Genomic DNA, 112,566 nt, shown 5'->3' with positions numbered 1-112,566 from the left:
AGCAGCCGGCGCAGCCGCTCGATGCGGGCCAGCAGCTCGCCCACGCCGACCTGGCGGATCTCGTCCACCCGCAGGCTCAGCGTGCCGCGGCCGGTGTAGTAGCTGGGCTTGCCGTGCACCACCACGCGGCTGCCGTCGGTCAGCGCCGGCTCCATGCTGCGGACCAGCTGCGTCGAGCACGTCACCGAGATCGACACGTCCGCGCTGGTGTCCCGCAGCGTGAGGAAGGCGGTGGCGGTGCCCGGGCGGGCCGAGATCTGGGTGACCTGTCCCTCCACCCAGACGGCGCCGAGCCGGTTGATCCAGTCGGCGATCTTGCGGGTGACCGTGCGCACCGGCCAGGGCTGCTCGGCGGTGGTCGGGCCGGGAGCGGTCACGAGTCGGCGTTCTCCTGAGCCCGGACGGTGGCGATACGCCTGGTCAGCATGCCCAGGTAGGCCGGGCGCGCGGCGTGCTCGCGCTCGTAGGCCTGCAGCTGCTCCAGGTCGTCCAGGGTGAGCCGGCGCAGCCGGGCCCGCAGCTGCGGCACCGACAGCTCGTCGTACTCCGGCAGCGCGGCCGGGCCACCGGAGGCGACCTCGTCCTCGTCGCCGGTGTCCTCGTGCTCCGACACGGCCCGTTCCTCGGCCAGCCAGGGGTCGTTGAACTCGGGCTGGACCGGGGCCGCCGGGGTGGGCTCCTCCTCGTCCTCGTCGAAGGTCGCCCATTCGGGGGTCTCCTCGACCGGACGCAGCGAGGCCAGCGCGTCGTCACCCTTGATCGCCAGCTCGGTGACCCGCTGCTGCACCCGCATGGACAGCTGCAGCGCCTGGGAGACGACCGTCACCGGCAGCCCGGTCAGTTGCTCCGGGAGCTTGCGCGCCTGCTCGACCGCGGTGACCGCGAGCCCGGCGGCGATGCGCACCGGCAGCGGCAGTGACGACTTCATGGCGTCTAGCCTGCCCCAGTCGGCCCGTCCTGCCCAGTTTTCGGTGGCGAACGGGTGACGAAACGAACGCCGCTCGCGCGGAGTGCTCGTCCGCGCGCCGCTACCCTTGGGCCATGACCCCGTCAAGCCCAGCTGCTGACCGGCCCAAGCGCGTCTTCCTCGCCAAGCCACGCGGCTACTGCGCGGGCGTGGACCGGGCCGTGGTGACCGTGGAGAAGGCGCTGGAGACCTACGGCGCCCCCGTCTACGTGCGCAAGGAGATCGTGCACAACAAGTACGTCGTGGAGACGCTCCAGGACCGCGGCGCGATCTTCGTGGACGAGACCGACGAGGTGCCGGAGGGGGCGCTCGTGGTGTTCTCCGCGCACGGCGTGTCGCCGGCCGTGCACGAGGAGGCGGCCGCCCGCAACCTGCGCACCATCGACGCCACCTGCCCGCTGGTGACCAAGGTGCACCAGGAGGCCAAGCGCTTCGCCCGTGACGACTACGACATCCTGCTCATCGGCCACGAGGGCCACGAGGAGGTCGAGGGCACCGCCGGCGAGGCTCCCGAGCACGTGCAGCTCGTGGACACCGCCGAGGACGTGGCCAAGGTCGAGGTCCGCGACCCGTCCAAGGTCATCTGGCTGTCCCAGACCACGCTGTCGGTGGACGAGACCATGGTCCGGGTCGAGCAGCTCAAGCAGCGCTTCCCGGACCTGCAGGCCCCGCCGAGCGACGACATCTGCTACGCCACGCAGAACCGCCAGGTCGCGGTGAAGGCGATGGCTCCCGAGTGCGACCTGGTGATCGTGGTCGGCTCGCAGAACTCGTCCAACTCCAAGCGGTTGGTCGAGGTCGCGCTGCAGCACGGCGCGCAGGCGTCCTACCTGATCGACTACGCCAAGGAGATCGACGAGGCGTGGCTGGACGGCGTCCGCACGGTCGGCGTGACCAGCGGCGCGTCCGTGCCGGACATCCTGGTCCACGAGGTGCTGGCCTATCTCGCCGAACGCGGCTGGGGCGACGTCGAAGAGGTCACCACCGCCAACGAGAAGATCGCCTTCCAGCTGCCCCGCGAGCTCCGCAAGGACTTGGTTCGCTAACCACTCTTCGCTCGTGATTTGTCCGCCCGGTGACCGTTGCGAGGCCCCGCCGGTGCTTCGCACGGTTGGCGGATTTCGGCCGCCGCCACCCGACGCACGCCCCGCCCGAGCCGGATGCGGCGGGCGAAATCCGGCAAGGGCGAGGCGTCGGCTACCCGGGGGCCGAGCCGCGACGCCGAAGGCGGCGCCAAAGACTCAGTAATCGTCGTCGGGACGACGGGGGCGACGCGGCGGGGGCTGCGGCGGGCGGCCCTGGCCGCCTCCACCGGGACGGCCACCGGCGCCACGGCCCGGCGCGGCCGGACGCGGCGGCACGCCACGCTGACCACCGGCGCCCGGTGCGGGACGGCCAGGAGTGGCGCCACGACCCGGCGGCGTCTGACGGGGCGGAGGTGGCGGCGGCTGCCGGTCACGGTCCATCCGCTCACGGTCCGGTCGCTCGCCACGCCCGGGAGGTGGCGGGGCTGGCCGCGTGCGCGCGCCAGCCGGCCGTGGGCCCTGGTCACGGCGCGGCGGCTCCCGGTCGCGCCCGAGGTCGCGGTCGTCACGGCTCGGCGGCTCCCGGCGCACGGACCGGGCCGCCGGCGGGAAGTCCTCGTCCTCGTCGACCTTCGGCTTGCGCTGCAGGATCAGCCGGATCGCGCCGATCACCACCGTGAGCACGGTGGCGATGGCCATCACCGGGAAGTTGCCGATCAGCGGCGGGCCGACCGCGATGGCCTTGGCCGCGAGGCCGCCGCTCCCGCCGCCGGCGAACAGCACCAGCACCACGCCGGCCACCACGATCATGATCAGTGGTGGCTGCACCATGGGCCCGAACAGACTCCGCCGGCACACGAAGGTCACGGCCAGCACGCAGCCGATCGTGTACAGGACCTGGAACGGCAGTCCCAGCGTCTTGTTCGTCAGCTCGTCGAACAGCGCCCCGACCGCGGTCAGGGCGAGCGCTGTCAAGACCGCGCCCCACCAGGGCATGGCCCGTGAGCCGAACGCGGGCGCGTCCCCCCATGAGGAGGTCCGCGGCTCAGTGTCAAGATCGCTTCGGCGATCGCGCGTGGCGGTCACGAGACGACACGGTAGCCCGTTTGTGTCGCGAAGCTTGTGAACGCTCCGTGAGAATCAGCGGCAGTCACCCCTCCGTGCTGCCGGTAGTGCCCCTGTGAGCGGCGAAAACCGCCAGTTGATCACCCCCCGTCCGATGTTTGCTCACTGTTAAGCGGTTCGGCCATCGGGGTAAACGGGCCAGCCGTGACCTCGTCCGCGCGCCGCACCGTCGTCAGCGGCGTCGGGCTGCCGGCCGCGTCGGTCAGCGGCTGCACCGCGCCTCGGAACCCCTCCAGCGCGTCCAGCTCGCGCCGTCGCGCCGACAGGAAGCGCTGCAGATGCGTGCTCGACAGGTTGACGGAGTCGATCGCCGTGTTCGCCGCCCGGTGTGCCACCGAGGCCTGGCTGCGCACCTGGTCCACGTCGTCGGCGATGGCCCGCTCCGTCGCCGCGAACAGCGCTGCCGAGGCCAGCACCGCGAACCCGGTCGGGCCGCACAGGAACACCCGGCGGTCCAGCAGCCAGCGCAGCAGCTCGGGATCGGTGTCCATGGCCGCCACCACCGCCGCGTCCGAGGGCACGAACATCACCGTGCCGTAGATCGCGTCGGCCCAGCGGGCGTAGCCCTTGCCCGCCAGCTCCGCCGCCCGCGACCGGATGTTGCGCACGTGCACCCGCAGCGCGTCTGCCCGCTCGTCGGCGTCGTCGGTCTCCATCGCCTCGGCCCAGACGACCATGCTCATCTTGGCGTCCACCGGCACCTGCCGGCCGCCGCCGACCGCGAGCACCAGGTCCGGCCGGACCGTGCCGCCGCCGGCCAGGTCCGTCTGCAACGTGAAGTGCAGGCCTTCCCGCAGCCCCAGCGTGCGGGCCGTCTCGACCAGCACCTGCTCGCCGAGTTCACCCCTTCCGGTGATCGAGGAGAACGCCACCTCATACCGGCGCAGCGTCGCCTGCTGCCGGTCGAACCGCGCGCGCTCGGCCTCCACCGCGGCGAACGCCGCATCGGTGCGACGCACGCTGTCCTGGTACATCCGCCACAACAGCACCAGGCCACCGGCCAGCAACAGGGCCAGCACGATCGCCGCCGTACTGATCACTTCGGAACTCACGAACCCACAGTGCCACCCGCCCCTGACAGTTCTGCCAGCCCCCTACAACGACTGCGAGACCGCGCCGGTGCCTGGACCGCAGCCGGATTTCGGCCGCCGCCACCCGGCGCACCCGCCACCCGAGCCGGATGCGGCGGGCTAAATCCGGCCAGGGAAGGCACCGGTCACGAGCGGCCTCGCCCCGCGCGGAACGCGCGGCATGTCTCGGTCACACATTCGAGACTCGCCGAGGCTCCTCCCGGACGTTGCCAGGTTCGGGGCCTAGCTTGAGGGGCCATGCGGGTCCTGCACACCTCCGACTGGCACGTCGGCCGCACCTTTCACGGCCGTGACCTGCTGGCCGACCAGGAGACGGTCCTCACCGGACTGGCGTCTCTGGTCGAACGCGAGCGGGTGGATGTCGTGGTGGTGGCCGGCGACCTCTACGACCGGGCGATGCCGTCGGCCGAGTCCATCGAGACCTGCGGACGGGCGCTGTCGGCGATCCGCGAAGCCGGCGCGAAGACCGTGATCACCCCCGGCAACCACGACTCGGCCCAGCGCATCGGGGTGTTCGGCAACTTCGCCGCGGCCGGCGGCCTGCACCTCAAGACCAAGCTGTCCGCGCTGGACACCCCGGTCGTGCTCGATGACGTCGCCTTCTACGGACTGCCCTATCTGGATCCGGAACCCGCCCGCCACACCCTTGGCGTCGACGGTCGCGGCCACGCCGCCGTGCTGGGTGAAGCGATGCGCCGAGTTCGTAGCGATTTACGCAACAGAAGCGGCCTTGGCACCATGGTGCTCGCCCACGCCTTCGTGACCGGCGGCGAGCCGTGCGAGTCCGAGCGCTCCATTCGCGTCGGCGGCATCGACCACGTGCCCGGCTCGGTTTTCGACGGCATCGACTACGTCGCGCTCGGCCACCTGCACGGGGCCCAGAAGCTGGCCGAGAACCTGCGCTACTCGGGCAGCCCGCTGGCCTACTCCTTCTCCGAGGCGCGGCATCGCAAGCAGGTCCTGCTGGTCGACCTTGACAGCTACGGATTGCACAACGTCACGCAGGTCGAGCTGCCTGTTCCGCGTCGGCTGGCCACCGTCAGCGGCACCCTTGACGATCTTCTCAGCGACCCCCGGCACGCCGATCTGGAAGAGTGCTACCTGTCGGTCGCGGTGACCGACCACGTACGACCCCTTGATCTGCAACGGAAGTTGCAGACGCGGTTCCCGTACGCCGTGCACGCCGAGTGGCGTCCCGACGGCGGCCGGGCCGCGGCCGACCTGCGCTACGCCGACGCCGTGCGCGGCCGCAGCGATCACCAGATCGCCGCCGGCTTCGTGCTCGACGTCCGGGGCAGCGAGCCGACCGGGTCGGAGTCGTCGTTGCTGGAACGGGCTTTCCGGGAGGTAGAAACGGAATGAGGTTGCACCGCTTGGAGTTGTCCGCCTTCGGCCCCTACGCGGGCCGTGAGGCGGTGGACTTCGACCTGCTCGGCGCCGACGGCCTTTTCCTGCTGCATGGGGAAACCGGCGCCGGCAAGACGACGCTGCTCGACGCGGTGGCGTTCGCCCTGTTCGGCCGGGTGCCCGGCGCGCGAGGCGACGTCAAGCGGCTGCGCTACGACAACGCCGACCCGGACCTGCCGACCGAGGTCATGCTGGAGCTTTCCGTTCAGGGCCAACGAATTCGGCTCGCCCGGAGCCCGGAGTACGAGCGGCCCAAACGGCGCGGCGGCGGATTCACCACGCAGAAGGCGACGGCCTCGCTGACCTGGCTGAGTTCCGACGCCGAGGGCATCACCCGCAACGACGAGGTCGCCCGCACGGTGGAGCGGCTGCTCGGCATGACCGCGGAGCAGTTCTTCCAGGTCGTGCTGCTGCCCCAGGGGGAATTCGCCCGCTTCCTCCGTTCGGACACGTCCGAACGGGAGCGGCTGCTGGAGAAGCTGTTCGGCACGCAGCGTTTTCACGACGTCGAGCAGTGGTTCCGCGACCGCCGGACGTTGGCCGGGCGCAAGGTCGAGCAGCATCGCCAGCAGGTGCGGGAGCAGGTCGCTCGCACCGCGCAGGCGGCCGGCGAGCAGATGCCGGACGAGGCCGCCGAGCCGTGGCTCGCGGAATTGTCGGACCGGGTCGCCACCATGGTGTCCATGGCCGAGACATCCGAGTCCGCGAGTCGGGAACGAGTCCGGCTCGTGGAGACCGAGCTGGCGCAACGGCGTGCGCTGGCCGATCGGGTGCGCCGCCTGCGGCGGGCGACCGAGCAGTTGGCGAGTCTGCCGACCGAGGAACGAGATGGCTGGCGCGCTGAGTTGGCCGCCGCCCGACGCGCCGTGGGTGTGAAGGCCGCCCACGAAACCGAGCGCCAGGTCGAGCGTGAACTGGCCACGGTGCGAGACCGGGAGCGCGCCGGAGTGCGGCGGCTCGGCCCGGTAGTGGTCGATGACGATCCCCGCGGTCAGGCGGGACGTCTCCGCGAAGAAGCTGGATCGCTGCGGCAGCTGGTCGCCGAGGCCGAGCAGTTGGCGGCCGACCAGCGGCGGATTCGCCAGCAGGACGCCCAGCGCGAGCAGTTGGCGGCCGGCATCCGGCAGCACGCTGGAGTCCTCACGCAGCTGCCGGATCAGCTGAGCATCGCTCGGCAACGCCTCGACCAGGCCCGGGACGCCCGCACGCGGCTGGACAGTGTCGAGGACCGGTGGAAGCAGCTGTCGGAGATCGCGGTCGACGCTGATCGGCTTCCGGCGTTGGAACGTGCGTTGGAGCGGGCCGTCGCGGGCGATCGTCGAGCCGTGGACGAGCATCAGGCGGCATACGATCGGTTCCTGGATATCAGGCAGCGCCGTTTGGACGGCATGGCGTCCGAACTGGCCGCCGGGCTGGTCACCGGCGAGAGCTGCCCGGTCTGCGGCTCCGCCGAGCACCCGGCGCCGGCCCGCCCCGCTGACGGGTCGGTCACCCGGGAGCAGGACGCCGCCGCGCAACGGGCCGAGCAGGAGGCGAAGCAGCGTCGGGAGCAGGCCGCCGCACGGTTGCGGTCGGCCGAGCAGGAATGCCTGACGCTGCGGGACCGGTTGGCCGGCAAGGATCCCGAGACGCTGAAGGCCGACCTCAAGGAACTCACCGACGAGCGGGACGAGCTGCGCAAGATCGCCGCGTGGGTGGACCGGATGGTCGCCGAGGTGGCTCGGCTGGAGGACGAGACACGGCGGCAGACCGACCGGCATGCCGAGGCCGAACGGCAGCTCGCCGTGGTCGTGTCCGAGCTGACCACGTTGCGGGAGAACGTCGACGAGCGCACCGAACGCGTGCGGCTGGCTCGCGGCGAGTTCCCGGACGTGGCGGCCCGCCGCGAGCACCTGATCTCGGTCGCCGGCTCCGTCGACTTCGTCGCCGACGCCCGAGATGAGGCCGTCGGAGTGGAGAAAAGGCTTACGGCGCAACGGGAAGCCATCGCGCAGGCCGCTGTGGCGGCCGGTTTCGACGCTGTTGCCGCGGCTATCGCCGCCGTGCGTTCCGACCAGGCGATCGCTGGCTTGGAGCGACGGTTGGAGGAGGTCCAAGCGGTTGAGGACTCGGCACGCGGTGTGCTGGCCGAGCCTGAACTGGTTGGCATGGACCCGGCCACCGAGGTCGACGTCACGACGGTCGAAGCCGAGGCGGTGCAGGCCCGCGCCGCGCTGGAGGCCGACGTCGCCGCGCTGCGTGCGGCACAACAGCGGCGAACCGAGCTCACCGAACAGGGCACCCGGCTGCGATCGATGTGGGTTTCGCTCGGCCCGGTGCTGGCCGAGTTCGAGGAGCTGGACGCCCTGACCGACGTGGTCAACGGTCGCGGTCAGAACGCCCGTGCCATGTCCCTGCGGTCGTACGTGCTGGCCGCCCGGCTGGAGGAGGTCGCCGTCGCCGCCTCCCGCCGGCTGCGCCGGATGAGCCAGGGCCGATACGAGTTCGTGCACTCCGACGCCGCCGGCCCGCGCGGCACCCGGGGCGGTCTCGGGCTCGACGTGCTCGACGACTACACCGGTCGGATCCGGCCGGCCAAGACCTTGTCCGGCGGCGAGTCCTTCCTCGCCTCGCTGGCCCTCGCGCTGGGCCTGGCCGACGTGGTCGCCGCCGAGACCGGGGGCGCGCTGCTGGACACCCTCTTCGTCGACGAGGGTTTCGGCACCCTCGACCCGGAGACCCTCGACATGGTCATGGACACCCTCGACGAGCTGCGGGCCGGTGGCCGCGTTGTCGGGCTGGTCTCGCACGTCGAGGAGCTGCGGCAGCGGATCCCGACGAGGCTGCGGGTGCGCAAGGCCCGCGCCGGATCCCGAGTGGAGGTGGTCGCCTAGGCAGCCGGCTTTCGGGGGAGCCCTGTCCGCGGAAAGCGCGGACCTAGTCGAGCCGGGAATGCTTCTGGGGGACGACCCCCAGACCCCCGGGCGAGGCTTCGCCCGGAGCTGCTGAGACGGCCTCCTCATGATCTATCAGCCAGCGCTTGACCTCGGAGCCCCAGCGGAACCCGCCGAGCGTGCCGTCGGTGCGCAGGACACGGTGGCAGGGCACGAACAGCGTCGCGGCGTTTTGCGCGCAAGCCCCGGCGGCGGCCCGAACCGCGGACGGGCGACCGGCCAGCTCGGCGTACTCCCGATAGCTGACCGGCTTGCCGGCCGGGACGGTGCGCAGCACGCGCCAGGCGTGCTCGCGGAACTCGCCGGACCGTTGCAGCACCTCGATGTCGTCGATCACCAGCAGCTCGCCCGCGTGATAGTCGCGGACCGCCTTGGTGATGTGGCCGAGCTCGGTCCGCTGCTCGATCTCGGCCGGCCGCAGCGATGGCTGCACCTGCGGGAGCAGGTCGCCGAGGTCGGCGGTCCAGCCCGAGGCCAGCACGACGTCCTGGTCGTTGACGACCGTGGTGAACGGCCCGATCGGGGTGTCCACAGTGGACGAGTACGCAGTGGTCACTTCGAACTCCTGGGGATCGGTGGGGTCGACTGGGCGGCCCGCCACAGGTGCATGCCGGCGTAGGAGCGCCAGGGTCGCCAGGCCCGGCCACGGGCCGCCAGGCCGTCCGGGTCCGACGGCAGGCCTAGGTTGGCCGCGCCCTTGAGCAGGGCCACGTCCGTGGTGAGCAGGACATCGGGTGCGCCGAGCACGCGCATCAGCACGTAGCCGGCGGTCCACGGCCCGATGCCCGGCAGGGCTTCGAGTTCGGCGCGCAGTTCCTCCGGGTCGCGGCCGACATCGACGGTCAGCGTGCCGTCGGCCAGCGCCGCGCAGGTGGCGAGCACCGTGTCGATGCGCCGGCGTGGGCCGGTGAGCACCGACGCGCCCTCCTTGGCAATTGCCTCGGGGGTGGGGAACAGCCTGGTCAGCGTGCCGTCCGGGGTTTCGAGCGGTTCGCCGAGCTGTTCGGTCAGGCGGGCCAGCGCGGTGCGGGCGGCGGCGACCGTCACCTGCTGGCCGAGCAGGGCCCGCAGCACGATCTCCGGGCCGTCGACCGCTCCCGGCAGCCGGATGCCCGGCGTCTTCGCCACCGACGGCGCCAGGTCCGGGTCGGCCGCGAGCAGGTCGTCGCAGGCCACTGGGTCGGCGTCCAGGTCGAACAGGCGGCGCACTCGGGTGACCGCGCTGCCCAGGTCGCGGAGGTCGGTCAGCCGAAGGGCGCATTCGACGTGCTGGGGTGTCGGCGTCAGCCGGACGGTCGCGCTGCCGTGCGGCAGTCGCAGCGCGCGGGCATAGCTGTCCTCGGCCGCCTCCTCCACCCCCGGGATCGCCCGGGCGCGGAGAAACGCGAGCATGCCCGCCGCATCCATCGGTGGCCGGAACGGCAGCCGCAGCGAGATGCTGCCCGGCGTCGACCGCTGGTGCTTGCGCTTGGCCGCGCCCTCCCGCAGTTGGGACGGGGTGACCGCGAACACCGCCCGCACCGTGTCGTTGAACTGGCGGATGCTGGCGAAGCCGGCCGCGAACGCCACGTCCGAGAACGGCAGGTCGGTGCCCTCGATCAGCAGCCGGGCCGAGTGCGCCCGGTGGGCCCGGGCCAGCGCCAGCGGCGGGGCGCCCAGCTCCGCCGTCAGCACCCTGGTCAGGTGCCGCTCCGAGTAGCCGAGGCGGCGGGCCAGCCCCGGCACGCCGTCGCGCTCCACCACGCCGTCCGCGATCAGCCGCATCGACCGGGCCGCCAGGTCGGCGCGTACGTTCCAGTCCGGCGAACCCGGGACCGCGTCCGGCAGGCAGCGCCGGCACGCCCGGTAGCCACCGGCCTGGGCGGCCGCCGCCGTCAGGTAGAACTCGACGTTCTCCCGCTTCGGGCGCACCGCGGGGCAGGAGGGTCGGCAGTAGATGCCGGTCGTGCGCACCGCGGTGATGAAGTGGCCGTCGAAGCGCGCGTCGCGGGAGGCGACGGCGCGATAGGCGCGTTCCGGATCGATGAGCACGGTAGGAATGCTGCCAGCGCCAGCGGCGGCCGGCTGGCGGTTTTCGGACACGAGCTTCGGGCCGCGTAGACTGCTCCGTCGTGAGTCTCACCCTCGGCATCGTCGGTCTGCCCAACGTCGGCAAGTCGACCCTGTTCAACGCGCTGACCCGCAACGACGTGCTCGCCGCGAACTACCCGTTCGCCACCATCGAGCCCAACGTGGGTGTCGTCGCGCTGCCCGACCTGCGGCTGGACAAGCTCGCCGAGCTGTTCGGCTCCGAGAAGATCGTGCCGGCCACCGTGTCGTTCGTCGACATCGCCGGCATCGTCAAGGGCGCTTCCGAGGGCGCCGGTCTCGGCAACAAGTTCCTCGCCAACATCCGCGAGGCCAACGCGATCTGCCAGGTCATCCGCGTGTTCGACGACCCCGACGTGGTGCACGTCGACGGCCGGGTGGACCCGTCGTCGGACATCGAGACGATCAACACCGAGCTCATCCTGGCCGACCTGCAGACCCTGGAGAAGGCGCTGCCGCGGCTGGAGAAGGAGGGCCGGACGCACAAGGACCGGCGGCCCGCCTTCGAGGCCGCCGCCAAGGCCAAGGAGATCCTCGACGGCGGCCGGACCCTGTTCCAGGCCCAGGCCGAGCTGGACGTGCCGCTGCTCAAGGAGCTCAACCTCCTGACCGGCAAGCCCTTCCTGTACGTGTTCAACGCCGACGAGGGCGTGCTCACCGACGAGGCCCGGCTCAAGGAGCTGCGCGAGCTCGTCGCCCCCGCCGACGCCGTGTTCCTCGACGCCAAGGTCGAGTCCGAGCTCATCGAGCTCGACGCCGAGTCCGCCCGCGAGCTGCTGGAGTCCATCGGCCAGCTGGAGCCCGGCCTCGACGCCCTGGCCCGCGCCGGCTTCCACACCCTCGGCCTCCAGACCTACCTCACCGCCGGCCCCAAGGAATCCCGCGCCTGGACCATCCCCCAGGGCGCCACCGCCCCCCAGGCCGCCGGCGTCATCCACACCGACTTCGAGCGCGGCTTCATCAAGGCCGAGGTCATCTCCTACGACGACCTCGTCGCTGCCGGCTCCGTCGCCGCCGCCCGCTCCGCCGGCAAGGCCCGCATGGAGGGCAAGGACTACGTCATGGCCGACGGCGACGTAGTGGAGTTCCGCTTCAACGTCTAACCGTTGTCGGCCGCGAGCGTGATGCTGGTCGTGGAGACCGGGCCGGCCACGCTCCGGACGTCGCCGAAGGGCTGCCAGGTACCGTCCGCGTGCCGGACGGTGTGATACACCGCGCCGTCCTCGGTCGCCGTGGCGACTTGCAGCGACCCATTGGTCGAGGCCGCCACGGCGAGGCTGCTGATGCTGGGGATGCGGCCGGTGCCGCCTTCGTATTCGACGTCACCGGTACTCGTCCAGGTGTTGTCGGAACGCAGGATCGTGTGCCAGAGCCAGTCCTGGCCGAAGACGTACCTGAGCACCACCTGAAGGTCCACGCCGACCTGCGCCGCGGCGACGTTGATCGCGGCGATCGGCGGCCCGATCACCTGCACGCTCTTCTTCGGCGACGCTGACCACGTCCCCGTCGGCGACCGGTTCTCCACGAGTACGAAGTTGCTGTCCTCCGTGAGCGCCACCACGCGCAACGTGCCGCCGTCCGCGGTCACCGAAAGGCTCAGGATTTCCGGCTCGAACGGCACCTTCTCCCACGTCGACCAGGTGCCGTCGGCCTGCTGAGTCGACACCAGTGCCGTCCAGTTCTGCAGGCGGGCCAGCACGAGTCGGCCGCCCACACTGGTCACACTGATGCTCCCGATCTGGTCGGGGGCCACCTCCGGCACACTCCCGTTGACGTCCCACGTTCCGTCCGCGTGCCGGATGTAGTGCGTCAGCGCGCCCTGCCCGGTCGGCGCCTGCGCGAAGAACAGGTGCTCCTCGCCGTTGACGATCACCGATGCCGGCTGGCCGACCGCCGCCACATCCAGATGACCGAACCGCTGCCAGTCGCCGTTCGCGTACCTGATCGTGTGAGCGAGCGTGGTGCCGTCGATGGCCACCAACTGCGCATCACCGATCGTGCTCGGCGTCGCTTGCGCCGCCGGCACCGTGCTCACCACCAGCGCCGCCGCGATCGTCAGTGTCGCCGCCAGCCTGCTCTTCGTCCGCCCCATGGGGTCAACGTATATGGCTGGAAGGTCCCCAGCGTCGCGTTTACGGTTCCCACGTGCTCATCCGTGACGCCGAGGACCGCGACTGGCCCCTGATCTATCCGTTCTTCGCCCAGATCGTCGCCGAGGGCCGGACCTACGCCTATCCCGACGGTCTCACCCTCGACCAGGCCCGCGGCTGGTGGATGGAGTCCCCTCCCGGCGGCACCGTCGTGGCCGTCGACGGGTCCGACCTCCTCGGCAGCGCCAAGATGGGGCCTAACCACCCCGGTCGGGGCTCCCATGTCGCCACCGCCAGCTTCATGGTCGACTCCCACCACCGCTCCCACGGCGTCGGCCGCTCCTTGGGCCGCCACGTCATCGACTGGTGCCGCTCCGCCGGCTACCGCGGCATCTAGTTCAACGCCGTCGTCGAGACCAACACCGCCGCCGTCGCCCTCTGGCACTCCCTCGGCTTCCGCACCATCGGCACCGTCCCCGCAGCCTTCGACCACCCCGACCACGGCTACGTCGGCCTGCACGTGATGTGGCTGGATCTCACCGTTTCTTCGGATTGAACAGCGTGGTCAGGTCAATGCTGACCGGGAACGGCACCGGCCGCTCCATGCTGCCTCGGAAGATGCCAGCCGGCACGTAAGTGCCCGTAGGGATGTCCAGTTCGTACACGTGCACAACCGGCTCGTTGTTTTCTTCCTCGACCAGCCAGTAGTGCTTGATCGACGCTTCCGCGTACTTGCGCAGCTTGACAGTTCGATCGCGGTGCTCGGACTCCGGCGAGACAACCTCCACCGCGAGCACGACCTCGGACGGGGCAAACGCGGTTCGGGCCGGATCGACCGGAGCGGACGTCGCCACGATGTCGGGTTCCGGCCTGTTGCGGTCGTCGAGGCGGATGGTGACTTCGCGGTCGACCTCGACGCCGTCCGGAGCCTGGGCCGTGAGGGCATTGGTGAGGGCAGTGACGACGCGGGCATGCCAGACCCGCTGCGGCGACATCATGAAGACAAGGGCTCCGTCGATCAGTTCGGTGTGCTTGGGAGCCTCCGGCAGGTGGTCCAGGTCGTCCGCGAACCAGCCCTCGACGCGGGGAGGGCGCATCCAGTCCGGCAATGCGGTCATAGTCTCAACCGTAGCCGCTGTGTCGGGGCTCAGGGAGCCCCGACACAGGTGGCTCACTGCTCCGAGTTGCGGTGGCGGGCGGCGTAGATGATCACGCCGAAGGCGGCGGCCAGGATGAACAGGCCGGCGACGCCGGCGAAGATCAGGTCGCCGTCGCCCTGGTGGGACGAGGCGACCTGCTGGGTGGGCGAGGCGGCTTGGGCCTGCACGGCGAACAGGACGGCGAGCACGATGGCGGCGGCGCTGGCGGCCGCGGTGCGAAAGAACTTGATCACTTCGGAATCCCCTTGTACGGCTTCACTAGAGACGACGCACGGCGGCGGGGGATCGTTGCCCGGGTCGCGCAGGTCACAACCGGATGGGTGGCGGAGGCGCGGCCGGGCAGGCGGTGGGGACAGGTCGCCGGGGACACATCCTGAGATTCCCCTGTGGAGTTCGAGAACCCGGCACGAAGCGAGGTGGGCTCGGCGTTAAGAGAGGTGTAAGGCCGACAAGGAGGGCCATCATGACCACTGCATTCGCCAACAACCCGGCGGCTTCGGCGCTGCCCACCCCGCCCACCGGCTGGCCGATCGGTTCCTACGACACCTACGAGCAGGCGCAGCGGGCGGTGGACTTCCTGGCGGACCGGGAGTTCCCGGTGCAGGACATCACGATCGTCGGCGTGGAGCCGATGCTGGTGGAGCGCGTGGCGGGGCGGCTGAGCTGGGGCCGGGTGCTCGGGGCGGCGGCGGCCAGCGGAGCGTGGTTCGGACTGTTCGTGGGCGTGCTGCTGTCGCTGTTCACGGTGGGCGGCGGCTGGCTGCCGATCGCCATCGGCCTGGTGGGCGGCGTGGGATCGAGCATGATCTTCGCGGCGATCAGCTACGCGTCGACCAGGGGCAAGCGCGACTTCGTGTCGCAGAGCCAGCTGGTGGCGCGCCGCTACGACGTGTTGTGCCAGCCCCGCAACGCGGAGGCGGGCCGGAACCTGCTCTACTCGCTGGGCTGACCGAGTAGCTCCAGCACACCGTCGATCTCGCCGGCGAGCGTGACGTCCAGGGACGTGACGCCGCCGGCGCTGTGCGTCCGGCACCGGAACGTCAGGGTCCGCCAGCGGATGTCGATGTCGGGGTGGTGGTTGTCGTTCTCCGCTATCTCGCCGATGCGGGCGACCGCCTGGATGGCCTGGGGGAAGCTGGCCAGCTCCACGATGCGAACGATCGCATCGCCGTCCTGCCGCCACTGGGCCAGTCGCCCGAGCGCCTCGGTCACCTGATCGTCCGTGAGCAATTCCGCCATGGCGTCCATGGTGGTCCCGACCACGCCGGAACGCAGCGTAAGCTCCGGGTGAGCCACGGGAGTCCGGTGCGCCGGGCTGAGAGGAGAGCGGGCGAGCTCTCGACCGTAAGCACCTGATCCGGGTCATGCCGGTGGAGGGAGGCACTACGGGCGACCTCGCGCGACGAGGTCACCTGGAGGAGAGTTTGAGCAGGACGGCACGGCTGGCCGTGTTGGCGGTGGCGGCCACGACGCTGGCGGGCTGCTCGCTGGTCGGGGGTGGTGACACGGCGTCGAGCACGCACACGGTCACGCTGGTCACCCATGACTCGTGGGCGGTGGACAAGACCCTCTGGGAAGACTTCCAGAAGACCTCGGGCATCACGGTCAAGGTCAGCATGAACGGCGACGCGGGCGCCCTGACCAACAAGCTGGTGCTGACCAAGGCCAACCCGATCGGCGACATCGCCTACGGCGTGGACAGCACCTTCGCCTCCCGGGCGCTGTCGGAGGACGTCTTCGCCGCCTACACCAGCCCGGACGCGGCCAAGGGCCCGCAGCGCTACCAGTTCGACGACTCGCACCGGCTGACCGCGATCGACGTCGGCGACGTGTGCCTGAACGTGGACACGGGCTGGTACGCGGCGCACCATCTGCCCGCCCCGACCGGCTACGCCGACCTGGTCGACCCGAAGTACAAGGGCCAGACCGTGGTCGAGGACCCGTCCACCTCCTCGCCGGGCCTGGCCTTCCTGCTGGGCACGGTCAAGCAGTTCGGGCCGGACGGCTGGCCGGCCTTCTGGACCGGGCTCAAGGCCAACGACGTCAAGGTCGACTCGGGTTGGGAGGAGGCCTACAGCCAGGACTTCTCCGGCTCGTCGGGCAAGGGCCCGCGTCCGGTCGTGGTGTCCTACGCCTCCTCGCCGGCCGACGAGATCGGCGCGGACGGCAAGCCGCGGACCAAGGCGCTGCTGAACACCTGCTACCGCCAGGTCGAGTACGCGGGCGTGCTGGCCGGGGCCAAGAACGCGGGCGACGCCCAGAAGGTGCTGGACTTCCTGGTCTCGCAGAAGTTCCAGCAGCAGGTGCCCAACAGCATGTACGTCTACCCGTCCCGGTCGGACGTGTCGCTGCCGGACGCCTGGAAGACGGCGGCGCCGCTGCCGGACGCGCCGGCGCAGCTGCCGGCCGACCAGGTGGACGCGAACCGGGAGAAGTGGGTCCAGCAGTGCCGAACACTGCTGCAAGGCTAGTTCTGCCGCTGCTGGCGCTGATCCCGGTCGGTTTCCTGGGCCTGTTCTTCGCCTGGCCGGTGGTGTCCATCGTGGGCATCGGTCTGGGCGGCAGCGGCGTGACGGCGGTGCTGACCAGCGGCGACACCTGGCGGCTGGTGGCGTTCACGCTGGGCCAGGCGGCGGCCGCGACGCTGGTGGCGGTGCTGGCCGGCATGCCGCTCGCGTACGTCCTGGCGCGCTGCAAGGTGCCGGGCGTGGGCGTGGTGCGCACGCTGGTTCTGGTGCCGTTCGTGCTGCCGACGGTGGTGGTGGGCCTCGCGTTCCGGTCGCTGCTGCCGGACGGCGGCGTGCTGTCGATCGTGCTGGCCAACGCTTTTTTCAACGTCGCGGTGGTCGCTCGGACCGTCGGCGGGCTGTGGGCGCACACGGATCGGCGCGCCGAGGAAGCGGCCCGGGCGCTGGGCGCGTCACGCTGGCGGGCGTTCACGTCGGTGGTGCTGCCGGCGCTCGCACCGGCCATCGGCTCGGCGGCGGCGGTCGTGTTTTTGTTCTGCGCCACCAGTTTCGGTGTCGTGCTGATGCTCGGCGGGGCCCGCTACCGGACCCTGGAGACCGAGATCTACCTCCGTACGGTCGACTTGTTCGACCTGCCCGGTGCGGCGGCATTGTCGATCCTGCAAGTGGTTGCAGTGATCGCGGTGCTGCTGATCGGTGCCCTCGCGCGTCGACGCCGTGAGACGGCGCTGCGGCTGCGGGGCCGCTTCGAGACGGCCCGCAGGCCGGTCGGCGGCGAGTGGATCGTGGTCGGGGCAGCCCTGGTGGTGGTCGCTGCCTTGTTGGTGCCGATCATTGGTCTTGTCGCCAACTCACTGACCACAGTGGACGGTTGGCGGGCGCTTGCCGGCACCGGCGACTCCGGCACGTTGGAAGTGTCGGCGTGGGAAGCGGCCTGGAACTCGATCCGAGCCGCGACCGACGCCACGATCCTGGCGATGGTGCTCGGCGTGACGGCGGCAGTGGTGCTCTCGCAGGTCCGGAGAGGCCGCGCGGTGCTCGGCGAGACGCTGGACCTGGCGCTGATGCTGCCGCTGGGCGTGTCGGCGGTGACGGTGGGCTTCGGTTACCTCGTCACGCTCGGCGATCTGCCCTTCGACCTGCGCACATCGCCGTTGCTGGTGCCGTTCGCGCAGGCTCTGGTGATCACGCCGTTGATCGTGCGGACGGTGTTGCCGGTGTTGCGGGCCATCGACGAGCGGCTGCGACAGGCCGCCGGCACGCTCGGCGCGGGGCCGTTCCGGGTGTGGCGCGAGGTCGATCTGGCGCTGGCCGGACGATCGCTGATCGCCGCGGCCGGCTTCGGTTATGTGGTCGCGCTCGGCGAGTTCGGGGCGACGAGTTTCCTGGCGCGGCCGGACGCGCCGACGCTGCCGGTGGCGATCGCCCGGCTGATCGACCGGCCCGGCCAGCTGAACAACGAGATGGCGTACGCGGCGTGCGTGGTGCTGATGGTGGTCACGGTGCTGGCCGTGGTGGCGATCGAGCGGCTGACACCGGCCGTTGGGGAGTTCTGATGGCACTGGAACTGCAGGGTTTGTCCGTGCGCTACGGCTCGATCGCCGCAGTGTCCGATGTGGACATCACGGTCGCCGACGGCGAGGTCGTCGCGCTGCTCGGGCCGTCAGGTTGTGGGAAGTCGACGCTGCTGCGCGCCGTCGCGGGCCTTGAGCGACCGGCCGCCGGCCGGATCCGTTGGGACGGCGTCGATCTGGCCGGCGTCGCCGTGCACCGGCGGGACTTCGGACTGGTGTTCCAGGACGGACAGTTGTTCCCGCACAAGGATGTCGCCGCGAACGTGGCGTTCGGCCTGCGCATGCACCACGTGGACCGGGCCGAGCGGGCCGAGCGGGTCGACGAGCTGTTGTCCCTGGTTGGTCTCAAGGGCTACGGCGAACGACGCGTGACCGAGCTGTCCGGCGGCGAACAGCAGCGGGTGGCGCTGGCGCGGGCGTTGGCGCCCAAGCCACGCCTGCTGTTGCTGGACGAGCCACTGTCCGCTTTGGACCGTGCTCTACGCGAGCAGCTCGCCGTCGATCTCGCGGCGCTGCTGCGCGCGACCGGCACCACCGCGCTGGTCGTCACCCATGACCACGACGAGGCGTTCACGCTGGCCGACCGGGTCGCCTTGATGCAGGCTGGCCGGATCCGGCAGGTCGGGCCGCCGGACGAGGTGTGGCGGCGGCCCGCCGACGACGTGGTCGCCGGGTTCCTCGGCTGCACCACGTTCGTGCCGGCGCAGGCCGACCGCGACCTGGTGACCAGCCCGCTCGGCGAGATCGCCCTGCCGGGTGCCGGAGACGGGACGGTGCTGCTCGGCTTGCGCGCCAACGCCTTGCGCACCGATCCGGGCGGTTTCGTGCGCGGCGAGGTCGTGCAGCGGCTGCACCGGCGCGATCACGCCCGGCTGTTGGTCCAGCTGAGCGGCGACGGCGTGCCCAGCGGCCCGGTTGAGGCCGTGGCGCCGGTCGCCGGCGCGCCTGAACCCGGCGACGCGATCCGGCTCGCCCTGGACCCGGACGGCATCGCGCTCACCGGCCAGGCCTCATAATTCGGGTCGGTTGGGTGCCGTAATTTCGCAAGGCTTTTCTCCCTGCTTTGCGGGTTTAGCGGGGCTGATCGGCTCGGCCGAAGTCGGTGTGACCGTTTGTCGCGCGTTTTCGACTGGTCGTCGCAGACCCCTTCAGTCGTCCCCCGGCACCGGTACCGTCCGGATGTCCTTCGGATCTGGGGATGGGGAAGGAGCGGGTGTCGGTCATTGTCGGCGCCCGGGCGTACCTGATGGCAGAAGAAATCGATGAGGTGTTCGGATCTGCGGCCGTGAATACGGTCGCTTCCGGTCATTTCGACACCGTTGTGCAAGCCCGGGAGATCAATGGGGGCGTGCACATGCACCCGCCGGCCGCGGACCGGCACGTACCCGGCCACCTGCCGCCGCGGCCGCGAACGTTTGCCGGTCGGGACCGGGAAACACGGCAGCTCACGGCGGCCGTGGCGCGGTCGGGGATCGCCATGATCTGCGGTGGGGGCGGAATCGGGAAGACCTGGCTGGCGCTGCACTGGGCGTACCAGAACATCGCCCAATTCCCGGACGGTCAGTTGTTTGCGGACCTGCGTGGCTTTGACGCGGCCGGTGAGCCGAAGACGCCCTGCGTCGTTCTGCACTTCTTCCTTCAGGCGCTCGGTGTCGAATCGGGGCGAATTCCCGTCGACATCGATGGCATGGCCTGTCTGTACCGCAGCCTGGTGGCTGGTAAACGAATGTTCATACTGCTCGACAACGTTCGGGACATTGCCCAGGTCACGCCCTTGTTACCGGGCAGTTCGAGCTGTGTGGTGGTGATCACCGGCCGGAGTCGGCTGGTCGGACTGTTCGTGCAGCACGACGCCCAACTCGTGCCGATGGGCGTGCTGTCCGCGCGCGAGGCGCACGCCCTGCTCACGCGTCGGCTCGGGTTCGAACGCATTGCGGGCGAGCCGGCGGCGGTCGGCGAGCTGCTGGACAGCTGCGCGGGTCTGCCGCTGGCGCTGGGCGTGGTCGCTGGCCGAGCCACTGCCCGTCCCGGCTTCACACTGACCCGGCTGGCCGAGGAGCTGCGCGACACGGCGACCCGGCTCGGCGTCCTGGACGAGCACGACCCCGCCACCAGCCTGTCGGCCGTGTTCTCGTGGTCGTACGCCGCGCTGACCGACCGGGAGGCCGAGACGTTCCTGCTGATGTGCCTGGCCCCGGGCCAGGACCTCAGCCTGCCCGCGGTGGCCAGCCTGGTGGGCCTGCCCGTCGAGGACGCCTGCGTCGTGCTGCGCGAGCTGGAACGGGTTTCCCTCGTGCAGGAACCTGCTCCGGAGCGGTTCCGGGTGCACGACCTGATCCGGCTGTACGGCATCCAGCAGGCGCGGCAGACCCCGACCCGGCACGGCCCCGAGGTCGCGCTGCGCCGGCTGGTCGACTTCTACCTGCACACCAGCCGCGCCGCCGACCGGCTGCTCGATCCGGACAGCCAGCCCGTCGACATCGTGCCGGCGACCGAGGGCTGTCGACCGGCCGTGCTCGAGACCCGGCGGGCGGCGCTGGCCTGGTTCGAGGCCGAGCATTCGCAGCTGCTCGCCGTGCAGGAGCTCGCCCACCGGTCCGGCTGGCGCCAGCACGTCTGGCAGCTGGCGTGGACGCTGCACGCCTACCACCTGTCGCGCGGGCATCTGCACCACGATCTGGCGATCTGGCGGTTGGGGTACGAGGCCGTCGAGGGCGTCGCCGAGTCCGCCGCGAAGGCGATCGTGCACCAGATGCTCGGGTACGCGTACTCACGGCTCGGTGTCCACGCGCAGGCCCTGAGATTCGTCGCCGACGCGATTCACTTCGCCGTCGAGACCGGCAACCTCGCGTACCGCGCCGCCGCCCACCACGCGGCGGCGCAGGTGTGGGGACGCCATGGCGACACCGTCGAGGCCCTCCGGCACGCCGCGGCCGCGCTGCGCATCTACCGCGCCGTCCGCACCCCGTTGCGCGAGGCGTTCGCGTTGAACATGGTCGGCAACTTCGCGGCCCGGCTCGGCGACTTCGAGCTGGCGCGCGGCACCTACGAGGCGGCGCTGAGCCTGTTTCGCGCGCACCACCACCGGCTCGGCGAGGCGACCATCCTGGACAGCCTGGGGCGGTTGGCCGATGCCGTCGGTCACACCGAGGCGCTCGGGCACTACCAGCACGCCCTCGTGTTGCTGCAGGAGCTCGGCGACACCTACGCCGCCGCCGAGACCCTGGAGAGGCTCGGTCAGACGTACCGGGCGCTCGACCAGAACAACCGGGCCCGCGCGGCGTGGCGGCAGGCCATGCGGCTGTACCGGACACAGCGCCGGACCGCCGACGCGGACCGCCTCGAATGCCAGCTGCAACTGCTGAAGGCCGGCGTCGCGACCGTCGACGGAGGCCCCTGGAACTGAGTGACGCACGCCATAGAATAGACGGAATGACGAATTTGGTCAGTGCGTCTACCGTGGTGGCATGACCACGAAGACGGAACACGGCCGCCGGGCTCTTGTCGTCGGGCTCGGCATCAGCGGCATCGGGACGGCACTGGGGCTCAAGCGCGCCGGCTGGCAGCCGGTGCTGATCGAGAAGGCGCCGCAGCGCCGCTCCGGCGGGTACTTCGTCGGCCTGTTCGGCGCGGGCAAGTCGGCGGCCGAGCGGCTCGGCATCATGGCCGGCCTGCATGACCGGACCGCGCACGACGGCGTCACCTACGACCTGGACCGCTTCGGCGAGTGGCGGCGCGGCCTCGGTTTCCGGGACATCCCCGGCGAGCCGTGGCTGATGCTGCGCGGCGACGTCGAGCAGGCCGCGTTCGAGGCGCTGCCCGAGGACGTGGAGATCCGCTACTCCACCGTGCCGACGGCGATCGAGCAGGACGACGACGGCGTCACCGTCACGCTGGCCAACACCGCCGACGGCACCACCGGCACCGAGCGGTTCGACCTCGTCGTCGGGGCCGACGGCCTGCGCTCCACGGTCCGCCGGCTGGCGTTCGGACCGGACTCGCGCTACCTGCGCCGGCTGAACTACATGATCGCCGCCTTCCAGCTGCCCGGCGGGCTCGGCGACCTCGCCCTGCACGACGGCTGCACGCTGCTGGAGCCGGACCGCTCGCTGTGGGTGTTCCCGTTCGTCGACCACGCGCCGACCATCCTCATGGGGTACCGGACCGACGACGTGGACGCCGAGTTCACCGAGCCGCCCGCGGTCCGCGTGCGCAAGGCGTTCGGCCCCGAGCCCACCGGCGACATGCTCGGCGCGGCGCTGGAGGCGTTGGAGGGCACCGACGAGCTGCTGTTCGACTCAGTCGAGCAGGTGCACATGGACCGCTGGCACAAGGGACGAGTCGTGCTGGTCGGCGACTCGGCGTGGTGCGTGACGCTGTACGCCGGCATGGGTGTGTCGGCCGGGCTGGCCGGCGCGGACCTGCTGGGCACCATGCTCGCCCGGTTCGGGGACGTGGAGCGGGCGCTGACCGAGTGGGAACGCCGGCTGCGGCCGTACCTGAACTACTACCAGCAGCTGGGTGTGCAGCAGACCGCGGTCTTCACGCCCAACCGCAAGCAGATCACCCTGCGCCGGGTGATGATGCGGGGCATGGCGATGCCGGTGACCTCCAACCTGCTGAAGTTCATGCGCACCCACAACAAGTCCGGGCGTATGAAGGAAATCGACATCGCGCGGGCATAATCCCAGGCCGGCGCCCACGGGAGGACGATCATGGCGGTACTTGCGGAACAGGACTCCGGCAGCGCGGCGCGCATTCTGGCCGCGGCGCGGGAACTCGTGCTCAAGCGCGGGGTCAAGGGGCTGACCATCGCGGAGATCGCGGAGCGGGCGCACGTCGCCAAGGGCACCGTGTACCTGCACTGGAGCACCCGCGAGGACCTGCTCGTGGGCCTGTTCGCCCGGGATTTCCTAGCCATGACCGACACCTTCGCGACGGTGGTCGCCGACGATCCCGATGTCTGCCGCCCCAGCCGGCTGCTGCCGATGGTGATGCAGAACGCCGTGGACCGGCCGTTCGTTCGCGCGCTCCAGATCGAGGACGACGACATGCTCGGCGCCCTCACCCAACACCCCCGCAGCACCAAGCTTCGTGAGGAGCTCGGCCCCGGCGCGCTGATGTACGCCGCGCTTCCGGTGTGGCGTGAGCACAATCTCGCCCGCACCGACTGGGCCCTCGACGAGCAGGCGTACGCGTTGCACGCCCTGCTCTCCGGCTTCCTGAACGCCGCCACCCAACAGCGGGTGCTCAACACCGTGTCCGTGGACGACCCGGCCCGGGTGCTGGCCGCCGCGACGACCGCGCTGCTCGGGCCGGAAACGCCCAGCCCCGAGGACATCCGGGCCACCGCCGACGCCGCACTGGCCGTGCTGACGGCCAAGCGCGAGGCGGTGCTGGAGTCCATCGGAAAACGTGAAGACTGAGGAGAAAACCTTGCCGCACCACCGCACTGTCCGCGTGAACGGCATCGACCTGCACATCGCCGAGCAGGGCTCGGGACCGCTTGTCCTGCTGCTGCACGGTTTTCCGGAGACGTCGTACTCGTGGCGGCACCAGATCGAGGCGCTGGCCGCCGCCGGCTACCGGGTCGTCGCGCCCGACCAGCGTGGCTACGGCTCGTCCGACCGGCCCGAGGGCATCGACCAGTACTCGATCTTCCACCTGGTCGGCGACGTGGTGGCCCTGATCCGCGAGCTCGACGAGGAGCGGGCCGTTGTCGTCGGCCACGACTGGGGATCCATGGTCGCCTGGAACACCGCCCTGCTGCGGCCCGACGTCGTACGCGGTGTCGTCGGCATCAGCGTGCCGCCGCTGCCCCGCCCGTCCGTGCCGCCGCTGACCGTCACCCGGGAGCGGTTCGGCGACGGCTTCTACCAGAACTACTTCCAGCAGCCCGGTGTCGCCGATGCCGCCCTGGGCAAGGACATCGCCGCCACCCTGCGCATGACCTACGCCTCCGTCCGCAATCCCGAGCCGTCGGAAGGCTTCCTCGGCCTGTTCGCCGAACCCGAGACGCTCCCGGCCTGGCTCACCGAGGAGGACCTGGCCACGTTCGTCGACCAGTTCACCGCCAGCGGTTTCACCGGCGGGCTGAACTGGTACCGCAACCTCGACCGCAACTGGGAGCTGACCGCCGCCTGGCAGGACGCCCCCATCACCCCGCCGTCGCTCTACATCAGCGGTGAGAACGACGCCGTGCGCATGTTCTACCCGCTGGACGCCGCCGCCCGGGCCCTCGTGCCGAACCTCCGTGGCGTGGTGGACGTGCCGGCCTGTGGCCACTGGACGCAGCAGGAACGCCCCGACGTGGTGACCGGGGCGCTGCTGGACTTCCTGCGCGACCTCTGACGAATCCAGCCCCCGCCCTTCCCGGGGGGCGACCCCGACACCATTTTACCAGGTGAGGGGGGTTGTGGATCTTTGTTTGGGGCGGCTGTGGACAACCCGCCGCCCGGTCCACAGTCAGCCGTCCTTGGTTGACAGGCGGGCGTAGGCCGCCCCGATGCCGATGACGAGGTAGCAGGCGGCCTTGAGGGTGCTGTTGACCAGGCCGTCCCACGGCATGGGGTCGCGCAGCACGTCGGTGATCGTGGGCCAGGTGCTGGTCAGCAGGTACGGCTGGAGCCAGTCGAGCTGGGGGATCACGGTCAGGATGCCGAACACGAGGGCGCCGGCCAGGGTCGCGGCCATCACGACCAGGGGGTGCTCGGTGAACGCCGAGACGGCCAGGGCGATGGCGGCGACGGCCCAGACCTGGAAGGTCACCCACAGCACGGCCAGCCCGATGCGGGCGAGCGCGTCGCCGAAGCTCAGGGTGTTGCCGGACAGGGTGATCAGGCCGTCGGTGCCGACCAGCACGACACCGGTGAGCAGGCCTACAACGGCGATGGCGACGACGGCGATGAACACGGTGGCGCCGACGCCGAAGGCCTTGACGGCGAGCAGCCGGGCCCGGCTGACGGGGGCGATGAGCAGCCCGCGAAGCGTGCCATGGGCGGACTCGCCGGCCAGGGCGTCGGCGGCGGCCATCGCCCCGAGCAGCGGCAGCAGCATGGTGAGCAGCAGCGTCAGGGACAGGATCGGCAGCACGAAGCCGTTGCCGATCAGGCTGGCGAACAGGCCCCCGCCGCCGGGACCGATGCCGGCGCTGCTGGCGATCCGGGTGCCGACGCCGATGAGCACGGGCACACCGGCCAGCAGCACGATGGCGATGACGGTCCGCGGGCGGCGCAGCACCCAGCGCAGCTCGGAGGCGAGCAGCCGGCCCAGTGGCGCACGGACCGGGCGATCCAGCGCGGGCCGGTCGAGCACGGCGGCGGTCATTCGGCTTCCCCCTCCGTGAGCTGGGCGAACAGGTCTTCCAGCCCGGTGCGGCGCCGGCGCACCTCGTGCACCCCGGCACCGGCCTCGACGAGCACCCGGACGACCTGCGGCGCGGTGGTGCCGATGAGTTCGACGAACAGTCCGTCCTCAGTGGACCGAGCGGCGATGCCGTTGTCCCGCAACGTGTCGAGGGAGGCCTCGACGTCCGGAGTGGACACGATCAGGGCCGGCGCGCCGGCCTCCAGCAGCTCGGCCAGCTCGCCCTGGGCGACGACGGAACCCTTGTGCAGCACGGCGACGTGCGTGCAGGTGGCCTCGATCTCGGCCAGCAGGTGGGAGCTGACCAGCACGGTGGTGCCGGCGGCGTGCAGCTCGGCGATCACCCGCCGGATCTCCCGCGTGCCGGCCGGGTCGAGCCCGTTGGTCGGCTCGTCCAGCACGACCAGCCGCCGCGGCAGCAACAGCACGGAGGCCAGGCCCAGCCGCTGCTTCATGCCGAGCGAGTAGCCCCGGTACCGGCGGTCGGCGGCGTCGGCCAGGCCGACCCGCTCCAGCGCGTCCGTCACCGACGAGGCGATCGCCGAGGTGGACATCAGCGGCTCGGCCGAGGCGACCCGCCGCAGGTTCTCCCGCCCCGACAGGAACGGGTGGAAGCCGGGCCCCTCGACCAGCGCGCCGACGTGCGGCAGCGTGATCTGCGCCCCGCTGGGCATCGGATGGCCCAGCAGCTCCACCTCGCCGGCCGTGGGCTGCACCAGCCCGAGCAGCATCCGGATGGTGGTGGTCTTGCCCGAGCCGTTCGGGCCCAACATCCCCAGCACAGCGCCGTCAGGCACGTCCAGGTCCACCTGGTCGACGGCGACCGTGCTGCCATACGTCTTGCGCAGTCCCCGAGTCCGCGCCGCGAGGGTGGGGGCGGCCACGGCCGCCCCCACTCCCGGCTCCACGAGGGAGGTGCTGGTCACTTCACGCTCGCCAGCGCGTCGGTCAGCGCCTGCTCGGGCACGGCGCCCACGGCGACGCGGCCGTCGTCGAGGACCAGCGCGGTGCCGACGGCGGTGCTGATCTCGTAGCCGGAGCCCCACGGCCCGGTGACGCGCTTGCCCAGCTGACCCAGCAGCCGCGACGGGTCGACGTTCTCGCCACCCTTGGTGGTCGCGCTCCTGTCGGCCGAACCGCTCAGCGCGCCGGCCGGCAGCTTCGTCACCAGCACGGTGTCCCAGCCGCTGCCCACGACCTTCGGCTCGGGCAACTGGCCCTTGACCTCGCTGGCCTTCTGCTTGGCCTCGTCCGCCGAGCCGGTGACGACCTTGGCGTTGGCCGGCGGGGTGAACGTGAACAGCGCCGGGTCCTGGGCGGCGACCTCCAGCTTGGAGAAGCCGATCTGGGCCACGGGCTGCGCGTTGCCGTTGGCCAGCACGCTTAGCTGCAGCGGGATCTTGGTCTCCGAGTCGACGGCGATGCGCACCTCGCGCAGCATCGTGCGCTCGGTCGGCTTCGGGGCCAGCACGAGCTCGTAGGCCGAGCGGCCGGCCACCGTGGCGGTGCCGTCCACCTTGACCGTGCTGTCCTTGTTGATCAGGGCGATGATCTGCTTGGCCGCTTGGGCCGGGTCGGTGGCGACCTCACCGTTGGAGGGCTTGTCCGGGTGTGCCTTGTCGGGCGCGCCGGTCTCCTTGTGCACGGTGTTGTTCGACGAGGTCCAGTCCCACACCGTGGCGCCGTCGAACACGACGGTCTCCTCGGAGGTGGCGTTCGGCAGCGACAGCCGGCCCCGGCCCTTGCCGTCGGTCCAGACCTGGGTGTTGGTCGAGCCGTTGCTGAGGAACCGCGACGCCTGGCCGAGCCCCGGCACCGCCGGCAGTCCCAGGTTGTTGGTCGCGGTGACCGTGCCGGCCAGCGCCGGCATGGACTTCGTGGTCAGCACCGACTGCACCAGCTCCTCGGCGCTGACCTTGGGCAGCACGGGGGCGGGCCCCGCGCCGGCCGGCGCCGCGAGCACCCCCAGACCGACCACGCCGGCCAGCACGCCGGCCGCCCCGACGACCAGACCTGCCTTCTTCCCGCTCATGGTTCCCCTTCCCACTCACGTCCAGTGAACGCTTCGAGCTTGGTCAAGGCCAGCTGAGACCGGGCTGAGGAGCTGAGAGAAGACTGAGAGCGCAGGTAGGCGCGCTGGTTGGGTTCGGAGCTGGGAGAAGGCTGTGTGCGCAGGTGGGAGGGATGCCCGCGGCGGGAGCGGCCGGCCCGGCGGGCTGAGATATCCCTGAGAGCGGCCGTGGACGTGGCCATACTGGCCCGGTGAGACCACGGGTGCTCGTAGTGGACGACGAGATGGGGGTGCGGCGGGCGCTGGAACGCGGCCTGACCGCCGAGGGGATGGACGTGGTGTGCGCGGCGGACGGCCCGAGCGGGCTGCGGGCGGCGCTGACCGGCAGCTTCGACGTGGTGCTGCTGGACATCATGCTGCCGGGCCTGTCGGGTTACCGGGTGCTGCAGCACATGCGGGCTGAGAACGTGGAGACGCCGGTGCTGCTGGTGTCGGCCAAGGACGGCGAGGTGGACCAGGCGGACGGCCTGGACCTGGGGGCGGACGGCTACCTGGTGAAGCCGTTCTCGTTCATGGTGCTGGTGGCGCAGGTGCGGGCGGTGCTGAGGCGGGGCGCGTCGAGCGAGGCGGCGGCGGTGCAGCTGAAGGTGGGGGAGCTGGTCATCGACCGGGCCGGTCGTGAGGTGCGCTGGGCCGGCGAGGTGGTGGCGCTGAGCCCCCGTGAGTTCGCGGTGCTGGAGGTGCTGGCCAGCCGGGCCGGGGCGGTGGTCACGAAGGACGAGCTGTTGCGCACGGTGTGGGGCGACGAGCTGGCGGCCACGCGCAACGCGGTGGAGGTGTACGTGGGCTACCTGCGGCGCAAGCTGGAGGCCGTGGGCGCGGGCGACGTGGTGCGCACGATCCGAGGCCACGGGTACATGGCCAGCTCGCCGGAGCTGGACGCCGCCCTGCGCCGATGAGTTCTGTGCCGATGAGCTCGATGAGCCCGACGAACCGGATGAGCCTGACGAACCTGCGGAAACGGCTGGACCCACGGGCCTGGTGGCGGCGGCGCTCACTGCGCTCCAAGATCACTGGCTCGGCCACGCTGTTCGCGATGGCGTGCCTGCTGGTGCTGGCCCGCTTCGGCGGCGGGGCAATCGGCACGCTGCTGGTCGGGGTCGCGGACACCGAGCTGCACCACGCGCTGGACTTGACGACCACACAGGTGGTGCAGGGCAAGCCGGTGGACTCGACGCTCACCGACGTGCAGGTGCGTGTGCTGGACACCGATGGTGCGCCGGTCGACGGCGGCCGGCAGCCGAATCTGAGTGAGCACGACGTCGACGCGCTGATGTCTGGCGTGAGCGTGCTGCGGCTGGACGACGACCCGCCGCACCGGTGGGTCGCGCAGGTGGTCTACGACCCCACGGGACTGCCGCGCCTGGTCGCCGCGAGTGCCGGTCTCGTCGGCTACAACGAGGCCGTTGACCACGGCACGGCCTGGCTCTCGCTCGCGGCGGTCCTGGCGTCGCTGCTGATCGGCGTGGCGACGTGGTTCCTGGTCGGCTGGTCGCTGTGGCCGGTGCGCCGCATGCACGCCGCCGCGGGTGCGCTGCCGGCGGGGCAGCGGCTGCCGGTGCCGGAGGCGCATGACGAGCTGCGCTCGCTGGCCGTGGCGATGAACGACCTGCTGGCCCGGCGTGACGAGGCGGTGCAGCGGCTGCGGCGCTTCACCGGTGACGCCGCGCACGAGCTGCGGTCGCCGGTGGCGTCGATCCGCGCGCAGTCGGAGGTCGCGGTGGCGCACCCGGATCCGGAGTTCGCGCAGGAGGTGCTCGCGGCCGTCACCGACGAGTCCATGCGGATGTCGACGCTGGTCGACGACCTGTTGGCGCTGGCCCGATCCGACGCGGGGGAGTCGCAGCCGGTGGGACGGGTCGACGTGAGCGAGGCGGCGACCGCCGCGGCCGAGCGCCTGTCGGTCGACGGCGGTCCGCGAATCCGGGTCGACGCCCCACGGGCCGGCGCGGTGGTGCTGTGTGCGCCGGGGGAGGTCGCGCTCGTGCTGAACAACCTGCTCAACAACGCGCTCCGGTACGCCCGCGTGCAGGTGCGGGTGTCGGTGCTGCCGGCGGGCACGACCGTGCGACTGCTGGTCGATGACGACGGGCCCGGCGTGCCGGTGGAGCACCGCACCCGGCTGTTCGACCGCTTCTACCGCGTGGACGACGACCGTGGCCGCGGAACCGGCGGTGCGGGGCTGGGGCTGGCCCTGGTGGCCGAGGCCGTGCGGCGGCGTGGCGGGACCGTGCGCGTGACGGACTCGCCCGAGGGCGGCGCGCGATTCGAGGTGCGGTGGCAGGCCGCCGGCCTGGCGATGTGGGGCAGGATCTGACGATGCCCCAGATCGTCGTCGCCACCGCCATTGTCCGGAATCGACAGGTGCTCGCCCAGCAGCGGGCCTTTCCCAGCGATCACGCCGGCCGCTGGGAATTCCCGGGCGGGCGGGTCGAGCCGGGCGAGTCCGAAACGGACGCGGTCGTCCGGGAATGCCGTGAGGAACTGGGTGTCGAGGTGACCGCCGGCCGCACGGTCGGGCCCGATGTTCCGCTCAAGAACGGAATGGTGCTCAGGCTCTACACGGCGACACTGGCCGACGACGCGGAGCCGGTGGCGGTGGAACACAGCGCGGTGAAATGGATCGGCGTCGAGGAATTCGATGCGCTGCCGTGGCTGGAAGCGGACCTGGCGTTCCTCCCCGACCTGTCCCGGCTGCTGTCGAACATTGCCCGAACAAGGCTCTGACCTGCGCGAACGTCCCTGGAATTGACTATGCACATTTCCGGCTTGAACCGGGAGCCGCGGTCGGGCTGAGATGTTCTCACCGACCGCAGACTTCAGAGGGGAAAGCGGAAAATGAACAAGGTTATGGCCGTTGTCGCCGCCGGCGCGCTTGGTCTGGGCCTGATGGCCGTCGCGGCCCCGGCCGCCGACGCCACCACGAAGCACACCGCGCACATCGACTGCTCCTCGCCGAAGGGCGCGCAGGCGAACTACTCCTGGGCCAACGGCATCACCTCGGTGACCATTTACTTCAACAACCACTGCTCGGGCAAGGTGTCCGCGGGCATCGTGGTCGCCGACGTGCAGGACGGCCGCAAGGACATCTACTGCATGGTCACCAACGGTGGCACCAAGGGCAATAAGAAGTTCGACATCGGCGCGCAGAACAAGGTCGACCGCATTCAGGAAGGCTGCAAGCTCTGAGGTGGGCGGCGGGTGGCCCAGGAGGGAGGGGTCACCCGCCTCGCACAATTCGTCACGGACCGTTGACATACCCCCAGGTGGTTTATATTCCCGTCTGTGACCGGTCCTCAGAATCAGGCTCGACGGGGGCGCAAGCACATCGTTCCCGACGTCGATGCCGGTCCGGCGGCCCGATTCGCCCGCGACCTCCTGGAGCTGAAGGAGCTCGCCGGCAACCCGTCCTATGACCGGATGCGCGCCGAACTCGGCGCGGCGGCCTCGAAGTCCACGCTCTCCGCGGCCACCCGGGGCCGCTCGCTGCCGTCCTGGGAGACCACCTGGGAGTTTGTGCGCAGCCTGGCCGGCTCGAGCGAGGACGTCCGGCGTGAGTGGCGTTTCCGTTGGGAGACGGCCAATGCCGAGCTCGCGAATCCGGATGCGGTCGTCGTCGAGCTGGTGGATCCCGGGCCCGAGGCGGTCGAGGCGACGTCCAGGAGGAAGGTCCGCCGGCGAGCCGCGCTGGCCATCGCGGCCGTGGTGCTGCTGGCCGCCGCCGCGGTGCTGGCCCCGCGGCTGTTCCGGCAGCTGCCGACCTGGGGTGCCGCCAACCCCTACCCGCTGCCCGGCGACGCCTCCGGCTTCGGCGGCGACGGCCTGTCCGGCGACATGACCTATCCGGACGGCTCGCAGGTGCTGGTCGGCCAGACCTTCACGAAGGTGTGGCGGCTGAAGAACATCGGCACGGTGCCGTGGCACGGCCGGTTCCTGGCCATCGCCGGCGGCACCACCGTGCTGTGCGAGTCGCCGGCCCGGGTGCCGGTGCCCGACGCCGAGCCGGGTCAGATGGTGGCGGTCAGCGTCCCGGTCACGCCGCGGGGCACCGGCACGTGCCACGTGCTCTGGAAGATGGTGGACGCCGCCGGGGCACTGGTCCTGCCCGACCACAACGGGGTCTTCTACGACGTCAGAGTGATCGCGCCCACGCACTGATTCGGTGTGAACCCTGTCACTCGGCAACCGGACGCTGCCCCGATCGGCGCAAGCTCGACAACCCTTGGTGGGGCCGGCCGTCAGGCCGCCTTTTTCTTGGCCTTGAGCAGGGCGATCACCGGGCAGCGCTGGCATCGGGGCTTGGACCGGCAGCACTTCTTCTTCACCTTGGCTTTGCCCACCCGACGCGCTCCCGTCCTCGACTCAGGCCAGGATAGGTGAGGCTGCCCTTACTCGGAACCCGTGCGTCCGAAAAGGTATGATGGCCCAGGACACGTGCGGGTATCAGAAGGCCGCCGGTGCCCACCTCCCACTTCGTTAGCTCTAGGAGTTCCGCGTGCCCACGGCAACCGCGAGTCAGATCCGCACGGACCTTCGCAACGTCGCCATCATCGCGCACGTCGACCACGGCAAGACCACGCTGGTCGACGCCATGCTGCGGCAGTCAGGCGCCTTCGCCGCCCGGGCCGAGCTGGTCGACCGGGTCATGGACTCCGGCGACCTGGAACGTGAGAAGGGCATCACGATCCTCGCCAAGAACACCGCGGTGCGGCGCAGCACGCCGGACGGGGTCGTCACGATCAACGTGGTCGACACCCCCGGCCACGCCGACTTCGGCGGCGAGGTCGAGCGCGCGCTGTCCATGGTGGACGGCGTGCTGCTGCTGGTCGACGCCAGCGAGGGCCCGCTGCCCCAGACCCGCTTCGTGTTGCGCAAGACGCTGGCCGCCGGCCTGCCAGTGGTGCTGGTGGTGAACAAGGTCGACCGCCCCGACGCCCGCATCGCCGAGGTCGTCGAGGAGACCCACGACCTGCTGCTGGACCTGGCCACCGAGGTCGGCGCGGACGACTCCGTGCTCGACCTGCCGGTGATCTACGCCTCGGCCCGCGCCGGCAAGGCCAGCCTGACCCAGCCCGCGGACGGCGGCCTGCCCGACAGCGAGAACCTGGACCCGCTGTTCGACGTGCTGCTCGGCCACCTGCCGGCGCCGACCGGCGACCCGGAGGCCCCGCTGCGGGCCCTGGTCACCAACCTGGACGCCAGCAGCTTCCTCGGCCGTATCGCGCTGTGCCGCATCCACGCCGGCACCATGCGCAAGGGCGAGTTCGTGTCCTGGTGCCGTGAGGACGGCTCGACCCAGCGCGTGAAGATCACCGAGCTGCTGATCACCGAGGGCCTGGAGCGTCAGCCGGCCGAGCAGGCCGCCGCCGGCGACCTGGTGGCCATCGCCGGCATCCAGGACATCACCATCGGCGACACCCTGGCCGACGCCGAGAACCCCGAGCCGCTGCCCCGGATCACCGTGGACGAGCCGGCCATCTCCATGACCATCGGCGTCAACACCTCGCCGCTGGCCGGCCGCAACGGCGGCACCAAGCTCACCGCCCGCCTGGTCAAGGCCCGGCTGGACAGCGAGCTGGTCGGCAACGTCTCGGTGCGCGTGCTGCCCACCGAGCGCCCCGACACCTGGGAGGTGCAGGGCCGTGGCGAGCTGGCCCTGGCCATCCTGGTCGAGCAGATGCGCCGCGAGGGCTTCGAGCTCACCGTGGGCAAGCCGCAGGTGGTCACCCGCACCATCGACGGCGTGCTGTGCGAGCCCTACGAGCGGCTCACCGTCGACGCCCCCGAGGAGCACCTGGGCGCGGTCACCCAGCTGCTGGCCAACCGCAAGGGGCGGATGGAGCACATGGACGGCCACGGCTCCGGCCGGATCAAGCTGGACTACGTGATCCCGGCCCGCGGCCTGATCGGCTTCCGCACCGACTTCCTCACCGAGACCCGCGGCACCGGCATCGCCAACCACGTGTTCGAGGGCTACCACCCGTGGGCCGGCGAGATCCGCACCCGGCACTCCGGCTCGCTGGTCGCCGACCGCACCGGCCCGATCACCGCGTACGCCATGATCCAGCTGGCCGACCGCGGCACGTTCTTCGTCGAGCCGGGCCAGGACGCGTACGAGGGCATGGTCGTGGGCGAGAACCCGCGGGCCGAGGACCTGGACATCAACGTGGCCCGGGAGAAGAAGCTCACCAACATGCGGCAGTCCTCGGCCGACGTGATGGAGACGCTGGCCCGGCCGCGCAAGCTGTCGCTGGAGGAGGCGCTGGAGTTCTGCGCCAGCGACGAGTGCGTCGAGGTCGCGCCGACCGTGATCCGGGTGCGCAAGCTGGTGCTGGACTCCACCACCCGCGGCCGCGAGCGGTCCCGCGCCAAGACCCGCGACGCCGCCGCGAAGTAGCAACCCCTGGGACCCCGCACACGTCTATTCACCCGTGTGGTCCATAGTTGACGGCTGTGGACCACACGGGGCTTCGCCCCTGACTTCCGGTAGCAGGAGGGGGATTCGTGCGCGGCAGGTCAGTGCTGCTCGCCCTCGCGGCGGCGGTGTCGCTGCTGACGGCGTGCACCGACTCCCCACCGCCCCCGCTGGTCAGCGCCCCGCCCACCACGGTCACGCCCACGCATCCGACCGACCCCACCCAGCTGGTGGTCGGCGTGGACAGCGTGAAGGGCGGCTACAACCCGCATCTGCTGGCCAGCCAGACCACGGTGGCCCGGGCGCTCGGCGAACTCGTGCTGCCCTCGGTTTTCCACATCGGACCGGACGGCTCCCCGGTGCTGGACCAGACCCTGATGGTCTCGGCCCAGGTGACCAAGGCCGCGCCGTACACGGTCACGTACACCATCCAGCCGCAGGCGGCCTGGGGTGACGGCGCGCCGATCGCCGCCGAGGACTTCGCCTACCTGTGGCAGAACATGCGCAGCCAGCCCGGTGTGGTCGACCCGGCCGGCTACCGCCTGATCACCGGCGTGTCGGCCCGCGACGGCGGCCGGGTCGCCGACGTGACCTTCAGCCAGCCCTACCCGGGCTGGCGCACGCTGTTCAACGACCTGCTGCCGGCTCATCTGCTCAAGGACGCCCCCGGCGGCTGGACCGGCGCGCTCAGCACCACCTTTCCGGTGGCCGGCGGCCCGTTCTCGGTGCGCGACATCGACCAGGACCGCGGCGAGATCATGTTGCAGCGCAACGACCGCTACTGGGGCCAGTCGACCAAGCTGCAGCAGATCGTGCTGCGCCAGGCCGGGCCGGCCGACCTGGTCAGCGCGCTCAAGGCCGGCGACGACCAGCTGGCGGTGCTCGACCCGAGCGACAGCACCATGCGGGCGCTCACCGAGCTGGGCAAGACAGTGCAGCTGACCACCGTGCCCAATCCGGTCGTGGTGCAGGTGCTGCTGCGCCAGTCCAGCCCCCGGCTGTCCGACCCGGCGCTGCGGGCCGCCGTGTTCGCGGCTATCGACCGGGAGGCGCTGATCTCCATCGGCTCGGCCGGCGGCCCCTCGGCCGCGCTGCGGGCCGACTCGCTGGCCCTGGCCCCGTCGCAGCCGGGGTACAAGCCGACCATCCCGGCCGGCGTGGGCACGCCCAACGCCGACACCGTGAGCCAGCAGCTCACCCAGCTGGGCTACACCAAGACCAACGGATCGTGGATCCGTGACGGAGTGCCGCTCAACTTGGTGATCGGCGCGCCCAACGACCGCGCCCCGTACTCGCAACTGGCCGGCGTGCTCCAGCAGCAGCTGGAGGCGGCCGGCATCGGGGCGACCATCCTGAACACCTCCGGCGACCAGCTGTTCGGCACGGTGCTGCCGTCCACCACGACCACGACGACCGGGACCGGCAGCGCCACCCCGGCCACCAACGACCAGGGCGGCGACGCCACCTCCTCGGTGGACATCGCGATCGTCCCGCAGCCGGTCGGCGGCGACCCGGCCAGCGTGCTGGCTGCGTCGTTCGGCTGCCGGGGCCCGCTGCCGGACGGCACAACCGCGTTGCCCGCGGCCAATCCCGCCGGGTTCTGCGACCACGGCCTGCAGCCGACCATCGAGTCGGCCCTGAGCGGCGGAATGCCGCTGTCGGACGCCCTGGCGACGGTCGAGCCGGCGCTGTGGCAACAACACGTCGCGATGCCCCTGTTTCAACTCGCCGATGTCCTCGCAACCGGTCCTGAGATCACTGGTGTGAACGGCGGGCCCCCCTTGGTCGGTCCCTTTGCCGACGCGCCGACGTGGCGCCGATCAGTTCGCAAGTGACCCGTTCGTGTTGTTAATTGCTGTTAATTCGGGCAACGTGGCGGCACTCGCCGATTTCAACTCTTGACAGATTTTTCGCCCGTTCGGGTAGCGGACGATCCCGCCCGGTAACGGGTCAATCGCTACGCGCTGTCACCGTGTCACCCTTTGGTCACGATCGCCGTGTCACCAGTGACCGCCGGGTATTCCCCTTCTTACGGTGCCTGGCACAGGCGCGCAGGTCGAGTAGCTTGTGGCGCGCTATGGTCCCCGGGTGTGCACGTCGACTGATCGAGTCGCGGCCGCCCTGTGCTAGGAGGGCACGTGTCAATGAGGAGATCCAAGGCGATCCCCGCGATCGCGGTGATCGCCGGCGCCGCGCTCATGCTGACCGCATGTGGCGGCTCTGGTGGTAGCGATCAGAGCAACGGGTCGGGTTCCGGCAGCACGAACGCGACCATTGCCAAGGGTGAATCCGGTGACTCGTACACCGCCCCCAAGGTCAACGACATGGGCCCGGTTGTTGTTTCGACCGACAAGCCGTTCACCGCGTACAACAACGCCCAGGCGAGCGCGGTCCAGTCGTACAACACCTTCGCTCTGATCCAGGTCCTGGCCCGGCCGTTCATCCTGGACGGCAACAACAAGGTCCTGTTGAACAAGGACATGATGGACTCGGTCACGGTCACGTCGACCAACCCCCAGGTGATCACCTGGAAGATGAAGCCGGGCCTGGAGTGGTCCGACGGCGCGCCGTGGGGCTGCAAGGACTTCTACCTGTCCTGGCTCTCGGAGAGCGGCCAGGACCTGAAGCCGGACGGCAAGACCACGTACTTCCTGCCGGGCAGCACCACGGGCTACAGCTCCATCAGCTCGGCCAAGTGCGAGAACGACACCACGCTGGTGACCACGTTCTCCCAGCCGTTCGGTGACTACAAGAGCCTGTTCGGCATCACCGACGAGCTGCTGCCGGCGCACATCCTGGAGAAGCAGACCGGCATCTCGGACATCACCCAGGTGACCCCGAAGAGCCCGGCCGACGTGCTGACCAAGGTGTCGGACTTCTGGAACAACGGCTGGAACGGGGTCAAGCCGGAACTCGACCCGGCCTCCGGTCCGTACATGATCAAGGACTGGCAGCAGGGCACCTCGATCACGCTGGTGCGCAACCCGAAGTGGAAGGGCAACCCGGGCGGCCCGTCGCAGATCACCCTGAAGGCGATCCCCGACTCCAACGCCCAGGTCCAGGCGCTGCAGAACAACGAGGAGCAGGTGCTGTCCTCGGCCCAGCCGGACAACAACGCGGCCCAGACGCTGCAGACGCTGGCCTCCTCGGGCATCACCTACGGCGCCACCTCGGGTCTGAACTACGAGCACCTCGACCTGAACCTGAAGCGTCCGCTGTTCCAGGACGAGGCGGTGCGCAAGGCCTTCGGCCAGTGCATCAACCGCAACGAGCTGGTGGACAAGCTGGTCAAGCAGGTCCAGCCGGACGCCAAGCCGTTCAACAGCGTCGTGTTCTTCCCGAACCAGACCGGCTACACCGACAACTACTCGGACAAGCTGATCAACAACCCGGCCACCGCCAAGCAGACGCTGCAGGCCGATGGCTGGGCCCCGGGGCCCGACGGCATCATGGCGAAGAACGGCCAGAAGCTGTCGTTCAAGATCAGCCACACCGACATCCCGCGCCGCAAGTCGACGGTCGCGCTGCTCCAGCAGGAGTGCAAGGCGGCCGGCATCGACATCCAGGACGACACCGACGCGAACTTCCTGGACAAGCGGGTCAGCCAGAGCGACTACGACGTGGCGCTGTTCGCGTGGTCGGTGCAGCCGTTCCATTCCGCGGGCCTGTCCACCTACATCACCGGTGGTGGCCAGAACTGGAACGGATGCGGCAACAAGACCTCGGACGACGCCTTCAACAGCGCGATCGCGCAGACCGACGACGCCAAGGCGGTGGCCGATTACCAGGCCGCTGACAAGGCGATCGCGGCCACGTACTGCACGTTCCCGCTGTTCCAGCCGCCGAACATGTACGCCTACACCGGCGACATCGACCGGGCCTACTTCCAGTCGTTCTACGGCACTCTCTGGAACGCCAACGAGTGGCAGAAGCCCAACGCCTGATCGGTTCCTGAGCAGTACTACGGTTGAAGACTCCCCGGCGTCGGTCGCGATCGGCGCCGGGGCGCACCCGTGCAGCAACTGACCCCGTCCCCACCCGTCCAGGCAGACCTCGCTCCAGCCGGCTACCCGACCAGCGTCGGCGTGAGGTCGTCGAGGAGCAACCCGTGTTCCAGTACCTGATTCGACGGTTGCTGATCTCCATACCCATCCTGTTGATCGGCAGCTTCCTCGTCTTCATACTCGTGGCGTCCGCCGGTGATCCGCTGGCCGCGCTGCGCACCAAGCCCGGCGTGACCGCCGAGCAGATCCACTCCCTGTCCGTCCAGCTGGGCCTGGACCAGCCGATCCTGATCCGGTACTGGAACTGGCTGACCGGCTTCCTGAGCGGCAACTGGGGGGTCAGCGTCGCCCTGGGCGAGGCGCAGGCCCCGGTCTACGACACCATCACCAACGCGCTGTGGGTGACGCTGCGGCTGGTGATCGGCGCCGAGCTGCTCGCGCTCGTGCTGGGTGTGGCCGTCGGCGTGCTCTCCGCCGTCCGGCAGTACTCGATCTTCGACTACATCATGACCAGCGTCGCGTTCCTGATGTTCTCGATGCCGATCGCCTGTGTCGCCGTCGTGGTGAAGAACTACGGCATCCAGTTCAACGACCTGCTGGTCTCGTTGCACCTCAAGCGCTGGCTGACCACCGCCGGTCCGCCGGCCACCGGCTTCGGCCACAACCTCGCCGACGTGATCGTCAACTACACCGGCACCTTCCTGCTGCCGACGATCTCCCTGATGACCATCAGCTTCGCCGCGTACAGCCGGTTCCAGCGCGCGTCCATGCTGGAGACGCTCAACGCCGACTACGTGCGCACCGCCCGGGCCAAGGGCCTCTCGCAGGCCCGCGTGATCTTCCGGCACGCCATGCGCAACGCGCTGATCCCGGTCAGCACGCTGTTCGCGCTCAACATCGGCGCCATCATCGGCGGCGCCATCATCACCGAGCGGGTCTTCGGCTGGAACGGCATGGGCACCGTGCTGGTGAAGTCCGTCGGCAACTACGACCCGCCCACCCTGATGGGCTGGTTCGCGGTGACCGCGACGGTCGTCGTCCTGTTCAACCTCATCTCGGACCTGCTCTACGGCCTTCTAGACCCGAGGATCCGCCTTGGCTAACGCGACCCAGACCACCGCGACCGACGGCTCGGCCGCCGCCGCCGTGCGCCACGAGTTCGACGCCAAGGCGCGGTCTCAGACGTCCATCATCCTCGGCCGCTTCGTGCGCCACCGCCTGGCCATGGTCAGCCTCGGCGTGCTCGTGCTGCTGGCCCTGGTGTCCATCGTGGTGCCGTTCTTCCTGCCGTACAGCTTCGCCGACGCCAGTTCGGGCGGGTACCTGCCGCCCAGCAGCCGGCACCTGCTCGGCACCGACCAGATCGGCCACGACACGTTGGCCCAGCTGCTGCGCGGCACCCAGTTCTCGCTGGCCATCGCCTTCACCGTGGCGATCAGCTCCACCGTGGTCGGCGTGCTCGTCGGCGCCGTCGCCGGCTACCTGCGGGGCTTCATCGACAACAGCCTGATGCGGCTGGTCGACCTGTTCCTGATCGTGCCGCAGATCGCGGTGGTCGCGCTGCTGGTGCACGCGCTGGCCCCGAGCTGGTACGTGGTGGCCGGCGTGCTGGCCATCTTCAGCTGGATGCAGATCGCCCGTATCACCCGCGGCGAGGCGCTGTCGCTGTCGGCCCGCGAGTTCGTCGAGGCCTCCCGCGCGGCCGGCGCCGGCACCTGGCACATCGTGTTCAAGCACCTGATCCCGAACATGATCGGCACCATCACGGTGAACGCCACGCTGTCGGTGTCCACGGCGGTGCTGACCGAGGCCGCGCTGTCGTTCATCGGCCTCGGCGTGCAGCTGCCCGACACCTCGCTCGGCCTGATCGTGCAGGACAACTACACCCAGGTGCTGCTGCGGCCGTGGCTGTTCTGGGGTCCGTTCCTGGCCATCGTGCTGATCTCGGTGACCATCAGCTTCATCGGCGACGGACTGCGTGACGCGTTCGACCCACGGCAGACGAAGGTGCGTGCGTGATGACCAACGGGATCGACACGAACGAGCCGTTGCTGCGGGTGTCCGACCTGACCGTCGAGTTCCCCACCGACGACGGCGTGGTGCACGCGGTCCGCGACCTCAACTTCGACCTGCGGCCCGGCGAGGTGCTGGGCGTGGTCGGCGAGTCCGGCTCCGGCAAGTCGGTGTCCTCGATGGCGATCCTGGGCCTGCTGCCCCGGACCGCCCGCATCTCCGGCTCCATCGCCTACCGCGGCCAGGAGCTCAACGGCCTGAGCTACAACGAGATGCGCAAGTTCCGCGGCAACTCGATCGCGATGATCTTCCAGGACCCGATGACCTCGCTGAACCCCGTGTTCACCGTGGGCGCCCAGCTGTCCGAGGCCTACCTGGAGCACCACAAGGTGTCCAAGAAGGTGGCCTGGGCCAAGGCGGTCGAGGCGCTGGAGCAGGTCGGCATCCCGCAGCCGGACCGGCGGGCCAAGCAGTACCCGCACGAGTTCTCCGGCGGCATGCGCCAGCGTGTGGTGATCGCGATGGCGATCATCAACGACCCGGACGTGATCATCGCCGACGAGCCGACGACCGCGCTGGACGTGACCGTGCAGGCGCAGATCCTGGAGACGCTGCTGCGCATCCGGGACGAGACGAGCGCGGCCATCGTCATGATCACCCACGACCTGGGCGTGGTGGCCGGCATGGTCGACAAGGTGCAGGTGATGTACGCCGGCACCGTGGTCGAGTCCGGGGCGGTGGACGAGGTCTTCGAGACCCCGCGCATGCCGTACACGGTCGGTCTGCTCGGCTCCAACCCGGACCCGAGCCTGATCGGCCAGCGGCTGACCCCGATCAGCGGCGCGCCGCCCTCGCTGGTCAACCTGCCCTCAGGCTGCGCCTTCTCGCCGCGCTGCCCGCTGGTGGCCCCGGTGTGCCACGACTCCGAGCCCGACCTGGCCGAGGTCGGCGGCGCGGTGGCGCACCTGACCCGCTGCCACCGGTGGAACGACCTGGCCGGCTACGAGGACCCGAAGAAGCTGTTCGCCCGCAAGGAGATCGGCGCCGAGGAGCCGATCGCCGCGCTGATGATCGACAACCCCGAGGCGGTCGTCGAGGAGCACCTCGCGGACAGCTCTGACCCAACGAAGGCCGACCAAACGAAGGGCGACCAGGAGAAGGAGGCCGCGTCGTGAGCACCGGCACCGAGACCAAGCCGGCGACCGGCGGTGCGGGCGCCACGGGCACGCCCCTGCTCCAGGTGAAGGACCTGTTCAAGTCCTTCCCGGTCCGCGGCGGCGGCATCATCCCGCGCACCGTCGGCCACGTGCAGGCCGTGCACGGCGTCACCTTCGACCTGGCCGCCGGTGAGACGCTGGGCCTGGTCGGCGAGTCCGGCTCGGGCAAGTCGACGACCGGCCGGGCCATCCTCCAGCTGCACAAGCCCACCTCGGGCTCGGTGAAGTTCGAGGGCCGCGAGCTGACCACCATGCGTGGCCCGGAGCTGCAGGCGATGCGCCGGGACCTGCAGATCGTGTTCCAGGACCCGTACGCGTCGCTGGACCCGCGCTGGCAGGTCAACGACATCATCGCCGAGCCGCTGCGGATCCACCGGTTCGGCAGCGTGGACGCCATCCAGACCCGGATCAACCAGCTGATGGAGATCGTCGGCCTGAACCCGGAGCACCGCAACCGCTACGCCCACGAGTTCTCCGGCGGCCAGCGGCAGCGCATCGGCATCGCCCGGGCGCTGGCCCTGAACCCGAAGTTCGTGGTGCTGGACGAGCCGGTGTCCGCGTTGGACGTGTCCGTGCAGGCGGGTGTGGTCAACCTGCTGGAGGAGCTCCAGCACGAGCTGAACCTGGCCTACCTGTTCGTGGCCCACGACCTGTCCGTGGTGCGGCACCTCTCGCACCGGGTCGCGGTCATGTACCTGGGCACGCTGGTCGAGATGGGGCCGCGGGAGCTGATCTACAGCCGGCCCATGCACCCGTACACGCAGGCGCTGCTGTCGGCCGTGCCGGTGCCCGACCCCAAGCGGGAGCGGGAGCGCCAGCGCAACCGGATCGTGCTCACCGGCGACGTGCCCAGCCCGGTGAACCCGCCCTCGGGCTGCCGGTTCCGCACCCGCTGCTGGAAGGCGCAGGACATCTGCGCCACCGAGGTGCCGGAGCTGCGCAAGCGCGGGGACAGCGACCTGCTGTCGGCGTGCCATTTCGCCGAGGAGATGCCGGTCGTCTGATTTTTTCACTCATACGGGTGGCCGCCGAACTCGCGTTCGGCGGCCATTTCCGTGTTTAGGTGGTCGGGCAGGCAGTTCGAGACGCTGGGGGAAACATGAAATTGCTTTCGAAAGCCGTCCGGATCACCGCCGCGATCACCGCCGTCGGCCTGGCCTCGGTTGCCGTCACCGGCTCGGCCAACGCCGACGGTGGCGGCATCCACAACTACACCGCCCATTTCTGGGGAGCCGACGCCCAGGGCTACACCTCCATCGACGGTGCCGTCGACAGCGCCGCCACCTGCGGCGTTCCGCCCGGCTCGGTGGCCTCGGGTCAGATCAACTTCGTAATGAAGGGCCACTGGCCGGCCAATGGGCCGTTCTCCATGCACAGCGTGAGCATGACCAACAACACCAACGACTATTTCCACGTGTACGACATCGGATTCTTCTACGACAACGAGAATTTCCACTTCCCGCATTCTCGGCTGGAACTGCCGGCGCACCAGACCTACACCTGGGTCATCGACTACACGGGCCACCATCCGCATTCGACAATGGTGTTCAACGCCATGCTTGGCGACATCGGCCGCTGCGGCAGCGCCGGCAACAACGCCTGGAAAATCGTCCCCTGACGGTTCCGAGGCCAACGCGAGGGCGGAGCCCCTTGGATGGGGTGGGGTGATGACGGCGGCCATCTTCCGCGCGCCCAGCTCGGGGGTCCAGGGGGCGAAGCCCCTTGGCTTGGGGTCTGGGGCGGGAGCCCCAGAAGACACTCCGGCGGATGCTGGCGAGCGCTTTCCGCGAGCACACCTCGCCCAATCCGCCGGGGCAGCCGATACCCCCTCGTCGACTGCCCCCGCGGACCGGTTCCTCGTGTTCCTCCCCACGGTGTCTACGACCCTAGCGAGGGGGTCTGACATTTTCGTGACGCGGCGGAGTCACGTCCATGGGGTGCCGCCGCTGTAGTCCGCCGCCAGGGTGGTGTGCACCGAGGTCAGGACGGCCGAGTCGGTGGTGATCAGGCCCAGTTCCCGGTTCTGGTTGAGGGAGGCGCTGGAGAAGTTCTCCGAGCCGAGGAACACCTTCGCGCCGGTGCGGCCGTAGTCGGCGACGATGGCTTTGGCGTGGATGTACAGCGAGGCGTTCGCGGCGTAGGTGGCGACCTTGGCGCCGGCGGCGGTGAGGGCGTCGAACTCGCTGGCGTAGTCGTTCGCGGTGTTGGTCATGATCACCTGCACGGCGACGCCCCGCTTGGCCGCGTTCTCCAGCGCGGTGGTGACCGCGGGCAGGCCCATCTCCTCGTTCTCCACCTGGAGCGTGGCCGTGGCCCCGTTGATCAGGGCCAGCAGCTTGGACTGGGAGTCGGTGGGGCTCCACACCAGGTCGGCGCCGTCGCCCGGGGTGACCGTGGAGTGCGCGTAGTCGGCGTTGAACACCTTCTCGATGGCGGCGACGTCGGCGGCGGTGGTGTCGACGACCGCGAAGTCCCGGCTGGTGGCGTAGTACTGGCTGGTGAGGTTGCCGGTCATGATCGCCGAGGTGGCGCCGTCGACGGTCAGCGTCTTCTGGTGGGTGGCGGCGTACGTGGTGTCGGCCCACACCACGTGCACTCCCTTGCCGGACAGCAGCGTGTAGGCCGCCTGGTTGTGCGACTTCTCCCGGTTGACGTCCAGCACCACCCGCACCGTCACGCCCCGTGCGGCGGCGTTGACGAGGTCGTTCTCGGCGGTGGTGTCGGTCAGCTCGTACATTGTCAGGTCTAGTGTTTTTTGTGCTTTGTTCATCAGGTCATATATGGCGGTGTAACCCTGCTGCGGCTGTGTGACCAGCGTCAACGCCGAATCGGAGGCAAAGGGTAATGTTATGGACAAGGCGGCGGGAATAGCGAGTAAAAGAGATGTCCTCATGTGTTGTTGATATCGTGAATTATATTGTCGCGTGGGGCCGGTAATTCACGGTTGACGGCTGCGGCCGGCTGCGCCACCTCCGCGTCACGGAGACGTCACGCCCCCTTGGTTAGCTGTGATCCGTCGACGACGGGGTGTACCGAGTCGCTGCCGGCCTCGCGGCAGGGGGGAACTCGGTGCGCCCGAGCCCGTCGACGCAAGGGGGGAAACGAGGCCGCGTTCGCTGATTCCCCAGTCCCCGGACGCGGTCTCGGCCTCCCCGCCACCGGTCGGTGTCGGGTCGGGCAACTACGCTTGGCCGGTGACCCTGACCGCCCCTCCCCGGCTCGCGCTGGTGCACGCGCACCCCGACGACGAGAGTCTGTGCACCGGGGGAACCATCGCCCACTACGCCTCTCTCGGCGTGCATGTCACCGTCGTCACCTGCACGCTCGGCGAGGAGGGCGAGATCATCCCGGCCAGCCTGAACGAGCTGCGGGCCGAGGCGGCCGACCAGCTCGGCGGCTACCGGGTCGGCGAGCTGCGCTCCGCGTGCGCCGCGCTGCGGGTCAACGACCACCGTTTCCTGGGCGGCATCGGGCGCTGGCGGGACTCGGGCATGGCCGGCGCCCCGGCCAACAAGCACCCGCGGGCCTTCGCCGCCGGCGATGTCACCGAGCAGACCGAGCAGCTGGCCGAGGTGCTGCGCCAGGTGAAGCCCCAGGTCGTGGTGGGTTACGACAGCTTCGGCGGCTACGGCCACCCCGACCACATCCGCGCGCACGAGATCACCGTGGCGGCGGCGGCCGCGGTGCCGGAGGTGCTGCGCGTGTTCCACACGGTGTCCTCCCGCGACGCCGTGGCCGAGGGGGTGGCCAAGCTGCGCGGCGTCGACGGCGTGCCGTGGCGGATGCCCGAGCCGGGCGAGCTGGCCGTGGTGGACGACGACGTCATCACCACCCGGGTGTCGGTCGAGGACCACGTGCCGGCCCGGCTGAGCGCGCTGCGCGCCCACGCCACCCAGGTCGGCGTGTGGCAGAACGACGAGGGCGCGGCCTGTTACGCGCTGTCCAACGGCATCGCCCAGCCGGTGCTCGGCACCGAGTGTTTCGTGCTCGCCTCGGGGCCGGCCGAGGGGGCCGAGACCGACCTGTTCGGCGGCCTGAACGACGTGGAACGCTCGCGATGAGGCCCGGCGACTGGGCGGTCCTTGTCGTGCTGGTGCTCGACGCGATCCTGCTCGCGGTCGTCGACCTCGTGTTCCTGCCGGCCCGGTTCGACGGCACGGTGCTGCCGGACCTGGGCGGCTTCCCGTTCCCGATCACTATCCTGGTCGCCGCGCTGACCACGCCGCTGCTGGTGCGGGCGGCCGCCCGGCTGCGGCCGGTGACCTGGATCGGCGGTCTGCCGGGCTTCGCCTGGTTGGGCGTCACGCTGTGGCTGACCGTCGGCGGTCCGGGCGGTGAGTTCCTCGTCTATCCCGACTGGCGGATCCTGGCGCTGCTGGCCGCGGGCGCGCTGCCGTCGGCCGTCGTCCTCGGCAACGCGCTCGGTCGGGCCGCCCGGGGCGCGCTGGCCCAACAGCCGGTCGGCAGTGGATGACCCCGAGGTCGTCGCCGCGCTGCGCCCGTTCGCCCGCGCCGCGACGCAGCTGCTCGCCGTCCTGACCGAGCCGGACCCGTTCCGGCTGCACGGCCGGGCCATCGGGGCCGTGGCCAACATCGACGGCGTCGACCCCAAGTACCTCGCCCGGCTGGGCTCGCTGCCCGACGAGCTCAGCCACCGCGTCGCCGCCCTCGTGCCGCTGCTGGTCGCGTCGACCGGCGTCGACCGTCGTGCCCTCGGCCTCGCCGCCGAGGCGCTGGTGGTGTGCGCCGAGGCCGACACGCTGGAGTTGCGGGTGCGGGTGTTGGCGGCGGTGCTCTACGACCGTGACGTCAATGCCGCCTCGGTCGGCGGCGACGAGGACGGGCAGACCGCCTGGCTGCTGGCCGAGCTGGCCGAGGCCACCCGCCGCCACGGCCGGGTGACCGTGCGGGCCCTGGCCGTCACCATCCAGCGGCTCGGTGACCTCTTGGCGACCATCGACGGACGCGCCCGCCCCCTCATTGGTGGCAGGCTGGGACTGTGGCGCCTGCGGTCGCGGGCGCGGCGGTGGATTCGGGAGCAGAGCGCGGTCCGCTGGGATCCGCGGGGGAGGCAGTCGTGAGCGAGCTTGCGAGCGAGCCATTCAACGCAGAGCGTCCGCGAACGCGGACAGCGAGCGCTGGTGAGGTGCGGCGCATGAGCGAGCTTGCGAGCGAATCATTCAACGCAGAGCGTCCGCGAACGCGGACAGCGAGCGCTGGTGAGGTGCGGCGCATGAGCGAGCTTGCGAGCGAATCATTCAACGCAGAGCGTCCGCGAACGCGGACACCGAGCGCTAGCGAGGTGCAGCAGTGAGCGTGCAGCGCAAGGACGACCGGCACTCCAACGACCCGGTCGACGCCATCAAGGCCCTGGTCGACGGCAAGGACGGCGAGACCAAGCCGAGCACCAAGGGCCCTCAGTTCCGGATCGTCGGTGACCTTCGCCACACGGACAAGAAGAAGCCGCGCTAGGGCTTCCAGTAGCCGTAGCGGTGGTGCTCGGTGAAGCCGAGGCCCTCGTACAGCCGGATCGCGGCGGTGTTGTTGATCTCCACCTGCAACACCGACCGGTCCGCGCCGCACTCACGGGCCCACGTGCCCAGGGCGGCCAGCAGCCGCCTCGCCACGCCCTGACGCCGTGCGGCCGGGGCGACGGACAGCCGTGCGATGTGCAGGGTCGTGTCGACAACGCAGCCCCGGACGACCGCGGTGTCCTCGACGTACCCGAAACCGAGCCGCGGTCCCGTGCCCAGAACGTGCTTCTGCGCCGCCGTGGGCTCCCCGACGCTGAACTCCCACCACTGCCGCGACGGCTTGTCCAGGATCTCGCCCACCGGCCCCCCGACCGGCAGCGGACCGGTCATCACCTGAGACACCGAGCCCGCCGGATGGTCCGTGGCCGGCTGCCACCCCGCGGCCTCGATACGCCGTTCGGTCTCGGACCCTTGGATGACGTGAGCCTTGGGCTCGATGCCGCGCCGCGCCGCGAAGGCGGCCGTGGCGGCGAGGGCGTCCGACACGGGCATTCCGGGATCGCCAATGGTCAGGGCGGTGTTGGCCCGCCCGGTGAAGCCGCCGGCGGCGCGCAGACGCCACTGCCCGAGGCGCTCGTCGACCAGCGCCGGCCACGCGTCGGCGCACAGCAACTCCAGTTCGGCAATGGTGTCCATGGGGTGACTGTGCCCGGGGCCACATGGCCGATCCACCATTTTTCCCGGCTTTCGGGACGTACCGTTGCCGTTGGGGTGCCCAGGTGCGAACGTCACCGGCCAGCCGGGGGATACTGAGCCGGTGCGCGCGGACCCCTGACGGTGTCTCGCGGCGGATGAACGAGGACGGAAGCAGGAGAACGCAGTGACCTATGTGATCGCCGAGCCCTGCGTCGATTTGCTCGACAAGGCGTGCATCGAGGAGTGCCCCGTCGACTGCATCTACGAGGGCGACCGGATGCTCTACATCCACCCCGACGAGTGCGTCGACTGCGGTGCCTGCGAGCCGGTGTGCCCGGTGGAGGCCATCTACTACGAGGACGACGTCCCCGACCAGTGGAAGGACTACACCAAGGCCAACGTGGACTTCTTCGACGAGCTGGGCTCGCCCGGCGGCGCGGCGAAGATCGGCAAGACCAGCAACGACCCGGCGTTCGTGAAGGCGCTGCCCGTGCAGGCCTCGCACGAGTGACCGGATCCACAATGGGGCCGGCGCTGCCGGACTTTCCCTGGGACTCGCTGGCCGACCACACCGCCACGGCGCGGTCGCACCCCGACGGTGTGGTCGACCTGTCCGTCGGCACCCCGGTCGACCCGGTGCCCGAGCTGATCCGTGACGCCCTCGCGGCCGTCTCCGACCAGCCCGGCTACCCGACCACCCATGGCACCCCCGAGCTGCGCCAGGCCGCCGTCGAGGTGATGGCCCGGCGGTTCGGGGTCACCGGGCTCGACCCGGCGGCCGTGCTGCCGACGATCGGGTCCAAGGAGATGGTGGCCTGGCTGCCCACGCTGCTCGGCGTGCGCGCTGGGGACCTGGTGGCGATTCCCGAGCTGGCGTACCCGACCTACGAGGTCGGGGCCCTGCTCGCCGGCGCCGAGGTGGCGCGGGTGGAGGGCCTGACCGCTCTCGGTCCGCGCACGCCGGCCCTGTTGTGGCTCAACTCCCCGTCCAACCCGACCGGGCGGGTGCTGCCCATCGAGCACCTGCGCAAGGTCGTGGACTGGGCCCGGGAACGGGGCGTGGTGGTGGCCTCCGACGAGTGCTACCTCTCCCTGACCTGGGATTCTGACGCGGTGTCGATCCTGGACCCGCGGGTCAGCGGCGGCAGCGCCGAGGGCCTGCTGGCCGTGCACTCGCTGTCCAAGTCGTCCAGTCTGGCCGGCTACCGGGCCGGATTTGTCACCGGCGACCCGGCGCTGGTCAAGCGGCTGCTGGAGATCCGCAAGCACGCCGGCATGATCGTGCCGCGGCCCGTGCAGTCGGCGATGACCGCCGCCCTGCGCGACGACCAGCACGTCGTCGACCAGCGGGCCCGCTACGAGGCCCGGCGCAAGGTCCTGCGGGAGGCGCTGCTCGGCGCTGGCTTCCGCATCGACCACTCCGAGGCCGGCCTGTACCTGTGGGCCACCCGGGACGAGGACGCCTGGGACACCGCGGGCTGGCTGGCGTCGCTGGGCATCCTGGTCGCCCCCGGCACCTTCTACGGCCCGTCCGGCAACCGGCACGTCCGCATCGCCCTGACGGCCACCGACGAACGCATCGCCGCCGCCGCCGCTCGCCTGGCCGGCTGAGCGCAGGGTTCTAGCGCAGGGCGGCCTCGGCGTCGCGGGACACGGCCAGCCACGCTTCGTGCCACTGGTCGCGGGTGGTGACGCGGCGGACGTGTTCCCGCTCCACCAGGCGGCCGGCGACGAAGACCAGGTCCCAGTCGACGACGTCGCCCTGGGCGGCGACCAGGCGGCGCACCTCCTGCTCGGCGACGCAGGCGTCCTGGTGCTCGCCCAGCACCTCCTGGAGCTCCTTGGTCGCCCGGACCAGGTCCCGCAGCTGCTTGCCGGCGATCGGCCGGACCAGCTCGGCGGCGTACCGCAAACGCTTGCCGAGGATGCGCAGGCGGTGCAGCTGCTCGTCGGGGGGATCGGCCGGCAGCGCCTGGACGGACCGGCGCAGCTTCCGATAGGGGGCGCGGACCAGGTCCAGCAGCTCGGGCTGCGGGGCGTCGGGGTCCACTTCGGAGTTGGCGGCCTGGGCGAGGTGCCCCAGCAAGGTCCGGTAGCGGGGGCTGTTCAGCGCCGACGTGAGGCGCTCGCGGGCGCTGAGGCGTTCGGCGACGAGGCCGTCGAGCAGGGTGGCGGCGACGGCCCGCTCGTCGTCGGGGAAGTCCTCGGACTCGGCCCGCAGACGGTCGATGAGCACGTCGAGATCCCGCACCGGACCGAGCGCGCCGCCGAGCCAGCCCAGCTCGGCCCGCAGCCGCTCACAGTCGGGCACACTTCCGGGCGCGGATTTGAGAACGGCTCGCAGCCGCCGCACCGCGACCCGCATCTGGTGCAGGTCCTCGGGATCCTCACCGGTGCGGGTGCCGGGCTCGTAGTGCAGCATGGCCAGCGCCTGGGCGTGCAGGGCGGCGCGGACGTGGCGGGCCACCGGGTCCTTCGCGGTCGCGGTGACCGGGCGCGGCGCCAGGCCCAGCCGCTCCGGCGTCACCGGCCGGCGAGCTGCGGCGATGGTCGGGGGGCTCATCGGGTGAATGGTAGGTGAAGAACGAATGAATGGCTCCCCCGAAGGGACGCCGAGATCGGCCACCGGCCAGAGTGGACCCATGGACGCTGAGCTGCTCGAAGCGGCGATACGGGAGGCGCGCGCGGGCCGCGCCGAGGGCGGCATCCCGATCGGGGCCGCGCTGTTCCACGTCGACGGCACGCTGCTGGGCAGCGGCCACAACCGCCGGGTGCAGGACGGCGATCCGTCGATGCACGCCGAGACGGCCGCCTTCCGCAACGCCGGCCGGCGCGCCACCTACCGTGACACGATCATGGTGACCACCCTGTCGCCATGCTGGTACTGCAGCGGCCTGGTGCGCCAGTTCAACATCGGCCGCGTGGTGATCGGCGAGGCGCGGACGTTCCACGGCGGCCACGACTGGCTGGCCGAGCACGGCGTGGCCGTGACGGTGGTGGACGACGCCGAATGCGTCACCATGATGACCGAGTTCATCGCGGCCGAGCCGCACCTCTGGTTCGAGGACATTGGGGAGACGCCGTGAGCCAAGCAGTGCCCAGCATCGACCTCCAGCCGTGGTTCCACGGCGATGACCGGGACCGCGCTGAGGTGGCCGCCCGCGTCGACGAGGCGTTGCAGACCGCCGGCTTCCTGCTCGTCACCGGGCACGAGGTGAGCACCGAGCTGCGCGACAACACCCGGTCGGTGGCGCGGGAGTTCTTCGCGCTGCCCGAGGACGTCAAACAGCGCTACGCCACCGCCGTCGGCGGCCGCGGCTGGCTGCCGCCCGGAGCCGAGGCCAACGGCTACGCCGAGGGCACGCCGACGCCGCCGGATCTGAAGGAGTCCTTCACCGCGGCCAACGACGCCCCGACCGGCGATCCCGCTGTCGACGCCGAGTGGTTCGCGCCCAACGTGTGGCCGGACGCCGAGCTGCCGCGGATGCGCGACGTCGTCGGCGAGTACCTGGACGAGATGCACGCCCTGTCCGACGAGCTGATGGCCCTGTGCGCGGTGGCGCTGGGCCTGGACGTCGACCACTTCGAGCCGTTCCTGAGCGAGCCCACCTACGGCTTCAACATCAACTGGTATCCGCCGCTGACCCGGGTCGGGCCGGCCGCCGACGGACAGTTCCGGATCGGCCCGCACACCGACTTCGGCACCGTCACCGTGCTGGACCGGGAGCCGGGGCTGGGCGGGCTGCAGGTCTACACCCTGGACGGGGAGTGGGTGGACGCGCCGTACGACCCGGCCGCCTTCACCGTCAACATCGGCGACCTGATGGCCCGCTGGACCGGCGACCGCTGGCGCTCCACCCGGCACCGCGTGCTGCCCCCGTCGCCCGAGGCGCCGGCCGAGGACCTGGTGTCGCTGGTGTTCTTCTACGAGGCCAACCACGACGCCGTGGTCGAGTCCATGGCCCCGCCCATCGGCAAGCGCAGCTACCCGCCCACCAACTGGGGCGCCTACCTCAAGGAAAAGCTGGCGGCAATCACAGTCCCCTGATCGAGGGACCCCTTTACGTTGTGAAAGGACCATTCCTCGCACTCAACGTGAGGAATGGTCCTTTCCAAACGACCGGCAGTTGACAGCGATCAGTTGGCGTGCAGGGCGGCGTTGAGTTCGATGCCCTGGCCCTTGCGCTGGCGGACCTCGACGACGCCGGTGGCCGAGTTGCGGATGAACAGCATGCCCGACTGGCCGGACAGCTCCAGGGCCTTGACCACGGCGCCGTCGGGCAGGGTGACCTTGGTGCCGGCGGTGACGTACAGACCGGCTTCCACCACGCAGTCGTCGCCGAGGGCGATGCCGATGCCGGCGTTGGCCCCGATCAGGCAGCGCTCGCCGAGGCTGATGACCTCCTTGCCGCCGCCGGACAGCGTGCCCATGATCGACGAGCCGCCGCCGACGTCGGAGCCGTCGCCGACGACCACACCGGCCGAGATGCGGCCCTCGACCATGGAGGTGCCCAGGGTGCCGGCGTTGAAGTTGACGAAGCCCTCGTGCATGACGGTGGTGCCGGCGGCCAGGTGGGCCCCGAGCCGGACCCGGTCGGCGTCGGCGATGCGGACGCCGGCCGGCAGCACGTAGTCGACCATGCGCGGGAACTTGTCCACGCCGTACACGGTGACCGGGCCGCGGGCCCGCAGCCGCAGGCGGGTGGTCTCGAAGTCGGCCACCGCGCACGGACCGAAGTTGGTCCACACCACGTTGGCCAGCTTGCCGAAGATGCCGTCCAGGCAGAGGCCGTGCGGCAGGACCAGCCGGTGCGAGAGCAGGTGCAGCCGCAGGTACACGTCGTGGGTGTCGACCGGCGCGGCGAACAGGTCCTCGATCACCGTCTCGACCTGGACGACCGTGACGCCGCGGGCCTTGTCCTCGCCGAGCAGGTCGGCGAAGTCGGGCTTCTCTGCGGCGGGGGAGCCGAGGGTCGGCGACGGGTACCAGGTGTCCAGGACGGTTCCGTCGGCGGCGATGGTGGCGAGGCCGGTGCCGTAAGCGCTGGTTGTCACGGCACAACGGTAACGTGCCGGAGGTGACGACCACCCTGGACCTGACCGCCGATCCCGTCGAGCTGACCGCCGCGCTGGTGGACGTGCCGAGTGTCTCCGGAGACGAGGAAGCGCTGGCCGCGGCCGTGCACGCGGCGCTGGCGAAGCAGGCCCCGCACCTGGAGCTGGTGGTGTCCGGGAACACGGTGCTGGCACGAACGAACCTGGGCCGTCCGTCCCGGGTGGTGCTGGCCGGTCACCTCGACACCGTGCCGATCAACGACAACCTGCCGCTGCGCCGCACCGGTTCCGGTGACGACCTGGTGCTGCACGGCTGCGGCACGGTGGACATGAAGGGCGGCGACGCGGTCTTCCTGCATCTGGCCGCCACCATCGCCGAGCCGGTGCACGACCTGACCTTCGTCTTCTACGACTGCGAGGAGATCGAGGCGGCCCGCAACGGGTTGGGCCGCATCGAGCGGGAACTGCCGGAGTGGCTTCGGGCGGACCTGGCGATCGTGGGCGAGCCGTCCAACGGCGTGATCGAGGCCGGCTGCCAGGGCACGCTGCGGATCGAGTTGCGCACCAAGGGAATCCGGGCCCACACGGCCCGGGCCTGGATGGGGGAGAACGCCATCCACGCGATGGCCGGCGCGCTGCACCGGCTCGACCAGTACGAGCCGCGGCAGGTGGAGATCGACGGCTGCCACTACCGCGAGGGCCTGCAGGCGGTGAAGATCAGCGGCGGCGTGGCCGGCAACGTGGTGCCGGACGAGTGCGTGCTGACGATCAACCACCGGTTCGCCCCGGACCGAACGGCCGAGCAGGCGCTGGACCACCTTCGGGTGCTTTTCGAGGGCTACGAGCTGACGCTGGTCGACACCGCCGAGGGGGCGCTGCCCGGGTTGTCCGCGCTGACGGCCCGTGAGCTGGTCGATGCGGCCGGCGGCACGCCGGTGGCCAAGCTGGGCTGGACCGATGTGGCACGCTTCGCGGCGCTGGGCATTCCGGCCGTGAACTTCGGTCCTGGCGACCCGACGCTGGCCCACACCCAGCAGGAAAATGTGGCGGCGGCACAGATCACGCACTGCACGCAGGTGCTGCGGACCTTCCTGAGTAGGGTTTCCCGATGAACGAGAACCAGGAGCAGCCGCCGAAGGAGCGGCAGCGCGGCCCCGTGACGCTGCGCCGGGACCGCTCCAGTGAGTCCACCACCACCGACCAGCGCCTGCTGGACGCCCGCGGCCCGTCCGACTGGGTGCACACCGACCCGTGGCGGGTCATGCGCATCCAGGCCGAGTTCGTGGAGGGCTTCGGCGCGCTGGCCGAGCTGCCCAAGGCGGTCACCGTGTTCGGCTCGGCCCGCACCAAGCCGGACCACCCCGAGTACGAGATCGGCCGCAAGCTGGGTGGCGCGCTGGCCGAGGCCGGCTTCGCGGTGATCACCGGCGGCGGGCCGGGCGCGATGGAGGCGGTCAACCGCGGCGCGTCCGAGGCCGGTGGCTACTCGGTCGGGCTGGGCATCGAGCTGCCGTTCGAGCAGGGCCTGAACCCGTGGGTCGACCTCGGCGTGAACTTCCGCTACTTCTTCGCCCGCAAGACCATGTTCATCAAGTACGCCCAGGCCTTCATCTGCCTGCCCGGCGGTTTCGGCACACTCGACGAGTTGTTCGAGGCGTTGACCCTGGTACAGACCAAGAAGGTCACCAAGTTCCCGGTCGTCCTGTTCGGACGGTCCTACTGGCAGGGCCTCTACGACTGGCTACACGATTCGGTGGAAGGCGGGGGCAAGATCGGGGCCAAGGACATGCACCTGCTACATCTGACGGACGACATCGACGACGCCGTCCGGGTGGTCCAGGACGCCTATCGGGCGTGGGAGCAGGTGCACTGATTCCCGACTTTCGGACCTGACGGTCGGCGTGGGGCACCCCCTTGAATGGGTCGGGGGTCGCTCCGGCTGCTGCTCAGGAGGAAGTCATGAGTCGACGATCGGTCAGGTCCGCGGGCGTGCTGGCGGCCGGGGTCGCGCTGGCGCTCAGCGGCGTCGCCGCCGCGCCCGCCCTCGCGGCGCCCGCGCCGGGCCATCACACCTTCAGCCCGGCGGCGGCGTCGTTCGTCGGCGCCGACACCGTGCAGCAGAAGGTGCAGCGGCTGGAGACGGCGCTGGCCGCGCTGCCCCGGCTGGCCGCCGCCTACGACGTGAAACCGTTGTGGGACAAGGGAACCAACGGTACGGGCATTACCGTGGCGACGCTGGTCTCCTTCGGTGACAAGGACATCCAGTCGGTCATCGACTCCTACGACCAGCGCAACGGCCTGCCCAAGGCCGATGTGCAGATCCTGGAGCCGGTCGGGCACGTGCCCGGCTGCCACGACGCGGGTGTGGACACCGCGACCTGCCAGAGCTGGGGCGGCGAGACCGACCTGGACGTGGAGATGATCCACACCCTGGCGCCGGGCGCGAAGATCGTCATCGCCGCGACGCCGGTGGCCGAGACCGAGGGCATCACCGGCCTGCCGGAGATGATGCAGGCGGTCGACTACATGACCACCAACAAGTCGGCCGACATCATCTCCATGAGCTTCGGCACCGCCGAGGACAACTTCGACTCGCCGAGCCAGGTCACCGGCCTGGACCCGGCCTTCCAGCGGGCGAGCGCCGCCGGCGTCACGCTGACCGCCTCCTCCGGTGACTCCGGCGCCACCAACCACACCAAGTCCGGCGGCTACTGGAACAAGCGCACCGCCAGCTGGCCGGCGGCCGACCCGAACGTGACCGCCGTCGGCGGCACGAACTCGGTGAGCGGCAAGCCGAACACCACGCTGTGGCCGGACTCCGGCGGCGGCCTGTCCAGCGTGTACAACCGGCCCAGCTGGCAGGACAGCGTCTCGAAGATCACCAACAGCACCAAGCGGTCCTTCCCCGACATCACCATGGAAGGCACCAGCGGCACCTCCGAGTCCTCGCCGCTGTTCGCCGGTGTGCTGGCGCTGGCCGCGCAGACCAAGGGCGGCCGGCTCGGGCAGGTCAACACCGCGCTCTACACCGGCAAGCTGGCCGGCATCGTGGACGTGACCTCCGGCAACAACAGCTACAACGGGGTCACCGGCTTCGCCGCGGGCAAGGGCTTCGACATCGTGTCCGGCTGGGGCACCATCGACGCCGCCAAGTTCGTCCCGTCCCTCGTGACGGCCCTGCGCTGAACGTAACCACAAAATGTTGTGAAAGGACCATTCCTGACGTTCAACGTCAGGAATGGTCCTTTCCGCCGTTAAAAATGGTGACTGGGAGTGAAAATGAGCGGTAGATCCATGGCGGTGGTGGTGGGGGCGGCGTTAGCCGCGACCGCGCTGGCGGCGGCGCCGGCGGCGGCGAGCCCGCAGCCGAAGGCGGCCCAGCAGGCGCACCACGTGTTCAGCGCGGCGGCGGCCTCGTTCGTCGGCGCGACGACGGTGGAGCAGAAGGTGCAGCGCCTGGAGGCGGCCACCGCCTCGTTGCCACGGCTGGCCAAGGCGTACAACACGCCGGCGCTGTGGAACCAGGGCCTGACCGGCGCGGGTTCCACCGTGGCCACCCTGGTGTCCTACGGCGACGCCGACGTGAAGGCCGTGATCGACGCCTACGACCAGCGCAACGGACTGCCGCCGGCCGACATCTCGGTGATCGCGCCGTCCGGCCCGGTGCCGGGCTGCACCGACCCCGGCGTGGACACCTCGACCTGCCAGTCCTGGGGCGGCGAGACCGACCTGGACGTGGAGATGATCCACACCATGGCGCCGGCCGCGCACATCGTCATCGCGGCCACGCCGGTGGCCGAGACCCAGGGCTTCACCGGCCTGCCGGAGATGATGGCCGCGGTCGACTACATGACCAAGCACCAGATCGCCGACGTCATCTCGATGAGCTTCGGCACGGCCGAGGACACCTTCCCGACGCTGGACTCGGTCAAGAGCCTGGATCCGGCGTTCGAGCGGGCCAGCCGAGCCGGCGTCACGCTGGTCGCGTCCTCCGGCGACTACGGCGCCACCGACCCGGTGCTGACCGGCCCGGGCACCTTTCCGTACCGGACGGCCAGCTGGCCGGCCTCGGACCCGAACGTGACCGCGCTCGGCGGCACCGTGCTCTCCTTGGACGCCAACGGAAACCGCACCGCGCCGGACGTGCTGTGGCGGCCCTCGGGCGGCGGCCTGTCCAAGACCTACGCCCGGCCGAGCTGGCAGAACTCGGTGAAGGGCATCACGGGCAGCAAGTTCCGCTCGTTCCCGGACATCACCATGGAGGGCATCTCCGGCACCTCCGAGTCCTCGCCGCTGTTCGCCGGTGTGCTGGCGCTGGCCGTGCAGGCCAAGGGCAGCCGGCTGGGCCAGATCAACCCGGCGCTGTACGGCAAGCTCGGGCCCAAAGCCGACAAGTCCGGGATCGTCGACGTGACCAGCGGTGACAACACCTACGGCAGCGTTGCCGGCTTCGCCGCGGCGAAGGGCTTCGACATCGTGTCCGGCTGGGGCACGCTCGACGCCTCGAAGTTCGTGCCGGCGCTGGTGAAGGCGCTCAGGTAGCAGTGCCAGAAGGCGGGGGCTCCCGCGCCGGGGCCCCCGCCTCCCGGATCAGGTGACCGGAACGGTCAGCGTGCCGGACAGCGTGACGTTGCTGCCGATCTTGCTCGACGACCCGTAGCGCGGGTCGACAGTGTCGACAACCAGCGCGAGATGGTGCCCCGCCGGCACATTCCAGGCGATGGGCTCCAATCCGAGGTCGATGTTCCTGGCCACACCCGGGGCCGCACCCAGCAGCGAGTACGGCTTGTGCGTGATCAGCGACCCGAGGCCGATCGGCCCCACGTCGTAGAGGTACGCGAACAGCGTCGTGTCGGCCGCGCTGGGCGTGACGGTCAGTTTGGCGTGCGGGGCTCCGTCCACTTCAAAGCCTTGTGCCGCAGTGGATCCGGACCAGACCCCGGCCAGCGCCCGGGACACCAGCGGGATCGAGACGCCGGTCGGAATGCCCAGGTAGCCCTGCAGAGCGCCACTCACGAGCACCGTGCCACTGTCGGCGATCGTGTCCAGGCCGGCGCCGAACCTGGTGCTGCCCAACGGAATCGTCTGCTGCTGGGTGGGGAATCCGGTTGAGCCCTGCCAGCCGCCGCCGTTGGCCGGCTTCACCTGCACCGGTTGCTCCCGGTCGATGCCGTTGTCCACGCCCAGCAGGTAGTGGTCGAACCAGCGGTCGGCGGCGTCCCAGACCTCGTTGGGCAGCCCGGCCGCGCCGAACAGCTCCGGCGTGGCGTGGTCGCCGGGCGTGAGCATCAGCCGTTTCGGACCGGTCAGTTTGCCGTAGAAGTCGACCAGCTGGCTGGGCGGGAACAGCGAGTCCTCCCAGGCGTTGGCCATCAGCACCGCGGTGCTGTGCTGGTTGATGGCGTCGATCTTGGTGGCGGCCGAGCGCACCGGCGCGATCGGCAGCACGTCGGCGAAGTTGCCGGCCAGGTAGTCCTTCTCGGCCTGCTGGAGATCCGGGCCGGGACGGCCGGTCAGGTGACCGGCGGCCAGCAACAGGTCGACGCCCTCGCTGCTGACGGTCTGGTTCGGGTAGAGCGAGGCGGCCAGGTCGGTCCAGCCGCTCAGCGAGGCCACCGCCCGGATCCGCGGGTCGGCGGCGGCCGCGAGCAGGCTGATGCCCGCGCCGTAGGAGATGCCCGCCATGCCGATGCGGGACGGGTCGGCATCGGTGTTGGCCAGCGCCCAGTCGATCACCTTGCTGGCGTCGGCCACGTCCTGGGGACCGGCCACCTCGATCTGGCCGCCGGAGTCCCAGAAGCCGCGGGCGGTGTAGCTGACCACCACGTACCCCGACTGGTAGGCGAGCCTCGCGGCCGCGCCCACATACTCGATGTCGTTCAGGCCCCAGCTGCTCGGCAGCACCACGAGCGGGAACGGCCCGTCGCCGCGGCCGGTCGGGCGGATCACGAACGCGTGCAGCGTCGTGCCGCCGTCGCCGGGGATCGCCTGATAGCTGGTGCTGAAGCCGGCCGTCGGCGCGGCGGCGGCGGTCGCCGCCAGCCCCATGGCTAACGCCACGACAGTCAGCAGAGTCGTCATTGACCTGCGCACTTGCCCTCCAGAGTGACCTCGGTCACGACATAGCTACTCAGGAGTAAACTTGGACCTACTGTGGAGTAGCAATGAGCTGTGACACGCGTCACGGCTGAACGGCGGTGTCGCTCCCGCGAAGGGGTGACACCGCCGTTTCGGGCTGCGTCAGTGGTTGCCGACGCCGCCGGAGTTGCCGCCGCCCACGGTGTTCCCGGAACCGCCGTTGCTGTTCCCGTTGCCGCCGTTGTTGTTGTTCCCGATGTTGTTGCCGTTGCCGCCGATGTTGCCCTGGCCGGCATTGTTGCCGGAACCGCCGTTGTTGTTGCCCGGCAGCGGCCAGTGGTGCGCCACTCCGGTCAGCGAACGGGCCGGCGAGATCATCGGGGGCACGCTCACCCGATGCTGGCGGTGGTTGCCGATGCCGCCGGAGTTGCCGCCGCCGACGGTGTTCCCGTTGCCGCCGTTGCTGTTGCCGTTCCCGCCGTTGTTGTTGTCGCCGATGTTGTTGCCGTTGCCGCCGACATTGCCGCTGCCGGCGTTGTTTCCGGAGCCGCTGTTGTTGTTGCCCGGGCCGCCGGTCAGGCTGCGCTCCGCGAATCCGCCTTCCGGTAGATTGATCGCCTCTGGCGCGGCGTAGCCGCCGCCGACACCGCCCGCGTTGCCGCTGCCGACGGTGTTGCCGGAACCGCCGTTGCTGTTCCCGTTGCCGCCGTTGTTCGCGGAACCGATGTTGTTGCCGTTGCCGCCGGTGTTCTCGGTGCCGGAGTTGTTGCCGCCGCCGACGTTGGTGTTGCCGGGGCCCGCAGACGGCACCGCGTCGCCGCCGAGGAAGTCTGAGAAGGGGACCGAAGCCGCCTGGGCCAGCTTGGCCAGGCCGTTGTGCACACCGCCGGCGTTGCCCCCGCCGACGGTGTTGCCCGCGCCGCCGTTGCTGTTGCCGTTGCCGCCGTTGTTGTTGTCGCCGATGTTGTTGCCGTTGCCGCCGACATTGCCCTGGCCGGCATTGTTGCCGTTGCCGCCATTGATGTTGCCGGTCGGCACCACGTTCTGGCTGAGGACATTCACGTTGGAAACGAGTGGCTGCTGGAAAAGGGGGTTGTCCGCCGGTGCTGCCGCCGCGAATGCCGGTGCCCCGATGACCAGCATTCCGGTCGCGGTCACCGCCACGACAAGAGCCTTCTTGGCCACGGTCTCTCCTTTGTGATCTTGTGTTGTGCGCCGGGGCGGCGAGCGGAAGTGCGCCCCCTTCCGCTCGTGGATCGCCTCGGCCGGACCGAGGCTAGCCCCGAAATCGCCCAGGTCAGCCCGTGTGCCCTCGTTCGGGTGGACCAAAATGCGGTAATCGGTATCACCCGCTGGTGGCGATTCGCTAGGCCGAATGGGTAAAAGCGCGGGTGAGGGCCTTGGCTGGAATACCCGGCCGGGGGACAAGGTCGGACAATGATCGTCCCGTCGCGATTTGACCTGTCTTGGATGCCTGTGGCATACAGGAGGATCGCTGTTCGCCGGAGTGGTTGTTTGTCCCGGCAACAGTGACGGACATTACTCCAAACAGGTGGATCGGGCGCGGCGTGGCACCATGACCGTTGTGCGACCGTTGCTATTCGGGACGAGGCCGGCCGGCGCGGGCCGCGCGCTGGTGATGGCCATCGTCAACCGGACCCGCGACTCGTTCTACGACCGCGGCGCCACCTTCACCGAGTCGGCCGCCATGGCCGCGGTGGACGCGGCGGTGGCCGACGGCGCCGACATCATCGACATCGGCGGGGTGCGGGCCGGCTCCCAGGGCGAGACCGTGGACGTCGCCGAGGAAGCCCGCCGTGTGGTGCCGTTCGTCGGCGCTGTCCGTGAGCGCTACCCGGACGTCGTGATCAGCGTGGACACCTGGCGGCACGAGGTCGCGGACCACGCCTGCCGCGAGGGCGCGGACCTCATCAACGACACCTGGGCCGGCGCGGACCCGAAGTTGGCCGAGGTCGCCGCCGAACACCGGGTCGGCATCGTCTGCTCGCACACCGGCGGGCTGCCGCCCCGCACCGACCCGTTCCGCCCGCGCTATGAGGACGTGGTCGCCGCCGTGGCGGCCGAACTGGCCGAGGCGGCCGAGCGCATGGTGGAGCTGGGCGTGCCGGCCGAAGGTGTGCTCATCGACCCGACCCACGACTTCGGCAAGAACACCTGGCACGGTTTGGAGCTGCTGCGCCGGGTGGACGAGCTCGTCGGCACCGGCTGGCCGGTGCTGATGGCGTTGTCCAACAAGGACTTCGTCGGCGAGACCCTGGGCGTCGAGCTGGACGAGCGGGTCGACGGCACGCTCGCGGCCACCGCCGTGGCGGCCTGGGGCGGCGCGCGGGTGTTCCGCGCGCACCAGGTCCGGCAGACCCGGCGGGTGCTGGAGATGGTGGCCAGCATCGCCGGCACCCGGCCGCCGTCGGCTGTCCTGCGGGCGCTGGCCTGACGTGTTACCCGACACCGAGCGGTGGTTTCGCGAACGCACCTGGCAGGAGCCCGCGTGGACGGCGCCGGAACTGGTGCGCGCCAAGGGGGATCGCACCGTCAGCGTGGTGCTGCCGGCGCTGAATGAGGAGGAGTCGGTCGGCGCGGTGGTCGCCGCCGTTCGGCCGCTGCTCGGCTCGCTGGTGGACGAACTGGTGGTGGTCGACTCCGGATCCACCGACGCGACCATCGAACGGGCGCGGGCCGCCGGCGCCCGGGTGGTGCGCCGCACCGACGTGCTGCCCGAGCTGGAACCGTTGCCGGGCAAGGGAGAAGTCCTCTGGCGCTCGCTCGCCGCCACCACCGGCGACCTGGTCGTCTTCCTCGACTCGGACCTGGTCGACCCGGACCCCGGATTCGTGCCGGCGCTGCTCGGCCCGCTGCTGACGGCGCCGGGTGTGCAGCTGGTCAAGGGTTTCTACCGGCGGCCGCTGCGGTTGGAGAGCAGCGGCGGCGGCCGGGTCACCGAGCTGCTGGCCCGCCCGGTGCTGGCGGCGCTGCGGCCGGAGCTGTCCGGGGTCGTGCAGCCGCTGGGCGGCGAGTACGCGGCCACCCGCGAACTCCTCGAGTCGGTGCCGTTCGCCGCCGGCTACGGCGTGGAGATCGGGCTGCTGATCGACACGTATGCCTCATATGGGCTGGATGGCCTGGCCCAAGTGAATCTGGGCGTGCGCAAGCACCGCAACCGGTCGCTGCTGCAGTTGGGCGTGATGGCCAGCCAGATACTCGGCACGGCACTGGCCCGCTGTGGCACGGACGTCGGCGCGGCCACCGTGCTGACCCAGTTCGTGCAGGTGGACGGCGAATGGCTGCCCGATCCGAGCACCGTGTCGACCGCCGATCGGCCGCCGATGCGCACGGTGCGCGGGCCTGGTTCGCGGGTTACGGACGACCCCCGTGCACGGGTGGCCCCGGACGTGCCACGATCGATGCCGTGACCACCGTACTGATCTACCTCGTCGTGATGGCCGTGGTGGCCGGCGTGGTGTTCCTGGCCGCGTCGCTGGTCTTCGGCCGCGGCGAGGAGCTGGGCCCGCTGCCGCCGGGCGCGTCGCCGACGCGGCTGCCCGCCGACGCGGTCACCGAGCAGGACGTCCAGGACCTGCGGTTCCAGCAGGTGTTCCGCGGCTACAAGATGTCCGAGGTCGACTGGGCGCTGGACCGGCTGGGCCGCGAGGTGACCGAGCTGCGGGCCCGGGTGGCCGAGCTGGAGGAGCAGCAGGCGGCCATGGCGGACAGCGCGGTGGAGGAGAGCACCCGGTGACCGAGCGGGTCCGCTGCCCGTGGGGTGACTCCACAGAGGACTACCAGCGCTACCACGACGAGGAGTGGGGCGTCGAACTGCGCGGCGTGCCGGAGATGTTCGAGCGGATGACCCTGGAGGGCTTCCAGTCCGGCCTGTCCTGGCTGACCATCCTGCGCAAGCGGGAGGCCTTCCGGGCCGCCTTCGAGCATTTCGACCCCAAGAAGGTCGCCGCCTTCGACGAGTCAGACATCGAGCGGCTGATGGCCGACACCGGCATCGTGCGCAACCGCCAGAAGATCGATGCGGCCGTCCGCAACGCCGGCACCGTGCTAGGTCTGGACCAGCCGCTGGACGAGCTGCTGTGGTCCTTCGCGCCGGCCGGCCGCCGCCGTCGCCCGCGCACCGTCGCCGACGTCCCGGCGATCACGCCGGAGTCAACGGCGATGGCCAAAGCGTTGCGCAAGCGTGGCTTCGTCTTCGTCGGCCCCACCACGTGCTATGCGCTGATGCAGGCGACCGGCATGGTCGACGACCACCTGGCCAGCTGCTGGCGGGCCCGCCGCTGACCGTCCACAGCGGACCGCCGTGGGACTGACCCGCGCCCGTCCGGCGTGCCGCCTCGGCGGCAGGGCCGCTGACTTGCCAAGATGGTGGCAGTGGCGTGCGACCGAAAAGATCGGTTCGGTTTCACGCCTGATCGCGGATGGGGGAGAATGTAGGGGACCCGACAGGCTGGGAGGCGGTCGGGCCGAGCTGGACAGACGGAGGGAGCACGCTATGGCGGCCATGAAGCCCAGGACCGGCGACGGTCCCCTTGAGGTCACCAAGGAGGGGCGAGGCATCGTGATGCGGGTGCCCCTCGAAGGTGGTGGGCGCCTCGTCGTCGAGATGTCGGCGGAGGAGGCGAGCGAACTGGGCGATGCCCTCAAGGGCGTCGTGAACTGACGCTCCCGCTTCGCGTGTTCCCCCAGCCCCGGTTTCCCACGTGGAGCCGGGGCAGAATTCGTTTCCCTGCTGGAGGTTTGAAGTGCGCTCGACGGCGCCCGCCGTGCCCACCCCGCTGCCCGCGATCGAGGTCGCCCCGACCCCGCGCCGCGGCCTGCCCGCCGTGGTGATCGTCGCCGACGGCCCCGCCTACGGGCCGGGGCGCGACCGTCTGGACGACGCCGCGCTGACCGGCTTCGAGCCCACCGGAAAGACCGGTGAGGTGCGGCGGATCGGCCGTGACTGGATCGCCGGCGTCGGCGCGGGCACGGTGAAGGACTGGCGGTCCGCCGGGGCCGCGTTGGTGCGGGCGGCCGACGAACACGAGGTCGGCAAGTACCAGGTGCTGCTGCCCGAGGACGTGACCGCCGAGCAGGCCGCGGCGTTCGCGCTGGGCCTGGCCCTGGGCGGCTACAAGTTCAAGGTCACCGGCGACACGCCGGCCGCGCGCACGAAGTCCGTGCTGCTGGTCACATCTGCCCAGGTTGTCGTCGATGAGGTCGCCGATGCCGTCGCGGAGTCCGTGACGCTGGCCGCCGCCACCGCCCTGACCCGGGACCTGGCCAACACTCCGTCAAATGTGAAGGATCCGGCCTGGCTCGCCGGCACCGCCGCGCGGCTGGCCGCCGGCGTCACCGGCCTGACCGCCGAGGTGCGGGACGAGGCGTGGCTGGCCGAGCAGGGCTTCGGCGGCGTGCTCGCCGTCGGCGGCGGTTCGTCGAGGCCGCCGCGCTTCCTGGAGTTGACGTGGCGTCCACGCGGTTCCTCGAAGGCGCCGCACATCGTGTTCGTGGGCAAGGGCATCACGTTCGACACCGGCGGCATCTCGGTCAAGCCGGCCGACGGCATGCACCTGATGCGCACCGACATGGCCGGCGGCGCCGCGGTGATCGCCGCCCTGCTGGCGGTGGCCGCGCTGAAGCTGCCCCTTCGGGTCACCGGTCTCGTGCCGTGCGCCGAGAACCACGTGTCCGGCTCCGCGTACCGGCCGGGCGACGTGGTGCGGCACTACGGCGGCAAGACCACCGAGGTCGCCAACACCGACGCCGAGGGCCGGATGGTGCTGGCCGACGCCATGACCTGGGCCGTGCGCAAGCACTCCCCGGACGTGCTGGTCGACGTGGCCACCCTCACCGGGGCCATGAAGATCTCCCTCGGGCTGCGGACCGGCGGCCTGTTCGCCACCACCGACGAGCTCGCCGCGCAGCTGATCACCGCCGGCGAGCAGGTCGGCGAGGCGCACTGGCGGATGCCGCTGCTGGCCGACCACGCCGACTCCGTGCGCAGCGAGATCGCCGACGTCAAGCAGGCCCCGGGCGGCCCCGGCGCCATCGCCGCGGCGCTGTTCCTGCGGGAGTTCAGCGGCAACCTGCCGTGGGCCCACCTCGACATCGCCGGCCCGGCCCGCTCCGAGGCCACCTACGACGAGGTCGTCCCGGGAGCCAGCGGCTTCGCCGCGCGCACCCTGGTCAGGTTCGCTCAGAACAGTGCCTTTGCCGCGCGTTCCGCGCGGGGCGAGGTCGCCATCTAAGCCGGTGCCTTCCCTTGTCTCAGGTCGATCGATGGACAATGTCTGATCTGCGCGCTCCGCGCGGGCATCGATCGACCTGAGCCCGCGGTCCAGGCACCGGCGCGACCTCGCACTGACCGGCTGAGCGGCGCTCACTGGTTGGCGACGAATCCCCGGAACATCTCCGCCGCCGGCGGCAGGGGCACGCCCGCCAGCCAGACCAAGCCGATGGTGCGGCTGGCGGGCGGGGTCAGCGCCAGTTCGACGACGCCGTTCAGCGCGGTGTCCGACTGCGGCAGCAGCGCGAGGCCGAGGCCGGCGGCGACGAGGCCGCGCACGGTGTCGACCTCCTCGCCCTCGAAGGCCAGCACCGGCAGGAAGCCGGCCCGCTCGCACATCGCGTCGGTGATGCGGCGCAGCCCGTAGCCGGCCTTCATGCCGACGAACTGCTCGCCGGCCAGCTCGGCCAGCCGCACCCGCCGCCGGCCGGCCAGCGGATGGCCGGTCGGCACGGTCAGCTGCAGCGGCTGCTCGTAGAGCGGCAGGCACACCAGATCGGGCTGGTCGGCGGGCAGCGGCGCGGTCAGGGCCAGGTCGACGTCACCGGCCCGGACCCGGGCCAGCATCTCCTCGTGGGCGGCCTGCTCCAGGGCGAATCGCACCTCGGGATGCTGGGCCCGGAAGGCCCGCAGCAGCTCTGGCACCCGCACGCCGCCCATCGTGTGCAGGAATGCCAGCACGACCTGGCCACGCTCCGGGTCGGCCTCGCCGATGGCCCGCCGACAGCCGGCCTCCAGCACGGTCAACGCCTGCTCGGCGGCCTCGGCCAGGATCTGCCCGGCCTTGGTCAGCCGCACGCCGCGGCCGTTGCGGACGATCACCGGCGTGCCCAGCTCGGCGCTGAGCGAGGCCAGCCAGCGGCTGACCGTCGGCTGCGGCACGCCCAGCCGGTCGGCGGCCCGGGTGACGTGCTGCTCGACGGCCAACGCCCGCAGCAGGGCCAGCCTGGGGGCCAGGCCCGCGGCCAGTTGCTCGTGCGTCATCCGAAGTCCAGGGGCAGGTCGACCGGCGCGCCGGCGGCGGTCAGGTCCACCCGGCCGAGGGCGGAGACCTGCACGGAACCGGTGCTCACCCCGATCTTCACCGACTTCACGTCGGCCGGCACCTCGAACACCAGCGCGGCCGGCAGCAGGTCGCCGTCGTAGCGGACACCAACCAGCTTCGCTTTGCTGCCGTCCGGCAGAGTCAGTGCGAACGAGTCCTTGGTGACGGTCCCGCCCATGATCGCCGGCAGCTGGCCGTCGGCCTTGATCGCCACCTCCAGCAGCGCCTTGCCAGCCGTCACGTCGGTGACCAGCTGGTAGTTGCCGCTGTCGAGCTTGATCGGCCGCTGCCGGCCCAGCCGCACGCCGGTCACGGTCACCTGCGCGCGGTGCTCGCCGGCGGCCACCCCGCCGTAGGGCTTGACCGTGTTGACGGTGATCGGCTGGCTCGCGCTCGCCGGCACCTTGCTGACACCGCCGGGCGTGAGCAGCGCGTCCGGGATCTGGGTCATGGGCTTGCCGCCCGGCACCTCCCGCTGCTGGTCCAGCGAGCTGCCGCCGACGCTGGACAGGATCAGCGACTCGGCCGGGGCCGGCTTGTCCGGCACGGAGTAGATCAGGAACACGTCGCCGGAGTCGGGCAGCCGGTCGGCCGACAGCACCGTTCGCCGGCCCTCCACCTGCAACGACAGTGTGGACGGCTGCGGCGGCCAACCCGCCCACTGCTGGGCGGCGAACGCCGGGTCGGTCTTGCCCGGCCGCTCCACGTGCAGGCGCAGCACCCGCAGCTGCACGCCCTTGTCCGGCACGAGGGTCGCGCCGTCGCCGAGCGGGAAGCTGGTCGGGCGGCCGTAGCCGGTGGCGTTCACCGCGAGCAGGTCGTCGTGCATGCGCAGCGACACCGGGTCGGTCAGGCCCAGGTCGGCGTTCGACTTGTGCTCGGTGTCGGCCAGCACGGCGACGAAGTTGGCGCTGGCGGTCCGGTTGACCACTGCCTTGGGATCCATGCCGGAGCCGTCGGCCCGCAGCAGCTTGTCGCCGACCGGCGTGCTGCGGTTGCCCGGCAGCGGCACGTCCGGGGGCTGCACCTCCAGCTGCACCTGGCTGCCGTTCTCGCCGGTCTTCTTCAGCGGGATCGGCACCCAGGCGTTGGTCGGCGAGGTGCTCGGCACCTGCACCGGTCCGCACCACAGCCGGCTGTCCACCTGGTCGGTCAGGCCGATCCGGGCGAACCAGCAGCGGGGCAGCCCGGTGCCGGTCGGCGAGACGTAGCCGAAGCTGACCGTGTAGGCGAGCTCCCGCTCGCCGTCGGCCTCCAGCTGCGCCGCGTCGACGATCTGCTTGCCGTCAAGGGTGAAGGTCATCGCGTCCGAGCTGCCCGCATGCGAGGTCGAACAGGCCGCCACACCAGCCAGCAGGGCGCCGATCGACAACACGAGCGCGGCACGGCCCCCAGGCCCGTGCACGGTGAGTGACACCGGTCCTCCGATAGCTCGATCAAAGTCGCTCTATCGGGTAAAGGTGGTTGGCCGCGCCTTCGGGTTGCTGTGACCGGAAATGTCTTAGATCACATTTCGGTATACCTCGACGGTCTGGGCCGCGACGCCCGCCCAGGAGAACTCCCGCACGGCCCGCTCCCGACCGGCCCGGCCCATCGCCTCGGCCCTGACCGGATCCGCGAGCAGCCGCGACACCGCCGCCGCCAGCCCGTCCCGGAACGACTCGACGTCGGACTCGTCGTAGTGCACCAGCAGCCCGGTCACGCCGTCCTCGACCACCTCCGGGATGCCGCCCACGTCGGAGGCCACCACCGCGGTGCCGCAGGCCATCGCCTCCAGGTTCACGATGCCCAGCGGCTCGTACACCGAGGGGCACACGAACACCGTCGCGTGGCTGAGCACCTGCTTGACCTCGTCGGTCGGCAGCATCTCCTGGATCCAGAACACGCCCGGCCGGGCCTTGGCCAGCTCGGCCACCGCCGCCTCGGTCTCGGCCGCGATCTCCGGCGTGTCCGGCGCGCCCGCGCACAGCACCAGCTGGACGTCCTCGGTGATCCGGTGGGCCGCGGCCACCAGGTGGCCGACACCCTTCTGCCGGGTGATCCGCCCGACGAAGGCCACGATCGGCTTCGACGGGTCGATGCCGTGCCGCTCCAGCGCGTCGGTGCCGGTCACCGCCTCGTACAGGGACGTGTCGATGCCGTTGCGGACCACGTGCACCCGGGCCGGATCCAGCGACGGGTAGCAGTCCAGCACGTCGGCCCGCATGCCGTCGCTGACCGCGATGATCGCGTCCGCCGCCTCGTAGGCCGTGCGCTCCACCCACGACGACAGCCGGTAACCGCCGCCGAGCTGCTCGGCCTTCCACGGCCGCCGCGGCTCCAGCGAGTGCGCGGTCACCACGTGCGGCGCCCCGTGCAGGATCTTGCTCACGTGCCCGGCGAAGTTCGCGTACCACGTATGTGAATGCACCAGGTCCACGCCCTCGACCGCGGCGGTGATCTCCAGGTCGACCGACAGCGTGGACAGGGCCGGGTTGGCCGCCCGCAGATTGGGAGCCGGCTGGTGCGCGACGGCGTCCGGCCGCTCGCCGCCGAAACAGTGCACGTCGACATCGATCAGCTCGCGCAGTCGTGGCACGAGGAAGCCGACGTGGACGCCTGCCCCGCCGTACACCTCTGGCGGGTATTCGCGTGTCAGTAATCCGATCCGCACAGCTGACAACCTAGTGCCCGGCGGATAGGGTCACTGATCGTGAAGGGGCAGCCCCACGTTCTGGGAATCGTTCTGGCCGGTGGCGAGGGCAAGCGTTTGTGGCCCCTGACGGCGGACCGGGCCAAACCGGCCGTGCCGTTCGGCGGCAACTACAGACTGATCGACTTCGTGTTGTCCAACCTGGTCAACGCGGGCATGTCGAAGCTGTGCGTGCTGACCCAGTACAAGTCGCACTCGCTGGACCGCCACATCTCCACCACCTGGCGGCTGTCCAGCGTGCTCGGGCAGTACATCACCCCGGTGCCGGCCCAGCAGCGGCTCGGCCCGCGCTGGTACACCGGCAGCGCCGACGCGATCTTCCAGTCGCTCAACCTGGTGCACGACGAGAAGCCGGACTACATCGTCGTCTTCGGCGCCGACCACGTGTACCGGATGGACCCCGGGCAGATGGTCGAGCAGCACATCGACTCCGGTTGCGGGGTCACCGTCGCCGGCATCCGGGTGCCGCGGGCCGAGGCCAGGGCGTTCGGCTGCATCGACTCCGACGCCGAGGGCCGGATCACCCGCTTCCTGGAGAAGCCGGCCGACCCGCCGCACGTGCCCGACGACCCCGACGTGACCTTCGCGTCCATGGGCAACTACGTGTTCACCACCGAGGCCCTGCTGGACGCGCTGCGCACCGACGCCGCCGACCCCGACTCCGACCACGACATGGGCGGCAACATCATCCCCATGCTGGTCGACGCCGGCGGCGCGCACGTCTACGACTTCGACGACAACGTCGTGCCCGGGGCCACCGAGCGGGACCGCGGCTACTGGCGGGACGTCGGAACCCTCGACGCCTACTACGACGCGCACATGGACCTGGTGTCCGTGCACCCCGTGTTCAACCTCTACAACCAGGCCTGGCCGATCCGCACCGCCACCCCGCCGCTGCCGCCGGCCAAGTTCGTCAACGGCGGCTTCGCCCAGGAGTCCATCGTCGGCCCCGGCTCGATCATCTCCGGCGCCACCGTGCGCGACTCGGTGGTCAGCTCGGACGTCGTGGTGGAGTCCGGCGCCATCGTCGAGGGCAGCGTCCTGCTGCCCGGCGTGCGCGTCGGCAAGGGCGCCGTGGTGCGCAAGGCCATCCTCGACAAGAACGTCGTGGTGGCCGACGGCGCCATGGTCGGCGTCGACCGCAGCCACGACCTGGAGCACTACACGGTCAGCGCCGGCGGCGTCGTCGTCCTCGGCAAGGGCGCTCGCGCGGAGTAACCCGCCGGCAGCCAACCGCCCCCGGCTTTCGCCACATGTGCGCCACATTCGACCTCTGACGCCACATGTGGACCACATGTGGCGTCAGAGGTGGTTGCGGGGGGTCAGCGCTTGGCTGCGACCAGGAGGCCGTCGCCGACTGGAAGCATGATCGACACGAGCCGGTCGTCCTCGCGGACGGCGCGGTTGGTGTCGCGGATGGCCTGGGTCTCGGCGTCCCGGTCAGTGGGATCGGTGACCTTGCCCTTCCAGAAGACGTTGTCGAACGCGATCACGCCGCCGGGGCGCAGCATGCGCACGCCGTGCTCCAGGTAGCGGGGGTACTCGGACTTGGCGGCGTCGACGAACACCAGGTCGTAGCCGCCGTCGGTGAGGCGGGGCAGCACGTCCAGCGCCTGTCCGTTGATCAGGCGAGTGCGGCCGGGGCTGATCCGGGCGTCGGAGAAGGCCTGGCGGGCCACCCGCTGGTGCTCGGGTTCCACGTCGATCGAGGTCAGCACGCCGTCCCGGGCCATGCCGCCAAGCAGCCACAGGCCGCTCACGCCGGCCCCGGTCCCGATCTCCACGACCGCCCTGGCCTGCAGGGACGCGGCGAGGAAGCGCAGCGCGGCCCCGCCGGTGACGCCGATGGGCACGCATCCCAGCTCGACGCCCCGGGCCCGCGCGGCCGAGGCGACCTCGTCCTCGACGGCGAAGCCGTCCACGTACTCCCCGAGCGTCACAAGGTGCGAGGTTAGCGGCGACTAGGGCCGTTCTGGGTGAACAACCCGCATCTGAGCATTCTCAGTCTGCTCTCAGGCGTCTCTCACCATGGTTATAAGCGAGCCCGCGACAGTAGTGGGGAACAACGGGGACGTCCGCCACGTTGTCCCCACCGAAGGGCAGCCGCCCGCTGGAGGTGCCGAAACCACCGATGCGCACTCAGACGACCGACCCGGCCACTGAGCCGGTCGCCGCCGCTCCCGTCGCCATTGCGCCGGTCGAAGCCGCCTGGACACCGCCATCGTGGGACGAGGTCGTGCGCGAGCACGCCGACCGGGTCTACCGCCTCGCCTACCGCCTGTCCGGCAACCAGCACGACGCCGAGGACCTGACCCAGGAGACGTTCATCCGGGTGTTCCGGTCGCTGGCCTCGTACAAGCCGGGCACGTTCGAGGGCTGGCTGCACCGCATCACCACGAACCTGTTCCTGGACATGGCCCGGCGCCGCTCCCGGCTGCGCATGGAGGGCCTGCCCGAGGACACCGACCGCCTCGTGGGCGACGACCCGAGCCCCGAGCAGGTCTACTCCGACACCCACCTGGACCCCGACCTGCAGGCCGCGCTGGACGAGCTGCCGCCGGAGTTCCGGGCCGCTGTGGTGCTTTGTGACGTCGAAGGCCTGTCCTACGATGAGATCGGAGCCACGCTCGGGGTGAAGCTGGGCACCGTCCGCAGCCGCATCCACCGGGGCCGGCAGGCCCTGCGCGCGAGCCTGGAGCGCCGCGCCGAGCTCGCACGGAAGGACGTTGGATGACCGAGCTGCGCGGGTGGAGTCTGCCGAGCCTGCCGGAACAGCATCTGCTGCCCGACGCGGTGGTGGCCTTCGTCGACGGTGAGCTGTCGGCGACCGCTCACGACCGCGCCGCCGCGCACCTGGCCCGCTGCCCCTTCTGCGCCGCCGAGGCCGCCACCCAGCGGCACGCCCGCTCGGCCATGAAGGCCGCGCCCGCGCCGTCCGCGCCGGCCGGCCTGCTCGCCTCGCTGATGTCCATCCCGCAGGACGTCGACCTGCCCAGCGGCCCGGACAACCTGGCCGTGACCGAGGACGGCCAGCTGGTCACCGTGCAGCGGCTGGGCAAGGGCAGCGAGAAGCTCCGCCCGTTCGGCAGCGGCCCCGTCTTCGGTTCCTCCGCGCCGCTCGGTAGCGGCGCCGCCGTCCTGGGCAGCGGCAGCCGGCTGTCCCGCCGCACCAAGCAGGGCGCCGGCGTGGTCGTGTCCGGCATCGTGCTGGGCGCGCTGGCCATCGTGACCATGCACGGCGACACCCCGGCGTCCGGCGACACCTCCGGCGTTCCGGTGGACGCCCACCCGGTCGCGGTTCAGCCGGCCAGCTCCACCACGCCGACGACCGTCGCGGACCTGCCCACACGGTGAATTCACCGTTGGTGAGGCACGCTTTCCCCTGATGAACGAGCAGCAGCCCAGTCCCGAACCGCCGCCGGCCACCCCGGTCTCGGGCGTCGACGACGGTCAGGGCCGCCGCATCGGTCCCCGGCCGCTGGACCGGCCGCCCGTCGATCCGACGCAGGCCGCCGAGTTCGGCCGCCCAGACGGTGTGGACAGCGCCTTCGCGCCCCGTGCCGCCTCGGCCGCCGCCAACGGCTCCATCGCGCTGGCCCCGCCGCCGCCCGAGGCGTTGAGCACGGCCTTCAGCCGCCCCGACAGCCTTGGCGACGTGGTGTTGCAGCGAGCGCCGGGTTCGGTCCCGTACGGCTCCGAGCCGACCGTCGAGCCCGTGTTCTGGCAGGACTCCGCCGACCGCGACCCGTGGCGCGACCCCGGCGCCGGCGCCATCCTCGGCCCGCCGGCCGCCGAGTCCGGCTCGGACGGCGACGACGGCGCCGCGCCGCCGGCCAAGACCGGCCCGCTGCTGTCCGTGCCCGAGCTGCTGTTCGGCCGCCGGGTCAAGCCGGTCGCCCTGGCCTCGCTGGCCGGCGTCGCGCTGCTGATCGGCGTGGCCGGCGGCCTCGCCGGCTGGGCCATCGCGCAGGCCGGCAACCCGCTGACCAGCTCCGTCACCCTGGCCCAGGTGGACAGCCCGGGCAAGCAGGCCGCGCCCGGCTCGGTCGCCGACATCGTCAAGCGCACCCAGGCCGCCGTGGTGCAGATCGAGGTGCAGGTCGGCAGCGGCGGCGGGCTCGGCTCCGGCGTCATGATCGACGCCGGCGGCTACATCCTGACCAACAACCACGTGGTGTCGGCCGCGGCCACCGACCCGACGGCCACCCTGCGCGTGGTGTTCGCCGACGGCACCAAGACCGACGGCAAGATCGTCGGCCGGGACCCCAAGACCGACCTGGCCGTGGTCAAGGTGGCGGTGACCAACCCGACCGTGATCCAGCTGGGCAAGTCCAGCTCGCTGTCGGTCGGCGACCAGGTGATCGCCATCGGCTCGCCACTGGGCCTGTCCAGCAGCGTCACCAGCGGCATCGTCAGCGCGGTCAACCGGCCACTGCAGGCCGCCGGCGAGGGCGGCGACCCGCCCGTCACCTACGACGCCATCCAGACCGACGCCGCCATCAACCACGGCAACTCCGGCGGCGCGCTGCTGGACGACACCGGGGCGCTGGTCGGCATCAACAGCGCCATCCTGTCGCCCGGCGACAACACCGGCTCCATCGGCATCGGCTTCGCCATCCCGATCGACTTCGCCCGGCGGATCGCCGAGGGGCTGATCCGGGACGGCCAGGTCAAGCACGCCGACATCGGCCTGAACGCGCGGTCGGTGTCGGCCGTGTCCACCGACGGCGCCCAGGTGCAGAACGTCAAGGAGGGCGGGGCCGCGGCCAAGGCCGGCATCGCCGAGGGCGACGTGATCACCAAGTTCGGCGATCGACCCATCCGCACCGCCGATGAGCTGTCGGTGGCGGTGATCGAACGCAACATCGGCGACACTGTGAAGGTGCAGATCGTGCGGCAGGGGCGGCAGATGGAGCTACAGGTCACCACGCAGTCGGATTAGGCTGGGAGACGTGTTCGGAATCAGCGGGGGCGAGCTGCTCGTCCTGATCGTCGCCGGCCTGTTCATCCTGGGTCCCGAGCGGCTGCCGTCCGCTGCCGCGTGGCTGGCCAAGGGCATCCGACAGGTCCGGGACTACGCCAACGGGGCCCGCGACCAGCTGCGGTCGGAGCTCGGGCCGGAGTTCGACGAGCTGCGCAAGCCGCTGGAGGACCTGCGGCAGCTGCGGGAGTTCAACCCCAAGCGGGCCATCACGCGGCACCTGCTCGACGACTATCCGGAGGACAACGGCTACAAGCCCAACGGCTTCGCGTCGGCGCCGGCTCCGGCGGCCGAGCCGCGTCCGGAGCAGCGGCCGCTGTCGCCGGGGGAACGTCCTCCGTTCGACCCCGACGCCACCTGAGTCCAGGCGGACGACGTCTGCTGGTTGATTGACGGCGCAAGTTAGAGCGCTCTTATTTCGGCCAGTGCCCGGTGCGAACGATTGCGATTCAGGGATCGCGGGGCTCCGGGGGCAGGGCCCGGGCAGCGGAACCGGGGGCGGGAGCCCGGTCAGCGCGAGGTCAGGGACCTTCTGGCAGCGGCGGGGAGGCCGCGGCCAGCTGCTCACAGGTGCGGCCGAAGTCGGTGATGGCCGCCTCGTCCAGCGCGTCGACGAAGTGGCGGACGACACCGGCCAGATGGGTGCCGGACGCGCTGCGTAACCGGTCTAGCCCTGTCTGGGTGAGTACGGCCACCACGCCGCGGCCGTCGCCGTCGGCTCGCTCCCGGCTGACCAGGCCTGTCCGCTCCAGGCGGTCGACCAGCCGGGTGACACCGGACCGGGACAACAGCACGGCGTCGGCGAGCTCCGTCATCCGCATCCGACGCCCGGGCGCCTCGGCGAGCTGCACCAGGACGTCATAGGACGCCAGCGACAGACTCTGCTCGGCGACCAGCTCGGTCTCCAGATGTCGGACGATGCGGGCGTGCGCCCGCAGGAATGACCGCCACACGGCTAACTCGGTCCGGGTGGGAAGTCGGGTCCTACCTGTGTCCAGCACGACCCCTCATGTTACGGAACGCGTCCAGATGGTCGCGCAGTGCCCCTATCGTGATTCGGCGAACGCCGGCTAACCGATCGGTAACACCGGCTCGTAGCATGGGTCTCGTGACTTCTCTCCCGAGTGCCGACGCTGTGCGGGCCGCGCTGGGCTCCGTCCAGGATCCGGAAATCCGCCGCCCGATCACCGAGCTGGGCATGGTGAAGGACGTCACCATCGGCGCGGACGGCGCGGTCACCGTAGCCGTCTACCTGACCGTGGCCGGCTGTCCGCTCCGCGACAAGATCACCGCGGACGTCACCGCGGCCGTCAGCAAGGTCGACGGGGTCACCGGCGTCAAGGTCGAGCTGGACGTGATGAGCGACCAGCAGCGCAGCGAGCTGCGCAAGTCGCTGCGCGGCGACGCGGCCGAGCCGGTCATCCCGTTCGCCCAGCCCGGGTCGATGACCAGGGTCTACTGCGTCGCGTCGGGCAAGGGCGGCGTCGGCAAGTCCAGCATGACCGTCAACCTGGCCGCCGCGATGGCCAAGCGCGGGCTGTCGGTCGGCATCGTCGACGCCGACATCTACGGCCACTCCGTGCCCCGCATGCTCGGCGCCACCGGCCGCCCCACCCAGGTCGAGAAGATGATCATGCCGCCGCAGGCCAACGGCGTGAAGGTCATCTCGATCGGCATGTTCGTGCAGAACAACGCCCCCGTGGTCTGGCGCGGGCCGATGCTGCACCGGGCCCTGCAGCAGTTCCTCGCCGACGTGTTCTGGGGCGACCTGGACGTGCTGCTGCTGGACCTGCCGCCCGGCACCGGCGACATCGCCATCTCCGTGGCCCAGCTCATCCCCAACGCCGAGATCCTCGTCGTCACCACCCCGCAGCAGGCTGCCGCCGAGGTCGCCGAGCGGGCCGGCGCCATCGCCATGCAGACCCGCCAGCGGGTGGCCGGCGTCATCGAGAACATGTCGTGGATGGACATGCCCGACGGCAGCCGCATGGAGCTGTTCGGCGCCGGCGGCGGCCAGACCGTCGCCGAATCCCTGACCAAGGCCGTCGGCTCCGACGTGCCGCTGCTCGGCCAGGTCCCCCTCGACGCCCGCCTGCGCGAGGGCGGCGACGCCGGCACGCCGCTGGTGCTGTCCGACCCCGAGGCCCCCGCCGCCAAGGTCCTCACCGAGGTCGCCGCCAAGCTCACCGTCCGCTCCCGCGGCCTCGCCGGCCGCCTGCTCTCGGTGAGCCCGGCCGGCCGCTGACGGCCGTGCCGAGCAGCCCCCGAATCAATCCAACCAGGCGAACCTGGCAGTCCCGGCCCACCGGCCACGACCGCGCATTGCCAGGTTGATCTGGTTGGCTTGCAGACGGGGGCTGCTCAGTTCGAAGATCAGCTCTTCTGGGTGACCGTCTCCTCGTCGTCCCACCGGGGGTCGTCGCGGATGTCCTCGGCCGAGGGGCTGGACTTGCGGTGCTTGTCCCGCTTCTTGCCGCCGGCCATCTCGGCCCGCAGCCGATCGAGTTCGCTGCGCAGGTAGTCCCGGGTGGCGACCTCGCCGACGGCGATGCGCAGGGCGGCCAGCTCCCGGGCCATGAACTCGGTGTCGGCCTTGGTCTGGGCGGCGCGGGCCCGGTCCTCCTCCAGCGAGATGCGGTCGCGGTCGTCCTGGCGGTTCTGGGCCAGCAGGATCAGCGGCGCGGCGTACGCGGCCTGGGTGGAGAAGGCCAGGTTGAGCAGGATGAACGGGTAGGGGTCCCACTGCAGGCTGAGGGCGAACAGGTTCAGGCAGATCCAGACCACGACGATCAGCGTCTGCCAGAACAGGAACTTGCCGGTGCCCAGGAACCGGGCCAGCCGCTCGGAGAACCGGCCGAACGCCTCCGGGTCCACGTCGATGGCCCACCGGCGCGGGGCTCGGGGCTGGTCGAGCCGCCGTCGTGAGGTCAGCTCAGGCATGGGCGACGCCCTCCTCGTCGTGGTGCAGGGTCTCCCGCCAGTCCTCCGGCAGCAGATGGTCCAGCACGTCGTCAACGGTGACGGCCCCGAGCAGGTGGTCCTCGTCGTCCACCACGGGAGCGCACACCAGGTTGTAGGTCGCGAAGTACTTGGTCACCTCGGTGAGCGAGGCGGTCGGCGACAGCCGGGGCAGGTCGGCGTCGAGGGCGCCGGCGACGAGGTCCGAGGGCGGCTCCCGCAGCAGCCGCTGCAGGTGCACGCAGCCGAGGTAGCGGCCGGTGGGGGTGCCGGTGGGCGGCCGGCAGACGAACACCATGCTGGACAGGGCCGGCGTGAGCTCGGGGTTGCGGACCCGGGCCAGGGCCTCGGCGATGGTGGCGTCCGGGGTGAGCGCGACGGGCTCGGGGGTCATCAGACCGCCCGCGGTGTCGTAGGAGTACTCCAGCAGCCGCTTGACCGGCTCGGACTCCTCCGGCTCCATCAGCTCCAGCAGCCGGTTCTTGTCCAGCTCGGACAACTCGGCCAGCAGGTCGGCGGCGTCGTCGGGGTTCATCGCCTCGAGGATGTCGGCGGCCCGCTCGTCGTCGAGGTGGGCCAGCAGGTCCTTCTGGTCGTCCTCGGGCAGTTCCTCGATCACGTCGGCGAGGCGCTCGTCGTCCAGCGCGTCGGCGACTTCGTAGCGGCGCTTGGCCGGCAGGTCCCGCAGCGCGTTGGCGACGTCGGCGGCGCGCATGGCGTCGAACACGGCCAGCAGCTGCTGGACGCCCTGCGGTTGTGAGGAGAGCTCGGCCATGCCCAGGCCCAGTACCTCCTCCCAGCGCAACACCTGCACCGGCCCACGGCGGCCGAACCGGCCGGTGCGCTCGCGGACGGCGACCCGGCTGATCGACCAGTCGCGGGTCCGGGTCGGCTCCATGGCCGCGTCCACCACGATCGCGTTGACCGACCCCTCCTCGATGCTCACCCTGGCGTCCAGCAGTTGCCCGACGACAACAACTTCGTTGGGGCGCTGGTGGAAGTGCCGCAGGTTGACCGAGCCGGTCGACAGCACGACGGCGTGCGGCTCGATGGTGGCCACCCGCAGCATCGGCACGAAGATGCGCCGGCGGGTGACCAGCTCGACGACGATGCCCAGCACCCGGGGCGACTGGCGGTCGGTTCGCAGGCTGGCCACGACGTCGCGAACCTTGCCGATCACCTCCCCGTCGGGGCCGAAAACCGGCAATCCGGCCAGCTGGGCGACAAAAATCCGGTCTGTGGCTGCCACACGCAAAGGCTAACGTTGCCGGGTGGCCACCATGCGTTTTGACGTGCTCGACGTGTTCACGGACACCCCGTTCACCGGCAACCAGTTGGCCGTCGTGCACGGCGCCGACGACCTCTCGGCCGAGCAGATGCGGACCATCGCCGCCGAGTTCGGCTATTCGGAGACCACCTTCCCGCTGCCGCCGACCCAGCCCGGGGCCGACTACCGGGTGCGGATCTTCACCGTGAGCGAGGAGTTGCCGTTCGCCGGCCATCCGAGCGTCGGAACCTCGTGGCTGCTGGCCCGGGACGGCGTCATCGGGCGCGGGCCGGTGGTTCAGGAGTGCCTGGCCGGTCTGCTGCCGGTGGTGGTGGACGAGCGTGGCGCGCGGATCAGCGGCGGCCGACGCACGATCGGTCCCCGGCTGGACCGGGCCGCGCTGGCGGCGGCGGTCGGGCTGACCGTCGACGATCTGTCCGATGTGGACTCTGGGGTGGCCGGCTGTGGCCTGGAATTCGCCTACCTGGGGGTGCGGCCGGACGCCGTCGGTCGGGCCGAGCCGGACCGGCGGGCCATGCGGGAGGCCGGGATCGAGCACGGGCTGCAGGTGTTCTCGCTCGTCGATGGCCAAGCCCACGTGCGGGTCTTCGTCGACGGTGGCGAGGACGCCGCGACCGGCTCGGCCGCACTGGGCATGTGCGTGTTCGCCGTCGACCGGGGACTCATCGCCGAGACCGCCGATGTTGTCGTCCGGCAAGGAATCGAGATGGGCCGACCGTCCACTCTGTACTGCTCGGTGAGCCCCGAGGCCGCCACCGTCCGCGGCGACGTCGTGCACGTCGCCAGCGGCCAGCTCACCATCCCCACCTGACCCCGCGAGTCCCGCTCTCGAGCAGCTGAATGTCGAGTTCCGGAACTCGACACATGGTTGCCTGAGAGCGGGACTCGCGAGGGGTCAGTGGGCGGCCAGGGTGGTGGCGATGGCCTGGCAGGTGTCGTTGACCCAGCCGTCGGCGTCGGCCCAGTTCACCACGGCCGACACGAAGGTCCAGGCCCGGGCCTTGGCCGCGTCCAGCTCCTCGATCTCCACCAGCGTGGCCAGCCGGTGCTCGACGCGGTCCGGCTCGAACCGGTTCCACAACAGGGTGGCCAGCCCGAACTCCGGGTCGCCGGCGAGCACCTTGGGGTCGATGACCAGCCACGGTTCCCGGTCGCCGGCCAGGATGTTGTCGAAATGCTGGTCCTCGTTGACCATCTCGTCCAGCGCGACCGGCCCCAGCGTGCGGCAGTGGTCGACGGCCTCGTCGATGATCCGCCGCGGGAGACCTTCGGCCCGCGGCAGCTTTTCGGCCCACCGGGCCGCGCTGGCCCGCAGCGTGCGCATCCGGTGCGGCGCGGGCCGGCGCAGCCGCTTGCGCAGCGTGCCGGCGATCACCAGCGCTTGCTCGATCGGTTGGCTGGTAAGGCATTCCGGGCGCAGTCGCTCCAGCAGCAGCACGCCGTCGTCGGCGTCGTGGGCGAGCAGCCGCACCGCGCCGTCACCGTCCCATAGGGACAGTGCGAGCCACTCGTGTTCGGATTCCTCGTGCAACAGGCCGAGTTTGAGCATCGCCGGCCGGCCGTCCGGCAGTCGCACCGGCTGCACCACGCTGCAGAACCCGTTCAGCGGCGCGCCGTCCGGCGTCAGGTCCCAGCGGTCGAGGTACTCCGCCGCCAGTTCCGGCAAACCGAGCAGCCACCGGGTGGCGTCGTCATCCCCCCAGCTCAGCACCGTGTCCGTGAAGTCCTTGGGTATCCGGATCAAGTCGGTACACCTCTGTCCAGGCCGGCTCGGCATTGAGTCTGGCTGCCCGGAGCGCGTCCGTCACGTCTTTTTCCGGCTGGACCAGCCGAACGGCCGCCGGCACGTCGGCGAGGTGCGAGTGCGTGGTGGGGGAGCGAACGGTGATCGTGCAGGTCACGCCGTCACGCAGGCCCGGGACCTGCTGCTCGCCGCCGCCCACCGCGACCCAGAGCGCGCCGTCCCGCCACAGCGCCCAGACCAGCCGCGGCCGCCCGTCCACGGTGATCCAGACCGCGGCGGCCTTGCGCAGGGCGTTGTCCAGCAGACGGGTGATCTCCACCGGTTCAGCTAACCACGGGGCTGTGACGGGTGACTCAGCGAATGGCGGGCACCCTCGAGCCGTGCCAGCATCGCCGTAAGTTACCGGTCAGTACGAGGAGGTACCGCCGTGCCGCGCCCCCGCCGATCCTGTCTCGCCGTCCCCGGCTCCAGCCAGAAGATGATCGACAAGGCCCGGACGCTGCCGGCCGACCAGGTCTTCCTGGACCTGGAGGACGCCTGCGCCCCGCTGGCCAAGCCGGGGGCGCGCAAGACCATCGTCGAGTCGCTCAACGAGGGCGGCTGGGGCGAGCGGACCCGGGTCGTGCGGGTCAACGACTGGACCACCGAGTGGACCTACCGGGACGTCGTCGAGGTCGTCGAGGGCGCCGGGGCCAACCTGGACTGCGTCATGCTGCCCAAGGTGCAGACCGCGCAGCAGGTGCAGGCCCTGGACCTGCTGCTCACCCAGATCGAGAAGACCATGGGCTACGAGGTCGGCCGGATCGGCATCGAGGCCCAGATCGAGAACGCCCGCGGCCTGGTCGAGGTCGACGCCATCGCCACCGCCTCGCCCCGGGTGGAGACCATCATCTTCGGCCCCGCCGACTTCATGGCCTCCATCAACATGAAGTCCCTGGTCGTCGGCGAGCAGCCGCCCGGCTACGACGTCGGCGACGCCTACCACTACATCCTGATGCGCATCCTGATGGCCGCCCGGGCCAACGACGTGCAGGCCATCGACGGCCCCTATCTCCAGATCCGCGACGTCGACGGCTTCCGCCGCGTCGCCGGCCGGGCCGCCGCCCTGGGCTACGACGGCAAGTGGGTCCTGCACCCCGGCCAGATCGAGGCGGCCAACGAGGTGTTCAGCCCGGACCAGTCCGACTACGACCACGCCGAGAACATCCTGGACGCCTACGAGTTCTACACCTCCGACGCCGGCGGCAAGCGCGGCGCCGTGATGCTCGGCGACGAGATGATCGACGAGGCCTCCCGCAAGATGGCCCTGGTGATCGCCGGCAAGGGCCGCGCCGCCGGCATGACCCGCACCGACAAGTGGACCCCGCCGGCGGAGTGATCCGCGCCGACGATCGGACCTTGCCGGCGTAGTGATCCGTCATTTGCGCAAATGGCTTCGCGGGCAGGGTTTTCGTGGTGAAAGGCCGGATGTGGGCCAGGCGCGCATCCGGTCCGTGCGCGGGGAATCGACTAGGAATGTGTTACCGTTTGTGAGCCGGATCAAAGATCAGGTTACACAAATCGCGTAATTCGGCTACGCTCCGCGTTTGATCACGGTGAGATAACACACAGAAGGCAACCTTGGTTTGCGTTGGACCCCGGGGGTCGGTTCAGGCTGGGTGCCATGTCCAAGCACTCGAAGGGGATCCACCTGTTCCGCCGGCGGCGCCGGGATGACCTGCTGGAGCGCAGCTTCGTGCCGTGTGGCGGCTGCAGCCAGCCGGTGTACGTGTTCGCCGAGCAGTGTCGGTCCTGCGGCGACGCGGTGGAGGTCCGGGCCAGCTGAGCACCTGAACCGATCGGGTGAGCACCTTCACAGGGTGAGACGTTGCGGGGTTGGGGATACTCACCGGTAACCAGTCAGCGACGACAAGGGGACCAGCATGGCCCGCCTCGCCCAGACCGCCGGTCTCACCGACGTGCAGCAGGAGATCCTGACCACCGTTCGCGACTTCGTGAACAAGGAGATCATCCCGCACGCGCAGGCGCTGGAGCACGGGGACGAGTACCCGGCCGACATCGTCGAGGGCATGAAGGAGATGGGGCTGTTCGGCCTCACCATCCCCGAGGAGTTCGGCGGGCTCGGCGAGTCGCTGCTGACCTACGCCCTTGTGGTGGAACAGATCGCGCGCGGCTGGATGAGCGTCTCGGGTGTGATCAACACCCACTTCATCGTGGCCCACATGATCAAGCAGCACGGCACCGACGCGCAGAAGGCGCACTACCTGCCGAAGATGGCCGCGGGCGAGATCCGGGGCTCCTTCTCGATGTCGGAGCCGGACCTGGGCTCGGACGTGGCCGCGATCAAGACGCGGGCCAAGAGGGACGGTGACTCCTACGTCATCGACGGCCAGAAGATGTGGCTGACCAACGGCGGCACCTCCAACCTGACCGCGGTGCTGGTCCGTACGGACGAGGGCGCGGACAAGCCGCACAAGAACCTGACCGCCTTCCTGGTGGACAAGCCGGTCGGCTACGGCGAGGTGGCCCCCGGCCTGACCATCCCGGGCAAGATCGCCAAGATGGGCTACAAGGGCGTGGACACCACGGAGATGGTGTTCACCGGCTACGAGATCGGCGCCGACCAGGTCCTCGGCGGCGTGACCGGCCAAGGCTTCGCACAGATGATGGACGGCGTGGAGGTGGGCCGGGTCAACGTGGCCGCCCGCGCCTGCGGCATCTCGATCCGCGCCTTCGAGCTGGCCATCGAGTACGCCCAGCAGCGCAAGACCTTCGGCAAGCAGATCGCCGACCACCAGGCCATCGCCTTCAAGCTGGCCGAGATGGCCACCAAGGTGGAGGCCGCGCACCTGATGATGGTGAACGCGGCCCGGCTCAAGGACTCCGGGCAGCGCAACGACGTCGAGGCCGGCATGGCCAAGCTGATCGCCTCCGAGTACTGCGCCGAGGTGACCCAGGAGGCGTTCCGCATCCACGGCGGCTACGGCTACTCCAAGGAGTACGAGATCGAGCGCCTCATGCGCGAGGCCCCCTTCCTGCTGATCGGCGAGGGCACCAGCGAGATCCAGAAGACCATCATCAGCCGCGGACTGCTCCGGGAGTACCAGTCCCGGGGCTGATCAGGCACGCCCGGTTCGCGTGGGTCGTTGGTCGTGAGGACAATGGGAGACCACCGACCGCGAACGGGGTGATATCGGTGACGAGTTCGTTCTCATCGCAGGACAGGTCCGCCGGCCCGCCGCGGCTGCCCACCAGGCCGACCGGGTGGCCGATCGGCTCGTACGAGGAGTACGGGCAGGCGCAGCGTGCCGTCGACTTCCTGGCCGAGAGCGAGTTCCCGGTGCAGGACGTGACCATCGTCGGGGTCGACCTGATGCTGGTGGAGCGGGTCACCGGGCGCCTGTCGTGGCGGCGCGTGCTGGGCGCCGGCGCCGCGTCGGGCGCGTGGTTCGGCCTGTTCGTCGGCGTGATGCTGAGCCTGTTCACCGGCGGCCAGTCCACCGGTCTGCTCCAGATCGCCGTCTGCCTGGTGCTGGGCGTGGTGTTCTTCATGGTGTTCGCGGCCGTCGGCTACGCCTCCACCCGCGGCCGGCGGGACTTCCAGTCCTCCAGCCAGCTGGTGGCCGGCCGCTACGACGTGCTGTGTCAGCCCCGCAACGCCGAGCAGGGCCGTGACCTGCTGGCCAAGCTGGCCATGCGCCCCGCGGGCGGCGCGCTCTAGCCGATGCCGATGCCGGTCTCCGGGACGCCCTGGAGGCCGGCATCGGCACATCAGAAGGCCCGCTCGGTGTCTGAATCGTTGCCCCAAACGCTTGCGGCTGCCAAAACGCCGGCCATAGGTTGCCTGCACCGGTCCGTCGGGCGTGATCGCCCGGCCGGATCGGGGCACGTCGGGGTGCCGAGACCGGTCGGCGGACGTCGTGGTGTCCGCCGGTAGGCGTGTGGGTTCGGCCCCCTGAAGCGAAGGGAGGACCGATGGCACAGCCAACCGGCCGGCGCCCGCGGTGGCGCCGGGGCCTGGTGGCCACGGCGGCCGCGGCACTGGCCGCACCGCTGGTGGCCGCCTGCGGGGCGGGCGCGGGCGGGGGAGTCACGATCAGCGTGTACTACCCGCCGGAACAGCACTTCCAGAACGTCGTCGACCAGTGCAACCAGCAGGCCAACGGGGCGTACCACATCCAGTTGCTGACCGCCCCGCGAGCCGCGGACGGCCAGCGCGAGCAGATGGTGCGAAGACTGGCGGCCGGCGACACCAGCCTGGACATTCTCGGCCTCGACGTGACCTGGACGTCGGAGTTCGCCGGGGCGGGCTGGGTCGTGCCGTGGACCGGCGCGTACGAGCAGGAGGCCAAGCAGGACGTGCTGGCCGGCCCGCTGGCCTCGGCCAGCTACAACGGCAAACTGTACGGGGCCACCAAGAACACCAACGTGCAACTGCTGTGGTACCGCGATGATCTGGTGTCCACGCCACCGTCCACTTGGGACGAAATGATCGCGGACGCCCAGCAGCTCAAGCAGCAGGGCAAGACCTACAAGATCGGCTTCACCGGCGACCAGTACGAGGGCCTGGTGGTCGGCTTCAACACGTTGACCGCGTCGGCCGGCGGCAAGCTGGTCTCCGACGACGGCACCAAGGCCGTCGTGGACGACGGCGCGGTGCAGGCGTTGGCGATGCTGAAGAAGTTCGCCACCGCGGGCGTCACCGACGCCGGCCTGTCCAGCGCGGAGGAGCAGCAGACCGCGCTGCTGATGGAGAACGGCGACGCGGCCTTCGAGCTGAACTGGCCCTACGTCTACGCCGCCATGCAGCAGGACAAGCCCGACCTGTTCAAGCACTTCAAGTGGACCACCTACCCGAGCGTGGTCCCGGGCCAGCCGGCCAAGGTCACCATCGGCGGCGAGAACCTGGCCGTCAGCGCCTACTCCCTGCACAAGGACGAGGCGTTCAAGGCGGCGCTGTGCCTGCGCAGCCCGCAGATGCAGGACTACTCAGCGGTCAACGACGGCGTGCCGCCGACCATCTCCAGCGTCTACGACGCGCCGGACATGGCCAAGGCGTACCCGATGAAGGACGTGATCAAGGCGGAGTTGGCGACCGCCGCCAGCCGGCCGATCACGCCCGCCTACCAGAACGTCTCGACCATCATGCAGAACCTGCTCTCGCCGCCGTCGGCGATCGACCCGACGGCCACGGCCGGGAAGATGCGGCAGGCGATCCAGGACGCGCTGGACTCCAAGGGGGTGCTCCCGTGAGTCAGACCACCGAGGCGGCGCGGTCCGCCACCACACACCGCGCGAAGACCAAACCCGTGCTCAGTGAGGGAAAGCGGGCCGAGCGCCGGCTGGGCCTGCTGCTGTGCGCGCCGGCGGCGATCGTGATGCTGGCCGTCACCGGCTGGCCGATCATCTACTCGGTCTGGCTGTCGTTGCAGCGCTACGACCTGAGATTCCCGGGCAAGCAGGAGTTCGTCGGGCTGGCCAACTACTTCACCGTGCTGTCCAACGGCTACTGGTGGACCGCCTTCGGCACCACCGCGCTGATCACCGTGATCTCGGTGGTGATCGAGCTGGTGCTGGGCATGGCGCTGGCCCTGATCATGCACCGCACGCTGGTCGGCCGGGGCCTGGTGCGCACGGTTTCCCTTATCCCGTACGGCATCGTCACGGTCGTGGCCGCGTTCAGCTGGAAGTTCGCCTGGACCCCGGACACCGGCTACCTGGCCAAGCTGGTCGGGCCGGACACCGCCGTGCTGACCGAGAAGCTGCCGGCGCTGAGCGCGATCATCCTGGCCGAGGTGTGGAAGACCACGCCGTTCATGGCCCTGCTGCTGATGGCCGGCCTGGCCCTGGTGCCTGACGACCTGCTCAAGGCGGCCTCGATGGACGGGGCCGGGCCGTGGCAGCGGTTCACCAAGGTGATGCTGCCGGTGATGAAGCCGGCCATTCTGGTGGCGTTGCTGTTCCGCACCCTGGACGCGTTCCGCATCTTCGACAACATCTTCATCCTCACCGGGGGTTCGCAGAGCACCGGCTCGGTGTCCATGCAGACCTACGACAACCTGATCCGCGGCCTGAACCTGGGCATCGGGTCGACCATGTCGGTGCTGATCTTCCTCGCGGTGGCGGTCATCGCCTTCGTGTTCATCAAGGTGTTCGGCACCGCCGCGCCCGGCTCCGACTCGGGGAGGCGATGATGGCCGTCATCACGACCGGCAAGCGCGTCCAGTGGACGCTGATCGACATCGTGGTGGTGGTCTACGCGCTGGTTCCGGTGCTGTGGACGCTGTCGCTGTCGTTCAAGTCCAAGGCCACCATCGGCGACGGCTCGTTCATCCCGCAGCAGTGGTCGTTCCAGAGCTACCTGGACATCTTCCAGACCAACGAGTTCCTGCTGGCCCTGGTCAACTCCATCGGCATCTCGCTGATCGCCACCGCGATCGCCGTGGTGCTGGGCACGATGGCCGCCTACGCCATCGCCCGGCTGGACTTCCCCGGCAAGTCGCTGCTGGTCGGCTTCTCCTTGCTGGTGGCCATGTTCCCGCAGGTGTCGCTGGTCTCGCCGCTGTTCTCCATCGAGCGGTCGCTGAACCTGTTCGACACCTGGCCGGGCCTGATCCTGCCCTACATCACCTTCGCGCTGCCGCTGGCCATCTACACCCTGTCCGCGTTCTTCCGGGAGATCCCGTGGGAGCTGGAGAAGGCGGCCAAGATGGACGGCGCGACGCCGGCCCAGGCGTTCCGCCGGGTGATCGCGCCGCTGGCCGCGCCGGGGGTGTTCACCACCGCCATCCTGGTGTTCATCTTCTGCTGGAACGACTTCCTGTTCGCCATCTCGCTGACGGCGACCACCCGTTCCCGCACCGTGCCGGCGGCGCTGCAGTTCTTCACCGGCGCGTCCCAGTTCGAGGACCCGACCGGGCAGATCTGCGCGGCGGCGGTGGTGATCACGATTCCGATCGTGGTGTTCGTGCTGTTCTTCCAGCGCCGCATCGTCGCGGGGCTGACCTCCGGCGCCGTGAAGGGGTGAGGCCGCGATGGCCGAGATAGTTCTGGACAAGGTGACCAAGCGGTACCCGGACGGCGCGCTCGCGGTGTCCGAAGTGGATATCGAGATCGCCGACGGCGAGTTCATCATCCTGGTCGGGCCGTCGGGCTGCGGCAAGTCCACCACGCTCAACATGATCGCCGGCCTGGAGGACATCACCGGCGGCGAGCTGCGCATCGGCGGTCAGCGGATGAACGAGAAGGCGCCCAAGGACCGGGACATCGCCATGGTGTTCCAGTCCTACGCCCTGTACCCGCACATGACCGTGCGGGAGAACATGGCCTTCCCACTGCGACTGGCCAAGGTGGACAACGCCACGGTCAAGGCCAAGGTGGAGGAGGCGGCGCAGATCCTCGACCTGACCCAGCACCTGGACCGCAAGCCGGCCAACCTGTCCGGCGGCCAGCGCCAGCGGGTGGCCATGGGGCGGGCGATCGTGCGCAGCCCCAAGGCGTTCCTGATGGACGAGCCACTGTCCAATCTGGACGCCAAGCTGCGCGGGCAGATGCGGACCTCGGTGTCGCGGCTGCAGAAGCAGCTGGGCACCACCACCGTGTACGTCACCCACGACCAGACCGAGGCGATGACCCTGGGCGACCGGGTGGTGGTGCTGCGCGGCGGCCTGGTGCAGCAGATCGGCGCGCCGCAGTTCCTCTACGACCACCCGGCCAACCTGTTCGTGGCCGGCTTCATCGGCGCGCCGTCGATGAACTTCCTGCCGGCCACGCTGGCCGACGGGGCGCTGGCCACGCCGCTGGGCAAGGTCGCGCTGACCGACCGGGTCCGGCGGGCGGCCGAGGCGGCCAACGCGCCGCGCGAGGTGATCATGGGCGTGCGGCCGGAGCACTTCGAGGACGCCGCCCTGGTTGACCCGGCGGCGCTGGCCCGGGGCGCGGTGTTCGACGCGCAGATCGAGGTGCTGGAGTCGATGGGCTCGGAGAAGTACGCGTACTTCTCGGTCGAGGGCGGCGAGGCGCAGGCCAGCGACCTGGCCGACCTGGCCGCCGACGCCGGTTCCGCCGGCGTGCCGGACAGCGGCGGCCAGGTGGTCACCCGCCTGTCCGCGGCGTCGGCCGTCGCTGAGGGCCAGCCGGCCAAGTTCTGGTTCGACACCGACAAGGTCCAGCTCTTCGACCCCTCATCCGGAGCAAACCTCACCTACTCGGAGGACTAACCACTGTCATGAAGGGCCCCATCCTCACGTTCAACGTCAGGATGGGGCCCTTCATGACGATGGGGTGTCACTCGATGAGAGGAGTCGTCGGGACCGGTTGGCCGCTGATTTCCGGTGTGTCCCGGTGTCACCATCGGAACCGGGGTGATCCACATGACGATCGGCGACCGGGCCCGGCTGACGGACTGGCAGCTCACGGTGGAGGCCCGGGCCCGACGGACCCGGGCCGACCTGGCCGAGCTGGCCGACGGCGCGGGCCTGGAACGGGAGCGGCGGTCGGCGTCGGACTCGCTGGACGTGGTGGACCGGGTGCTGGAGCTGCGGGAGTCGTGGTGGCGGCTGCCGGCGTCGTGGTGGTCGGGCTGGCACATCGAGCGGGCCTGGCGGGCGCTGCACGAGGCCGAGGTGTGCACGGCGGCCGGGCTGCCGGACCTCGCCGGCCGGATGCCGGGCCTGCGCCAGCGGGTCGCGGGCTACCTGCCGGAGGAGGACCTGCGCCGGCAGGCGTTGGAAGCGCTGCAACCGGGACGGCCGGCCGGGCCGACCGACCGGGCCATCGTGGTCGACGCGCTGAGGGCGGCCTTCGACGCGTCCGACGACGCCCACGCGGCGGCCCGGGCCCTGCGCAACAAGATGGTCGCCGCGGCGCTGCTGCTGTTCGTGGTCAACACCGCGCTGGGGCTACTGGGCATACTGCGGCCGGAGTACCTGCCGATGTGCGCGCACATGCCGGAGAGCACCTCCGTGGTGGCGTGTGCGGCCGGCGGCAAGGGACCCGGCCCGTTGGACGTCTGGATGGTGCAGCTGCTGGGGGCGTTCGGGGCGACGGTCGCCACGGTGGTGCTGCTGACCCGGCGGCGGCCCAGCCTCTCGCCGTACGTCCTGGTCGGCTACCAGGCGCTGATCAAGGTGCTGCTCGGCTCGGCGCTGGCGGTGGTCGGCGTGCTGGCGCTGAGCGCGCACGTGGCCGAGGGGCTGACCTGCGTCACCTCGCAGGCGGCGCTGCTGCTGTGGTCGGCGCTGCTCGGCTACTCGCAGCAGGTGGGCACACGGCTGCTGGACAACTACGCGGACCGGGTGATGAACCACGTCCGTCCGCTACCGGACGTCTCGCGCTGACCGAAGGGCAGCGATCACCTCGTCGTCCCAGCGGTGGGTGCGCATGAGCCGGTAGCGCTCGCCCGCCACCCGCAGGTACGTCTCCGTCTCGGTGCGGCCGTCGAGCAGGTCGGCGGCCTTGAGCATGGCCACCACCGGCAGGTATTCCTCGGTGTACCAGCGGCGGGCGATCGACGGCCGGTCGAGGAATTCGCCGGAGTCCTGCATCAGACGGAATCCCCAGGCCTCGACGTGTTCGCCGAGCCGGGCGTAATCGAGTGGATCGGTGACCAGAACGGCCGCGCGGGCCTCGCCGGCGAGGGGGACCCGGTCCAGGAACAGTCGGCGGTGGTCCTTGAGAATCAGATCGCCGCGATAGCGAATTCCGGCGGCCGACAATCGGGTCCGCACTTCCGTCACGTACGCCTCGATGACGTCCAGGCCGAGCGCGTGGGCCACCGAGACCCGGTGATGTCCGTCCTGCACGAAATGCAGGTCGCCGATCCGGTAGACCTCGATCGGCGGCACCGACTCGCCGCGCCGCTGGGCCAGGGCCAGCCGCTCCCACCGCTCCCGCACCCGGGCCGAGGTCGGCCGGAACCGGCGGTCGAAGTCGCGGGTGCGGTCCACGCTGCCGACGATGGAGTCCAACCGGATCACCCGCGGCCCGATCCGCCGCTCGCCCTGATATCCCAGCGCCGCCACGACTTCGTCGTACGGCAGCATGATGTTGACGTCGTCGGGCTCGCGCCGCAGCCACGCCGCCAGCCGGGACAGCACCTGCCCGCGGCGGGCCCGCAGGAAGTCGTTCTCCGCGTCGGCACGGGGAAATCCGGTGTCACGGGCCATCGGGAGTCACCTCGAACAGCTTGTAGCCGACCACGTTGACCACACGGGTGTCGCCGAGCCGGCGGTCCGGCGTGGGCGCGCCGTGCGGGTGGATGTGCCCGTGCAGCAGCAATTTCGGCCGCAGCCGGCGCACGGTGTCGTGCAGGCAGGCGAAGCCGCGGTGCGGCGGGTCGTCGGGGAGGTCGCCGCAGCCGGCCGGTGGCGAATGGGTCAGCAGCACGTCCACGCCCCGACCGTCGCGCAGCCGCCGCCAGCCGGCCAGCCGGGCCATCCGCCGGGCCCGCCGCGCCTGCTGCCGCTCGGTCCACTGGTTGGGGCCGCGGTTGTAGCGGATGGAGCCGCCGAGGCCGGCGATGCGCAGTCCGGCGACGTCGACCACGCCGGCGTCCACGTTCACTGCGCCGGCCGGCCCCGGCCAGTCCGCCGGCATGCCGGCCCGCGTCCACAGCCCACGCACGTTGGTGTAGCCGGCCAGGTCGGCGTCGTGGTTGCCGGGCACGAACACGCACGGCCGGTCCAGCGCGCTGGTCAGGTACTCCAGGTAGTCGAACGGCAGGTCGCCCGCGCCCACCACGAGGTCGACGTCGAGCCGGCGGACCCGGTCGGTCCACAGCTGCTCGACCACCTCATCGGAGACCGCGAGCACTTTCGCCATGACCGGAAGCGTACGAGCGGATAGCGTGCACGGTGTGCTGGCGAAGCTCTTCCGCGACATCTCGGCCTCGTGTCTGCCGGGCAGCCCCCTGACCCACGCCGTGATCAGCGCCGCGGCCGACGATCTCGACGCGGGCGGTGTCACCAGCCGCGCGATGGCCGGCTCGGAACGGGACCGGCCGGGCACGGTGCCAGGGCTACGCTTCGCCGCTGCCCTGCACCATCTCGTGCTCGACGGCCGCGCCCCGGCGCTGGCCAAGCACTATCCGAGCGTGGGCGGCGAGCCGAACCTGGACACGCTGTGGCCGGATGCCGAGGCGACCGTGCGGGAGCACGAGGCCGAGGTGCGACAGCTGGTGCGGGCCAATGCCGTGCAGACCAACGAGGTCGGCCGCAGCGGGCCGCTCTACGGCGGTCTGCTGGTGGCCTCCGAGCGGGTCGGCGGTCTGCCGGTGCGGCTGCTGGAGGTCGGTGCCAGCGGCGGCCTGAACCTGCGTCCGCACAAGGTGGCCTACCGGCTGGCCGACGGCATTGTGCTCGGCGATCCGGACAGTGAGCTGCAACTGGACCCGGAGTGGACGGGTTTGCCCCCGGCGGATCTGAGCCGGCCGCTGGCCCTGCACAGCCGGGCCGGCTGCGACGTGGACCCGGTCGACGTGACGACCACGGCCGGGCAGCTGCACCTGTCCTCGTTCGTCTGGGCCGACATGGTGGCTCGGATGGAACGGCTGCGGGCCGCCATGCGGCTGGCCGTCGCCGACCCGATCCAGGTGGAACGCGCGGGCGGCGCGGACTGGCTGGAGCGGCAGCTGGCCGAGCTACCCGACGGGGTGCTGACCGTGGTGTGGCACTCGGTGATGTGGCAGTACGCGTCCCCAAACGAACGCGAGCGCGGGCGCGCCGCCCTGGCCGAGGCGGCGGCCCGCGCCACCGGGAACGCCCCGCTTGCGCTCCTCGTGTACGAGCCGCGACGAGCCCGCCGCCACTTCGAGCTGCTGCTCAAGCTGTGGCCGGCGGGCCTGTCCCTGCGGCTCGGCCAGGGCATGGGGCACGGCTTGCCGTTCACCTGGGAGGAACAGCCCTGGGGCTGATCACTGCCCGGCCAGCGTGACGTCGCCGGCGGTCACCTTGCCGGCCGCGCTCGAAACGTCGCCGAAGCGCTGCCAGGTGCCGTTGCTGAACCGGATCGTGTGAAACAGTCCGCCGTCCATTGTGGACGCCACGAGTTGCAGCACGCCGCGCGAGTTCGTCACGGCGATCTGCTGGACCGCCGGGATGTCGCCGGCCACGCCCTCGACGTAGCCGAACTGGTCCCAGCTACCGTTGGCGTGGCGGACGGCGTGCCACACCTCGTACCGGCTTCCGTTGTGCGCCACCGCGGCCACCTGGAGGTCGACGCCGACCTGGGCCACCGCCACCTGGGTCGCGGTGCCGCCGTTGAACGGCACCCAGGTGGGCTGCGACCAGGTGCCGTCGGCGGCCCGCTCGTAGTCGCCGATCTGGGTGCCGTCCGAAGTGGACACGATGACCCGGAGCACGCCTCCGTTGACGGTGACCGAGAAGCTGCCGATCGGGCCGGTGGGCAGGGTTTCCCACGCCGACCAGGTGCCGTCGGCCTGCTGGATCGAGAGCGACAGGACGTCGTGCAGCTTGCGCACCAACGCGATGTGGCCGTTCAGGTTGGCCACGGCCTGCGCGTCGTCGATCCACCCGTCGCCGGCCGGCAGGGTGCCCTGGGTCCAGTTGCCGGCCGCGTCCCGGACCAGGTGGTCGTAGGTGTAGGCCGGCGGCATGTTCTGGTAGATCTTGGCCGTGAAGACGTGTTCGACGCCGTTGATCATCACCGACGAGAGCTGGCCGCCGTACTCGTAGTTCTGCAGCGTGCCCCACGGCTGCCAGGTGCCGTTGGCGTAGCGGATGGTGTGGTTGAGGAAGAGCCCGTACTGGGTGGCCGTGAGCAGTTGCACGTCCCCGACTGCCTGCGGCGCGGCCTGAGCCGGAGTCGTTCCGCCGGCCAGCAGCGCGCCGACCGCCAGCGGGACCAGGACCGCGCGCATCACTGGCTCGCCACCGTGATCAGGCCGGCGTTGGTCTCCCCGGCGACCTGGCCGACGTCGCCGAAGCGCTGCCACGTGCCGTCGGCGTGGCGGATGGTGTGGAACATGTGGTCGCCGCCGTCGGGATTGCCGTTGGTGATCACCAGCTGGAGCTCGCCGGCGACCTCGGCCGCGGCCACGTCCACCGGCTGCTCGACGAAGCCGGCCACGCCGGCCAGATCGCCGAAGTTGTCCCAGTTCCCGTTGCTGTGCTGGATGGTGTGGTACATCCGCCACACGTCGGACAGCACCACGTGCAGGTCGTCGCCGATCTGCACGGCGGTGATCCGCAGCGCCCCGCCGGGAGCGCCGATCGGGCTGGTGAAGGGCACTGTGGTCGGCGTGCCCCACGTGCCGTTGGCGCGGTCCATCTCCACGAAGCCGCTGCCGTCGCCCTTGAGCGCCACCAACCTCGCGGTGCTGCCCTTGCTGGTCAGGGCCACGTCGCGGAACTGGCCGGTCAGCGGGACGTCCTGCCAGGGCGACCAGGTCGCGCCGTCGTAGGTGGCCAGCTGGAACTTGGCGTCCTGTAAGCGAACCAGGGTCAGCGTGTGGTTCACGTTGGCCACGGCGAGCTCGTCGCCGGCGTGCGCTCCGCCGCCCGGCGCAGTGGCGTTGAGCCAGCTGCCGTCGGCCTGCCGAACCAGGAAGCCCGTTGTCGGCGTGTGCGTGGAACCGGCCAGATAGTCGAACACCACGTCGTTGTTGCCGTTGACGATGGCCGAGTCGAGCGCGTAGGTGCCGTAGAAGTCGTTGTAGCCACTCAGCCAGCCGAACTTGGTCCAGTTGCCGGCGCTGTCACGGATGGCGTGCGCCATCCCGGCCTGGACGCCGACCCCGATGACCTGGAGCTGGCTGGTCGCCGCCGGCGCGGCCTGCGCCGACGGCACGGCGCCGGCCGTGACGGTCACGGCCAGCGCCAGCGGTATCAGCGTGCGAACGAAACCCGACATGACGTGTTCCCCTCCCGGACTGATGCGTCTGAGGAGAACACGCCATGCCGTGGCCGCAGGTTGCCTCAGAAGGTGTAACCGGCGATGGTGACCTGGCCGGCGGTCACGTTGCCGGCCACCGACTCCACGTCACCGGCGGGCTGCCAGTTGCCGTTGGCGTCGCGGATGGTGTGGAACAGCTGGCCGTTGGTGCTGGAGAAGGTCAGGTGCATCTGGCCGTAGGACGTGGTCATCGACAGGTCCTGGACCGCGTAGTAGTTGTTCAGCACGTTCTGGACCGACCGGAAGTGGTCCCAGCTGCCGGTGCCGCTGTGCAGGATGCTGTGGTAGACGCCGACGTTGAAGTTGTAGTACGTCTCGACCAGCCCGACCTGCACGCCGTTGTAGTCGGCCTCCACCGCGACCTTGGTGGCGGTGTAGTCCGAGTAGTCGTTGACGGTCGTGGACCGCGGGGCGCTCCACGAGCCGTCGGAGTACTGGTCGTACTCGGTGACCGACTTGCCGTCCGCGGACAGCTCGACCACGCTCAGCGTGCCGCCGTAGCTCGCGGCGGCGGCGCTGCGCACCTGGCCGTTGGCGGGCACGTCCGTCCACGGCGACCACGTGCCGTCGGTCCCCTGGGTGGACTCCTTCACCGCGCCGTCCTTCTGCTGCAGCAGAACGATCTTGCCGTTGACGGTGGTGGCCGACAGATCGTCGACCGTCGCCCCCGCGGCCTGCGCCGGTGTGCTGGCGGCCCAGTTCCAGGTGCCGTCCGCGTGCCGGATGAAGTGGGCCAGCAGCGGCCCCTTCGGGCTGGTGTACTGGAAGAACACGTTCTCCTCGCCGGAAACCAGCGTGGAGGTCAGGCCGGTGACGCCGGCGTAGCCGTCGATCCGGCCGAACTGCTGCCAGCTGCCGTCGCTGTGCCGAATGGTGTGCACGAGGCTGGCATTGCCGTCGGTGGTCAGCAGCTGCACGTCGCCCTGGTCGGCGGCGTTGGGCTTGAGCGGCCCCGCTTGCGCGGCGCCGGCGAACGTCAGTGCGGCGGTGGCCGCGAGTGCGATCCCGGCGACCGCACGCATCTTGGTGGTGAACACTTTCCGATCCCTCCCCTGTCCGGATGTGGACGTCCTCATCACGCCCGCCGGGCCGAAATGGTTGCCCGGCGGGCGAAAACTCGTTTGCGATCAGTTCTTGCCGTTGCCGGTCAACACAAGCGCGCCGACGGTCAGTAGCCGGTGATGGTCACCGGGCCCAGGGCCGCCTCGCCGCCCGCGACCTGCTGCACCGAGCCCGCGTCCTGCCACGTGCCGTCGGCGTGCCGGATCGTGTGGTATGTGTCCCCGGTCGTCGTGGTGTAGGCCAGCTGCGTCTCGCCGTTGCCCAGGGTCGCCACCATCGACAGCTGGGACGGCCGCCCCCAGACCAACGCCCGCAGTCCGGCGAAGGCGGACCAGGCGCCGGACTTGTCCATGGTGGCGAAGGCGATCGAGGGAATCGCGTTCGAGTCGGTGGTCGAGTTGACCACCGCGCCCACCTGGAGCGTGTCACCGACCTGGACCGCCGCCAGCTGGGTTGCGATGTTGCCCTCGCCCACGTCGACCTGAGTCCTGGTGACCGGGGACCAGCCGGTGGCGGTACGGTCGATGACGCTGACGGTGAGGCCGTCCCCGGACAGGCCTACCACCCGCAGCGCGCCGTCGTGGTCGACGGCGGCGATCGAGCGCAGGTGCGTGCCCAGGGGCACGGTGCTGAAGCCCGACCACTGGTCGTCCGGTCCGAGCGTGGCCACCTGGGGGCCGTCCGGGGTCAGCGAGACCACGTTGAGCTGGTCGTCCACCGCCACCGCGGCGATCGGCTCCGGGCTCACCGGCAGCTGCGGCATCGAGGCGTGGAAGTCCCAGTTCCCGTTGTCGTGGCGGATCAGCCGGGCGGCCTGGATGTTCGGGTTGTTCGACGGACCGGTGTGGTACTCGACGACGACGTTGTCCTCGCCGTGCAGCGAGGTCGACGTGAGGTAGTCGACGTGCCCGTAGCCCGGGATGAGGCCCACGCGCTGCCAACTGCCGTCCGGGTGCCGGATGGTGTGTTGCAGGTCGCCCCACGTGTCCGTGGTGACCAGCTGCGTGTCCCCCTGGACGGTCGGCGGCACGGCCTGCGCGGCCGGGCTGAGGCCCAGCGCCGCCGCGCTGGCCAGCGCGAGCGGCACCAACACAGTAATTCCCTTGTGCTTCATGGCTTTCTCTCTCCCCCTTGGTAGGCCAGCACAGCCTGGCATGGAGGAGACGACGCCCGGAAGACTCCGGTTGCCTGCTTCCCGGATCTTCTTTTTCCCGCCGGTCCGGCGGGAAAACGTTGGCCGGTAAGGGAAAACGGTCAGTTCTGGCGGGCGATGATCAGGGTCACGGTGGCCAGCCACAGCAGCACGGCGGTCATCACCCAGAACAGCGGGTTGCTCAGGATCTTGGACATGGTCGGACTCCGGTCGCTCGATGGGGTGAGGGTCACAGCCAGCGGTTGCGGCGGAGTATTCGGTAGAGCAGCAGGCAGACGAGAATGATGACGCCGAGCGCCAGCGGATAGCCGAAGCGCCAGTGCAGCTCGGGCATGTCCTCGAAGTTCATGCCGTAGATGCCGGCGATCATGGTCGGGATGGAGATGATCGCGGCCCACGCGGTGATCTTGCGCATGTCGGTGTTCTGCTGGAGCGTGATCTTGGCCAGGGCCGCGTCGATGAGCGTGCTGAGCAGCTCGTCGAAGCTGGCGATGTGCTCGGACACCGTGGTCAGGTGGTCCTCGACGTCCCGGAAGTAGGAGCGCACGTCCTCGGGCACCAGGGTGATGTAGCCCTCGGACAGCCGGCGCAGCGGCGCCGCCAGCGGCGTCACCGCGCGGCGCAGCTCCAGGACTTCCCGCTTCATCAGGTAGATCTGCTCGGAGTCGACGCTGGTGCGGGGCGCGAAGACCTGCACCTCCATCTCGTCGATGTCGTCCTCGATGGCCTCGGTGACGGCGAGATAGGAGTCCACGGCCATGTCCGCGATGGCGTGCAGCACCGCGGCCGGACCCATGGCCAGCCGCTCCGGGTCGTCCTCCAGCCGCCGGCGCAGCGTGCCCACGCCGGCGTGCTTGCCGTGCCGCACCGTGACGACGAAGTCCTTGCCCAGGAACACCATCAGCTCGCCGGTCTCGACGATCTCGTTGGCGGTGCTGGGGGATTCGTGCTCGATGTAGTGCACGGTCTTGAGCACCATGAACAGCGTGTCGTCGTAGCGCTCCAGCTTGGGCCGCTGGTGCGCCTGCACCGCGTCCTCCACGGCCAGCTCGTGCAGGCCGAAGGTCTCGGCGACGCCCTGGATCTGCTCCTCGTCCGGCTCGTACAGGCCGATCCAGACGAAGCCCTCGTGGCGCTTGCGCACCTCGCGCACCGCGTCGGTGTGGGTCCAGCGCCCGGGCAGGCGCTTGCCGTCGATGTACACGCCGCAGTCCACGACATAGGCGGACAGGGGCACCGGGATGGGCGGCGCGACCCGCCCGTTGGTGCGGGCGGACCGACCGCGCAGACCGCTGAACGAGGGCAGGCTGGGCATACGGCCTCCAGGGTGGGACGGTTCGAACAGGGCGAACGCGTCCGGGCCGGGGCCAGGCTGTTACACGAACGAGTGAACCTGGTCGGCGGGGACGCGGTACCTACTACTGGCACTGGACATCTGGCGTCCCTCACCTCCTAAGGTCGACGGGTGGAGCGGTGGATTCGCTCACACACCGTTGCAGAGACTACTCCTCGCGGGGCCACACTGTCGTCCCCGGCCACCGAGGTCCGGGCCACATCCTGGAGGTGGACGTGCAGTTCGGGCGTTACTACGAGGAGTTCGAGGTCGGCGCGGTCTACAAGCACTGGCCGGGCAAAACGGTCACCGAGTACGACGACCACCTGTTCTGCCTGCTGACCATGAACCACCACCCGCTGCACATGGACGCCCACTACGCCGCCGAGACCACCGACTTCGGCAAGAACGTGGTGGTGGGCAACTACATCTACTCGCTGCTGCTGGGCATGTCGGTGCCGGACATCTCGGGCAAGGCCATCGCCAACCTGGAGGTGGAGTCGCTGCGGCACATCGCGCCGACCTTCCACGGCGACACCATCTACGGCGAGTCCGAGGTGCTGGACAAGACTCCGTCGAAGTCCAAGGACGACCGCGGCATCGTGTATGTGGAGACCCGCGGCTACAAGCAGGACGGGACGGTGGTGTGCGTGTACCGGCGCAAGGTGATGGTGCCCAAGCGCTCCTACGGGGACAGCCGCGGCGGCGAGCAGCCCGGTCGTCCCGAGCCGAAGCTGTAAGCCGTGAGCGTGGCACGGGCCGCGGCCAGGCTGCGGGAGTTCGCCGAGCGCGACGCCGCGGCGTCGCCGCTCTACCAGCTGCTGGCCGGCCGGGCGGCCAACGACGCCGAGGTCGCGGCCCTGCTCGGCGACCGCGACCCGCGGCTGCTGCTGGCCGCGGCGCACCGGCTGGTGCAGGCCGAGCCCATCCACCCGCTGTCGGCCTACTACGCCACCCTCGGCGGCGCGTCCGGCCCGGACGAGGGCACCTGGCCGATGTGGCGGCAGTTCGTGCTGGAGCGGGCCGACCGGGTCCGGGAGCTGGTGTCGACCCGGTCGCTGCGCACCGACGACGTGCGCAAGGCGGCCCTGGTGTACCCGGCGGTGGCGCTGGCGGCTAAGCAGGCCCGCGGCCCGGTCGCGCTGCTGACCGTCGGCTCGTGCGCCGGCTTCCTGCTGCTCATGGACAAGTTCGGCTACCGCTACCAGACCGGAGCCGCCGGGCAGTTCGCCGCCGGCCCGACCAAGACGCCGCTGGGCCTGCACTGCGTGCTCGGCGGCGACCCGCCGCCGCTGCCCAAGAAGCTCGCCGTCAAGGCCCGGGTCGGCCTGGACGCCGCGCCGGTGGACGCCGACGACCCGGACGAGTTCGCCTGGCTGGAGGCCTGCGTGTGGGCCGACCAGCCGGAGCGGGTGCGCTGGCTGGGCGTGGCCGCCACGATGCTGGCCAAGGAGGGCCCCGAGCTGGTCGCCGGCGATCCGGTGGACGGGCTGGCCGACGCGGCCGGGCGGCTGCCGGCCGAGCTGCCGCTGGTCGTGGTGGACAGCGGGCTGCGGCCGGGGGAGCGGGCCGGCGAGTACGTGGCGGCGCTGGGGCGGCTGGCCGCCGGGCGGCCGCTGTGGTGGGTCAGCGACGAGCCGTACGACTCGGCCCTGCACGTGCTGATGCCCGGCCGCGATGATCTTCCGGGTGAACCGGGGGAGGGCGTGCTGGGATTGGTCCGATGGTTGGACGGGCATCCCCAGGCTCAGGCGCTGGCCCGCACCGGCCGGCACGGGCAGCGGCTGGAGTGGTTGCCTCCCACCGGGTGACACACGCGCCGTGGCGGCGGTAGCGGCGTTGGTGCTTTCGGGCACTTCTTGGTGGGACACCACACCCTTGCCCAGTTGATCAAGAAGTGATCAGCTGGGGAGGACGTTCCACGAGGTCAGGGCGTCCGCGAGGCCGTCGGTGAGCAGGTTGAGGCGTTCGAGTGTGGCGAAGGTCTCGGCATCCACCCAGGCCGCGTCGGCGGCGTCGTCGCCGGCCCGCAGCGTGCCGCCTATTGCCTGGCAGGAGTAGTCATGGATATCAAAAACGCCCACCGGGGACGGACGGGACACCGATCCGATCAGGTGACCGACGATGACTCTGAGTCCGGTTTCCTCCAGTAGCTCGCGCGCCACCGCCCGCTCGTCCGACTCGCCCTGCTCCACTCGGCCGCCCGGAATCGACCAGAGTCCCTGACCTGGCGGTTTTCCGCGCTTGACGAGCAGGATCCGGCCGCGCGAGTCGTGTGCGATCCCGCCCACGCAGCGAGTACGCTGGCTTTCGTCCGAGACCATGAACACGGAGCGTAGCGACTTTCCGCTCCGTGCGCCCCGCGCTGACCCGTGCGCAGTACAAACCTCCCGAAGCGAACCTCGGTGCGGTACAACCTTGTGCAGCGAGGGTGTGAAGGCTGCTTTAAGTACTTGGACGGGGTTGGTCGCCGTGAACCTGAAGAAGATCCTCATCTGGGCCGGCGTTGCGTTGGTGCTCTTCTTCTTGGTGAGCTCACCGATGCAGGCCGCGGGCTTGGTGCACAATGTCCTTGGCTCGCTTCGCACCGGTGCCGAGGCGCTGATCAGTTTCGTGCAGAACCTGTTCTAAGCACCTGGCGGGGAGGGGAACGCGTTCGTGTTCGCACCCAGGGATCCAGACGAGTACCTGCTCGGGACCGAGCGCAGGGTCATCCGGGTGCGTCGGCACTGGGCCACGCTGCTCTGGGACATCTTCGAGGCGGCGGCGCTGCTGACCATCGCGGTGCTGATCTCGCACCTGCTGCCGCTGGACGCGGCGGTCGTGCAGAACATCCTGTGGTACGCGGCGCTGCTGGTGCTGCTGCGGTTCGCCTACTTCGTCATTGAGTGGTGGGTGGAGCGCATCGTCGTCACCGACAAGCGCTTCATGATCACCAGTGGCGTGTTCGTGACCAAGGTGGCCATGATGCCGGTCACCAAGGTCACCGACCTCACCTACGAGCGCAGCCTCGGCGGCCGCATGTGGGGCTACGGAACCCTGATCGTGGAGTCGGCCGGCCAGATCCAGGCGCTCAACAAGATCGACTACCTGCCGCGGCCGGAAGAGGTCTACGACGCCATCTCCGAGCTGGTCTTCGGGGACAAGAAGGCGCAGGCCGAGCGCTTCTCGATGATCAAGGCCCAACGAGCCGCCCGCGGCAAGAAGATGGTGCCGTAACCGCTCCCCAACACTGAAGGCCCCGGCCGAACTCCGGTCGGGGCTCTTTCGTGCCCCGGCGAGTCCCGCTCTCCAGCAACCGAGTGTCGAGTTCCGCCACCTCGGCGAGTCCCGCTCTCCGACACACCGAATGCCGGTTTCGGGTCGCCGGTGTACGTCCTGACCGCCGGATATTTCGTGGTTGCCGGGCCTCTGAGGCAAGCTGAGACCGTGCCCATCGACCTGCATGCCCACACTGCCTGCTCCGACGGAACCGACTCTCCCGCTGAGCTGATGGCGGCCGCCGCGGCGGCCGGCCTCGACGTCGTGGCCATCACCGACCACGACACCTCGGCCGGCTGGGCGGAGGCGTCGGCGGCGGTGCCGGCGGGCATGCGGCTGATCCCGGGCGCGGAGCTGTCCTGCGAGTCCCCGGACGGCCTCGGCGGCACCTGCACCGTGCACCTGCTGGCCTACCTGTTCGATCCGGAGTCGCCGGCGCTGAAGGCCGAGCAGAGCCGGCTGCGGGCGGAGCGCCGGCTGCGGCTGCGGCGGATGGCCGAGCGGATGGCCGCCGACGGCTTCCCGGTGGACCCCGACGACGTGATGGACCGGCTGCCGGCCGACTCGCCCGGCGGCCGGCCACACCTGGCCCAGGCGCTGATGCGGGGCGGCGCCGTGCGGTCCGTGGACGAGGCGTTCGCCAAGTACCTGGGCACCGGCAGCAGCTACCACGTGCCGCGTACGGACACCCCGGTCGGGACGGCGATCGACATGATCGCCGACGCCGGCGGCGTGACGGTGCTGGCCCACCCGTTCGCCCGTCGCCGGGGCCCGATCGTGACCGCCTCGGTGATCGCCGATCTGGCCGACCGGGGCCTGTCCGGGGTGGAGGTCGACCACCCCGACCACGACGAGCCGACCCGGCAGCAGTTGCGGGCCCTGGCCGCCGATCTGTCGCTGCTGGTCACCGGGTCCAGCGACTACCACGGCACCAACAAGACCGTGCGGCTCGGCCAGGAGACGACCGCCCCGGAGATGCTGGACGCGCTGGTCGACAAGGCCAGCGGCGCGCCGGTGGTCGTCGGGTGATCTTCAACCTGGGCCTCTACCTGACCGCCACCATCACGCTGACCGTGATCATGGACCCGCCGGGCAACATCCCGGTGTTCCTGAGCCTGGTCGGCCGGCGCAGCCGGGAGGCCCGCAACAAGGCGGCCCGGCAGGGCGTGCTGGTGTCGCTGGCGGTGATCTCGCTGTTCGCCATCGGCGGCGAGGCCATCCTGTCCTACCTCGGCATCGGCATCCCGGCCCTGCAGGGTGCGGGCGGGTTGCTGCTGTTGCTGATCGCGCTGGACCTGTTGACCGGCAAGGGCGCCACCGAGCCCGAGGCCGTCGAGGACGTCAACATCGCGCTGGTCCCGCTGGGCACGCCGCTGCTGGCCGGCCCGGGCGCGATCGCGGCGACCATCGTGTTCGTGCGGCAGGCCGACGGGCAGGCCGCCAGCTACCTGGCCCTCGCGGCGGCCATCCTGACCGTGCACCTGATCAACTACCTGGTGCTGCGCTACTCCAGCCTGCTCATCCGCCTGATCAAGGACAGCGGCATCGTGCTGGTCGCCAAGATCGCCGGTCTGCTGCTGGCGGCCATCGCCGTGCAGCTGGTGGCCGACTCGGTGAAGGGGTTCATCTCGGGCGCGGCCTGACCGCTACGGTGGGTCGGTGCCAGATCAGCTCGGACTGTTCGAGAGCATGCCGCCCAAACTGGTGCGCGTCACGCCCGCCAAGCTCGCCACCTGGACGGACTGCCGACGCCGCTACCGGATGGCCTACCTGGACCGGCCCACCCCGCCGCGGGCCGGCGGCTGGGCCCACAACACGCTGGGCGCGGTGGTGCACAACGCCCTGCGGGCCTTCTTCGACCTGCCCGTGGTACGGCGAACACCCGAGCAGGCCGCGGCCATGGTCACCCGCAACTGGAAGGGCGACGGCTTCCGCGACATCGACCAGCAGGCCGAATACCGGGACCGGGCAAGGCAATGGGTGTCGCAGTACGTCGAGGACACCGACGTCAGCGCCGACCCGATCGGCCTGGAGCGCTGGGTTTCCGCGCCGGCCGGGCGAATCATCGCCGAGGGCCGGGTCGACCGGATTGACGTCCGGGAAGGCGAACTGGTCATCGTCGACTACAAGACCGGCCGGCACGCGCTGACCACCGACGACGCCCGCGGCTCACAAGCCCTTGCCCTGTATGCGATCGCGGCCCGTCGCACGCTGCGCAAGCAGTGCCACCGGGTCGAGCTTCACCATCTGCCGACGCGGTCGGTGGCAGCATGGGAGCACACCGACGACTCGCTCGCCCGGCACGTCGCCCGCGCCGAGGAGAGCGCCGACGAACTCACGGTGGCCGGCGACACGTTGGCCGCGGGCGGCGATCCCGACATCCTGTTCCCGCCGGCGCCCGGCCGGCAGTGCTCCTGGTGCGACTTCCGGCGCAGCTGCCCGGAGGGCTCGGCGGTCGCCGAGGACCTTGAGCCATGGTCGATGCTCGCGCCGTAGGAGGTGACGTGACCAAGACGATGACCGAGCCCGAGCCCCGGACGACACCTCGCCGCAGCGTGCTGCGCGGCGCCAGCGGCGCGGTCGCCGCGTGTGTGGTGATCCTGCTGCTGGCCGTGCTGGCGTCGCAAATCTTCTTCCAGTTACAGGGATATCCCGGCCTCGGCTGGCCGGCCGTCGCCGGGCACGCGGTGGCCGCCGTGATCGCCGTGCTGCTGCAACGCGCCGCCGACCGCCGCGCCGGCGTCGTGTCCGCCCTGGCCTGCCTGGCCGTCCTGCTCGACGCCGCCGCGACGCTGTGGCTGTTCTGGTGGTCCTGATACCCCGGTTTTGACGTTCGGAAGGGGGCATTCCTGGCGTTCAACGCCAGGAATGCCCCCTTCACAGCGTTGACTTGGGGTCAGAGCGCGTCGGCGAGCCAGGCGCGCCAGGTGGGCAGCAGGGTGCCGAGCAGGCCGTCCGGGTTCTCCGTGTTGGGGGAGTGCTTGGCCCCGGTGACCACGGCGAAGTCGGCGTCGAGGCGGTCGGCCATGTCCCGCTGCGAGGCCACCGACCACGCGTCGTCCTGCTCACCGCAGATCACCAGCGCCGACGCGCCGCCGGTGCGCAGCGCGGCGGCCAGCTTGGTCACCAGGTCTGGCTCGTAGCGCAGGCCGTCGGCCATGCCGAGCAGCCCGGCGGCGGTGGAGCGCAGGAAACGCTTGCGCTTGAACTCCTTCAGCTCGACCGGCACCTCGGCCCAGCCCGGATCCTCCGCGGCCCGCGACTCCAGCACCTGGTGCGCGGCCTCCACCCCGTGCTCGCGCAATACGGCCTCGCCGGTGTCCAGAGCGCTGCGGCGGTCGCCCGGCGGCAGCTCCGCCGGCCCCGAGTCCATCAGCGTCAGGCCGGTGACCGGGGCATGGGCCAGCACGGCGGCCCGCACCACCAACCCGCCGTAGGAGTGGCCGAGCAGCAGCACCCGGCGGCCGTCGGCGGCGATCTTGGCGACCAGGTCGGCCAGCACCGTGCCCAGCGCCGCCGGCCGGTAGGCCGCCTCCTGGTCCGGCCCCGGCGACTCGTACTGGCCGGGCAGGTCGATGGCCAGCACCTCGACGCCGGCGTCGGCGATCGGGTCGACCAGCGGCGCGAAGTCCTCCTTGGAGCCGGTGTAGCCGGGCACCAGCAGCGCCGTCGCGCCCAGATCCGTACCGGCGGCGGGGGCCCGCAGCGCGGCGATCGAACCGTAGCGGCCGGGCAGGTCAACCCGGCCGGCGCGATTGGGGGTCAGCGGGGACGGCGGCACGGCGGTCATGACTCGAAGTCTGCCGCACGCTGCACGTAGCGTGTAGTACCGGATCAGCGCATCGCGACGAGAGTGTCGCCACGCTGCTCGAAGAGCACGTCGCCGAGCGTGGTCAGCCGCACCTGCCCCTGGTAGCCCTTGCGGTCCACCTTCACGTCCGGGCCGCGCACCCCAGTGGCCGGGTCCAACACGGCCAGCCCACCCGGCACCGGAATCAGCAGTTTGTCCGCGTACACCGTGCCCGGGCCGAACGCGCCGTCCACCGTCCACATCGGCTCCAGTGTGGACCCGGACAGCGCCACGGTCTTGGTGCCCGTGAACCAGGTGACGACCCGTGCCCCGATGCTGTTGGTGGTGGTCCAGCTGTTCGGCTCGCAGTCGGTGGCCGGCTGCGGCTGCTGGATGCAGGTGAACATGACGGTCGGCTGGACCATCGTGTTGGGCGTGGCCGACAGGTCGACGCCGTTCAGCGGCACGGTCTCCACCTGGGAGCCGGTGTTGTTCCAGATCACCAGCCGGCTCGGGTTGGGCAGCGCCACCGCCTCACGCTGGTCGGTGAGCGCCACGATACGGCCGCCGTCGCCCGGCACCTGCACGCTGAACAGCACGTTCGGCTTCTCGGCGTCGCTCTCGGTGCCGCCCGGCCGCAGCACGGTGAACCGGTTGAACTGCTCGTCGGGGCAGCGCTCCAGCACGCCCAGCAGGTTCGGGCCGGCCAGCTCCGAGCTGTACACGCAGTTCAGCCGCGGCTGCTTGTCGTGGTTCACCTGCGCGGTCACGGTGCCGTACTGCTGGGTCTGCACCAGGTCGGACCGCCAGGTGTCGACCAGCTTGCTGCCGCTGGTGGAGACGAATGTGCCGTCGGACATCAGCTGGGTGTTCAGCTCGGCGTCGCCGTTGCGCTGCGCGCCGCGCTTGCCGGTGACCGCGTCCAGTTCGGTGACTTCGCTGCAGTTGTGCGTCTTGCGGTAGACGGCCATCGCCTTGCCCCAGGCCGCGGACACCGTGCACAGGTCGAGGTTGGTGCGGTCGTAGCTCCACCGGACCGCGCCGGTCACCGGGTCGTGCCCGGTCACGGTGTGCTTGTCGCCGGTGACCGCGGTCGGGCCGACCACCACCGGGTCGGGCGTGGACCCGCTCAGCGCCTGCCACAGCTGCTTGAACTCGGCCGGCACGGCGCCTGGCTTCGGCGGCACGGTGACGTTGGTCGAGCCGGTCTCCGACACCGTCGCGGCCGCGTCGGAGCTGCGCCACCACAGGGTGGCACCGCCGGCGACGAGCAGCACGATCAGCACGACCACGGCGTAGTCGCGCTTGCGCCGGAACCGCGTGCGCGGGCCCGCGGGCGCCGGTGGCGGGACGTGCTCGGCGGACTCGTCGAGCACGTCTTCCTCGACCTCGGCGGCCACGGGGGCGCTCTCCTCGGGGCTCTCCACGGGCCCTAGTCTGCCGAACGCTCCGTGTCGCCCGTGTTGGCCTGCTCGCCGGCGGCCACGTCGGCGCCCGAACGACGGCGGCGGCGCACCCGGCGCGGCCGGTCCGACTTGGCCGCGTCGTCGGTGCTGGCCTGCGGCTCGTCGGCCGGCGCGGCCTCGCCCTGCACCACACCGCCGCGGCTGCGGGTACGCGCGCGCTTGCGGCGCGGCTTGGTCTCGGCGGTCTCCTCGCCGTCAGCCGCGGCCTGGCCCTGGCCGGCCGGGCGGGACGCGCCACCGCGGCCGGCGCGGCGGCGGTTGCGGGTCTTCTTGCCGCCGGACAGGTCCTCCTCGACCTCGGCCGACAGCCCGGCCCGGGTGCGCTGGCTCAGCGGCAGCCGGCCGGTCGCGTCCTCGGGCACGTCGAGGTCGGTGAACAGGTGCGCGGAGGTCGAGTAGGTCTCCACCGGCTCCGGGATGTTCAGGCCCAGCGCGTCCGAGATGGACTTCCAGCGCGGCTCCTCGTCCCAGTCGACCAGGGTGACGGCCACGCCCTCGCGGCCGGCCCGGCCGGTGCGGCCGATCCGGTGCACGTAGGTCTTCTCGTCCTCGGGGCACTGGTAGTTGATGACGTGCGTCACACCTTCGACGTCGATGCCGCGGGCGGCGACGTCGGTGGCGACCAGCACGTCCACCTTGCCCGAGCGGAACGCCCGCAGCGCCTGCTCGCGCGCGCCCTGGCCCAGGTCGCCGTGCACGGCGGCGGCCGCGAAGCCGCGCTCGGCCAGCTCGTCGGAGATCTTCTGCGCGGTGCGCTTGGTCTTGGTGAAGATCATCGTCAGGCCGCGCTCGCGGGCCTGCAGCGCGCGGGCCAGCAGCTCGCCCTTGTCCAGCGAGTGCGCCCGGTAGACAAACTGCTTGGTGCGCTCGTGCACCGCGCCGGCGTCGTTCTCCTCGGCCCGGATGTGGGTGGGCTGGGTGAGGAAGGTGCGGGCCAGGTTGATGATCGGGCCGGGCATCGTGGCCGAGAACAGCATGGTCTGCCGCTGCTCGGGCACCATGCGCAGGATGCGCTCGATGTCGGGCAGGAAGCCCAGGTCGAGCATCTCGTCGGCCTCGTCCAGCACCAGGTTGCGGACCTTGCCCAGCACCAGGTGGCGCTGCTCGGCCAGGTCCAGCAGCCGGCCGGGCGTGCCGACGACCACGTCGACGCCCTTGCGCAGGGCGGCGATCTGCGGCTCGTACGGGCGGCCGCCGTAGATGGCCTCGACCCGGATGCCCAGGTGCTTGCCGGCGTCGGTGATGTCGTGCGTGACCTGTAGGCACAGCTCGCGGGTCGGCACCACGACCAGCGCCTGCGGCACGCCGTCGGCCGGCGTGACGATGCGCTGGAGCAGCGGCACGCCGAAGCCCAGGGTCTTGCCGGTGCCGGTGCGCGCCTGGCCGATGACGTCGTCACCGGCGAGCGCGATCGGCAGGGTAAGCTCCTGGATTGCGAACGTTCGTTCGATGCCGGCCTCGGCCAGCGCGCGCACGATCTCCTCGCGCACGCCCAGCTCGGCGAAGGTCGGCGCCTCGGTGCGCACGGGCGCGCCGGCGGTGAGCGGATGGGACGTGTCGACCTCGGGCAGGCCGGCCTCGCTGTGCTCCAGCGTCACCGGGTCCAGCCGGGTGTTGTTGCTGACGGTCAGAGTGATCGCCTCTCTCGTACCAGCGCGCACCGGCCTGGCTGGGCCGCTCGACCACGCCCCGGGCGTTGTGTCTCGCCCGGCGGGTCGCGGGAGGGCCGACGAGGTTGTCGTGCGCGCACCCTGTCCACATGGCGGCTCTGTCTCACCGCCGTGCTCGGTCAGCCCGGTCGGCAGTGGGACTCGTGGGGTCATCCCAGGTCGCGCCGCCGCCATTACCAGGCGTCAGGGCGGGAGTCTACCTGCCCGGACGTGGTTTTGGCTCGTCCCGCGGCGGCTACGCTCTGCGGATATGAGCGAGGCGGACGAGGTTCTGGCTGACGGCGTCGCGGATCTGTTGGGGGTGTTGGCCTACGGCGAGCTGTCGGCGTTCGATCGGCTGGCCGAGGACGCCCGCAGCGCGCCGACACTTCCGGGGCGGGCGGCGTTGTCCAGCATGGCGGCCGCGGAGATCGGCCACTACCAGCTGCTGGAGCGGTACCTGGGGGAGCACGGCGTGGCCGTCGCCGACGCGATGCAGCCGTTCGCGGCCGCCTTCGACGCGTTCAACGCGTCCACCGCGCCCCGGTCGTGGCACGAATCACTGGTCAAGGCCTACGTCGGCGACGGCCTGGCCGCCGACTTCTACCGGGAGGTGGCCGGCTGGCTGGACGAGCCGACCCAGAAGCTGGTGCTGGAGGTGCTGGCCGACACCGGGCACTCGGCCTTCGCCGAGCGTGAGGTCAAGGCCGCCTGCGAGGCCGACCGCAAGGTCCGCGACCGGCTCACCCTGTGGGGCCGGCGGCTGCTCGGCGAGGCCCTGACCCAGGCCCAGCACGTCGCCGCCGAGCGGGACGCGCTGGCCGAGCTGATCATCCGCGGCTCCGGCGACCTGGCCGGCATCGGCGCCCTGTTCAAGCGTCTGCAGCAGTCCCACACCAAGCGCATGTCCGCCCTAGGCCTGGGCTGAACCCCCGCGAGTCCCGCTCTCGAGCAGCCATGTGTCGAGTTCCGGAACTCGACATTCAGTTGCCTGAGAGCGGGACTCGCGGGGTGTTCGCCGTGGGCTGATGGGTCGGTGCCGCGGGGGTGTCACCGGCTCTACTAGCCTTGACATCGAGAATTGCACGGATCCGGAGGTCAGCGTGGAGATCAAGATCGGCGTCGTCGAGAGCCCTCGGGAGCTCCTCGTCAACAGCGACCTGTCGCCGGAGGCGGTCGAGGCGCTCGTCGCCGAGGCGCTGGACGGTAAGCAGTCGGTGCTGACGCTGGCCGACGACAAGGGCCGCCGCTTCGTCATCCCGTCGGCGCGGATCTCCTACGTCGAGATCGGCGCGTCCGACGCGCGCAAGGTCGGCTTCGCCTAAGGCGACCGCAGCGAACGGCCCGGTCGGCAACCGCCGACCGGGCCGTTGTCGCGTCCTGGCCCAGGTCTTGTCGGCTCAGTCGTGGGCCGGCACGGCCTCCACCGCGAACGGCGGCCTGGACGTGCCGGTGACCCGGTAGCGCTGCCACGGGTCCGGGTCGGACAGCGTGGCCGTGGCCTCGCCCTCCGGGGTGCGCAGCAGCAGTTCCTTGCGGCCGCCCTCGACCAGGTCGGTCACCGCCTGGTCGGCGTCGAGCCGGCCGTACCAGTGGTAGCGGCCGTCGATCGGCTGGAAGTAGCCGCGAAGCACGGCACGCACCTTGACCTGCTGCTCACCGTCGACCAACACCGCGTCGCCGGTGTAGCCCTCATCCCCGTGCTCGTCGGTCATCGCCCTTGTCTCCCTGTGGTGTGTCGGGCTGCACCAGGCGCAGCGGCGGGCTCGGGTCCAGGCTCAGCGGCATCTGCGGGTCGACGACGATGCCGCCGGAGCGCAGCAGGCCGTCCACCGCGAACCAGATGATCTTGGTGAGGTAGTCGCTCAGGCTCTGCCGGGTCATCGACTGCCGCTCCAGCCACCAGTCGCCGGCGCTCTGCACCATGCCGACGGCCGCGTGCGCCCAGGGCTCGGCGCCGCCGGAGTCCATGTCGAAGGCCCGCAGGTAGTCGCCGAGCAGCCGGGCGAGGGTGTTGGCGATGATCCGCTTGTCCTCGGTGGCGATGTCGGTCTCGACCGGCTTGTCGGTGAACGAGCGCCGGACCACGAAGTGGTAGAGCTCGGGGAACTCCTCGATGGTGGCCAGGTAGGAGTCGACCGCGCGGTAGATCCGCTCGTACGGCGTGCCCTCGTCGACCAGGGCCGGCTTGAGCCGGTTCATCAGCAGGTCGGTGCCCCGCTGGCCGACGGCCAGGTACAGGTCGGACTTGTCGGCGAAGTGCCGGTAGAGCACCGGCTTGGTCACGCCGGCCTCGGCCGCGATCTCGTCCATGCCGACCTCGGGGCCGTGCTTGGTCAGCGCCCGGATGGTGGCGTCCACGAATTCCTCGCGCCTGGCCTCGCGGTGTGCCCGCCACCGCTCGCGGCGTGCGTCCCCGCCGTCCGGAGACCTCTTGACAGCTCGACCCATGTGACCCACGCTACCAGAGTTACCGTTACTTCCGGTAACACTAATCGAACTGGTCTGGGCGGAGGAGCGATGGCTCGATCGTTGAAGGTCGCCGACCGGGAGAAGACCGCCGAACGGCTGCTCAACTCCTCGGCCGACAAGTTCTACGACCCCGAGGTGGACATCGACTGGGCGGCGCCGCTGGCCGAGGACAAGTACTACATCCCGGCCCACCGCAGCTCGCTCTACGGCACGGAGCTGTGGGACGGCCTCACCGAGCAGCAGCGCATCGAGCTGACCAAGCACGAGGTGGCCAGCGTGGCCAGCGTCGGGCTGTGGTTCGAGGTGCTGCTGATGCAGATGCTGGTCAAGGCCGTCTACAACGCCGATCCCACGACGCGGCACGCACAGTACGCCCTCACCGAGGTCGCTGACGAGTGCCGCCACTCGACGATGTTCGCCCGCATGGTGGAGCGGGTCGGCTGCCCGGCCTACGGGCCGAAGCGTTACGTGCACCAGCTGGGCAAGCTGCTGCCGACCATCGGCTACGGGCCGGCCATGTACGGCTCCATCCTGGTGGCCGAGGAGATCCTCGACCGCATGCAGCGCGAGGCCATGCAGGACGAGTCGGTGCAGCCGCTGGTGCGCATGGTCAACCGGATCCACGTCCTCGAGGAGGCCCGGCACGTCCGGTTCGCCCGCGAGGAAGTGGTGCGGGGCATGGCGAAGATGGGCCGCACCGAGCTGATGTACCAACGGGAGCTGACCGCACTGGTGGGCTTTTTCATCTGCCGCAGCATCATCAACCCGCGGGTCTACGCCGCCGTGGGCATCGATCCCAAGGTCGGCGAGCAGGCGGCGCTGCACAACCCGCACTACCGCGACACCATCCACTGGGCCGGTGAGCGGATCATGAGCTTCCTCGACGAGGTGGGTCTCGTCGGCAACCCGGGGATGTCGTTGTGGCGCAAGTCCTTCCTCGTTCGGTGACGCCCTGGGACGTGGCCGCGCGCAGCCGGTTCGTCACCTCTGACGGCACCGCGCTGCACGTGGTCGACGAGGGTCCGGCGGACGTCTCGACCACTGTTGTCCTAGTGCACGCCTGGACCCTCGACCACACCTCGTGGGACCGCGTGGCCGCGACCCTGTCGCGGACCGTCCGGGTGCTGCGCTTCGACCACCGCGGGCACGGCGGCTCGGCGCCCGCGGTGACCGGCACCGCCACCATCGCCCAGCTCGCCGACGACCTGGCCGAGCTGATCGTGGACCGCGTGCCGACCGGTCGCGTCGTGCTCGCCGGGCACTCCATCGGCGGCATGACCATGATGGCGCTGGCGGAACGAAACCCCGACCTGATCGCGTCCCGCGTTACCGGCGCCGCCTTCGTGGCAACCTCTTCCGGCGGCTTGGACTCGCTGAGCCTCGGTCTGCCGGGGCCAGTGGCGCGGGTCGTCATGCGCGGCGAACGCCTCGTGAACTCGAAGCTGGCCAAGCTGGAGCACCGGTCCCTGCTGGCCAAGCCCCGGCTGGCCGAGCCCGGGCTGCGCTGGCTGCTGTTCGGTCCCCGGCCCCGGCGGGAGGACGTCGCCGCCGCGGCCGAGCAGGTCGCCCGGGTCCATCCCGCTTCGATGGTCGGTTTCCGGGCCTCGCTCCGTGACCACGAACGCCGCGCCGCCCTGGCTGCGTTCCGGGACATCCCCACCGTCGTCCTGGCCGGCGGCGCCGACCGCCTCACTCCCGCCGGTCACTCACGGCTGATCGCCGCCGAGCTGCCCGACTCGGAGCTGGTGATCTATCCCGGCGCCGGCCACATGCTGCCGTTCGAACGCGGGCTGGAAGTCACCGCCCGGATCGGAGGACTCGCGTGATCGCCGACCGTGAGCGGACCGCCGAGCGCCTGCTCAACTCGTCCGCCCGCAACTCCTACGACCCCGACGTCGACATCGACTGGGCCGCCGACCTGTTGCCCGACAAGTACTTCCTGCCGGCCCACCGCAGCTCCCTGTACGGGACTCCGTTGTGGGACAGGCTTTCCGAGCAGCAGCGCATCGATCTCACCCGCCACGAGCTGGCCAGCATCGCTTCGGTCGGCATCTGGTTCGAGGTCATCCTCATGGAGCTGCTCGTCCGGCACTCCTACAACTCCGACCCGCTGACCCGGCACACCCAGTACGCCCTCACCGAGGTCGCCGACGAGTGCCGCCACTCCGTGATGTTCGCCCGTCTCATCGAGAAGGTCGACTGCCCCGCCTACGGTCCCGGCCAGACCGGCCTTCGCCTCGGGCGGCTGTTCAAGTCCATCGCCTTCGGCCCCTCGATGTTCGCCGGCATCCTCGTCGCCGAGGAGATCACCGACGCCCTGCAGCGGGAGTCCATGGCCGACCCCTCTGTGCAGCCCCTCGTGCGGATGGTCAACCGCATCCACGTCATCGAGGAGGCCCGCCACGTTCGCTACGCCCGCGAGGAGGTTCTCCGCGGCACGCCGGGATTGTCGCGGGTGGGCCTCTCCTACCACCGCGCCATGCTCGCCCGGACCGCCTTCATCGTCACTCGATCCCTGATCCACCCGCGGGTTTACCGGGCCGTCGGCCTCGACCCGTACGAAGCCCGCCGCGTCGCGTGGGCCAATCCCCACTACCGGGACACCCTCCGCTGGGCCGGCTCCAAGCTCACCTCATTCCTGGGGGAGAACAACCTCATCGGCGGTTCCAGCCGCAAGATCTGGCAGGCCGTAGCCCTGGTCTGACCAGCGGATCATCGCTTGTCCACAGCCCCTCGCCCTATCCACAGGCACCCTTTCTCCAAGATCACCATCGGGCCTGTCCCGGTATCCTGGAGGCCTGGGCCAGCCCCCCTTGGGATAGGGCGGGGGCTGTTTTCGGTGCTGGAGGGGGCCTTCGCCGGTTGGGTGCGGGTCAAAGGCTTGGCGGCGCTGTGTGCGAAGTGACGCCACGTCTCCAGTGGCCGGCCGGCAGAACGTTGTGAGCCGGCCGACAACCCCCGAAGAGTGCGAGGCCCCGCCGATGCTTCGCCCTGGGCGAGGCATCGGCTACCCGGGGGCCGAGCCGCGACGCCGGAGGCGTCGCCAAAGACTCAGTGCTGGAGGGGGAAGCCGCCGCCGATGCCGCGCCAGGCCAGCGTCGAGATCAGGGCGACGGCGTCTTCCTTGGAGACCCGGCGGTCGGTGTCGAGCCA

The 112,566-nt window shown here is 70.6% G+C and carries 116 protein-coding genes and 1 riboswitch (2 of these 117 running past the window's edge); of the genes, 74 read left to right on the top strand and 42 right to left on the bottom strand.

What is annotated here, in order from left to right; translation table 11 throughout:
* Positions 1-377 carry the beginning of an exodeoxyribonuclease VII large subunit gene (gene xseA, locus JJ691_RS34440; RefSeq protein ID WP_211763736.1) on the bottom strand. 871 nt of this gene lie to the left of the window's left edge, so the window shows 377 of its 1,248 coding nt (coding positions 1-377); its start codon is at positions 375-377; the stop codon falls past the left edge of the window.
* On the bottom strand, positions 374-928 hold the full coding sequence (locus JJ691_RS34435) for a lipid droplet-associated protein (protein WP_211763735.1): 555 nt from the start codon (positions 926-928) through the stop codon (positions 374-376). The genes xseA and JJ691_RS34435 overlap by 4 nt, the downstream gene beginning before the upstream one ends.
* Positions 929-1,041: 113 nt before the next feature.
* On the opposite strand from JJ691_RS34435, the gene JJ691_RS34430 reads away from it, so the two are divergent.
* Entirely contained in the window at positions 1,042-2,013 is a 972-nt protein-coding gene (locus tag JJ691_RS34430) for a 4-hydroxy-3-methylbut-2-enyl diphosphate reductase (protein WP_211763734.1), read from the top strand.
* Between the two features lie 195 nt (positions 2,014-2,208).
* Here the strand turns inward: JJ691_RS34430 and JJ691_RS34425 are convergent, their stop codons facing one another.
* Entirely contained in the window at positions 2,209-2,988 is a 780-nt protein-coding gene (locus JJ691_RS34425; protein WP_331474290.1) for a DUF6542 domain-containing protein, read from the bottom strand.
* Between the two features lie 209 nt (positions 2,989-3,197).
* Entirely contained in the window at positions 3,198-4,169 is a 972-nt protein-coding gene (locus JJ691_RS34420; protein WP_211763732.1) for a DNA recombination protein RmuC, read from the bottom strand.
* 276 nt (positions 4,170-4,445) lie between these two features.
* On the opposite strand from JJ691_RS34420, the gene JJ691_RS34415 reads away from it, so the two are divergent.
* Together JJ691_RS34415 and JJ691_RS34410 are read left to right on the top strand one after the other, a co-directional pair.
* On the top strand, positions 4,446-5,570 hold the full coding sequence (locus JJ691_RS34415) for an exonuclease SbcCD subunit D (RefSeq protein ID WP_211763731.1): 1,125 nt from the start codon (positions 4,446-4,448) through the stop codon (positions 5,568-5,570).
* Positions 5,567-8,488, top strand: a complete 2,922-nt coding sequence (locus tag JJ691_RS34410) for an AAA family ATPase (protein WP_211763730.1) — start codon at positions 5,567-5,569, stop codon at positions 8,486-8,488. The genes JJ691_RS34415 and JJ691_RS34410 overlap by 4 nt, the downstream gene beginning before the upstream one ends.
* 43 nt (positions 8,489-8,531) lie before the next feature.
* On the opposite strand, the gene JJ691_RS34405 is transcribed toward JJ691_RS34410, so the two are convergent.
* Complete coding sequence (locus tag JJ691_RS34405) at positions 8,532-9,104, bottom strand: methylated-DNA--[protein]-cysteine S-methyltransferase (protein ID WP_211763729.1); 573 nt, start codon at positions 9,102-9,104, stop codon at positions 8,532-8,534.
* Positions 9,101-10,579 carry an AlkA N-terminal domain-containing protein gene (locus tag JJ691_RS34400; protein WP_211763728.1) on the bottom strand — a complete coding sequence of 493 codons (1,479 nt, stop codon included), beginning with the start codon at positions 10,577-10,579 and terminating at the stop codon, positions 9,101-9,103. The genes JJ691_RS34405 and JJ691_RS34400 overlap by 4 nt, the downstream gene beginning before the upstream one ends.
* Before the next feature lie 80 nt (positions 10,580-10,659).
* Here JJ691_RS34400 and ychF point away from each other — a divergent pair, with 80 nt between their 5' ends.
* Positions 10,660-11,739, top strand: a complete 1,080-nt coding sequence (gene ychF, locus JJ691_RS34395) for a redox-regulated ATPase YchF (RefSeq protein WP_211763727.1) — start codon at positions 10,660-10,662, stop codon at positions 11,737-11,739.
* On the opposite strand, the gene JJ691_RS34390 is transcribed toward ychF, so the two are convergent.
* Complete coding sequence (locus JJ691_RS34390; protein ID WP_211763726.1) at positions 11,736-12,728, bottom strand: hypothetical protein; 993 nt, start codon at positions 12,726-12,728, stop codon at positions 11,736-11,738. The genes ychF and JJ691_RS34390 overlap by 4 nt on opposite strands.
* Positions 12,729-12,781: 53 nt before the next feature.
* Here JJ691_RS34390 and JJ691_RS34385 point away from each other — a divergent pair, with 53 nt between their 5' ends.
* On the top strand, positions 12,782-13,123 hold the full coding sequence (locus JJ691_RS34385) for a GNAT family N-acetyltransferase (RefSeq protein ID WP_249227199.1): 342 nt from the start codon (positions 12,782-12,784) through the stop codon (positions 13,121-13,123).
* 139 nt (positions 13,124-13,262) lie between these two features.
* On the opposite strand, the gene JJ691_RS34380 is transcribed toward JJ691_RS34385, so the two are convergent.
* Both JJ691_RS34380 and JJ691_RS34375 read right to left on the bottom strand, forming a co-directional pair.
* On the bottom strand, positions 13,263-13,844 hold the full coding sequence (locus JJ691_RS34380) for a Uma2 family endonuclease (RefSeq protein ID WP_211763725.1): 582 nt from the start codon (positions 13,842-13,844) through the stop codon (positions 13,263-13,265).
* Positions 13,845-13,897: 53 nt separating this feature from the next.
* Positions 13,898-14,119: a hypothetical protein gene (locus JJ691_RS34375; RefSeq protein ID WP_211763724.1), complete on the bottom strand. Its 222-nt coding sequence runs from the start codon at positions 14,117-14,119 to the stop codon at positions 13,898-13,900.
* Positions 14,120-14,349: 230 nt separating this feature from the next.
* Between JJ691_RS34375 and JJ691_RS34370 the strand changes: the two genes are divergently transcribed.
* The gene (locus JJ691_RS34370; RefSeq protein ID WP_211763723.1) at positions 14,350-14,835 is read left to right on the top strand and encodes a general stress protein; all 486 of its coding nucleotides are present in this window, start codon (positions 14,350-14,352) and stop codon (positions 14,833-14,835) included.
* On the opposite strand, the gene JJ691_RS34365 is transcribed toward JJ691_RS34370, so the two are convergent.
* Positions 14,820-15,125 (bottom strand): 4a-hydroxytetrahydrobiopterin dehydratase, encoded by a 306-nt coding sequence (locus JJ691_RS34365; RefSeq protein WP_211763722.1) that lies wholly within the window; start codon positions 15,123-15,125, stop codon positions 14,820-14,822. The genes JJ691_RS34370 and JJ691_RS34365 overlap by 16 nt on opposite strands.
* Positions 15,126-15,170: 45 nt before the next feature.
* Positions 15,171-15,282: riboswitch (TPP riboswitch) on the top strand.
* 28 nt (positions 15,283-15,310) lie between these two features.
* On the opposite strand from JJ691_RS34365, the gene JJ691_RS34360 reads away from it, so the two are divergent.
* From JJ691_RS34360 to JJ691_RS34330, 7 genes are all read left to right on the top strand, one after another.
* Positions 15,311-16,357 carry a thiamine ABC transporter substrate-binding protein gene (locus JJ691_RS34360; protein WP_442912498.1) on the top strand — a complete coding sequence of 349 codons (1,047 nt, stop codon included), beginning with the start codon at positions 15,311-15,313 and terminating at the stop codon, positions 16,355-16,357.
* Complete coding sequence (locus JJ691_RS34355; RefSeq protein ID WP_249227198.1) at positions 16,321-17,910, top strand: ABC transporter permease; 1,590 nt, start codon at positions 16,321-16,323, stop codon at positions 17,908-17,910. The genes JJ691_RS34360 and JJ691_RS34355 overlap by 37 nt, the downstream gene beginning before the upstream one ends.
* Positions 17,910-18,944: an ABC transporter ATP-binding protein gene (locus tag JJ691_RS34350; RefSeq protein ID WP_211763720.1), complete on the top strand. Its 1,035-nt coding sequence runs from the start codon at positions 17,910-17,912 to the stop codon at positions 18,942-18,944. The genes JJ691_RS34355 and JJ691_RS34350 overlap by 1 nt, the downstream gene beginning before the upstream one ends.
* A 269-nt stretch (positions 18,945-19,213) precedes the next feature.
* Positions 19,214-21,334, top strand: coding sequence for an ATP-binding protein (locus JJ691_RS53120; RefSeq protein WP_211763719.1), 2,121 nt, complete (start codon positions 19,214-19,216; stop codon positions 21,332-21,334).
* Positions 21,335-21,395: 61 nt separating this feature from the next.
* Positions 21,396-22,613, top strand: a complete 1,218-nt coding sequence (locus tag JJ691_RS34340; RefSeq protein ID WP_211763718.1) for an FAD-dependent monooxygenase — start codon at positions 21,396-21,398, stop codon at positions 22,611-22,613.
* Positions 22,614-22,643: 30 nt separating this feature from the next.
* On the top strand, positions 22,644-23,354 hold the full coding sequence (locus JJ691_RS34335) for a TetR/AcrR family transcriptional regulator (protein WP_211763717.1): 711 nt from the start codon (positions 22,644-22,646) through the stop codon (positions 23,352-23,354).
* Between the two features lie 10 nt (positions 23,355-23,364).
* Positions 23,365-24,279, top strand: a complete 915-nt coding sequence (locus JJ691_RS34330; protein ID WP_211763716.1) for an alpha/beta fold hydrolase — start codon at positions 23,365-23,367, stop codon at positions 24,277-24,279.
* Between the two features lie 114 nt (positions 24,280-24,393).
* Here JJ691_RS34330 and JJ691_RS34325 read toward each other — a convergent pair whose 3' ends face one another.
* Genes JJ691_RS34325 through JJ691_RS34315 form a run of 3 tightly spaced genes read right to left on the bottom strand, consistent with a single transcriptional unit; the run spans position 24,394 to position 27,325 of the window.
* Positions 24,394-25,254 (bottom strand): ABC transporter permease subunit, encoded by an 861-nt coding sequence (locus tag JJ691_RS34325; protein WP_211763715.1) that lies wholly within the window; start codon positions 25,252-25,254, stop codon positions 24,394-24,396.
* Positions 25,251-26,219 carry an ABC transporter ATP-binding protein gene (locus tag JJ691_RS34320; protein ID WP_211763714.1) on the bottom strand — a complete coding sequence of 323 codons (969 nt, stop codon included), beginning with the start codon at positions 26,217-26,219 and terminating at the stop codon, positions 25,251-25,253. Before JJ691_RS34320 ends, JJ691_RS34325 begins: the two co-directional genes overlap by 4 nt.
* Positions 26,216-27,325, bottom strand: coding sequence for a LolA family protein (locus tag JJ691_RS34315; protein WP_211763713.1), 1,110 nt, complete (start codon positions 27,323-27,325; stop codon positions 26,216-26,218). Before JJ691_RS34315 ends, JJ691_RS34320 begins: the two co-directional genes overlap by 4 nt.
* A gap of 230 nt (positions 27,326-27,555) precedes the next feature.
* Between JJ691_RS34315 and JJ691_RS34310 the strand changes: the two genes are divergently transcribed.
* The 13 genes from JJ691_RS34310 (at position 27,556) to JJ691_RS34250 (ending at position 42,631) form a co-directional block, all read left to right on the top strand.
* Positions 27,556-28,263: a response regulator transcription factor gene (locus JJ691_RS34310; protein ID WP_211763712.1), complete on the top strand. Its 708-nt coding sequence runs from the start codon at positions 27,556-27,558 to the stop codon at positions 28,261-28,263.
* Positions 28,260-29,681: an ATP-binding protein gene (locus JJ691_RS34305; RefSeq protein ID WP_249227197.1), complete on the top strand. Its 1,422-nt coding sequence runs from the start codon at positions 28,260-28,262 to the stop codon at positions 29,679-29,681. The genes JJ691_RS34310 and JJ691_RS34305 overlap by 4 nt, the downstream gene beginning before the upstream one ends.
* 2 nt (positions 29,682-29,683) lie before the next feature.
* Positions 29,684-30,091, top strand: a complete 408-nt coding sequence (locus JJ691_RS34300) for a (deoxy)nucleoside triphosphate pyrophosphohydrolase (protein WP_211763711.1) — start codon at positions 29,684-29,686, stop codon at positions 30,089-30,091.
* A 111-nt stretch (positions 30,092-30,202) separates the two neighbouring features.
* A complete protein-coding gene (locus JJ691_RS34295; RefSeq protein WP_211763710.1) occupies positions 30,203-30,553 on the top strand; it encodes a hypothetical protein in 351 nt (116 codons plus the stop codon).
* A 96-nt stretch (positions 30,554-30,649) separates the two neighbouring features.
* The gene (locus JJ691_RS34290; protein ID WP_249227196.1) at positions 30,650-31,522 is read left to right on the top strand and encodes an NBR1-Ig-like domain-containing protein; all 873 of its coding nucleotides are present in this window, start codon (positions 30,650-30,652) and stop codon (positions 31,520-31,522) included.
* 337 nt (positions 31,523-31,859) lie between these two features.
* Positions 31,860-33,761: a translational GTPase TypA gene (gene typA, locus JJ691_RS34285; protein WP_211763709.1), complete on the top strand. Its 1,902-nt coding sequence runs from the start codon at positions 31,860-31,862 to the stop codon at positions 33,759-33,761.
* Between the two features lie 107 nt (positions 33,762-33,868).
* On the top strand, positions 33,869-35,614 hold the full coding sequence (locus JJ691_RS34280; protein ID WP_211763708.1) for an ABC transporter family substrate-binding protein: 1,746 nt from the start codon (positions 33,869-33,871) through the stop codon (positions 35,612-35,614).
* Between the two features lie 309 nt (positions 35,615-35,923).
* Positions 35,924-37,723 (top strand): ABC transporter family substrate-binding protein, encoded by a 1,800-nt coding sequence (locus tag JJ691_RS34275; RefSeq protein WP_211763707.1) that lies wholly within the window; start codon positions 35,924-35,926, stop codon positions 37,721-37,723.
* A 164-nt stretch (positions 37,724-37,887) separates the two neighbouring features.
* A complete protein-coding gene (locus JJ691_RS34270; protein ID WP_211763706.1) occupies positions 37,888-38,886 on the top strand; it encodes an ABC transporter permease in 999 nt (332 codons plus the stop codon).
* Entirely contained in the window at positions 38,879-39,802 is a 924-nt protein-coding gene (locus JJ691_RS34265) for an ABC transporter permease (RefSeq protein WP_442912497.1), read from the top strand. Before JJ691_RS34270 ends, JJ691_RS34265 begins: the two co-directional genes overlap by 8 nt.
* Positions 39,802-40,971: an ABC transporter ATP-binding protein gene (locus tag JJ691_RS34260; RefSeq protein WP_211763705.1), complete on the top strand. Its 1,170-nt coding sequence runs from the start codon at positions 39,802-39,804 to the stop codon at positions 40,969-40,971. Before JJ691_RS34265 ends, JJ691_RS34260 begins: the two co-directional genes overlap by 1 nt.
* Positions 40,968-42,017, top strand: coding sequence for an ABC transporter ATP-binding protein (locus JJ691_RS34255; RefSeq protein ID WP_211763704.1), 1,050 nt, complete (start codon positions 40,968-40,970; stop codon positions 42,015-42,017). Before JJ691_RS34260 ends, JJ691_RS34255 begins: the two co-directional genes overlap by 4 nt.
* A gap of 59 nt (positions 42,018-42,076) precedes the next feature.
* Positions 42,077-42,631 carry a hypothetical protein gene (locus tag JJ691_RS34250; protein WP_211763703.1) on the top strand — a complete coding sequence of 185 codons (555 nt, stop codon included), beginning with the start codon at positions 42,077-42,079 and terminating at the stop codon, positions 42,629-42,631.
* A gap of 306 nt (positions 42,632-42,937) precedes the next feature.
* Here the strand turns inward: JJ691_RS34250 and JJ691_RS34245 are convergent, their stop codons facing one another.
* Positions 42,938-43,783 carry a phospholipase D-like domain-containing protein gene (locus JJ691_RS34245; RefSeq protein ID WP_211763702.1) on the bottom strand — a complete coding sequence of 282 codons (846 nt, stop codon included), beginning with the start codon at positions 43,781-43,783 and terminating at the stop codon, positions 42,938-42,940.
* 424 nt (positions 43,784-44,207) lie between these two features.
* Here JJ691_RS34245 and mshB point away from each other — a divergent pair, with 424 nt between their 5' ends.
* From mshB to JJ691_RS34225, 4 genes are all read left to right on the top strand, one after another.
* Positions 44,208-45,074 carry an N-acetyl-1-D-myo-inositol-2-amino-2-deoxy-alpha-D-glucopyranoside deacetylase gene (gene mshB, locus JJ691_RS34240; RefSeq protein WP_211763701.1) on the top strand — a complete coding sequence of 289 codons (867 nt, stop codon included), beginning with the start codon at positions 44,208-44,210 and terminating at the stop codon, positions 45,072-45,074.
* A complete protein-coding gene (locus JJ691_RS34235; RefSeq protein WP_211763700.1) occupies positions 45,071-45,487 on the top strand; it encodes a hypothetical protein in 417 nt (138 codons plus the stop codon). Before mshB ends, JJ691_RS34235 begins: the two co-directional genes overlap by 4 nt.
* Entirely contained in the window at positions 45,480-46,094 is a 615-nt protein-coding gene (locus JJ691_RS34230) for a hypothetical protein (protein WP_211763699.1), read from the top strand. The genes JJ691_RS34235 and JJ691_RS34230 overlap by 8 nt, the downstream gene beginning before the upstream one ends.
* 229 nt (positions 46,095-46,323) lie before the next feature.
* Complete coding sequence (locus tag JJ691_RS34225; protein ID WP_211763698.1) at positions 46,324-46,485, top strand: hypothetical protein; 162 nt, start codon at positions 46,324-46,326, stop codon at positions 46,483-46,485.
* On the opposite strand, the gene JJ691_RS34220 is transcribed toward JJ691_RS34225, so the two are convergent.
* Complete coding sequence (locus JJ691_RS34220) at positions 46,482-47,183, bottom strand: GNAT family N-acetyltransferase (protein ID WP_211763697.1); 702 nt, start codon at positions 47,181-47,183, stop codon at positions 46,482-46,484. The genes JJ691_RS34225 and JJ691_RS34220 overlap by 4 nt on opposite strands.
* A 184-nt stretch (positions 47,184-47,367) precedes the next feature.
* On the opposite strand from JJ691_RS34220, the gene fdxA reads away from it, so the two are divergent.
* Positions 47,368-47,694 carry a ferredoxin gene (gene fdxA / locus JJ691_RS34215; RefSeq protein ID WP_211763696.1) on the top strand — a complete coding sequence of 109 codons (327 nt, stop codon included), beginning with the start codon at positions 47,368-47,370 and terminating at the stop codon, positions 47,692-47,694.
* 11 nt (positions 47,695-47,705) lie between these two features.
* Positions 47,706-48,794, top strand: coding sequence for a succinyldiaminopimelate transaminase (gene dapC / locus JJ691_RS34210; protein ID WP_211771878.1), 1,089 nt, complete (start codon positions 47,706-47,708; stop codon positions 48,792-48,794).
* 10 nt (positions 48,795-48,804) lie between these two features.
* On the opposite strand, the gene JJ691_RS34205 is transcribed toward dapC, so the two are convergent.
* Positions 48,805-49,746 (bottom strand): CHAD domain-containing protein, encoded by a 942-nt coding sequence (locus JJ691_RS34205; RefSeq protein ID WP_211763695.1) that lies wholly within the window; start codon positions 49,744-49,746, stop codon positions 48,805-48,807.
* A 79-nt stretch (positions 49,747-49,825) separates the two neighbouring features.
* Between JJ691_RS34205 and JJ691_RS34200 the strand changes: the two genes are divergently transcribed.
* Positions 49,826-50,269: a nucleoside deaminase gene (locus JJ691_RS34200; protein WP_211763694.1), complete on the top strand. Its 444-nt coding sequence runs from the start codon at positions 49,826-49,828 to the stop codon at positions 50,267-50,269.
* On the top strand, positions 50,266-51,231 hold the full coding sequence (locus tag JJ691_RS34195; protein WP_211763693.1) for an isopenicillin N synthase family dioxygenase: 966 nt from the start codon (positions 50,266-50,268) through the stop codon (positions 51,229-51,231). The genes JJ691_RS34200 and JJ691_RS34195 overlap by 4 nt, the downstream gene beginning before the upstream one ends.
* A gap of 89 nt (positions 51,232-51,320) precedes the next feature.
* Here the strand turns inward: JJ691_RS34195 and dapD are convergent, their stop codons facing one another.
* Positions 51,321-52,238: a 2,3,4,5-tetrahydropyridine-2,6-dicarboxylate N-succinyltransferase gene (gene dapD / locus JJ691_RS34190; RefSeq protein ID WP_211763692.1), complete on the bottom strand. Its 918-nt coding sequence runs from the start codon at positions 52,236-52,238 to the stop codon at positions 51,321-51,323.
* Positions 52,239-52,261: 23 nt separating this feature from the next.
* On the opposite strand from dapD, the gene dapE reads away from it, so the two are divergent.
* From dapE to JJ691_RS34170, 4 genes are all read left to right on the top strand, one after another.
* The gene (gene dapE, locus JJ691_RS34185) at positions 52,262-53,350 is read left to right on the top strand and encodes a succinyl-diaminopimelate desuccinylase (protein ID WP_211763691.1); all 1,089 of its coding nucleotides are present in this window, start codon (positions 52,262-52,264) and stop codon (positions 53,348-53,350) included.
* Positions 53,347-54,111, top strand: a complete 765-nt coding sequence (locus JJ691_RS34180) for a TIGR00730 family Rossman fold protein (protein WP_211763690.1) — start codon at positions 53,347-53,349, stop codon at positions 54,109-54,111. Before dapE ends, JJ691_RS34180 begins: the two co-directional genes overlap by 4 nt.
* An 86-nt stretch (positions 54,112-54,197) precedes the next feature.
* Positions 54,198-55,424, top strand: coding sequence for a S53 family peptidase (locus tag JJ691_RS34175; protein WP_211763689.1), 1,227 nt, complete (start codon positions 54,198-54,200; stop codon positions 55,422-55,424).
* Between the two features lie 93 nt (positions 55,425-55,517).
* The gene (locus JJ691_RS34170; RefSeq protein WP_249227194.1) at positions 55,518-56,780 is read left to right on the top strand and encodes a S53 family peptidase; all 1,263 of its coding nucleotides are present in this window, start codon (positions 55,518-55,520) and stop codon (positions 56,778-56,780) included.
* Between the two features lie 48 nt (positions 56,781-56,828).
* Here JJ691_RS34170 and JJ691_RS34165 read toward each other — a convergent pair whose 3' ends face one another.
* Entirely contained in the window at positions 56,829-58,319 is a 1,491-nt protein-coding gene (locus JJ691_RS34165) for a CocE/NonD family hydrolase (protein ID WP_211763688.1), read from the bottom strand.
* Positions 58,320-58,478: 159 nt separating this feature from the next.
* Complete coding sequence (locus JJ691_RS34160; RefSeq protein ID WP_211763687.1) at positions 58,479-59,501, bottom strand: hypothetical protein; 1,023 nt, start codon at positions 59,499-59,501, stop codon at positions 58,479-58,481.
* A 391-nt stretch (positions 59,502-59,892) separates the two neighbouring features.
* Here JJ691_RS34160 and folP point away from each other — a divergent pair, with 391 nt between their 5' ends.
* The 6 genes from folP to JJ691_RS34130 all read left to right on the top strand — a co-directional run bounded on the left by folP (position 59,893) and on the right by JJ691_RS34130 (position 64,570).
* Positions 59,893-60,771 (top strand): dihydropteroate synthase, encoded by an 879-nt coding sequence (folP, locus tag JJ691_RS34155; protein ID WP_211763686.1) that lies wholly within the window; start codon positions 59,893-59,895, stop codon positions 60,769-60,771.
* 1 nt (position 60,772) lies between these two features.
* The gene (locus JJ691_RS34150; RefSeq protein WP_211763685.1) at positions 60,773-61,747 is read left to right on the top strand and encodes a glucosyl-3-phosphoglycerate synthase; all 975 of its coding nucleotides are present in this window, start codon (positions 60,773-60,775) and stop codon (positions 61,745-61,747) included.
* Positions 61,744-62,073: a DivIVA domain-containing protein gene (locus tag JJ691_RS34145; RefSeq protein WP_211763684.1), complete on the top strand. Its 330-nt coding sequence runs from the start codon at positions 61,744-61,746 to the stop codon at positions 62,071-62,073. The genes JJ691_RS34150 and JJ691_RS34145 overlap by 4 nt, the downstream gene beginning before the upstream one ends.
* Positions 62,070-62,621 (top strand): DNA-3-methyladenine glycosylase I, encoded by a 552-nt coding sequence (locus tag JJ691_RS34140; RefSeq protein ID WP_211763683.1) that lies wholly within the window; start codon positions 62,070-62,072, stop codon positions 62,619-62,621. Before JJ691_RS34145 ends, JJ691_RS34140 begins: the two co-directional genes overlap by 4 nt.
* Positions 62,622-62,832: 211 nt before the next feature.
* A complete protein-coding gene (locus tag JJ691_RS34135; RefSeq protein ID WP_184861929.1) occupies positions 62,833-63,000 on the top strand; it encodes a DUF3117 domain-containing protein in 168 nt (55 codons plus the stop codon).
* A gap of 82 nt (positions 63,001-63,082) precedes the next feature.
* Positions 63,083-64,570: a leucyl aminopeptidase family protein gene (locus tag JJ691_RS34130; protein ID WP_211763682.1), complete on the top strand. Its 1,488-nt coding sequence runs from the start codon at positions 63,083-63,085 to the stop codon at positions 64,568-64,570.
* A 131-nt stretch (positions 64,571-64,701) separates the two neighbouring features.
* Here the strand turns inward: JJ691_RS34130 and JJ691_RS34125 are convergent, their stop codons facing one another.
* The 3 genes from JJ691_RS34125 to glgA form a co-directional block, all read right to left on the bottom strand.
* Positions 64,702-65,592 (bottom strand): LysR family transcriptional regulator, encoded by an 891-nt coding sequence (locus JJ691_RS34125; protein ID WP_211763681.1) that lies wholly within the window; start codon positions 65,590-65,592, stop codon positions 64,702-64,704.
* Positions 65,589-67,070 carry a hypothetical protein gene (locus tag JJ691_RS34120; protein WP_211763680.1) on the bottom strand — a complete coding sequence of 494 codons (1,482 nt, stop codon included), beginning with the start codon at positions 67,068-67,070 and terminating at the stop codon, positions 65,589-65,591. The genes JJ691_RS34125 and JJ691_RS34120 overlap by 4 nt, the downstream gene beginning before the upstream one ends.
* A gap of 84 nt (positions 67,071-67,154) precedes the next feature.
* Entirely contained in the window at positions 67,155-68,306 is a 1,152-nt protein-coding gene (gene glgA / locus JJ691_RS34115; protein ID WP_211763679.1) for a glycogen synthase, read from the bottom strand.
* A gap of 39 nt (positions 68,307-68,345) precedes the next feature.
* Between glgA and glgC the strand changes: the two genes are divergently transcribed.
* Positions 68,346-69,563 (top strand): glucose-1-phosphate adenylyltransferase, encoded by a 1,218-nt coding sequence (gene glgC, locus JJ691_RS34110; RefSeq protein ID WP_211763678.1) that lies wholly within the window; start codon positions 68,346-68,348, stop codon positions 69,561-69,563.
* Between the two features lie 104 nt (positions 69,564-69,667).
* On the opposite strand, the gene JJ691_RS34105 is transcribed toward glgC, so the two are convergent.
* Positions 69,668-70,285, bottom strand: coding sequence for an O-methyltransferase (locus JJ691_RS34105; protein WP_211763677.1), 618 nt, complete (start codon positions 70,283-70,285; stop codon positions 69,668-69,670).
* A 170-nt stretch (positions 70,286-70,455) separates the two neighbouring features.
* Here JJ691_RS34105 and sigE point away from each other — a divergent pair, with 170 nt between their 5' ends.
* Genes sigE through JJ691_RS34085 form a run of 4 tightly spaced genes read left to right on the top strand, consistent with a single transcriptional unit; the run spans position 70,456 to position 73,687 of the window.
* A complete protein-coding gene (gene sigE, locus JJ691_RS34100) occupies positions 70,456-71,079 on the top strand; it encodes an RNA polymerase sigma factor SigE (protein WP_442912789.1) in 624 nt (207 codons plus the stop codon).
* The gene (locus JJ691_RS34095; RefSeq protein WP_211763675.1) at positions 71,076-71,699 is read left to right on the top strand and encodes an anti-sigma factor family protein; all 624 of its coding nucleotides are present in this window, start codon (positions 71,076-71,078) and stop codon (positions 71,697-71,699) included. Before sigE ends, JJ691_RS34095 begins: the two co-directional genes overlap by 4 nt.
* Positions 71,700-71,730: 31 nt before the next feature.
* Positions 71,731-73,287, top strand: coding sequence for a S1C family serine protease (locus JJ691_RS34090; RefSeq protein ID WP_211763674.1), 1,557 nt, complete (start codon positions 71,731-71,733; stop codon positions 73,285-73,287).
* A gap of 10 nt (positions 73,288-73,297) precedes the next feature.
* A complete protein-coding gene (locus JJ691_RS34085; protein WP_211763673.1) occupies positions 73,298-73,687 on the top strand; it encodes a sec-independent translocase in 390 nt (129 codons plus the stop codon).
* A 160-nt stretch (positions 73,688-73,847) separates the two neighbouring features.
* Here JJ691_RS34085 and JJ691_RS34080 read toward each other — a convergent pair whose 3' ends face one another.
* Complete coding sequence (locus tag JJ691_RS34080) at positions 73,848-74,279, bottom strand: MarR family winged helix-turn-helix transcriptional regulator (RefSeq protein ID WP_249227193.1); 432 nt, start codon at positions 74,277-74,279, stop codon at positions 73,848-73,850.
* A gap of 155 nt (positions 74,280-74,434) precedes the next feature.
* Here JJ691_RS34080 and JJ691_RS34075 point away from each other — a divergent pair, with 155 nt between their 5' ends.
* Positions 74,435-75,571: an Mrp/NBP35 family ATP-binding protein gene (locus tag JJ691_RS34075; protein WP_442912496.1), complete on the top strand. Its 1,137-nt coding sequence runs from the start codon at positions 74,435-74,437 to the stop codon at positions 75,569-75,571.
* A gap of 128 nt (positions 75,572-75,699) precedes the next feature.
* On the opposite strand, the gene JJ691_RS34070 is transcribed toward JJ691_RS34075, so the two are convergent.
* Together JJ691_RS34070 and JJ691_RS34065 are read right to left on the bottom strand one after the other, a co-directional pair.
* A complete protein-coding gene (locus tag JJ691_RS34070; protein WP_211763670.1) occupies positions 75,700-76,266 on the bottom strand; it encodes a DUF1003 domain-containing protein in 567 nt (188 codons plus the stop codon).
* Positions 76,259-77,533, bottom strand: a complete 1,275-nt coding sequence (locus tag JJ691_RS34065; RefSeq protein WP_211763669.1) for a magnesium transporter MgtE N-terminal domain-containing protein — start codon at positions 77,531-77,533, stop codon at positions 76,259-76,261. Before JJ691_RS34065 ends, JJ691_RS34070 begins: the two co-directional genes overlap by 8 nt.
* Positions 77,534-77,564: 31 nt before the next feature.
* Here JJ691_RS34065 and JJ691_RS34060 point away from each other — a divergent pair, with 31 nt between their 5' ends.
* Positions 77,565-78,383: a PhzF family phenazine biosynthesis protein gene (locus JJ691_RS34060; protein WP_211771876.1), complete on the top strand. Its 819-nt coding sequence runs from the start codon at positions 77,565-77,567 to the stop codon at positions 78,381-78,383.
* 84 nt (positions 78,384-78,467) lie between these two features.
* Here the strand turns inward: JJ691_RS34060 and JJ691_RS34055 are convergent, their stop codons facing one another.
* Both JJ691_RS34055 and JJ691_RS34050 read right to left on the bottom strand, forming a co-directional pair.
* On the bottom strand, positions 78,468-79,316 hold the full coding sequence (locus tag JJ691_RS34055) for an aminoglycoside phosphotransferase family protein (RefSeq protein ID WP_211763668.1): 849 nt from the start codon (positions 79,314-79,316) through the stop codon (positions 78,468-78,470).
* Entirely contained in the window at positions 79,264-79,635 is a 372-nt protein-coding gene (locus JJ691_RS34050; RefSeq protein WP_249227192.1) for a hypothetical protein, read from the bottom strand. Before JJ691_RS34050 ends, JJ691_RS34055 begins: the two co-directional genes overlap by 53 nt.
* A gap of 108 nt (positions 79,636-79,743) precedes the next feature.
* On the opposite strand from JJ691_RS34050, the gene JJ691_RS34045 reads away from it, so the two are divergent.
* The 9 genes from JJ691_RS34045 (at position 79,744) to JJ691_RS34005 (ending at position 88,654) form a co-directional block, all read left to right on the top strand.
* Positions 79,744-80,694 (top strand): HpcH/HpaI aldolase/citrate lyase family protein, encoded by a 951-nt coding sequence (locus tag JJ691_RS34045; protein ID WP_211763667.1) that lies wholly within the window; start codon positions 79,744-79,746, stop codon positions 80,692-80,694.
* A 285-nt stretch (positions 80,695-80,979) separates the two neighbouring features.
* On the top strand, positions 80,980-81,141 hold the full coding sequence (locus JJ691_RS34040) for a hypothetical protein (protein ID WP_211763666.1): 162 nt from the start codon (positions 80,980-80,982) through the stop codon (positions 81,139-81,141).
* A gap of 97 nt (positions 81,142-81,238) precedes the next feature.
* Positions 81,239-82,435 carry an acyl-CoA dehydrogenase family protein gene (locus JJ691_RS34035; protein ID WP_211763665.1) on the top strand — a complete coding sequence of 399 codons (1,197 nt, stop codon included), beginning with the start codon at positions 81,239-81,241 and terminating at the stop codon, positions 82,433-82,435.
* A gap of 71 nt (positions 82,436-82,506) precedes the next feature.
* Entirely contained in the window at positions 82,507-83,037 is a 531-nt protein-coding gene (locus JJ691_RS34030; protein WP_211771874.1) for a general stress protein, read from the top strand.
* 254 nt (positions 83,038-83,291) lie between these two features.
* Entirely contained in the window at positions 83,292-84,569 is a 1,278-nt protein-coding gene (locus JJ691_RS34025) for an ABC transporter substrate-binding protein (protein WP_211763664.1), read from the top strand.
* Positions 84,566-85,510, top strand: coding sequence for a carbohydrate ABC transporter permease (locus JJ691_RS34020; RefSeq protein ID WP_305873780.1), 945 nt, complete (start codon positions 84,566-84,568; stop codon positions 85,508-85,510). The genes JJ691_RS34025 and JJ691_RS34020 overlap by 4 nt, the downstream gene beginning before the upstream one ends.
* Positions 85,507-86,343 (top strand): carbohydrate ABC transporter permease, encoded by an 837-nt coding sequence (locus JJ691_RS34015; protein WP_442912495.1) that lies wholly within the window; start codon positions 85,507-85,509, stop codon positions 86,341-86,343. The genes JJ691_RS34020 and JJ691_RS34015 overlap by 4 nt, the downstream gene beginning before the upstream one ends.
* A gap of 7 nt (positions 86,344-86,350) precedes the next feature.
* A complete protein-coding gene (locus JJ691_RS34010; RefSeq protein WP_211763662.1) occupies positions 86,351-87,535 on the top strand; it encodes an ABC transporter ATP-binding protein in 1,185 nt (394 codons plus the stop codon).
* A 153-nt stretch (positions 87,536-87,688) separates the two neighbouring features.
* A complete protein-coding gene (locus JJ691_RS34005; RefSeq protein ID WP_211763661.1) occupies positions 87,689-88,654 on the top strand; it encodes a hypothetical protein in 966 nt (321 codons plus the stop codon).
* Here the strand turns inward: JJ691_RS34005 and JJ691_RS34000 are convergent.
* Positions 88,634-89,482, bottom strand: coding sequence for a chromosome partitioning protein ParB (locus tag JJ691_RS34000; protein ID WP_211763660.1), 849 nt, complete (start codon positions 89,480-89,482; stop codon positions 88,634-88,636). The two genes, JJ691_RS34005 and JJ691_RS34000, sit on opposite strands and share 21 nt — an antisense overlap.
* The gene (locus JJ691_RS33995; RefSeq protein ID WP_211763659.1) at positions 89,472-90,137 is read right to left on the bottom strand and encodes a metallophosphoesterase family protein; all 666 of its coding nucleotides are present in this window, start codon (positions 90,135-90,137) and stop codon (positions 89,472-89,474) included. The genes JJ691_RS34000 and JJ691_RS33995 overlap by 11 nt, the downstream gene beginning before the upstream one ends.
* A gap of 34 nt (positions 90,138-90,171) precedes the next feature.
* Between JJ691_RS33995 and JJ691_RS33990 the strand changes: the two genes are divergently transcribed.
* On the top strand, positions 90,172-91,227 hold the full coding sequence (locus JJ691_RS33990) for a DUF2332 domain-containing protein (protein WP_211763658.1): 1,056 nt from the start codon (positions 90,172-90,174) through the stop codon (positions 91,225-91,227).
* Here JJ691_RS33990 and JJ691_RS33985 read toward each other — a convergent pair whose 3' ends face one another.
* From JJ691_RS33985 to corA, 5 genes are all read right to left on the bottom strand, one after another.
* Complete coding sequence (locus JJ691_RS33985) at positions 91,228-92,193, bottom strand: hypothetical protein (RefSeq protein WP_211763657.1); 966 nt, start codon at positions 92,191-92,193, stop codon at positions 91,228-91,230.
* Positions 92,193-93,185, bottom strand: coding sequence for a hypothetical protein (locus JJ691_RS33980; protein WP_211763656.1), 993 nt, complete (start codon positions 93,183-93,185; stop codon positions 92,193-92,195). Before JJ691_RS33980 ends, JJ691_RS33985 begins: the two co-directional genes overlap by 1 nt.
* 65 nt (positions 93,186-93,250) lie before the next feature.
* Complete coding sequence (locus JJ691_RS33975) at positions 93,251-94,264, bottom strand: hypothetical protein (RefSeq protein ID WP_211763655.1); 1,014 nt, start codon at positions 94,262-94,264, stop codon at positions 93,251-93,253.
* A 131-nt stretch (positions 94,265-94,395) separates the two neighbouring features.
* A complete protein-coding gene (locus tag JJ691_RS33970) occupies positions 94,396-95,403 on the bottom strand; it encodes a hypothetical protein (RefSeq protein ID WP_211763654.1) in 1,008 nt (335 codons plus the stop codon).
* A 268-nt stretch (positions 95,404-95,671) separates the two neighbouring features.
* Positions 95,672-96,757, bottom strand: coding sequence for a magnesium/cobalt transporter CorA (gene corA / locus JJ691_RS33965; protein WP_211763653.1), 1,086 nt, complete (start codon positions 96,755-96,757; stop codon positions 95,672-95,674).
* A gap of 254 nt (positions 96,758-97,011) precedes the next feature.
* Here corA and JJ691_RS33960 point away from each other — a divergent pair, with 254 nt between their 5' ends.
* The gene (locus JJ691_RS33960) at positions 97,012-97,515 is read left to right on the top strand and encodes a MaoC family dehydratase (RefSeq protein WP_211763652.1); all 504 of its coding nucleotides are present in this window, start codon (positions 97,012-97,014) and stop codon (positions 97,513-97,515) included.
* A gap of 3 nt (positions 97,516-97,518) precedes the next feature.
* A complete protein-coding gene (locus JJ691_RS33955) occupies positions 97,519-98,586 on the top strand; it encodes a DUF2332 domain-containing protein (RefSeq protein ID WP_211763651.1) in 1,068 nt (355 codons plus the stop codon).
* A gap of 90 nt (positions 98,587-98,676) precedes the next feature.
* Here JJ691_RS33955 and JJ691_RS33950 read toward each other — a convergent pair whose 3' ends face one another.
* A complete protein-coding gene (locus tag JJ691_RS33950) occupies positions 98,677-99,099 on the bottom strand; it encodes an NUDIX hydrolase (protein WP_211763650.1) in 423 nt (140 codons plus the stop codon).
* Positions 99,100-99,247: 148 nt separating this feature from the next.
* On the opposite strand from JJ691_RS33950, the gene JJ691_RS33945 reads away from it, so the two are divergent.
* The 6 genes from JJ691_RS33945 to JJ691_RS33920 all read left to right on the top strand — a co-directional run bounded on the left by JJ691_RS33945 (position 99,248) and on the right by JJ691_RS33920 (position 102,852).
* On the top strand, positions 99,248-99,406 hold the full coding sequence (locus JJ691_RS33945; protein ID WP_211763649.1) for a hypothetical protein: 159 nt from the start codon (positions 99,248-99,250) through the stop codon (positions 99,404-99,406).
* A 27-nt stretch (positions 99,407-99,433) separates the two neighbouring features.
* Entirely contained in the window at positions 99,434-99,994 is a 561-nt protein-coding gene (locus JJ691_RS33940) for a PH domain-containing protein (RefSeq protein WP_211763648.1), read from the top strand.
* 210 nt (positions 99,995-100,204) lie between these two features.
* The gene (locus JJ691_RS33935; protein ID WP_211763647.1) at positions 100,205-101,065 is read left to right on the top strand and encodes a PHP domain-containing protein; all 861 of its coding nucleotides are present in this window, start codon (positions 100,205-100,207) and stop codon (positions 101,063-101,065) included.
* A complete protein-coding gene (locus JJ691_RS33930; protein ID WP_305873774.1) occupies positions 101,062-101,679 on the top strand; it encodes a MarC family protein in 618 nt (205 codons plus the stop codon). The genes JJ691_RS33935 and JJ691_RS33930 overlap by 4 nt, the downstream gene beginning before the upstream one ends.
* Positions 101,680-101,695: 16 nt before the next feature.
* On the top strand, positions 101,696-102,532 hold the full coding sequence (locus JJ691_RS33925) for a RecB family exonuclease (protein ID WP_442912494.1): 837 nt from the start codon (positions 101,696-101,698) through the stop codon (positions 102,530-102,532).
* A gap of 8 nt (positions 102,533-102,540) precedes the next feature.
* Positions 102,541-102,852, top strand: a complete 312-nt coding sequence (locus tag JJ691_RS33920) for a hypothetical protein (RefSeq protein WP_211763646.1) — start codon at positions 102,541-102,543, stop codon at positions 102,850-102,852.
* An 80-nt stretch (positions 102,853-102,932) separates the two neighbouring features.
* Here the strand turns inward: JJ691_RS33920 and JJ691_RS33915 are convergent, their stop codons facing one another.
* The 3 genes from JJ691_RS33915 to JJ691_RS33905 are packed head-to-tail and all read right to left on the bottom strand — an operon-like array spanning position 102,933 to position 106,890.
* A complete protein-coding gene (locus JJ691_RS33915) occupies positions 102,933-103,826 on the bottom strand; it encodes an alpha/beta fold hydrolase (protein WP_211763645.1) in 894 nt (297 codons plus the stop codon).
* Positions 103,827-103,870: 44 nt separating this feature from the next.
* On the bottom strand, positions 103,871-105,253 hold the full coding sequence (locus JJ691_RS33910) for an Rv3212 family protein (protein ID WP_211763644.1): 1,383 nt from the start codon (positions 105,251-105,253) through the stop codon (positions 103,871-103,873).
* A 5-nt stretch (positions 105,254-105,258) separates the two neighbouring features.
* Entirely contained in the window at positions 105,259-106,890 is a 1,632-nt protein-coding gene (locus JJ691_RS33905) for a DEAD/DEAH box helicase (protein ID WP_211771870.1), read from the bottom strand.
* A 322-nt stretch (positions 106,891-107,212) separates the two neighbouring features.
* On the opposite strand from JJ691_RS33905, the gene JJ691_RS33900 reads away from it, so the two are divergent.
* On the top strand, positions 107,213-107,869 hold the full coding sequence (locus JJ691_RS33900) for a ferritin-like fold-containing protein (protein ID WP_211763643.1): 657 nt from the start codon (positions 107,213-107,215) through the stop codon (positions 107,867-107,869).
* Positions 107,870-108,044: 175 nt separating this feature from the next.
* On the top strand, positions 108,045-108,266 hold the full coding sequence (locus JJ691_RS33895) for a DUF3107 domain-containing protein (RefSeq protein WP_211763642.1): 222 nt from the start codon (positions 108,045-108,047) through the stop codon (positions 108,264-108,266).
* Between the two features lie 75 nt (positions 108,267-108,341).
* Here JJ691_RS33895 and JJ691_RS33890 read toward each other — a convergent pair whose 3' ends face one another.
* Both JJ691_RS33890 and JJ691_RS33885 read right to left on the bottom strand, forming a co-directional pair.
* Positions 108,342-108,656 (bottom strand): DUF4873 domain-containing protein, encoded by a 315-nt coding sequence (locus JJ691_RS33890; RefSeq protein ID WP_211763641.1) that lies wholly within the window; start codon positions 108,654-108,656, stop codon positions 108,342-108,344.
* On the bottom strand, positions 108,634-109,392 hold the full coding sequence (locus tag JJ691_RS33885) for a TetR/AcrR family transcriptional regulator (protein WP_211763640.1): 759 nt from the start codon (positions 109,390-109,392) through the stop codon (positions 108,634-108,636). The genes JJ691_RS33890 and JJ691_RS33885 overlap by 23 nt, the downstream gene beginning before the upstream one ends.
* Before the next feature lie 69 nt (positions 109,393-109,461).
* Between JJ691_RS33885 and JJ691_RS33880 the strand changes: the two genes are divergently transcribed.
* From JJ691_RS33880 to JJ691_RS33870, 3 genes are read left to right on the top strand one after another with little or no spacing between them, the layout of a single operon-like run.
* A complete protein-coding gene (locus tag JJ691_RS33880) occupies positions 109,462-110,361 on the top strand; it encodes an AurF N-oxygenase family protein (RefSeq protein ID WP_211763639.1) in 900 nt (299 codons plus the stop codon).
* Entirely contained in the window at positions 110,358-111,239 is an 882-nt protein-coding gene (locus JJ691_RS33875; RefSeq protein WP_249227190.1) for an alpha/beta fold hydrolase, read from the top strand. The genes JJ691_RS33880 and JJ691_RS33875 overlap by 4 nt, the downstream gene beginning before the upstream one ends.
* Positions 111,236-112,117 carry an AurF N-oxygenase family protein gene (locus JJ691_RS33870; RefSeq protein ID WP_211763637.1) on the top strand — a complete coding sequence of 294 codons (882 nt, stop codon included), beginning with the start codon at positions 111,236-111,238 and terminating at the stop codon, positions 112,115-112,117. Before JJ691_RS33875 ends, JJ691_RS33870 begins: the two co-directional genes overlap by 4 nt.
* Positions 112,118-112,464: 347 nt before the next feature.
* Here JJ691_RS33870 and JJ691_RS33865 read toward each other — a convergent pair whose 3' ends face one another.
* On the bottom strand, positions 112,465-112,566 hold the 3' portion of the coding sequence (locus JJ691_RS33865) for a TetR/AcrR family transcriptional regulator (protein ID WP_211763636.1). Its footprint extends 525 nt past the window's final position; 102 of the gene's 627 nt are visible here — the last part of the coding sequence; its start codon lies beyond the right edge, outside the window — the gene reads right to left on this strand; the stop codon is at positions 112,465-112,467.

This window comes from Kutzneria sp. CA-103260 (assembly GCF_018263855.1).
Classification (GTDB): domain Bacteria; phylum Actinomycetota; class Actinomycetes; order Mycobacteriales; family Pseudonocardiaceae; genus Kutzneria.
The sequence above is the reverse complement of the archived record's forward strand: the minus strand, read 5'-3'. Positions and strand labels throughout refer to the sequence as shown.

Coding starts and splice junctions, on each gene's coding strand:
- JJ691_RS34435 (WP_211763735.1), bottom strand. CDS start 928: ATGAAGTCGTCACTGCCGCTGCCGGTGCGCATCGCCGCCGGGCTCGCG.
- JJ691_RS34430 (WP_211763734.1), top strand. CDS start 1,042: ATGACCCCGTCAAGCCCAGCTGCTGACCGGCCCAAGCGCGTCTTCCTC.
- JJ691_RS34425 (WP_331474290.1), bottom strand. CDS start 2,988: ATGCCCTGGTGGGGCGCGGTCTTGACAGCGCTCGCCCTGACCGCGGTC.
- JJ691_RS34415 (WP_211763731.1), top strand. CDS start 4,446: ATGCGGGTCCTGCACACCTCCGACTGGCACGTCGGCCGCACCTTTCAC.
- JJ691_RS34410 (WP_211763730.1), top strand. CDS start 5,567: ATGAGGTTGCACCGCTTGGAGTTGTCCGCCTTCGGCCCCTACGCGGGC.
- JJ691_RS34390 (WP_211763726.1), bottom strand. CDS start 12,728: ATGGGGCGGACGAAGAGCAGGCTGGCGGCGACACTGACGATCGCGGCG.
- JJ691_RS34380 (WP_211763725.1), bottom strand. CDS start 13,844: ATGACCGCATTGCCGGACTGGATGCGCCCTCCCCGCGTCGAGGGCTGG.
- JJ691_RS34370 (WP_211763723.1), top strand. CDS start 14,350: ATGACCACTGCATTCGCCAACAACCCGGCGGCTTCGGCGCTGCCCACC.
- JJ691_RS34365 (WP_211763722.1), bottom strand. CDS start 15,125: ATGGCGGAATTGCTCACGGACGATCAGGTGACCGAGGCGCTCGGGCGA.
- JJ691_RS34350 (WP_211763720.1), top strand. CDS start 17,910: ATGGCACTGGAACTGCAGGGTTTGTCCGTGCGCTACGGCTCGATCGCC.
- JJ691_RS34340 (WP_211763718.1), top strand. CDS start 21,396: ATGACCACGAAGACGGAACACGGCCGCCGGGCTCTTGTCGTCGGGCTC.
- JJ691_RS34335 (WP_211763717.1), top strand. CDS start 22,644: ATGGCGGTACTTGCGGAACAGGACTCCGGCAGCGCGGCGCGCATTCTG.
- JJ691_RS34325 (WP_211763715.1), bottom strand. CDS start 25,254: ATGACCGCCGCCGTGCTCGACCGGCCCGCGCTGGATCGCCCGGTCCGT.
- JJ691_RS34315 (WP_211763713.1), bottom strand. CDS start 27,325: ATGAGCGGGAAGAAGGCAGGTCTGGTCGTCGGGGCGGCCGGCGTGCTG.
- JJ691_RS34305 (WP_249227197.1), top strand. CDS start 28,260: ATGAGTTCTGTGCCGATGAGCTCGATGAGCCCGACGAACCGGATGAGC.
- JJ691_RS34300 (WP_211763711.1), top strand. CDS start 29,684: ATGCCCCAGATCGTCGTCGCCACCGCCATTGTCCGGAATCGACAGGTG.
- JJ691_RS34295 (WP_211763710.1), top strand. CDS start 30,203: ATGAACAAGGTTATGGCCGTTGTCGCCGCCGGCGCGCTTGGTCTGGGC.
- JJ691_RS34275 (WP_211763707.1), top strand. CDS start 35,924: ATGAGGAGATCCAAGGCGATCCCCGCGATCGCGGTGATCGCCGGCGCC.
- JJ691_RS34260 (WP_211763705.1), top strand. CDS start 39,802: ATGACCAACGGGATCGACACGAACGAGCCGTTGCTGCGGGTGTCCGAC.
- JJ691_RS34245 (WP_211763702.1), bottom strand. CDS start 43,783: ATGAACAAAGCACAAAAAACACTAGACCTGACAATGTACGAGCTGACC.
- JJ691_RS34235 (WP_211763700.1), top strand. CDS start 45,071: ATGAGGCCCGGCGACTGGGCGGTCCTTGTCGTGCTGGTGCTCGACGCG.
- JJ691_RS34220 (WP_211763697.1), bottom strand. CDS start 47,183: ATGGACACCATTGCCGAACTGGAGTTGCTGTGCGCCGACGCGTGGCCG.
- dapC (WP_211771878.1), top strand. CDS start 47,706: ATGGGGCCGGCGCTGCCGGACTTTCCCTGGGACTCGCTGGCCGACCAC.
- JJ691_RS34205 (WP_211763695.1), bottom strand. CDS start 49,746: ATGAGCCCCCCGACCATCGCCGCAGCTCGCCGGCCGGTGACGCCGGAG.
- JJ691_RS34200 (WP_211763694.1), top strand. CDS start 49,826: ATGGACGCTGAGCTGCTCGAAGCGGCGATACGGGAGGCGCGCGCGGGC.
- JJ691_RS34180 (WP_211763690.1), top strand. CDS start 53,347: ATGAACGAGAACCAGGAGCAGCCGCCGAAGGAGCGGCAGCGCGGCCCC.
- JJ691_RS34175 (WP_211763689.1), top strand. CDS start 54,198: ATGAGTCGACGATCGGTCAGGTCCGCGGGCGTGCTGGCGGCCGGGGTC.
- JJ691_RS34170 (WP_249227194.1), top strand. CDS start 55,518: ATGAGCGGTAGATCCATGGCGGTGGTGGTGGGGGCGGCGTTAGCCGCG.
- JJ691_RS34165 (WP_211763688.1), bottom strand. CDS start 58,319: ATGACGACTCTGCTGACTGTCGTGGCGTTAGCCATGGGGCTGGCGGCG.
- folP (WP_211763686.1), top strand. CDS start 59,893: ATGACCGTTGTGCGACCGTTGCTATTCGGGACGAGGCCGGCCGGCGCG.
- JJ691_RS34135 (WP_184861929.1), top strand. CDS start 62,833: ATGGCGGCCATGAAGCCCAGGACCGGCGACGGTCCCCTTGAGGTCACC.
- JJ691_RS34125 (WP_211763681.1), bottom strand. CDS start 65,592: ATGACGCACGAGCAACTGGCCGCGGGCCTGGCCCCCAGGCTGGCCCTG.
- JJ691_RS34095 (WP_211763675.1), top strand. CDS start 71,076: ATGACCGAGCTGCGCGGGTGGAGTCTGCCGAGCCTGCCGGAACAGCAT.
- JJ691_RS34090 (WP_211763674.1), top strand. CDS start 71,731: ATGAACGAGCAGCAGCCCAGTCCCGAACCGCCGCCGGCCACCCCGGTC.
- JJ691_RS34070 (WP_211763670.1), bottom strand. CDS start 76,266: ATGCCTGAGCTGACCTCACGACGGCGGCTCGACCAGCCCCGAGCCCCG.
- JJ691_RS34060 (WP_211771876.1), top strand. CDS start 77,565: ATGCGTTTTGACGTGCTCGACGTGTTCACGGACACCCCGTTCACCGGC.
- JJ691_RS34040 (WP_211763666.1), top strand. CDS start 80,980: ATGTCCAAGCACTCGAAGGGGATCCACCTGTTCCGCCGGCGGCGCCGG.
- JJ691_RS34035 (WP_211763665.1), top strand. CDS start 81,239: ATGGCCCGCCTCGCCCAGACCGCCGGTCTCACCGACGTGCAGCAGGAG.
- JJ691_RS34025 (WP_211763664.1), top strand. CDS start 83,292: ATGGCACAGCCAACCGGCCGGCGCCCGCGGTGGCGCCGGGGCCTGGTG.
- JJ691_RS34015 (WP_442912495.1), top strand. CDS start 85,507: ATGATGGCCGTCATCACGACCGGCAAGCGCGTCCAGTGGACGCTGATC.
- JJ691_RS34010 (WP_211763662.1), top strand. CDS start 86,351: ATGGCCGAGATAGTTCTGGACAAGGTGACCAAGCGGTACCCGGACGGC.
- JJ691_RS34005 (WP_211763661.1), top strand. CDS start 87,689: ATGACGATCGGCGACCGGGCCCGGCTGACGGACTGGCAGCTCACGGTG.
- JJ691_RS34000 (WP_211763660.1), bottom strand. CDS start 89,482: ATGGCCCGTGACACCGGATTTCCCCGTGCCGACGCGGAGAACGACTTC.
- JJ691_RS33995 (WP_211763659.1), bottom strand. CDS start 90,137: ATGGCGAAAGTGCTCGCGGTCTCCGATGAGGTGGTCGAGCAGCTGTGG.
- JJ691_RS33985 (WP_211763657.1), bottom strand. CDS start 92,193: ATGCGCGCGGTCCTGGTCCCGCTGGCGGTCGGCGCGCTGCTGGCCGGC.
- JJ691_RS33980 (WP_211763656.1), bottom strand. CDS start 93,185: ATGTCGGGTTTCGTTCGCACGCTGATACCGCTGGCGCTGGCCGTGACC.
- JJ691_RS33970 (WP_211763654.1), bottom strand. CDS start 95,403: ATGAAGCACAAGGGAATTACTGTGTTGGTGCCGCTCGCGCTGGCCAGC.
- corA (WP_211763653.1), bottom strand. CDS start 96,757: ATGCCCAGCCTGCCCTCGTTCAGCGGTCTGCGCGGTCGGTCCGCCCGC.
- JJ691_RS33950 (WP_211763650.1), bottom strand. CDS start 99,099: ATGGTCTCGGACGAAAGCCAGCGTACTCGCTGCGTGGGCGGGATCGCA.
- JJ691_RS33915 (WP_211763645.1), bottom strand. CDS start 103,826: ATGACCGCCGTGCCGCCGTCCCCGCTGACCCCCAATCGCGCCGGCCGG.
- JJ691_RS33900 (WP_211763643.1), top strand. CDS start 107,213: ATGAGCGAGGCGGACGAGGTTCTGGCTGACGGCGTCGCGGATCTGTTG.
- JJ691_RS33890 (WP_211763641.1), bottom strand. CDS start 108,656: ATGACCGACGAGCACGGGGATGAGGGCTACACCGGCGACGCGGTGTTG.
- JJ691_RS33885 (WP_211763640.1), bottom strand. CDS start 109,392: ATGGGTCGAGCTGTCAAGAGGTCTCCGGACGGCGGGGACGCACGCCGC.
- JJ691_RS33880 (WP_211763639.1), top strand. CDS start 109,462: ATGGCTCGATCGTTGAAGGTCGCCGACCGGGAGAAGACCGCCGAACGG.